This is a genomic window from Vibrio ziniensis (assembly GCF_011064285.1).
In the GTDB taxonomy this organism is placed as follows: domain Bacteria; phylum Pseudomonadota; class Gammaproteobacteria; order Enterobacterales; family Vibrionaceae; genus Vibrio; species Vibrio ziniensis.
The window spans coordinates 2,764,935-2,880,277 of the sequence record NZ_CP049331.1; the positions used below are offsets into that span (position 1 = coordinate 2,764,935).

At 43.6% G+C, this 115,343-nt stretch carries 97 protein-coding genes, 6 tRNA genes, 6 rRNA genes and 1 riboswitch (2 of these 110 cut by a window edge); of the genes, 27 read left to right on the forward strand and 82 right to left on the reverse strand.

Going from position 1 to position 115,343, the window contains the following annotated elements:
• The 6 genes in view from lptD to apaH are tightly spaced (at most 59 nt apart) and all read left to right on the forward strand, a layout consistent with a single transcriptional unit that may run on beyond the window.
• Positions 1-2,290 carry the 3' portion of an LPS assembly protein LptD gene (gene lptD, locus G5S32_RS12785; protein ID WP_165312350.1) on the forward strand. The gene continues 59 nt to the left of window position 1, outside the view, so only the last 2,290 of its 2,349 coding nucleotides appear in the window; its start codon lies off the left edge, out of view; its stop codon occupies positions 2,288-2,290.
• Between the two features lie 44 nt (positions 2,291-2,334).
• Positions 2,335-3,630, forward strand: a complete 1,296-nt coding sequence (gene surA / locus G5S32_RS12790; RefSeq protein WP_165312351.1) for a peptidylprolyl isomerase SurA — start codon at positions 2,335-2,337, stop codon at positions 3,628-3,630.
• Complete coding sequence (gene pdxA, locus G5S32_RS12795) at positions 3,620-4,612, forward strand: 4-hydroxythreonine-4-phosphate dehydrogenase PdxA (RefSeq protein WP_165312352.1); 993 nt, start codon at positions 3,620-3,622, stop codon at positions 4,610-4,612. Before surA ends, pdxA begins: the two co-directional genes overlap by 11 nt.
• A 13-nt stretch (positions 4,613-4,625) precedes the next feature.
• Positions 4,626-5,492: a 16S rRNA (adenine(1518)-N(6)/adenine(1519)-N(6))-dimethyltransferase RsmA gene (gene rsmA, locus G5S32_RS12800; protein WP_165312353.1), complete on the forward strand. Its 867-nt coding sequence runs from the start codon at positions 4,626-4,628 to the stop codon at positions 5,490-5,492.
• Positions 5,493-5,551: 59 nt separating this feature from the next.
• A complete protein-coding gene (gene apaG / locus G5S32_RS12805; protein WP_165312354.1) occupies positions 5,552-5,932 on the forward strand; it encodes a Co2+/Mg2+ efflux protein ApaG in 381 nt (126 codons plus the stop codon).
• Between the two features lie 11 nt (positions 5,933-5,943).
• Positions 5,944-6,762 (forward strand): bis(5'-nucleosyl)-tetraphosphatase (symmetrical) ApaH, encoded by an 819-nt coding sequence (apaH, locus tag G5S32_RS12810; protein ID WP_165312355.1) that lies wholly within the window; start codon positions 5,944-5,946, stop codon positions 6,760-6,762.
• A 58-nt stretch (positions 6,763-6,820) separates the two neighbouring features.
• Here the strand turns inward: apaH and folA are convergent, their stop codons facing one another.
• The 6 genes from folA to rplU form a co-directional block, all read right to left on the reverse strand.
• On the reverse strand, positions 6,821-7,303 hold the full coding sequence (gene folA, locus G5S32_RS12815; protein WP_165312356.1) for a type 3 dihydrofolate reductase: 483 nt from the start codon (positions 7,301-7,303) through the stop codon (positions 6,821-6,823).
• Between the two features lie 44 nt (positions 7,304-7,347).
• On the reverse strand, positions 7,348-7,821 hold the full coding sequence (locus tag G5S32_RS12820) for a threonine/serine exporter family protein (RefSeq protein WP_165312357.1): 474 nt from the start codon (positions 7,819-7,821) through the stop codon (positions 7,348-7,350).
• A 2-nt stretch (positions 7,822-7,823) separates the two neighbouring features.
• The gene (locus G5S32_RS12825) at positions 7,824-8,585 is read right to left on the reverse strand and encodes a threonine/serine exporter family protein (protein ID WP_165312358.1); all 762 of its coding nucleotides are present in this window, start codon (positions 8,583-8,585) and stop codon (positions 7,824-7,826) included.
• Between the two features lie 128 nt (positions 8,586-8,713).
• The gene (gene cgtA, locus G5S32_RS12830) at positions 8,714-9,889 is read right to left on the reverse strand and encodes an Obg family GTPase CgtA (protein ID WP_165312359.1); all 1,176 of its coding nucleotides are present in this window, start codon (positions 9,887-9,889) and stop codon (positions 8,714-8,716) included.
• 212 nt (positions 9,890-10,101) lie between these two features.
• Entirely contained in the window at positions 10,102-10,359 is a 258-nt protein-coding gene (gene rpmA / locus G5S32_RS12835; RefSeq protein WP_004409945.1) for a 50S ribosomal protein L27, read from the reverse strand.
• A gap of 21 nt (positions 10,360-10,380) precedes the next feature.
• Complete coding sequence (rplU, locus tag G5S32_RS12840) at positions 10,381-10,692, reverse strand: 50S ribosomal protein L21 (protein ID WP_010320620.1); 312 nt, start codon at positions 10,690-10,692, stop codon at positions 10,381-10,383.
• A gap of 269 nt (positions 10,693-10,961) precedes the next feature.
• Between rplU and ispB the strand changes: the two genes are divergently transcribed.
• Positions 10,962-11,933: an octaprenyl diphosphate synthase gene (gene ispB, locus G5S32_RS12845; RefSeq protein WP_165312360.1), complete on the forward strand. Its 972-nt coding sequence runs from the start codon at positions 10,962-10,964 to the stop codon at positions 11,931-11,933.
• Positions 11,934-11,992: 59 nt separating this feature from the next.
• On the opposite strand, the gene G5S32_RS12850 is transcribed toward ispB, so the two are convergent.
• On the reverse strand, positions 11,993-13,405 hold the full coding sequence (locus tag G5S32_RS12850) for a basic amino acid/polyamine antiporter (protein WP_165312361.1): 1,413 nt from the start codon (positions 13,403-13,405) through the stop codon (positions 11,993-11,995).
• Between the two features lie 471 nt (positions 13,406-13,876).
• The gene (gene mdh / locus G5S32_RS12855) at positions 13,877-14,809 is read right to left on the reverse strand and encodes a malate dehydrogenase (protein WP_165312362.1); all 933 of its coding nucleotides are present in this window, start codon (positions 14,807-14,809) and stop codon (positions 13,877-13,879) included.
• Positions 14,810-15,132: 323 nt separating this feature from the next.
• Here mdh and argR point away from each other — a divergent pair, with 323 nt between their 5' ends.
• The 5 genes from argR to G5S32_RS12880 all read left to right on the forward strand — a co-directional run bounded on the left by argR (position 15,133) and on the right by G5S32_RS12880 (position 20,882).
• Positions 15,133-15,603, forward strand: a complete 471-nt coding sequence (gene argR / locus G5S32_RS12860; RefSeq protein WP_165312363.1) for a transcriptional regulator ArgR — start codon at positions 15,133-15,135, stop codon at positions 15,601-15,603.
• 374 nt (positions 15,604-15,977) lie between these two features.
• On the forward strand, positions 15,978-16,946 hold the full coding sequence (locus G5S32_RS12865) for a TAXI family TRAP transporter solute-binding subunit (protein WP_165312800.1): 969 nt from the start codon (positions 15,978-15,980) through the stop codon (positions 16,944-16,946).
• 284 nt (positions 16,947-17,230) lie between these two features.
• Positions 17,231-19,810, forward strand: coding sequence for a TRAP transporter permease (locus tag G5S32_RS12870; RefSeq protein WP_165312364.1), 2,580 nt, complete (start codon positions 17,231-17,233; stop codon positions 19,808-19,810).
• A 66-nt stretch (positions 19,811-19,876) separates the two neighbouring features.
• Positions 19,877-20,314: a universal stress protein gene (locus G5S32_RS12875; protein ID WP_165312365.1), complete on the forward strand. Its 438-nt coding sequence runs from the start codon at positions 19,877-19,879 to the stop codon at positions 20,312-20,314.
• A 181-nt stretch (positions 20,315-20,495) separates the two neighbouring features.
• Positions 20,496-20,882 (forward strand): DUF2061 domain-containing protein, encoded by a 387-nt coding sequence (locus G5S32_RS12880; protein ID WP_165312366.1) that lies wholly within the window; start codon positions 20,496-20,498, stop codon positions 20,880-20,882.
• A 264-nt stretch (positions 20,883-21,146) separates the two neighbouring features.
• Here G5S32_RS12880 and G5S32_RS12885 read toward each other — a convergent pair whose 3' ends face one another.
• From G5S32_RS12885 to G5S32_RS13015, 27 genes are all read right to left on the reverse strand, one after another.
• Positions 21,147-21,941 carry a glycosyl hydrolase 2 galactose-binding domain-containing protein gene (locus G5S32_RS12885; RefSeq protein ID WP_165312367.1) on the reverse strand — a complete coding sequence of 265 codons (795 nt, stop codon included), beginning with the start codon at positions 21,939-21,941 and terminating at the stop codon, positions 21,147-21,149.
• 99 nt (positions 21,942-22,040) lie between these two features.
• Positions 22,041-22,460: a ribonuclease E inhibitor RraB gene (gene rraB / locus G5S32_RS12890; RefSeq protein ID WP_165312368.1), complete on the reverse strand. Its 420-nt coding sequence runs from the start codon at positions 22,458-22,460 to the stop codon at positions 22,041-22,043.
• A gap of 383 nt (positions 22,461-22,843) precedes the next feature.
• Positions 22,844-24,289 (reverse strand): metalloprotease TldD, encoded by a 1,446-nt coding sequence (gene tldD, locus G5S32_RS12895; RefSeq protein WP_165312369.1) that lies wholly within the window; start codon positions 24,287-24,289, stop codon positions 22,844-22,846.
• Between the two features lie 2 nt (positions 24,290-24,291).
• Entirely contained in the window at positions 24,292-25,164 is an 873-nt protein-coding gene (locus G5S32_RS12900; RefSeq protein ID WP_165312370.1) for a carbon-nitrogen hydrolase family protein, read from the reverse strand.
• 31 nt (positions 25,165-25,195) lie between these two features.
• Positions 25,196-29,077 carry a YhdP family protein gene (locus G5S32_RS12905; protein WP_165312371.1) on the reverse strand — a complete coding sequence of 1,294 codons (3,882 nt, stop codon included), beginning with the start codon at positions 29,075-29,077 and terminating at the stop codon, positions 25,196-25,198.
• Between the two features lie 11 nt (positions 29,078-29,088).
• A complete protein-coding gene (gene rng / locus G5S32_RS12910) occupies positions 29,089-30,558 on the reverse strand; it encodes a ribonuclease G (RefSeq protein WP_165312372.1) in 1,470 nt (489 codons plus the stop codon).
• A 16-nt stretch (positions 30,559-30,574) separates the two neighbouring features.
• Entirely contained in the window at positions 30,575-31,177 is a 603-nt protein-coding gene (locus tag G5S32_RS12915) for a Maf family protein (protein ID WP_165312373.1), read from the reverse strand.
• Between the two features lies 1 nt (position 31,178).
• On the reverse strand, positions 31,179-31,667 hold the full coding sequence (gene mreD, locus G5S32_RS12920) for a rod shape-determining protein MreD (protein WP_165312374.1): 489 nt from the start codon (positions 31,665-31,667) through the stop codon (positions 31,179-31,181).
• Complete coding sequence (gene mreC, locus G5S32_RS12925) at positions 31,657-32,544, reverse strand: rod shape-determining protein MreC (RefSeq protein WP_165312375.1); 888 nt, start codon at positions 32,542-32,544, stop codon at positions 31,657-31,659. The genes mreD and mreC overlap by 11 nt, the downstream gene beginning before the upstream one ends.
• 57 nt (positions 32,545-32,601) lie before the next feature.
• Positions 32,602-33,645: a rod shape-determining protein gene (locus tag G5S32_RS12930; RefSeq protein ID WP_165312376.1), complete on the reverse strand. Its 1,044-nt coding sequence runs from the start codon at positions 33,643-33,645 to the stop codon at positions 32,602-32,604.
• A 150-nt stretch (positions 33,646-33,795) separates the two neighbouring features.
• Positions 33,796-37,470 carry a DUF6701 domain-containing protein gene (locus G5S32_RS12935; protein ID WP_165312377.1) on the reverse strand — a complete coding sequence of 1,225 codons (3,675 nt, stop codon included), beginning with the start codon at positions 37,468-37,470 and terminating at the stop codon, positions 33,796-33,798.
• A 2-nt stretch (positions 37,471-37,472) separates the two neighbouring features.
• Positions 37,473-37,937 carry an MSHA biogenesis protein MshP gene (locus G5S32_RS12940; RefSeq protein ID WP_165312378.1) on the reverse strand — a complete coding sequence of 155 codons (465 nt, stop codon included), beginning with the start codon at positions 37,935-37,937 and terminating at the stop codon, positions 37,473-37,475.
• Entirely contained in the window at positions 37,927-38,598 is a 672-nt protein-coding gene (locus G5S32_RS12945; RefSeq protein ID WP_165312379.1) for a PilW family protein, read from the reverse strand. Before G5S32_RS12945 ends, G5S32_RS12940 begins: the two co-directional genes overlap by 11 nt.
• Positions 38,598-39,131, reverse strand: a complete 534-nt coding sequence (locus G5S32_RS12950) for a prepilin-type N-terminal cleavage/methylation domain-containing protein (RefSeq protein WP_165312380.1) — start codon at positions 39,129-39,131, stop codon at positions 38,598-38,600. Before G5S32_RS12950 ends, G5S32_RS12945 begins: the two co-directional genes overlap by 1 nt.
• Complete coding sequence (locus G5S32_RS12955) at positions 39,131-39,688, reverse strand: type II secretion system protein (RefSeq protein ID WP_425509199.1); 558 nt, start codon at positions 39,686-39,688, stop codon at positions 39,131-39,133. The genes G5S32_RS12950 and G5S32_RS12955 overlap by 1 nt, the downstream gene beginning before the upstream one ends.
• Before the next feature lie 29 nt (positions 39,689-39,717).
• Positions 39,718-40,209, reverse strand: a complete 492-nt coding sequence (locus G5S32_RS12960; protein WP_165312381.1) for a type II secretion system protein — start codon at positions 40,207-40,209, stop codon at positions 39,718-39,720.
• Positions 40,210-40,240: 31 nt separating this feature from the next.
• Positions 40,241-40,801, reverse strand: a complete 561-nt coding sequence (locus G5S32_RS12965) for a prepilin-type N-terminal cleavage/methylation domain-containing protein (RefSeq protein WP_165312382.1) — start codon at positions 40,799-40,801, stop codon at positions 40,241-40,243.
• Between the two features lie 123 nt (positions 40,802-40,924).
• Positions 40,925-42,148 (reverse strand): type II secretion system F family protein, encoded by a 1,224-nt coding sequence (locus G5S32_RS12970; protein WP_165312383.1) that lies wholly within the window; start codon positions 42,146-42,148, stop codon positions 40,925-40,927.
• An 8-nt stretch (positions 42,149-42,156) separates the two neighbouring features.
• Positions 42,157-43,881, reverse strand: coding sequence for a GspE/PulE family protein (locus G5S32_RS12975; protein WP_165312384.1), 1,725 nt, complete (start codon positions 43,879-43,881; stop codon positions 42,157-42,159).
• The gene (locus G5S32_RS12980; RefSeq protein ID WP_165312385.1) at positions 43,871-45,046 is read right to left on the reverse strand and encodes a tetratricopeptide repeat protein; all 1,176 of its coding nucleotides are present in this window, start codon (positions 45,044-45,046) and stop codon (positions 43,871-43,873) included. Before G5S32_RS12980 ends, G5S32_RS12975 begins: the two co-directional genes overlap by 11 nt.
• A complete protein-coding gene (locus G5S32_RS12985) occupies positions 45,046-45,888 on the reverse strand; it encodes an ExeA family protein (RefSeq protein ID WP_165312386.1) in 843 nt (280 codons plus the stop codon). The genes G5S32_RS12980 and G5S32_RS12985 overlap by 1 nt, the downstream gene beginning before the upstream one ends.
• Before the next feature lie 5 nt (positions 45,889-45,893).
• Positions 45,894-47,522 (reverse strand): pilus (MSHA type) biogenesis protein MshL, encoded by a 1,629-nt coding sequence (gene mshL, locus G5S32_RS12990; protein ID WP_165312387.1) that lies wholly within the window; start codon positions 47,520-47,522, stop codon positions 45,894-45,896.
• A 14-nt stretch (positions 47,523-47,536) separates the two neighbouring features.
• The gene (locus G5S32_RS12995; RefSeq protein ID WP_246201015.1) at positions 47,537-47,863 is read right to left on the reverse strand and encodes an MSHA biogenesis protein MshK; all 327 of its coding nucleotides are present in this window, start codon (positions 47,861-47,863) and stop codon (positions 47,537-47,539) included.
• 1 nt (position 47,864) lies between these two features.
• On the reverse strand, positions 47,865-48,506 hold the full coding sequence (gene gspM / locus G5S32_RS13000; RefSeq protein ID WP_165312388.1) for a type II secretion system protein GspM: 642 nt from the start codon (positions 48,504-48,506) through the stop codon (positions 47,865-47,867).
• Complete coding sequence (locus G5S32_RS13005) at positions 48,503-49,951, reverse strand: type IV pilus biogenesis protein PilM (RefSeq protein WP_165312389.1); 1,449 nt, start codon at positions 49,949-49,951, stop codon at positions 48,503-48,505. Before G5S32_RS13005 ends, gspM begins: the two co-directional genes overlap by 4 nt.
• Before the next feature lie 6 nt (positions 49,952-49,957).
• Positions 49,958-51,949 (reverse strand): RNase E specificity factor CsrD, encoded by a 1,992-nt coding sequence (gene csrD, locus G5S32_RS13010; RefSeq protein WP_165312390.1) that lies wholly within the window; start codon positions 51,947-51,949, stop codon positions 49,958-49,960.
• Positions 51,950-52,086: 137 nt separating this feature from the next.
• On the reverse strand, positions 52,087-52,611 hold the full coding sequence (locus G5S32_RS13015) for a single-stranded DNA-binding protein (RefSeq protein WP_165312391.1): 525 nt from the start codon (positions 52,609-52,611) through the stop codon (positions 52,087-52,089).
• 291 nt (positions 52,612-52,902) lie between these two features.
• On the opposite strand from G5S32_RS13015, the gene G5S32_RS13020 reads away from it, so the two are divergent.
• The 4 genes from G5S32_RS13020 (at position 52,903) to G5S32_RS13035 (ending at position 59,395) form a co-directional block, all read left to right on the forward strand.
• Positions 52,903-53,550 carry a LuxR C-terminal-related transcriptional regulator gene (locus G5S32_RS13020; protein ID WP_165312392.1) on the forward strand — a complete coding sequence of 216 codons (648 nt, stop codon included), beginning with the start codon at positions 52,903-52,905 and terminating at the stop codon, positions 53,548-53,550.
• Positions 53,551-53,720: 170 nt separating this feature from the next.
• A complete protein-coding gene (gene galU, locus G5S32_RS13025) occupies positions 53,721-54,590 on the forward strand; it encodes a UTP--glucose-1-phosphate uridylyltransferase GalU (RefSeq protein WP_165312393.1) in 870 nt (289 codons plus the stop codon).
• A 149-nt stretch (positions 54,591-54,739) separates the two neighbouring features.
• Positions 54,740-57,562 (forward strand): excinuclease ABC subunit UvrA, encoded by a 2,823-nt coding sequence (gene uvrA / locus G5S32_RS13030; RefSeq protein ID WP_165312394.1) that lies wholly within the window; start codon positions 54,740-54,742, stop codon positions 57,560-57,562.
• A gap of 75 nt (positions 57,563-57,637) precedes the next feature.
• Positions 57,638-59,395, forward strand: a complete 1,758-nt coding sequence (locus G5S32_RS13035) for a PglL family O-oligosaccharyltransferase (protein ID WP_165312395.1) — start codon at positions 57,638-57,640, stop codon at positions 59,393-59,395.
• A gap of 130 nt (positions 59,396-59,525) precedes the next feature.
• Here G5S32_RS13035 and G5S32_RS13040 read toward each other — a convergent pair whose 3' ends face one another.
• On the reverse strand, positions 59,526-60,647 hold the full coding sequence (locus tag G5S32_RS13040) for a pyridoxal-phosphate-dependent aminotransferase family protein (RefSeq protein ID WP_165312396.1): 1,122 nt from the start codon (positions 60,645-60,647) through the stop codon (positions 59,526-59,528).
• Positions 60,648-60,864: 217 nt separating this feature from the next.
• A riboswitch (Lysine riboswitch) is annotated at positions 60,865-61,042 on the forward strand.
• Between the two features lie 116 nt (positions 61,043-61,158).
• On the opposite strand from G5S32_RS13040, the gene lysC reads away from it, so the two are divergent.
• Positions 61,159-62,517 carry a lysine-sensitive aspartokinase 3 gene (gene lysC, locus G5S32_RS13045; protein WP_165312397.1) on the forward strand — a complete coding sequence of 453 codons (1,359 nt, stop codon included), beginning with the start codon at positions 61,159-61,161 and terminating at the stop codon, positions 62,515-62,517.
• A 146-nt stretch (positions 62,518-62,663) separates the two neighbouring features.
• Here the strand turns inward: lysC and metH are convergent, their stop codons facing one another.
• Entirely contained in the window at positions 62,664-66,344 is a 3,681-nt protein-coding gene (gene metH, locus G5S32_RS13050; protein ID WP_165312398.1) for a methionine synthase, read from the reverse strand.
• A 196-nt stretch (positions 66,345-66,540) separates the two neighbouring features.
• Here metH and G5S32_RS13055 point away from each other — a divergent pair, with 196 nt between their 5' ends.
• On the forward strand, positions 66,541-67,878 hold the full coding sequence (locus tag G5S32_RS13055) for a cation:proton antiporter (protein WP_165312399.1): 1,338 nt from the start codon (positions 66,541-66,543) through the stop codon (positions 67,876-67,878).
• A 626-nt stretch (positions 67,879-68,504) separates the two neighbouring features.
• Here the strand turns inward: G5S32_RS13055 and G5S32_RS13060 are convergent.
• The 19 genes from G5S32_RS13060 to dusA all read right to left on the reverse strand — a co-directional run bounded on the left by G5S32_RS13060 (position 68,505) and on the right by dusA (position 87,184).
• Positions 68,505-68,581, reverse strand: a tRNA-Asp gene (locus tag G5S32_RS13060).
• A 70-nt stretch (positions 68,582-68,651) separates the two neighbouring features.
• A 5S ribosomal RNA gene (gene rrf / locus G5S32_RS13065) occupies positions 68,652-68,767 on the reverse strand.
• 127 nt (positions 68,768-68,894) lie between these two features.
• A 23S ribosomal RNA gene (locus tag G5S32_RS13070) occupies positions 68,895-71,784 on the reverse strand.
• 372 nt (positions 71,785-72,156) lie between these two features.
• Positions 72,157-72,232, reverse strand: a tRNA-Val gene (locus G5S32_RS13075).
• A 30-nt stretch (positions 72,233-72,262) separates the two neighbouring features.
• A tRNA-Lys gene (locus tag G5S32_RS13080) sits at positions 72,263-72,338 on the reverse strand.
• A gap of 37 nt (positions 72,339-72,375) precedes the next feature.
• Positions 72,376-72,451 (reverse strand) — tRNA-Glu (locus tag G5S32_RS13085).
• Positions 72,452-72,517: 66 nt separating this feature from the next.
• Positions 72,518-74,060: ribosomal RNA gene (locus G5S32_RS13090) — 16S ribosomal RNA — on the reverse strand.
• Positions 74,061-74,392: 332 nt separating this feature from the next.
• A 5S ribosomal RNA gene (gene rrf / locus G5S32_RS13095) occupies positions 74,393-74,508 on the reverse strand.
• Positions 74,509-74,635: 127 nt separating this feature from the next.
• Positions 74,636-77,525 (reverse strand): 23S ribosomal RNA (locus G5S32_RS13100).
• Positions 77,526-77,873: 348 nt separating this feature from the next.
• Positions 77,874-77,949: transfer RNA gene (locus tag G5S32_RS13105), tRNA-Ala, on the reverse strand.
• Positions 77,950-77,984: 35 nt separating this feature from the next.
• Positions 77,985-78,061 (reverse strand) — tRNA-Ile (locus G5S32_RS13110).
• 68 nt (positions 78,062-78,129) lie between these two features.
• Positions 78,130-79,672 (reverse strand): 16S ribosomal RNA (locus tag G5S32_RS13115).
• The 16S, 23S and 5S rRNA genes sit together here with 6 tRNA genes alongside, the layout of an rRNA operon.
• A 564-nt stretch (positions 79,673-80,236) precedes the next feature.
• On the reverse strand, positions 80,237-81,013 hold the full coding sequence (locus G5S32_RS13120; protein ID WP_165312400.1) for a phosphoadenylyl-sulfate reductase: 777 nt from the start codon (positions 81,011-81,013) through the stop codon (positions 80,237-80,239).
• Positions 81,006-82,739, reverse strand: a complete 1,734-nt coding sequence (gene cysI / locus G5S32_RS13125) for an assimilatory sulfite reductase (NADPH) hemoprotein subunit (protein ID WP_165312401.1) — start codon at positions 82,737-82,739, stop codon at positions 81,006-81,008. The genes G5S32_RS13120 and cysI overlap by 8 nt, the downstream gene beginning before the upstream one ends.
• The gene (locus tag G5S32_RS13130) at positions 82,739-84,592 is read right to left on the reverse strand and encodes an assimilatory sulfite reductase (NADPH) flavoprotein subunit (protein ID WP_207621585.1); all 1,854 of its coding nucleotides are present in this window, start codon (positions 84,590-84,592) and stop codon (positions 82,739-82,741) included. The genes cysI and G5S32_RS13130 overlap by 1 nt, the downstream gene beginning before the upstream one ends.
• A gap of 96 nt (positions 84,593-84,688) precedes the next feature.
• On the reverse strand, positions 84,689-84,919 hold the full coding sequence (locus G5S32_RS13135) for a hypothetical protein (RefSeq protein ID WP_165312403.1): 231 nt from the start codon (positions 84,917-84,919) through the stop codon (positions 84,689-84,691).
• 142 nt (positions 84,920-85,061) lie between these two features.
• A complete protein-coding gene (locus G5S32_RS13140; RefSeq protein WP_165312404.1) occupies positions 85,062-85,727 on the reverse strand; it encodes a TIGR04219 family outer membrane beta-barrel protein in 666 nt (221 codons plus the stop codon).
• Between the two features lie 86 nt (positions 85,728-85,813).
• Complete coding sequence (gene pspG / locus G5S32_RS13145) at positions 85,814-86,023, reverse strand: envelope stress response protein PspG (protein ID WP_165312405.1); 210 nt, start codon at positions 86,021-86,023, stop codon at positions 85,814-85,816.
• A 177-nt stretch (positions 86,024-86,200) separates the two neighbouring features.
• Positions 86,201-87,184: a tRNA dihydrouridine(20/20a) synthase DusA gene (gene dusA, locus G5S32_RS13150; RefSeq protein ID WP_165312406.1), complete on the reverse strand. Its 984-nt coding sequence runs from the start codon at positions 87,182-87,184 to the stop codon at positions 86,201-86,203.
• Between the two features lie 251 nt (positions 87,185-87,435).
• Between dusA and G5S32_RS13155 the strand changes: the two genes are divergently transcribed.
• From G5S32_RS13155 to G5S32_RS13165, 3 genes are all read left to right on the forward strand, one after another.
• Positions 87,436-88,518 carry a site-specific integrase gene (locus G5S32_RS13155; protein ID WP_165312407.1) on the forward strand — a complete coding sequence of 361 codons (1,083 nt, stop codon included), beginning with the start codon at positions 87,436-87,438 and terminating at the stop codon, positions 88,516-88,518.
• Between the two features lie 179 nt (positions 88,519-88,697).
• A complete protein-coding gene (locus G5S32_RS13160) occupies positions 88,698-89,759 on the forward strand; it encodes a site-specific integrase (RefSeq protein ID WP_165312408.1) in 1,062 nt (353 codons plus the stop codon).
• Between the two features lie 4 nt (positions 89,760-89,763).
• Complete coding sequence (locus tag G5S32_RS13165; RefSeq protein WP_165312409.1) at positions 89,764-90,786, forward strand: helicase RepA family protein; 1,023 nt, start codon at positions 89,764-89,766, stop codon at positions 90,784-90,786.
• Between the two features lie 90 nt (positions 90,787-90,876).
• On the opposite strand, the gene G5S32_RS13170 is transcribed toward G5S32_RS13165, so the two are convergent.
• From G5S32_RS13170 to G5S32_RS13195, 6 genes are all read right to left on the reverse strand, one after another.
• Entirely contained in the window at positions 90,877-91,824 is a 948-nt protein-coding gene (locus tag G5S32_RS13170; protein ID WP_165312410.1) for a retron St85 family RNA-directed DNA polymerase, read from the reverse strand.
• A 6-nt stretch (positions 91,825-91,830) separates the two neighbouring features.
• Complete coding sequence (locus tag G5S32_RS13175) at positions 91,831-92,811, reverse strand: retron St85 family effector protein (protein ID WP_165312411.1); 981 nt, start codon at positions 92,809-92,811, stop codon at positions 91,831-91,833.
• Positions 92,812-93,093: 282 nt separating this feature from the next.
• Positions 93,094-93,348: a hypothetical protein gene (locus G5S32_RS13180; RefSeq protein ID WP_165312412.1), complete on the reverse strand. Its 255-nt coding sequence runs from the start codon at positions 93,346-93,348 to the stop codon at positions 93,094-93,096.
• Between the two features lie 65 nt (positions 93,349-93,413).
• The gene (locus tag G5S32_RS13185; protein ID WP_165312413.1) at positions 93,414-94,298 is read right to left on the reverse strand and encodes a hypothetical protein; all 885 of its coding nucleotides are present in this window, start codon (positions 94,296-94,298) and stop codon (positions 93,414-93,416) included.
• Positions 94,299-94,462: 164 nt separating this feature from the next.
• A complete protein-coding gene (locus G5S32_RS13190; RefSeq protein ID WP_165312414.1) occupies positions 94,463-94,777 on the reverse strand; it encodes a hypothetical protein in 315 nt (104 codons plus the stop codon).
• 10 nt (positions 94,778-94,787) lie between these two features.
• Positions 94,788-95,075, reverse strand: coding sequence for a pyocin activator PrtN family protein (locus G5S32_RS13195; RefSeq protein ID WP_165312415.1), 288 nt, complete (start codon positions 95,073-95,075; stop codon positions 94,788-94,790).
• Between the two features lie 807 nt (positions 95,076-95,882).
• On the opposite strand from G5S32_RS13195, the gene zur reads away from it, so the two are divergent.
• On the forward strand, positions 95,883-96,332 hold the full coding sequence (gene zur, locus G5S32_RS13200; RefSeq protein WP_165312416.1) for a zinc uptake transcriptional repressor Zur: 450 nt from the start codon (positions 95,883-95,885) through the stop codon (positions 96,330-96,332).
• A gap of 26 nt (positions 96,333-96,358) precedes the next feature.
• The gene (locus tag G5S32_RS13205; RefSeq protein WP_165312417.1) at positions 96,359-96,820 is read left to right on the forward strand and encodes a chemotaxis protein CheX; all 462 of its coding nucleotides are present in this window, start codon (positions 96,359-96,361) and stop codon (positions 96,818-96,820) included.
• Positions 96,821-96,924: 104 nt separating this feature from the next.
• Here the strand turns inward: G5S32_RS13205 and pgi are convergent, their stop codons facing one another.
• Entirely contained in the window at positions 96,925-98,577 is a 1,653-nt protein-coding gene (gene pgi, locus G5S32_RS13210; RefSeq protein ID WP_165312418.1) for a glucose-6-phosphate isomerase, read from the reverse strand.
• Positions 98,578-98,871: 294 nt separating this feature from the next.
• Between pgi and G5S32_RS13215 the strand changes: the two genes are divergently transcribed.
• Positions 98,872-99,291: a secondary thiamine-phosphate synthase enzyme YjbQ gene (locus G5S32_RS13215; RefSeq protein ID WP_165312419.1), complete on the forward strand. Its 420-nt coding sequence runs from the start codon at positions 98,872-98,874 to the stop codon at positions 99,289-99,291.
• A 148-nt stretch (positions 99,292-99,439) separates the two neighbouring features.
• Here G5S32_RS13215 and G5S32_RS13220 read toward each other — a convergent pair whose 3' ends face one another.
• On the reverse strand, positions 99,440-100,852 hold the full coding sequence (locus G5S32_RS13220) for a replicative DNA helicase (protein ID WP_165312420.1): 1,413 nt from the start codon (positions 100,850-100,852) through the stop codon (positions 99,440-99,442).
• A gap of 341 nt (positions 100,853-101,193) precedes the next feature.
• Here G5S32_RS13220 and G5S32_RS13225 point away from each other — a divergent pair, with 341 nt between their 5' ends.
• A complete protein-coding gene (locus G5S32_RS13225) occupies positions 101,194-101,958 on the forward strand; it encodes a DUF481 domain-containing protein (RefSeq protein ID WP_207621586.1) in 765 nt (254 codons plus the stop codon).
• Between the two features lie 68 nt (positions 101,959-102,026).
• On the opposite strand, the gene rplI is transcribed toward G5S32_RS13225, so the two are convergent.
• The 15 genes from rplI to fkpA form a co-directional block, all read right to left on the reverse strand.
• A complete protein-coding gene (gene rplI / locus G5S32_RS13230) occupies positions 102,027-102,476 on the reverse strand; it encodes a 50S ribosomal protein L9 (RefSeq protein WP_165312421.1) in 450 nt (149 codons plus the stop codon).
• A gap of 32 nt (positions 102,477-102,508) precedes the next feature.
• Positions 102,509-102,736, reverse strand: a complete 228-nt coding sequence (gene rpsR, locus G5S32_RS13235; RefSeq protein WP_042490278.1) for a 30S ribosomal protein S18 — start codon at positions 102,734-102,736, stop codon at positions 102,509-102,511.
• A 15-nt stretch (positions 102,737-102,751) separates the two neighbouring features.
• On the reverse strand, positions 102,752-103,054 hold the full coding sequence (gene priB, locus G5S32_RS13240) for a primosomal replication protein N (RefSeq protein WP_102943069.1): 303 nt from the start codon (positions 103,052-103,054) through the stop codon (positions 102,752-102,754).
• An 8-nt stretch (positions 103,055-103,062) separates the two neighbouring features.
• Positions 103,063-103,440, reverse strand: coding sequence for a 30S ribosomal protein S6 (gene rpsF, locus G5S32_RS13245; RefSeq protein WP_165312422.1), 378 nt, complete (start codon positions 103,438-103,440; stop codon positions 103,063-103,065).
• 186 nt (positions 103,441-103,626) lie between these two features.
• A complete protein-coding gene (gene bfr / locus G5S32_RS13250) occupies positions 103,627-104,103 on the reverse strand; it encodes a bacterioferritin (protein ID WP_165312423.1) in 477 nt (158 codons plus the stop codon).
• Between the two features lie 104 nt (positions 104,104-104,207).
• Positions 104,208-104,396, reverse strand: a complete 189-nt coding sequence (locus tag G5S32_RS13255; RefSeq protein WP_165312424.1) for a (2Fe-2S)-binding protein — start codon at positions 104,394-104,396, stop codon at positions 104,208-104,210.
• A 407-nt stretch (positions 104,397-104,803) separates the two neighbouring features.
• Positions 104,804-105,988 carry an elongation factor Tu gene (tuf, locus tag G5S32_RS13260; protein ID WP_165312425.1) on the reverse strand — a complete coding sequence of 395 codons (1,185 nt, stop codon included), beginning with the start codon at positions 105,986-105,988 and terminating at the stop codon, positions 104,804-104,806.
• 121 nt (positions 105,989-106,109) lie between these two features.
• Positions 106,110-108,206: an elongation factor G gene (fusA, locus tag G5S32_RS13265; protein ID WP_165312426.1), complete on the reverse strand. Its 2,097-nt coding sequence runs from the start codon at positions 108,204-108,206 to the stop codon at positions 106,110-106,112.
• A gap of 167 nt (positions 108,207-108,373) precedes the next feature.
• Positions 108,374-108,844 carry a 30S ribosomal protein S7 gene (gene rpsG, locus G5S32_RS13270; RefSeq protein ID WP_042490263.1) on the reverse strand — a complete coding sequence of 157 codons (471 nt, stop codon included), beginning with the start codon at positions 108,842-108,844 and terminating at the stop codon, positions 108,374-108,376.
• A gap of 100 nt (positions 108,845-108,944) precedes the next feature.
• Positions 108,945-109,319: a 30S ribosomal protein S12 gene (gene rpsL / locus G5S32_RS13275; protein WP_005595139.1), complete on the reverse strand. Its 375-nt coding sequence runs from the start codon at positions 109,317-109,319 to the stop codon at positions 108,945-108,947.
• Between the two features lie 178 nt (positions 109,320-109,497).
• Positions 109,498-109,773, reverse strand: a complete 276-nt coding sequence (gene tusB, locus G5S32_RS13280) for a sulfurtransferase complex subunit TusB (protein ID WP_165312427.1) — start codon at positions 109,771-109,773, stop codon at positions 109,498-109,500.
• Between the two features lie 9 nt (positions 109,774-109,782).
• Positions 109,783-110,139 carry a sulfurtransferase complex subunit TusC gene (tusC, locus tag G5S32_RS13285; protein ID WP_165312428.1) on the reverse strand — a complete coding sequence of 119 codons (357 nt, stop codon included), beginning with the start codon at positions 110,137-110,139 and terminating at the stop codon, positions 109,783-109,785.
• Positions 110,136-110,522: a sulfurtransferase complex subunit TusD gene (tusD, locus tag G5S32_RS13290; protein WP_165312804.1), complete on the reverse strand. Its 387-nt coding sequence runs from the start codon at positions 110,520-110,522 to the stop codon at positions 110,136-110,138. Before tusD ends, tusC begins: the two co-directional genes overlap by 4 nt.
• Positions 110,523-110,539: 17 nt before the next feature.
• The gene (locus G5S32_RS13295) at positions 110,540-111,265 is read right to left on the reverse strand and encodes a helix-turn-helix transcriptional regulator (RefSeq protein WP_042490253.1); all 726 of its coding nucleotides are present in this window, start codon (positions 111,263-111,265) and stop codon (positions 110,540-110,542) included.
• Between the two features lie 211 nt (positions 111,266-111,476).
• Positions 111,477-112,250: an FKBP-type peptidyl-prolyl cis-trans isomerase gene (fkpA, locus tag G5S32_RS13300; protein WP_165312429.1), complete on the reverse strand. Its 774-nt coding sequence runs from the start codon at positions 112,248-112,250 to the stop codon at positions 111,477-111,479.
• Positions 112,251-112,416: 166 nt separating this feature from the next.
• Between fkpA and G5S32_RS13305 the strand changes: the two genes are divergently transcribed.
• The gene (locus tag G5S32_RS13305) at positions 112,417-113,397 is read left to right on the forward strand and encodes a WD40 repeat domain-containing protein (protein ID WP_165312430.1); all 981 of its coding nucleotides are present in this window, start codon (positions 112,417-112,419) and stop codon (positions 113,395-113,397) included.
• A gap of 44 nt (positions 113,398-113,441) precedes the next feature.
• Positions 113,442-113,669 (forward strand): SlyX family protein, encoded by a 228-nt coding sequence (locus tag G5S32_RS13310; protein ID WP_165312431.1) that lies wholly within the window; start codon positions 113,442-113,444, stop codon positions 113,667-113,669.
• Between the two features lie 39 nt (positions 113,670-113,708).
• Here G5S32_RS13310 and G5S32_RS13315 read toward each other — a convergent pair whose 3' ends face one another.
• From G5S32_RS13315 to hflK, 3 genes are all read right to left on the reverse strand, one after another.
• Positions 113,709-113,894 carry a DUF2065 domain-containing protein gene (locus tag G5S32_RS13315; RefSeq protein ID WP_165312432.1) on the reverse strand — a complete coding sequence of 62 codons (186 nt, stop codon included), beginning with the start codon at positions 113,892-113,894 and terminating at the stop codon, positions 113,709-113,711.
• 253 nt (positions 113,895-114,147) lie between these two features.
• The gene (hflC, locus tag G5S32_RS13320; RefSeq protein ID WP_165312433.1) at positions 114,148-115,128 is read right to left on the reverse strand and encodes a protease modulator HflC; all 981 of its coding nucleotides are present in this window, start codon (positions 115,126-115,128) and stop codon (positions 114,148-114,150) included.
• A 2-nt stretch (positions 115,129-115,130) separates the two neighbouring features.
• Positions 115,131-115,343: the 3' end of an FtsH protease activity modulator HflK gene (gene hflK / locus G5S32_RS13325; RefSeq protein ID WP_165312434.1), read on the reverse strand. It continues 990 nt past the right edge of the window; only the last 213 of its 1,203 coding nucleotides appear in the window; the start codon falls outside the window, past its right edge; it ends in the stop codon at positions 115,131-115,133.

The following is a 115,343-nucleotide window of genomic DNA, read 5'->3' on the forward strand; positions in this document are numbered from 1 at the left end:
ACAAATCCATGCAAAAGATGGCAGCGACAATAATGCGCAAAAATTGCCAGCTATCGATCAGTGTCTAGTTAATGAAACTGAACCGGATAATCCAAACGAACAGCCTATCAATGTCGAAGCGGATAATCTAGAAGCAATTAATGGTGATAAAGCTACTTATTCAGGAAATGTCATTGTTGTACAAGGTAAAAAGCGTATTGAAGCGGATAGCCTCACTCTTCATCAACAAGATAATGTTGTTGTGGCCGAAGGTAATGTGCATTTCAGTGATGGCCAAGTAAAGGCTGTCGCAGACAAAGCCGTCAACGATTTGAATAACGACGAGATGTCTCTTGAAAACACAAAGTACAACTTCTTATGTGAAGCTGGTCGCGGTGAAGCGAAATACATTTCAAAAACAGGTAAAGCCGTTTATGAAATAGAAGATGGCTCTATTACTTCATGTCCTGAAGAAGATAATTCCTGGCGCCTACGCGCTTCCAGTATCGCTATCGACCAAAATGAAGAACAGGCAACCTTCTATAACCCTCGTTTAGAAGTTCAAAACGTCCCTATTTTCTATCTACCCTTGTTGACGGTTCCAATTGGAGACACACGTAAAACAGGTTTCTTATATCCAACAGTCTCGTACGGAACTCGTGACGGGTTTGAAATGGATATTCCGGTATACTGGAACTTAGCGCCTAACTACGATTTGGAAACTGCGTTCCATTACATGCAGAAACGTGGCTCACAAATAAATGGTACCTTTAGATACCTTACGGAGTTTGGTGAAGGCCAAATTCGTGCTGAATATTTGAATGAAGATAAGCTGCACCTAGACGAAGGCGCTCGATGGGGCTACCAACTTGAGCATAATGGTATTTACCAACAATCTTGGAAGTTTGAGGTTGATTACTCAAGAGTTAGTGATTACAGCTATTTCTCTGACTTAGACTCCCATATTGGTAACCGAGAAGATGGTCAGCTCATCCAGGAAGGCAAAGTCACGTATCGTAGCACAGACTGGGATACCTCTATTCTTGTTAGACAGTTCCAACTGCTGCTTGAAGACCAAACCAGTTCTAGCCAACCGTATCGCTTAATGCCTCAGGTAACGTTTAACTACTACGCTCCTGAATTAATGCGTTATCTAGATTTTGATTTAAAAAGCCAAGTTTCACGTTTTGACACAGATGCTGAGGGTAAACCGTCATCAGCAGCTCGTATACACATTGAGCCTGGTTTAAAAGTCCCCCTTGCAAACACTTGGGGAAGCTGGACAACGGAAGCTCGTCTGCTAACGACTTATTATCAACAGCAGTTAGACGACGTGAGTTCAAACTACGACAGTTTGGAAGAGAGCGTTACGCGCATCATCCCTGAGTTTAGAAGTAATGCGGGCATCGTTTTAGAGCGTAATACTGTTTTATTTGACAACTATACCCAAACTCTAGAGCCGCAAGTCCAGTATCTTTACGTACCAAGTAAAGATCAAAGTAATATCGGTTATTACGACACGACACTACTTCAGACCGATTACTACGGTCTATTCCGTAGCCGAAAATACAGTGGTGTTGATAGAATCGCTTCAGCGAATCAGTTTAGCTATGGTGCTTCAAGTCGCTTTTTCGACGACGCTTATAAAGAGCGTTTAAACGTCGCATTTGGACAAATTTTCTACCTAGATAAAAGCTTAAAAAACCCAGAAAACTCAGATGACTATGAAGGCAAGACTAACTACTCTGCGTGGGCTGTGGAAATGGATTTCAACTACGATGATTATCTATTCTACCACGGCGGGGTTCAGTACGATGTTGACAGTAGCGCTCTTCAATTAGCAAACAGTACTCTGGAATATCGTTTTGCTGACGGTTTTATTCAAGGTAACTACCGTTACGTTACGTATGAGTACATTGATAATACCGTTGGTGATAGTCTCAATGTCGACAGCATTACTGAAGATGGTATTTCGCAAGCAGGTATTCTTGCTGGTTACCAGCTATCTAAAAGATGGTATACCAGTGCTCAATACTTCTATGATTTGACGACTGAGCAATCTCTCGAATGGTTAGCTAATTTACGATACACCTCTGATTGTTGGTACATGGCTTTCACATATAGCAACCAGTTGAAAACATGGGGAACAACAACACCTTATTTCGAAGACCCGACCTACGAAAACAACTTTAGCTTTAATATCGGCATTGTCGGTTTTGGTACTACAGTTGGCTCAGGTGCAAGCATGGCAGAACTCGACAGCTCTGATAATTCTCTCGGTTATGGTCGTCCATTCTTTTTGAATAACTAATTGATGGCTTAATACATTAAGTTATTAAAACAATAGGATTTTAAATGAATTTGTGGAAACACTCTCTTTTAGGTTTAGTCACTCTGTTAAGCATTAATCACGCTAATGCTGCACCAGTGGAGATCGACCGAGTAGCCATTATTGTAAATAGTGGTGTCATCTTACAAAGTGATATAGAGAGTACTTTAAAAACCGTTCAAGTGAATGCTAACAACAACGGGCAGGCTCTACCTGAGGAATCCGTTTTACGTGAACAAGTCAGAGAAAAGCTGATCATTGATACTTTGCAGCAACAAGAAGCTGAACGTATAGGCGTGCGCATTGATGACGCTCGTCTGAATGAGGCTATTAACAATATTGCTAAGCAAAACAACCAGACATTAGAACAACTACAAGCCTCTGTCAGTGCCGAAGGATTAACTTATCCAGAGTTTCGCGAACAAGTTCGCAAAGAGATGTCCGCTAGCGAAGCTCGTAATGCAATGGTTCGTCGTCGAATCAATATTCTTCCAGCTGAAGTAGACACTCTCGCCGAATTACTTGCTCAGGAAACTAACGCTTCAGTGCAGTATAAGATTAGCCATATCCAGCTACGCTTTGACGACAAACAAGATAAGTCGCAAATTGAAAAGCAAGCCAATGAACTGGTTGAGAAACTCAACTCAGGTGCTGATTTTAGTAAAATGGCTTATACCTATTCAAAGGGTCCTAAAGCATTGGAAGGTGGCAATTGGGGTTGGATGCGCAAAGAAGAAATGCCAACCATCTTTGCAGACCAAATCAAAATGCAGAACAAAGGCAGCATTATTGGACCATTTCGTAGTGGCGTCGGTTTCCATATTCTAAAAATTGATGATGTTAAGGGATTAGAAACCATTGCGGTGACTGAAGTTAATGCTCGTCATATTCTGATCAAACCGACCATCATTCTTAGTGATGAAAATGCCCAAAAGCAGCTACAAGGCTTTGTCCAACAGATAAAATCGGGTCAAGCGGATTTTGGTGAACTTGCACAGCAATACAGCCAAGATCCAGGCTCTGCGGCACAAGACGGTGAGTTGGGATACCAAACACCTGATATTTATGTACCTGAATTTAAACATCAGGTCGAAACTTTAGCTGTCGGTGACATCAGTGAACCATTTAAAACCGTACACGGCTGGCACATTGTTCAAGTTCTTGATAAGCGTGAAGTTGACCGAACCGACTCCGCACTTAAAAACAAAGCTTATGGAATTCTGTTTAACCGTAAGTTCAATGAAGAAGCGAGTGCTTGGTTACAAGAGCTACGAGCTAGTGCTTTTGTTGAGGAATTAAAAGGGGAGCAAGATGAAAATTAGACGCATCTTGGTTACAGCAGGTGAACCTGCGGGTATCGGCCCCGACCTCGTTTTAGCTTTATCTAAAGAAGATTGGTCGCATCAAATTGTGGTCTGTGCTGACAAAAACATGTTGGCAGAAAGAGCTGCGGTACTCGGAATCAACGTTGAACTGATTGACTATGATTCACAGCTAGCCGCTCAACCACAAAAAGCAGGAACGCTTGTTGTGGACCATATTGCGACATCAACCCCCGTAATTGCAGGTCAGCTTGATGAGCAAAATGGACATTATGTATTAAAAACATTAGAAAGAGCCGCTTTGGGCTGTATGAATAATGAATTTGATGCTATTGTCACCGGCCCTGTACATAAAGGGGTGATCAACCGAGCTGGTGTCGCATTCAGCGGACACACTGAATTTTTTGCAGAGCAATCAAATACCCCTCTCGTGGTGATGATGCTGGCAACGGAAGGATTACGAGTTGCACTCGTAACCACGCATATACCACTGGCATACGTTTCTAAAGCGGTAACCAGTGAGCGTCTAGAAAAGATCATTCATATTCTCCACAAGGATCTCGTTGAGAAATTTGCGATTGAGCAGCCTACTATATATGTATGCGGCCTTAATCCTCATGCAGGTGAAGATGGCGTATTGGGTCGAGAAGAAATCGACACTATTACTCCAACACTGGAAAAATTACGTCAACAAGATGGGATGAATCTGATTGGTCCATTGCCAGCAGACACCATCTTCAACGACAAATACTTGCAAAAAGCGGATGCCGTTTTAGGTATGTACCACGATCAAGTGCTTCCTGTATTGAAATACAAAGGTTTTGGTCGCTCAGTGAATATCACGTTAGGTCTACCTTTTATCCGAACGTCTGTCGACCATGGAACAGCATTAGATCTTGCTGGTACAGGTACAGCCGATATTGGTAGTTTTAGAACAGCACTCGCTCAAGCTATTGAATTAGTTGATAAGAAAACGAATTAACTTCGAGAACACTATGAGAAATGATGTCCATTTAGGACACAAAGCGCGTAAACGTTTTGGTCAAAACTTTCTAAACGATCCTTATATTATCGACGGTATCGTTTCAGCAATTAACCCTCGTCCGGGTCAAAACTTGGTTGAAATCGGCCCAGGTCTTGGTGCGATTACTGAACCTGTTGGTCGTGAAGTGGATAAATTCACGGTAATCGAGCTTGACCGTGACTTGGCAGAACGCCTACGCAATCACCCTGAGCTGGCAGATAAACTGACCATTCACGAAGGCGATGCAATGCGTTTTGACTTTACTCAGTTAGTAAAGCCAAATAACAAACTGCGCATTTTTGGTAACTTGCCATACAACATTTCTACGCCGCTAATGTTCCATTTGTTTGAATACCATAAAGATATTCAAGACATGCACTTTATGCTGCAAAAAGAAGTGGTCAACCGCCTAGCTGCGGGTCCGGGTAGTAAAGCGTATGGACGCTTAACGGTAATGGCTCAATACTACTGTAAAGTTGTGCCAGTACTGGAAGTGCCACCAACAGCATTTGTTCCGCCACCGAAAGTAGATTCAGCGGTGGTACGTTTAGTGCCTTATGAAGAGCTGCCATACCCTGCGACTAGCCTAAAATGGCTGGATCGTGTAGTACGTGAAGGTTTTAACCAGCGTCGTAAGACGGTACGTAACTGCTATAAAGCTTTACTATCATTAGAAGTATTGGAAGAGCTCGGTGTCAACTCAACCATGCGTCCAGAAAACCTAACACTGCCTCAGTTCGTCGCGATGGCAAACTGGTTAGATGCAAATTCTTCTGACGCAAACCATAGCTCAGAAACACAAAATCGCTCTGAAGAAGAAAATAGCTACCAAGCATAAACTCAAACAGGACGACATAGCTCGTCCTGTTGTTTTTTCTACCTATATAAGGAGTTCACATGGATGTCTCTACGCCTTGTATTAAAATCCAGGTTCATACCAAGTATATTCCTGAGCAGTCCACTCCTGAGCAATTGCGCTACGTCTTCGCTTATCTGATTACGATTAAGAACCTAAGTACTGACACCGTACAACTCATCAGCCGCCGTTGGTTAATAACCGACGCAAATGGCAAACAGCTTGTCATAGAAGGAGAAGGCGTGGTGGGCGAACAACCTTTTATCGATGCTAACGATGAGTACACCTACACCAGTGGTACAGCAATTGAAACACCTGTCGGCGTGATGCAAGGGCACTACATTATGCACGACCATGAAGGAAAAGAGTTTATCGCTAATATTGAGCCTTTCCGTTTGGCCGTTCCTAACGTCTTAAACTAACCGGAGTAACAGTGGCGAATTATATTGTTGGTGATATCCAAGGCTGTTTTGACGAACTTCTTCTCCTGCTTGAGCAAGTAAATTTTGATCAACACAAAGATACATTATGGGTAGCAGGCGATCTGGTTGCTCGCGGTCCAAAATCTCTAGAGACATTACGTTTCATCCGTTCACTGGGTGACTCAGCAAAAGTCGTATTAGGTAATCACGACTTACACTTGCTGGCTGTCGCTTGTGGTATCCATCCAATTAAGAGCAAAGATAAAACAATCCCGATATTGGAAGCAGAAGACAGAGATGAACTTTTACATTGGCTACGTGAACAACCTCTGTTGCTAGAACATGATGAGTTTGTAGTTTGTCATGCTGGTATTTCACCGAAATGGAACTTGACCACGGCACGTGAATGCGCAAAAGAGATCGAATCGATACTGCAAAGTGATCGTTGGATGTGGTTAATTGAAAATATGTATTCCAACCAACCCGATCAGTGGCGATCCGATCTTAAAGATCTTGAGCGCTACCGCTACATCATTAACGCTTATACTCGCATGAGATTCTGCTTTATTGATGGAAGGCTTGATATGAAATGTAAACTTCCTCCATCAGAAGTGAGTGGCAATCTATTACAACCTTGGTTTGAACTTAAAAACAGAGTACCTGTGGAAAAAACAGTTCTATTTGGACACTGGGCTGCACTTGAAGGCTATCATGGCAAAGATGTGATTGGACTTGATACAGGCTGTGTGTGGGGGGGGCATCTGACTCTGCTGCACTGGGAAGAGAAGAAATTCTTCACTCAGGATGCACTGAGTGCCGCCGTTGAATAGCGTTCACAAAAACAAAGCCCAGTATCAATACTGGGCTTTGTTTTTTTAAAAGATGCAATTAGCTACGTTCTAGTATTACAAACTTCATATCGTAGGCATTTTTGTCATCAGCTGAATAGGTTTCTTGACAAGCCTGCTGCCAACCTTGTCCCCAATCAGGGAACTGGGTGTCGCCTTCAACCTCCGCTTCAATGTACGTGATATATAGACGGTCTGCTTTAGGTAAACACGCTGCGTAAATACTACCACCGCCAATAATCATCACTTCTTCGACCTCACCAGCGGCCTTGATTGCTTCTTCAATTGAAGCTGCCACCGTCACACCGTCAATACTCAGATTCGGATCTCGACTGATCACGATATTCTGACGTCCGGGTAATGGACGACCAATAGATTCGTAGGTCTTACGACCCATAATTACTGGCTTACCTAAAGTGCAGCGTTTGAACCAAGCAAAATCGGCAGGTAAATGCCAAGGCATTTGGTTATCTTTGCCAATAATTCTGTCGTTTGCCATCGCGGCAATCATGCTGATGATCATTTATCTTCCCTATTAGACTGTCTGTGTATTAACTGTTCGGCTTTTTAGACTATCGGTTTACGGCGATAGAATAACAGCCCAGGCACAGCAAGACCAACAGCCAAACCTGCGATAATAAACATCGCTTTGAGGAAGTTCTCAAATAAAGTCTCTAATAGTTCTGGTCGGAAACCTAAATGGTTGATTTCCACCATGGCAATCATCGCTTTGTAAGTGAAAACACCAGGAACCATTGGAATTAAAGCAGCGACGGTAAACACTTTTGGATGCGCCAAAAACTTATGAGACCAATGCACACCAATCATGCCAACAAACGTAGCAGCAAAGAAGGTCGCCCATTCAATAGGAATGCCAAATTGCATCATTAAATAGCGAGAGCCGTGACCGATGGCACCACCTAAGGCGCAATATTTCAGTGCAGGAACAGGAACGTTGAACACTAACGCAAACCCTACTGCCGGTATTGCAGCAAAGAACATGTCGTTAATAAGACCAAACAATAGTTGCCAACTTAACATCTCTACCACCCCCACACGCCAGTAATACTCATGGCTGCGATAATTCCCAGACACGTTGCTAAAGTCAGTAAACTCGCCATCACAAAGCGTGCGATACCCACGTTCACAAAACCTTTAAGCATATCGGCAACCGAGTTAATCAACGGGAAACCAGGTACTAACATAAGAACCGAGGATGCCATGACGATGGTTGGCTTATTGCCGAGCTGATAAATCACAGCTTGAGCGGAAATAACCGAAGTGACAAAAGCGGTTGCCGCAAAATTAAGCAGCGGATTGAAATGGCGGTGCCCTATTTCCTGACGAACGAACATACCAACAGCTGAAGCAACAAAGGTAATAGCAAATACCGTCCAATCACCACCAGCAAGACGAGCAAACGAAGAACAAGATAATCCAATCATAAACACCACTAACCAGCGGTTGTAGCGCTCTGGACTGATCTTATTCAGTTTCTTCTGTGCAAGGGTGTGATCAAGCAGACCTTTTTCCATCATAATGCAGATACGCTGAATCTGAGTAACAGCACGCATATTGATGCCACGATCTGCACAACGTCTGGTTGTGGTAATACAGTGGCCATGTTCAAGCGTAGTCACTACTAATGATCCTGCGGAAAGAGAAACTTCAACCTCTGTCATACCAGAGGCGCGCCCCATCCTTTCCATTATTCCAACCACCAAAGCACTTTCAGCGCCGTGAGCCAATAACATTTGACCTGCTTGTGCGATTAATCTCGATACGGCTCTCTGTCTGGATGCCATGATTCCTTTCCTAACGTCCTAAGGGTAAAAATTGCGAAACTCTAGTTTGCATTAAAATAACGAAGCTAAATATGATTTAGACACAAAAAAGCCGCAATAAATAATTGCGGCTAAATTCAGTCGAAAGTTTACTCGCGAACGTAGATAACGTGACCGTCATCTTCTTCATCGTCCCAGTCATCCCAATCGTCGTCGTCATCTTCAGTAATAACATTGCGGCCAGCCATTGCGTCTTTGTGGTAATCATCCCACATAAACTCAACTTTTTGCTCTTCGCTTAACTCTTCTGATGCACGAGGTAGAGTTTCCATGAAGTCAGCCAGTTCACGGCAAAGTTCGGCAGTACCTTGCTTGTTGATTGCTGATACTTTGAAGTATGGACCTTCCCACGCGAGCGCTTCTAAGATCTCTTGGATCTTTTCATCCGCTTCTTCTTCAAGCATCAGATCCGTTTTGTTAAATACCAACCAAACAGGCTTCTTCGCTAGCTTTTCACTGTACTGCTCTAGCTCATCCATAATGGTCAAAGCGTTTTGTGCAGGTTCACTTCCATCGATAGGTAAAATATCGATCATATGCAGAAGCACACGACAACGTTCAAGGTGCTTCAAGAAACGAATACCTAAACCAGCGCCTTCAGCGGCACCTTCGATAAGTCCAGGGATGTCTGCAACGACAAAGCTTTTCTCTGGTACAACACTTACTACACCTAAGCTTGGGATCAGTGTCGTAAACGGATAATCCGCTACCTTTGGTTTCGCAGCTGAAACAGAACGAATAAAGGTAGATTTGCCAGCGTTTGGTAAACCTAGCATACCGACGTCAGCAAGCAGTAGTAGCTCAAGGCGCAGTTCACGTACTTCACCTTTGGTACCCATAGTCTTTTGGCGTGGAGCACGGTTTACAGACGATTTAAAACGGGTGTTACCAAGACCGTGCCAACCGCCCTTTGCAACCATCACTTTCTTGCCGTGTTCAGCGACTTCACCAACGATCTCATTGGTGTGAATATCCACTGCGCGAGTACCTACTGGCACTTTCAGAGTAATATCTTTACCGCGTTTACCAGTACAGTTACCGCCGCCACCGTTTTGACCACGTTCTGCCGCGTAGAAACGCTGGAAACGATAGTCAACCAGTGTATTTAAGTTCTCATCAGCTTGGATGTAGACATCGCCACCATCGCCGCCGTCGCCGCCGTCAGGGCCACCTTTCGTTACGAATTTTTCGCGCCAAAAGCTAACAACACCGTTACCGCCATCGCCCGCTTCGACTTTAATTACCGCTTCATCAACGAATTTCATTACTTACTCCGCATTACTTGCGTTGCAATATCACCTATTACCAGTGATATAAATTTTAGCAGATCCAGATACATCGTGATCTAAACCTACATATTGGAACAGATAAGGAGAGACTCTACATTCTTTTGCTGAAGAACCTCTTCTTTTTTGCTCTGCATAAATAAAAAACCCCACCGTAACGGTAGGGCTTTTGAATTCAGTTAGGTATAAATTTATTCAGCTTCGATGCTAACAAATTTACGGTTTTTAGGACCTTTAACTTCAAATTTCACTTTACCTTCAGTAAGAGCGAAAAGAGTATGGTCTTTACCGATACCAACGTTAGTGCCAGCGTGGAACTTAGTACCACGTTGACGAACGATGATGTTACCTGCTAATACAGATTCACCACCGAAACGCTTAACACCAAGACGTTTACTTTCTGAATCACGGCCGTTACGAGTAGAACCGCCAGCTTTTTTGTGTGCCATTGTTAAACTCTCCTAAGTTACTTAAGCGTTGATGCCAGTAATTTTCACTTCAGTGAACCACTGACGGTGGCCTTGTTGTTTACGAGAGTGTTTACGACGACGGAACTTAACGATTTTAACTTTATCGCCACGGCCGTGTTGTACTACTTCAGCAGTAATTTTACCGCCTTCAACAAGAGGTGCACCAACAGTGATTTGCTCACCGTTAGCAACTAGAAGAACTTTATCAAATTCAACAGTTGCACCAGTTTCAACGTCTAATTTCTCTAAACGAAGAGTTTGACCTTCGCTTACACGGTGTTGTTTACCACCAGATTGGAAAACAGCGTACATATTTTACTCCGCTCTTTCCGCACAGCCTATGCTATATGTGAAGCAATGAGGGTGTGCGCTAAACTAATCATCAATAGGGCGCAGATTCTACGTGAATGATGTGCCTATGACAAGCCATATTTTAAAAAAATTGGCGAAAAGCTAATCGCCAAACAAAAGTGCCGCAATCATGCCTTTATGGCGTGTATTAATCAATGCTTTTTAGTGTATTATTCAACAATTCTAGAAGACAAAATGCCTTACAAGCTCTAACTTCAGCCGGATGTACAATGGATTTTAAAGCTATCCAAGCGCTTACTGCCGATGACATGGCAAAAGTGAATGAAACAATTCAAGCTCAACTCAACTCTGATGTCTCTTTAATCAACCAACTTGGGTTCTATATTGTCGGTAGTGGCGGCAAGCGTTTAAGACCTTTGCTAGCGGTTTTATCCGCAAAAGCACTAGGCTATGAAGGGACAGCTCACACCACTGCGGCAGCGTTTATTGAATTTATTCATACAGCAACCCTGTTGCACGATGATGTCGTTGATGAATCAGACATGCGTCGCGGCAAAGAAACCGCCAATGCAGCTTTTGGCAATGCTGCAAGCGTGTTAGTGGGTGATTTTATCTACACCCGTTCATTCCAGATGATGACTGAATTAGGATCCTTAAAGATCCTTAAACTGATGAGTGACGCAGTAAACGTCATTGCTGAAGGTGAAGTTCAGCAGTTAATGAACTGTAATGATCCTGGCACGACAGAAGCGATGTACATGCAGGTCATCTATTCTAAAACAGCACGACTGTTTGAAGCGGCTACTCAAATCGGTGCAATTTTAGTTGACGCCCCACAAGAAGTAGAAACGGCATTACAAAACTACGGTAAATATTTAGGTACTGCATTCCAGCTCATTGATGACGTCATGGATTACACATCTGACGGTGAAGAAATGGGTAAAAACGTCGGTGATGACCTTGCAGAAGGCAAACCAACTCTTCCTCTACTTCACGCAATGCGTAACGGTACTCCAGAGCAAGCAGAAATGATCCGAGATGCGATTGAAAACGCAAACGGTATGGAACGTCTTAACGATATCCTGGCTGCGATGGAACAAGCAGGTTCTCTCACCTATACAGTAAACAAAGCTTTGGAAGAAGCCGATAAAGCGATTGCTGAGCTGGCCATTCTGCCAGAAAGCGATTATAAACAAGCTTTAGTGACGCTTGCCCATATGGCGGTCAATCGCAGTAAGTAAACGAATTCAGTAAAAATAGAAAAACCTCGCAACTGCGAGGTTTTTTATTATCCATCAACTCAAACCGAAATACCGCTAGTAACAATCAAGACCACGGCAGCAATCGCAGCCATTGTTAAAACAATCAACCCCCATTTCTCTTTGCCGATAAACGGAGCTCGTCCCTGCTCTTTCTTCGCCTTCAGGTAGAAATACAACCCAGGGAAATAGAGCAATGAAGAGAGCAGCAAATAATCCAATCCCGATGCATACAGCAACCAAATACCATAGATGCTTGCACCCATACCGATAAAAAGAAGCTGACTTCCCTTTCCTTGCTCAATAGCCAGTTTCAAAGCGTATGCTCCAACTAACAGGTATGGTACGAGGATCATTTCAGAGGCAATGATCAACAAGGTGTCGTAGGTACTACCTGCATACATCACAAAAACCAGTGACACTTGGATACAGATATTCGTTAGTGTCAGCGATTTTACAGGGCTTCCTGCTTTATTTTGAGTGAGATATTTCTTAGGGAAAATGCCATCTCGTGCACACAAATACGGTGCTTCTGAGGCAAGTACCGTCCAGCTCAAGAATGCACCACATACAGACACAATTAGCCCTAGACCTATGATGTATTGCCCCCAAGATCCAATGATTGCGGTTAACACTTTCGCCATAGATGGGTTTTGATAGCCAGCGAGCTCTACAGGTTTAATTACCCCCATAGATAGTAAAGTCACCAACACATAAATAGACAAAGCAGTAAGCAAACCTAAAATCGTCGCTCGGCCAATGTCTTTGCGGTTACGCGCACGACTTGATACGACGACAGCGCCTTCAATACCGATAAATACCCATACAGTGATCAACATTGTGCCTTTAACTTGTGCCCAAAGATCGTAACTGGCATCAAAATGCAAACCAGTAAGATCGAGCGTAAAAGTCTCCCATCTGAATGCGATAGCTGCGCAAATGATAAAGGTGATCAAAGGGATCATCTTGGCAAAAGTCGTGACCATGTTGATTAGTGCAGCAGTTTTCACACCTCGCAAAACCAAACCGTGCATGATCCACAGTAATGCTGAAGCGCCAATCATGGAGATCACGGTGTTACCTGAGCCAAACAACACATTGTCTGGAGTATCAAACAGCAACCCTAAAGTACTAAACACGATCACCAGATAAGAGACATTTGCCAGCATAGCGCTGAACCAGTAACCCCAAGCTGAGCAGAAACCGACGAAATCGCCAAAACCAGCACGAGCAAAACCGAACACACCACTGTCTATTTTAGGCTTGAGCTCTGTCAATTGTTGAAATGACAAAGCAAGGAATATCATCCCAATGCCGGTAATCCCCCAGCCTAGCATGACGGCTAATGGGCTAGCGACTGAAGCCATATTTTGCGGCAAGCTGAAAACGCCCGCGCCAATCATCGAACCAATGACTAAAGCGGTCAAAGCTCCGATACCAAGTTTGTTATCCATGGTGTATCCAGTGAGTATTTTGAAATTAAGAGAAACTCTTCTATGAAAATTTAGCCCATTAAACGGCTAAGCTAATGAAATTACTTCGCAAGTATTAGATTAGAAAATTACATATACAGATAAGTAATGAGTTATACGCGCAGATTAAAATACTAATTTTACAATAAAATTAAGAACATTTAGTACGAACAATATCAATAAGAAGTGAGTTTGTTTAGGAAATAGACAATATTACTGGTCTGGAAAATTTCCTGATCAGTGAATGGGCGTCGATAAGCAACCCCTCCGAGCCATGAATGGCTCGGCGGAGCTTCAGGGACGAATGAATGCGCGTTTGCGTTTGACGCCCATTCTCTGTTCTACCGATGCTCAGTCTGGTCATATTTTTGTCTAGGATGGTATAACGATATCTTTAACCACAAAAAAGCCGCCCCATTGAGGAGCGGCTCTGAAATTCTTAAAAGTGATTAATTACTTAACGAATTCGACACCCGTTTGAATATCGCCGTTGAGTGTTTCCAACATACCATCTAAAGCCGCTTTTTCGTATTGGCTTAATGGACCATAACTCAACACCTCTTCTACACCGTTTTTACCCAACTTAACTGGTTGAGCAAAGAACTGAGCGTGCTCACCGTTACCATCAACATACGCGTATTCGATAACATCTTCGCCTTGTAGAGCTTTCACTAAAGACAAACCGAAGCGACAAGCCGCTTGCCCCATAGATAGAGTTGCACTGCCGCCACCCGCTTTCGCTTCAACAACTTCAGTACCTGCATTTTGAATTCGTTTAGTCAACGCTTCCACTTCCGCATCCGTAAACTCAACGCCTTCAACTTGAGAAAGAAGAGGAAGAATAGTCACACCAGAATGACCACCAATAACAGGAACGCGAACATCGCCCGGATCTTTCTGTTTTAACTCGGCAACGAAAGTTTCAGCACGAATAACATCAAGAGTGGTAACACCAAACAATTTACGTTTATTGTAAACGCCTGCTTTTTTCAAAACTTCAGCAGCAATAGGAACCGTTGTATTTACTGGGTTAGTAATAATACCCACACAAGCATTTGGACATACAACAGCAATACGTTCAGCCAGAGATCTTACAATCCCCGCATTCACATTAAACAGATCCGCACGATCCATACCCGGTTTACGAGCAACACCCGCGGAAATTAAAACAACATCTGAGCCTTCGAGTGCAGGAGTTGGATCCTCACCACAATAGCCTTTTATAGAAACAGGAGTTGGAATATGACTAAGGTCCGCAGCAACACCAGGTGTTACTGGAGCAATATCATATAGAGCAAGATCAGATCCAGCAGGTAAACGGTTCTTAAGTAGTAAAGCGAGGGCTTGACCGATGCCGCCAGCGGCACCAATTACAGAGACTTTCATTATCGTTCTCCTTATGAGTTTTTGTCTTATATATGTTTTGTAGGGTTGTTTAATATCTGACCAAAAAAAATTATAGCAATCACAACTTGATTACAAACAATTAACGTCAGCTTTGCGACTTTGGACACTTACTAGCCAAATCGACAATCACCGACGGGGTACTGACATATCCGTTGCTCCCCTTAAATCTCCCTTTTACGCTCTCCTTGAGCTCTAATTATACCTATTTACAGTGACCTTTTAGACAGTTTTGAAGCTTAATTTGCCTATAAATGAATATCTATGCGAGAATATGCAGCATTATTGAATTAGTGGTAATAAACATGCGTAGTGTAGATAAACAAGACAACCTAGTCCGCGCTTTTAAAGCTTTATTAAAAGAAGAACGATTTGGCTCTCAAGGCGATATCGTCGACGCTCTCAAAAATGAAGGTTTTGATAACATTAACCAATCCAAAGTCTCTCGTATGCTTACTAAGTTTGGCGCAGTGCGCACACGTAATGCAAAAATGGAGATGGTGTATTGTTTACCTGCCGAGTTAGGCGTTCCAACGGTATCAAGCTCTCTACGAGAATTAGTACTGGACGTTGACTACAACAATGCATTGGTAGTGATTCATACCGGTCCAGGGGCTGCTCAACTTATCGCTCGTTTACTGGATTCTCTTGGTAAATCAGAAGGCATCCTTGGCGTTGTTGCCGGCGACGATACCATCTTTATTACACCTACGCTTAACATTACAACTAAGCAGCTATTTACTTCTGTCTGTGAATTGTTTGAATACGCAGGCTAACAAGTAACTAGCGATTCAGAGTGTAACTTATTAATCGTTAAATATTATTGCCTTTCTTACAGTCACGTACTGGGATCAATACGTGACTTTTTCTTTCCTAAAAGCACCATATGCAAACAGGGCTTTTTTAACAAAATAAAAACAACCAGTTCATTACAAAAAAGAAACAAATAAAAACAACTCATTCTAAGTTACTGGTAATAATTAGCTTTTATGACTACTTTTTTAAACATCACTATTATTATGTGATGTTTTTTTGCTATTATCCTGACACTTTTTCAACATAAGGATTGAAGAAGCAATTGTTTCTAGCGAAGAAACACCCAATGCAACAGTGCTTGTTTGGGAAATTATGAATGAAGGAAGGGAAATTCATGGCATTGAATAAAATCATAAAGGTCGGCGCTATTGCTGCAACTATTTTTGCAACTGGCACCGTTAACGCTCAAGAATTCATCACTATAGGTACTGGTTCTGTCACCGGTGTTTATTACCCAACAGGTGGTGCAATTTGTAAGTTAGTTAACAAAGACCGAAAAGAACACAACATTCGCTGCTCTGTGGAATCTACCGGCGGTTCTATTTATAACGTAAATACTATTCGCTCTGGCGAACTTGATTTCGGTATTGTTCAATCGGACTGGCAATACCACGGCTACAACGGAACAAGTGAATTTTCAGAGCAAGGTCCATACAAAAAACTACGTGCGATGTTCTCACTTCACACTGAACCTTTTAACATCATCGCTCGTTCAGACTCAGGTATTAACGGTGTAGCAGATCTTGCTGGAAAACGTGTAAACATAGGTAACCCTGGCTCTGGTGACCGTGCAACTATGCAAGTGGTTATGGATGCTTTTGGTTGGACAACTGACAGCTTCAAACTTGCTTCTGAGCTAAAAGGCTCCGAGCGTTCTCAAGCATTGTGTGATAACAAAATCGACGCATTCATCTACATGGTTGGCCATCCAAATGGTTCAATCAAAGAAGCGACAACTTCATGTGATGCGAAGCTAGTTCCAGCAACAGGCGACCAGATCGCTAAGATCGTTGCTGATAACCCATACTATGCATACAGCACAGTTCCAGCGGGTATGTACCGTGGCACAGATCAAGATGTAAAAAGCTTCGGTGTAGCTGCAACGCTAGTAACCACATCTGATGTTTCAGATGAAGTGGCTTACAACGTTGCAAAAGCAGTATTTGAAAACTTCGAAACGTTCACTCGTTTGCACCCTGCATTTGCAAACTTGAAGAAAGAAGACATGGTTAAAGCGGGGATTTCTATTCCTCTACACCCAGGTGCTGCGAAATACTACAAAGAAATTGGTTTGCTAAAATAATCAAGGCAACCTCGAATAGGGAGGCCTAGCGCCTCCCTATTCATTTATCTTCTAGCCATTATTTCAGATTTTTTTGGTTTTCACTCAAATTCGAAGACCTCTTTTCGTAGTAATACCCAAACTACTTGGAATTGCAGGTAGGCGGCAAGTGAGTGAATCCCCATGACCACAAATTACCATGCGTGATTGGGGTGAACGAACGCAGACCCTATACCAAAACACAAAGTGCTGCAGCATCAAGTAGGAAGGGGATAATCTTTACCATCATTAAAAGGATAATGTACATGACGCAGACAAATTCTCCGTCTCAAGATGTGCAAGAGATGGTCGCACAATCGGATACAGGCGCCAGAAACCCAAGTGGTATTCCGGGTCGTATTTTGTGGTTTGTGCCACTATGTTGGTCTTTATTCCAACTTTGGTACGCCTCTCCGTTGCCATTCATATTCAATTTCGGCGTACTTAACGATACGCAAGCAAGGGCGATCCATTTATCGTTTGCTGTCTTTCTTGCATTTACTGCCTATCCAGCTCTAAAAGATTCACCACGAGACCGTATCCCTCTCATTGATTGGGCATTCGCACTTGTCGGTAGCTTTTGTGCTGCATACATCTATTTATTCTACGAGCAATTAGCTGGGCGTTCAGGTGCTCCAACGCTTGCTGATGTGGTCACCGCATCCGCAGGTATGTTATTGCTTTTGGAAGCAACTCGCCGTGCTCTTGGTCCACCGCTCATGGCAGTTGCGGCTGTGTTCCTGCTCTACACCTTTGCTGGTCCTTATATGCCAGAAGTGATTGCTCACAAAGGCGCAAGTTTGAATAAGGCAATGTCACATCTTTGGCTCACAACTGAAGGGGTATTCGGCGTTGCGTTGGGTGTTTCTACCTCATTTGTGTTCTTATTCGTACTGTTTGGCGCGATGCTGGAAAGAGCAGGAGCTGGCGCATACTTCATTAAAGTAGCTTTCTCACTGTTAGGGCATATGCGTGGTGGTCCAGCGAAAGCTGCGGTTGTAGCTTCTGGTTTATCGGGTCTAGTTTCAGGCTCATCGATAGCCAACGTTGTAACAACAGGTACTTTCACTATTCCACTGATGAAGAAAGTCGGCTTCCCTGCATCCAAAGCAGGGGCAGTAGAAGTGGCCGCGTCAACCAACGGTCAGCTTACACCACCAATTATGGGTGCAGCGGCTTTCTTGATGGTGGAATACGTCGGTATTTCTTATGTAGAAGTAATCAAAGCGGCGCTGTTACCAGCGCTGATCTCATACATCGCGCTGATCTACATTGTCCATTTAGAAGCCTGTAAAGCGGGAATGCAAGGCCTGCCAAGACGCAATAGTTCAACATTTTTACAAAGCCTGCTGTCATTCACAGGAACCATTCTTGCGATATGCGTGATTAGTGCTCTGGTCTACTACGGTATTGGCTGGACAAAAGAAGTCTTTGGCTCCGCTGCCACCGTGTTGGTGGGTATTGCTCTTCTTATTTCCTACGTTGCTCTGGTGAAGATCTCGGCAAAGCACGCAAAAGATGGCGGCTTTGAATTTGAAGAAGATATTCAGGAAATTCCGGATGTTGGTCCTACAGTCAAATCCGGTCTGCATTTCCTGTTGCCAATCGTGGTTTTGGTTTGGTGTCTGACCGTTGAACGTTTTTCTCCAGGTCTATCAGCATTCTGGGCAACCGTGTTCATGATGTTCATTCTGCTGACTCAACGTCCACTGATGGCTTACTTTAACCAGTCCAACGACACCACAGAACAAGCAAAACTTGGCGTAGTCGATTTGCTTGAAAGCTTAGTGTCTGGTGGTCGCAACATGATTGGTATCGGTGTTGCAACTGCCGCAGCGGGTACTGTTGTAGGTGTTGTTACCCTGACAGGTATTGGTCTGGTGATGACTGACTTCGTTGAGTTTATCTCTGGCGGTAGCGTGATCATGATGCTGGTGTTCACCGCTGTGATCAGTTTGATATTGGGTATGGGTCTGCCAACGACTGCAAACTACATCGTAGTATCGACTTTGATGGCTCCTGTTATCGTGACTCTAGGTGCTCAGCACGGGCTGATTATTCCACTTATCGCAGTACACTTATTCGTGTTCTACTTCGGTATCTTGGCGGACGATACGCCTCCTGTGGGTTTAGCCGCTTTTGCCGCCGCTGCCATTGCCAAGTCCGACCCAATACGTACCGGTTTGCAAGGTTTTGCCTACGATATACGAACGGCCATTTTGCCATTCATGTTTGTGTTCAACACTCAGCTACTATTGATGGGTATTGATACTTGGTGGCATCTCGGATTGACCGTCATATCGTCGATCATTGCGATGTTGCTGTTTTCAGCCGCAACACAAGGATGGTGGTTTACCAAAACCAAATGGTGGGAAATTGTTGCGCTTCTAGCGCTGACATTTACCTTCTTCCGCCCTGGTTTCTGGTGGGACATGGTTTATCCGTCTAAAGAAGTTCATCCTGGCGTAGAGCTTGTACAAATTGTTGAAGATACACCAGTAGGTCAACCTCTTCAGTTACTGGTTGCGGGTGAGACACTTGAAGGTAAACTCGTGTCTAAAACGGTTGTTTTGCCCTTTGATGACAGAGCGACAACACCAGAAGAACGCATTTCTTCAATGGGTCTGATGCTCAACAATGATGGCGAAAAGATGATCGTTGATATGGTTGAGTTTGGCAGCCCTGCTGAATCTGCAGGTATCGATTTCGGTTGGGAAATTGAATCGATCGTGATCGACAGCGAGCGACCAATGAAAGAATGGGTATTCCTACCTGCGCTATTACTGACAATTTTACTTGGCTGGAATCAGCGAAGAAGAGCTCAAAAAGAGCAGGCGCACGCATAATTACCTGCCAAGTTAATTTATGATGTTTATAAGCAATTAGCTTGGCTTTATTCAGAGAAAAGCACTATGTATAAACACATTCTTGTTCCTGTTGATTTAAATGAGCATGGTTTCTGTGACAAGGCTGTTGAACATGCGGTTTGGCATGCAAAACAAAGCAATGCAAAAATCCATCTTCTCAATGTTCTACCTGGTATTCACATGTCGATGGTTGCTACCTACTTCCCTAAAGAAGCAGCAAAGCAAATGAAAGAAGACGTGAAACAACAGCTGAAAAAATTTGCACAACAATTCAGCGTAGAAGGCGTTGAATTTGATGTGTACGTTGCTGAAGGGAAACCTTATAGCACCATTCTTGATTATGCTAAGAAAGTTGAAGCTGACTTGATTGTGATGCCAAGTCACAAACGTTCTCGTATCGACAAAGTAGTATTAGGTTCTGTAGCCAGCAAAGTGGTTGAGAACTCTCCAGTGAACGTCCTTGTTATCAAACCAAATGGTTGATTGATGGTTTGAATCACTTAGCAAATAGATAAAGGCGCTTAATGCGCCTTTATCTATTTTTTACCTATTTGTTTTTACCTATTAGCTTTTACCTATCACACTAATTTAAAAATCCACCTAGCGATAATACGAATAATTATCAATAATGAGTTCAACAAAGAGATACAAGGTTGGATTAATTATGAAAAAGACTATCAGTTTTGCAGCATTACATTTCAGCATTGCCTTTACCGTTGCATACGTACTGACAGGCGACATCATTTTAGGCAGCCTGATCGCAATGCTTGAACCAATGGTTAATACCGTAGCGTTTTACTTCCATGAAAAAGCTTGGGATAAATACACTCCGCTACAACGTTATGCTCATAACCCAAGAATCAAAACTATGAGTTTTGCCTTGATTCACTACACAGTGGCTTTCAACGTGGCATACATGCTGACAGGCAGCTGGTTAATTGGTGGTGTTATGGCGTTGATTGAGCCTAGCTTTAATACTTGTGCTTACTACTTCCATGAGAAATTCTGGCAGAACAAATTCCACAATAATCACTGGCAATGTGCCCACTAACCATCATCGCATTCAAACACAAAGCCCCAGCATTAAACTCTGTCTCTTAGTCACAAGTCTTTACTCCTCCCCTTTCGAAGGGGAGGATGGGTGGGGTTTCTTCCACGAAACTTAATTAAGATTGTCATGATCAATACGTTCAGTGGACTTCAACCCCCTCTAACTCCCCCTCAACTGAGGGGAGGACCAGAAGACAAATGCTTATTTATTTGTGACTAAGAGATAGAGCGCCAAACTAGGACATTTTATTTACACTAATGGCTCCTACAAAAAATAGGTCACGCAGGAATCTTTTGCTAAGCCCAGCTTAAACGTCTTACTCTGACCATCCAACATCACACTTAACTCATAAAGATCTTTTGGATTGGGATTTGCTTTGTCGTAATACTTGGGGGCTTCGACCTGAAACAATGCGCTGACATGATCACTGCGAATATCAATCGGTAACTGATACGTCATACCATCAAACTTAACCGCAGCTGAAACTAAACCCGGAGTGAAAGGCGTGAAATGCAAATTGACCATCAGTTCACACCCGCCACCATAGTGCCAGATTTGTTCAGTAGTGACTGCGCCTAAACGTACATGACGAATAAACTGCAAATAAGGTTCACGCCATATACCTATTTTGTCATCGTACTTTTCAACTTCTTCCGTTAACGAGCAGACATTCGGTTCCTGCTCATCTAAGAGCCAATCTTCATCTTGCTCGAGAAACAAAATCTCGAATCGATTTCGTCCCAAATTCAGCTGTGACAGTACATCCTTTCGATAAACCTTCTGCGAGCCATCGCAATCAAATAGCGCGACTCCGTTTAATCGAACTTCAGCGTGATAATCAATACCTTCGAGAACAAGGTCGATGGCACCGAAATTGAGCATACTTTCATCCACTTCAATATCATGCATTAAGTGCCATTCTTGTTGAGCAATATCCTCTTCAGACAAGCTTTGAGGTAAAGCCGCGCTTAACGGAGAAGGAAAGGTAATATCGTCCTGTGGGATAGATAAATCTGTGAGCGGTGAAAGTTGCCATAATCCGGCGAGAGAAAGCTGCATAGTACTTCTTATTGAATTGTTTTCTTATAGAAGAATTTAGACCATTTAAACATAGCAGCGATAAAAAATACCAGCCTAGGCTGGTATCTATATTAAGACTTACTCTTCATCGTCGTCTTCATCTTCGGCAGGATATAAGGCATCTTCGCCCTCGTAGTAAGTACCCCAACCATCGTAAATAATGTCGAATTTTTCAGCCAGATTAACCAACTTCTCAACTTGAGCGTCGATCGTTGCTGGATCTAGAGTAGATTGCATTGTCGCATCAAAACACAGCAGTTTGCTGCCGTCTTCATCTTCTGCTTCTTCCGCTTCAAGAACTTCAAAGCCCATTTTGAAAGCTTCAACAGCCGCTTTTTCTAGCTTATCGAAATCTTCAGCGAAAAAGTGGTGTTCAATTTCATACAGCGCTTCAGGATCACTGCCATCTTCTAGTAATGCTTGAATGATTTCGCGAGTATCTTCCTTTTGAATTTCAAGGAAGTCTTCCACTGATAGATAATCATCTTGTTGAGACATAACATGTGCTCCAGAGTGTACAAAAAGGGTAACAATTTAATTGGGCGCAATATCGCATGGATCGTTGTCAATTACCACCAGCAAGACGATCTTAAAACGATCTTTCTGGCAATAAACAACCTATTACTAATACCATTCTGGAAAATTTCCTGATCAGTGAATGGGCGTCAATAAGCAAACCCTCCGAGCCATGGATGGCTCGGCGGAGCTTCAGGGATGAATGAATGCGCGTTTGCGTTTGACGCCCATTCGCTGCTCGCCGATGCTCAGTCTGATCATGTTTTTATCTAGGATGTATAATAAACCATGTGTTGCGAATAAATAATAAAGCCTACAGAAAACTATAGGCTTTGATTTAAGATTTCTATTTCAACAAGACACGGTTACTCAGTACCGCCTACCGTCAACGCATCCAGTTTCAGCGTTGGCTGACCAACGCCTACCGGAATACTTTGCCCTGCCTTACCACACACGCCAACACCACGGTCAATGCTCAGGTCATTACCCACCATTGAAACCTGCTGCATCGCTTCGATACCAGAACCAATCAAGGTCGCACCTTTAATTGGGCGAGTCACTTTACCGTTTTCAATCAAATAAGCTTCTGACGCAGAGAACACAAACTTACCGGAAGTGATGTCAACCTGACCACCCCCAAAGTTAGGCGCATACACCCCTTTCTTCACCGTAGAGATGATCTCTTCAGGAGTGTGCTGACCCGGCAGCATGTAAGTGTTGGTCATACGCGGCATAGGTAGATGCGCGTAAGATTCACGGCGACCGTTACCTGTTGGTGCCACACCCATTAGACGAGCGTTGAGCTTGTCTTGCATATAGCCTTTAAGTACACCATTTTCGATCAATACATTGTATTGACCATTGACACCTTCATCGTCCACATTTAATGAGCCACGAAGATCTTTCAATGTGCCATCATCAACAATAGTACAAAGATCAGAGGTCACTTTCTGCCCAACTTTACCTGAGAACACTGATGACTCTTTGCGGTTAAAGTCACCTTCTAAACCATGGCCTACAGCTTCATGCAGCAGAACGCCTGGCCAACCAGATCCCAATACCACAGGCATAGTGCCAGCAGGAGCGGCATCCGCTTCTAGGTTCACCAGCGCCTGACGAATTGCTTCATCCGCATAAGAAAAAACGATCTTCTGACCATTCTCTTCATTGAGGAAGTAATCGTAAGTGAATCGGCCACCACCACCAGCGCTGCCTCGTTCACGACGATCGCCACGTTGAGCGAGAACGCTAATCGACAAACGTACTAATGGGCGGATATCGCCAGCGTAGGTGCCATCCGTTGCAGCCACTAAAATCTGTTCATGCACACCACTTAGACTCACAGAGACTTCTTGAATCAATGGCTCTTTGGTGCGGATATAAGCATCCACCTGTTGTAATAGCTCGGTTTTTTTCTGCTTTTCCCAGCTTTCTAGTGGGTTTACCGCAGCGTAGTAAGTTTGGTTACTGTTGCGTTTAAAAGCCTGGACTGAACCAGACTGACCTAGTTGCGCAATACCACGAGCGGCAACAGCACTTTGCTGTAATCCTTCTAGTTGGATCTGATCTGAATAAGCGAAACCAGTTTTTTCACCTGTAACAGCTCGTACACCCACACCGCGGTCAATGTTGAACGAGCCATCTTTAATAATGCTGTCTTCTAAGACTAATGATTCATGCCAGCTAGACTGGAAGTAAATATCGGCATAATCAATCTGACGGGTTGCGATGCTCGACAGAGTATCTGCAATGTCCTGCTCGGTGAGACCAGCCGGTTTTAATAATGCTTCTTCAATGCGGGTAATACTCATGATTAGCTCTTTTTCTCTATGAATTGATTATGAAAGCGTGTGTGAGCGCTGATTGGCATCGCTGAGCGCACACTCTCTATTTGTTCTAAATCGATATCAGCAATCAAACTTGCAGCATCTTGGTCTAAAGAGGCGATGACTTCACCCCATGGGTTAATCACCATTGAATGTCCCCAAGTTTCTCTTCCGCCAATATGATGACCGCCCTGACCTACGGCAATCACCCAACACTGGTTTTCAATCGCACGTGCTCTTAACAGAACTTCCCAGTGCGCTTTACCAGTTACAGCAGTAAATGCTGCAGGCACTAATAATATCTGAGCACCTAAACGACGTAGCTGTGAATACAAATGCGGAAAACGAACATCGTAACAGATAGATAAACCCAGCATGCCAAATGGCGTCTCAGTAACTACGATTTCATTGCCCGGAGTAAACGTTTCAGATTCACGATAACGCTTGTGTCCATCAGCGACATCAACATCGAACATATGCAGCTTATCATAATGAGCCACGATATCACCTTGCGGATTAAACAGAACTGATGTTGTCGTCACTGCTTTAGTCGTCACTGCTTTAGTCGTTTCTGCTTGGCGCCCGCTTTCTCTGTCACGCAAAAGGGGCATACTGCCGATAAGAATCCAAACCTTTTGCTGTTGCGCTAGTCGTGACATTCTTGCTTGAATAGGCCCATCACCCAATACTTCCGCATTGTGGTGATAATCCTCTTTGTTACCAAACACGACTGCGTTTTCTGGGGTAATCACCCACTTGGCACCTTGTTTCGTCAGCAGTGCAGTTTGCTGTTCAATATAAGTAAGATTGTCATTCACATCCGCGCTGGATGTCATTTGAATTAAACCAATTCGTTCCATGTAACCAGTCCAAGCTAATTTGTTATCTGACTTATTTTGCGAGATCTCTGAGTTTTTTCGGCAGTTTAAATTCACCACGACTACGAGAAAGCTCTTTTACCGTCGGTGAATCCATCGGACCTTTTACTTCATAGTTTACTTCTGTGAACACTTCAACGACAGGCGCTATCACGGTAGTAATCGCTAACACATACAATGCGGTTTGTGGTGTTACGGCAAAGGCCGTTAACACTGGGATACCAGAAGTCATATCTGGCACAAAGCTTACTTCCGCATCAACAGTGCGAGAGTTTAGGTCTGCCAATCCCTTAAGCGTTAATTCACCGGCTACTGCGTCCATTTCAATATCATTGGTAACAAAAACGCCGTTTTCCACTTCGCCGCTGCCAGTAATAGAATTAAACGTCATTCCTTTATCAAATACATCACTGAAATCGAGCTGCATTTTCCTAATAATAGAATCAAGACTGAACAATCCGAGCAAGTTTGCTGCCCCACTCACGTCTGAAATAATACCCTTACCCAGTTTAGTTTTCACACTGCCTTTTAGTGAATTCACTTTCATTGACCAAGGCGCACCATCCCATTGCATATCACTCCACATGTTAAACGAAGCCTGCTGAATCCCTGAACTGATGCCAAAACGCTCCATTAAATCACTGTTGTTTTCTCCTTGAACGTCAAGTTTTAAGGTCGTGTGACTGGTGGTATCGGTTAGTGTCCAATCGCCGCTCATGTGAACTCGGTTTGTACCACTGACTACATCAACATTTTTCCATTCCAGAGTGTTGTTTCTGCGTTGAAAGTCGACATTCACTTTGCCGACTTTATAGCCTTGTAACCAAAAATCTTGGATAACCAGAGTAAGGTTTGGCATCAAGCGATGAAACTCTCGATCAAAATCAGAAATCAACGGTTCTGATTGATTAGAGCTAGGAGATAATAAAGGTTTAGCATTTTCTTCATCTAACGACGGTATAAACACATGTAGACGATCGAAAGAGACCGATAAATCATAAGGCTCAATATAATTGGCTTGGCCTTTAGCTTCCTGGCTGTCTAGTTTCATAATCCAACCAAGCGCTTTCTGACGAGCATTAAAATCAACATCATGCCATTCAATTCCAGCAAGCGTCAGTTCCTGCGTTTTCAAGTCAACACGTTGTGGCGTTGGAATTTCCAGCTTACTCATTTGAGCTTTTTGAGAACTCCCAGCCGAAACTGCAGGTTCATCCTGCATTAAGGCAATCCAGTCATCCAGATTAAAACGGTCGAGACGAACTTGTGCCTGGTGGCCAACCACTGGACTGATTTTAAAACTGCCTTGCCCAAGAACTAAGTTCGTGGCTGTTAATACTGGCGTATGAGAGCGGATATCAATTTCAGCCTGATATTTGGCTCTCGGTAACTGCAAACGAGCAGTAATTGACTCCTGATTGCCGGAAGCTTGTAAATGAGCCTTACCTGGCGATGTGACTTTTTTAGCTAGCGGGTAAGGATATTCACTTGCCAGCATTTTAAGGTCAGCCGAACTGTCTATTTGATACGTAAAACCGACATCGTTAAGTTGCAGAGCGACACTAGTCTGCCAAGTTGCATGACCTTTTAACCGCTTGAGCCAACGTTCACCGACATATGGAACCAGAGGTTTGACATCCCAATCACCGATAACATCGATATTAACGGCATAGCCTTGTGGCGAACTTTCACCACGAAAATCAAAAGATATTGGCTGTTTCAGTAGTTTAGATGACAACCCAGCTGCGGTAATGACATCATTGTCGAAATTGATTCGACCAGAGACGGAATCCAACATCATTGGCGGCGCATCAATATCCACATGGTTGTTAGCCAAGTCTGCCCAGCCCCATGCCCGAGGCTCTTTGTCTCTGGTGAACGGGATATTTAACTGGAATTCAGAATTAACTTCACCGCTGACCTGAATAGCATTAAGCGCGGCTCCTACAGAGCTAACGAGCGGTGTCGCTGTCATATACGCTCTTACAGCATTACCTTCAGCGACCGCGCTAGCTTCAATTTCAATATGACCGTCAGGCGCTAAACTTGGGATACGCCCTGTTATACGCTTGGCCGTTACATCCATTAAGGTTGCAGCGTTAGAATCCAAATACATGGCTTCGTTTTCAAACAGCAAATCTAACTGCAGGTTATTGATCGTCGGCCAAGCGGTATCAAAGCTGAACTTACCGTCTTTCAGTCCTACCCATGCTTGGAACACGCCATTGTGGTTGTGATAAGGAAATGATCCTAAATCACCATACCAAATAAGCTTGGCAGTATCGACCCGACCACCTTGAATCGCCGTAGATAAGTAGTCAGTCAGGTCTTCACCTAGCGATCGCGTCGGCAAATAGCGCCAAGTTTCACCAGCATTATAGGCATCCGCTTCTAAGTAAAATGATAGAAAAGGACTTTTATCTCGCGGAAAGTCCAAACGAAATGCGCCCAATGCCTGCAAATCTGGGGTAGCGACGGTTACTTTGTCTGACCACAGAGACCAACCGTCACTGTCTGTCTGCCAAACCAAATTCACATCACCATGGCGGATATTCAATGGGGCCTGAAACACATCACCATACGGCAAAGTGTCATCAATTAACGTAGCATGGACTTTTGCAATCGCTGGAGAACCAGTAATACTCGCTTGCAACTGATGAACTTCCGGAAGTAGTTCCCATTGGGCAATTTTACCGTCGGTTAACTGAGCAGAGTAACGCAGCGAGTCTAAACCTTCGCCCATAGAGATGCGAATATCCTCTAGCAGTCCACCAGGCTTAAGTTCATCAATAAAATGCGTGGTTTTAGTGGAGTCAGGCATCAAGCCAACGATCGGCAAGAGTGTCTCGATATCCAACTGAGAAAGATTGAGTTTCCATCCTTCCGGCTGCCAATCTAGAGCTATATCCAATTCAGGCCAAGCCGTATCATTAGTACGCACTTGCAATGAATGGGCATTTACCTGCCATCCTTTGCCGGAAGGGATAAGTTTTGCGAAACCGGATTCAAGCAGTAACTCATTAGATTTCCCCTCTTCACCCCAAATAAGTTCAGAAGGCTTAAGCTCTACATAACCATCAACAGGTTGGTTGTGATTGAGCGTCATCCAAGCATTAAAGCTAATTCGGCCCCGGTTAATACCGGTTTCTTCCTTTAAATAACGAGTTAACCACGGTGTTACTCGCAAATTTTCCGCACTTACGTAGAAATCACCGGAAATATTTCTTAATGAGCCATGATCTTCGAAGTCAGCACTCACTAACAAAGAGTTGATATTGGTATCGACGAGACTCACTTCACCTTCAGCAAAGTGGTGAGAGCCTTTGTTTCGCCAACGCAGCTTAGCAATATCCAACTGGCGTAAATCACCAGCAATGGTTTGATACAGAATAGTAGAGTTGAGCAGCGAGAAGTTGTCTAACTGACGCAAAAAAAGATCATCAAGACGTTGGACGACCTGCCCCTCACTTTGATTCTGTTGATCGGATGAACCAGAGCTATCCAGTCGTCTCCAATCAATTGAACTGATATCGAGTTTCATACCATGAATGCTCATGTCAGCAATCACGGGTTTACGATTTAACATCGACTGTAGCAGGTCAAACTCAATATCAATTTGTTGGGTAGACATGTGAATTTTGCTGCTGGCAGGAAGCTCAAGCCGCACAGCCTTAAGAGCAAGAGATGGGTGCGTGTTTTTCCAGAAACCACGCACATCGGTAATTTTAACTTGGATGTTGGTTTGCTCTGTCACCCAGCGCTGTATCTCACCTTGATAGCGATTCATTTCTGGCAGCATTACACGCAACGCAGTTACTGCAATAGCCAATAAAATAAGTAGACTAACGATTAGCCATAAAATGAATCGCCCAAGGCGGGTAAAAGTTGAGATCACTCAATATCCTTTTACATCATCACAACATCAAATTGTTCTTGAATGTAGAGAGGTTCAGCCTGAATGCGAACTTCCTTACCAATGAACAGTTCTAGCTCTGCAAGTGCATGAGACTCTTCCCCATGCAAGGTGTCTGCTACTGCTGGAGAAGCATAGACCACAAACTTGTCGGAATCGTAAGCACGGTTAACTCGTGTAATTTCACGCAGAATTTCAAAGCACACCGTTTCAACCGTCTTCACAGCTCCGCGACCTTCACAGGTTGGACAAGTCGAACACAAAACATGTTCAATACTTTCTCTGGTACGTTTGCGGGTCATCTCAACCAAGCCTAACTGAGTAAAACCGTTGATGTTGGTTTTCACTCTGTCTTTGCTTAGGGCGGCATCCAGCGAAGCAAGTACTCGCTTGCGGTGGTCATCGGAAGCCATATCGATAAAATCGATAATGATAATTCCGCCTAAGTTACGCAGGCGAAGCTGACGTGCAATCGCTTGTGTTGCCTCGATGTTGGTGTTGAAAATGGTCTCTTCGAGATTACGACGACCAACAAAAGCGCCAGTGTTGATATCAACCGTGGTCATTGCTTCGGTTTGGTCAATAATCAAATAACCACCAGATTTGAGTTCGACCTTACGTTCCAGAGAACGCTGAATTTCGTTCTCGGTATCGTACATATCGAAAATAGGCTTATCGCCTTCGTAAAGCTCAAGTTTGTCGGTTAACTCAGGAACAAACTCGGAAGTGAACTCTTTTAAGTTTTCAAATTCCAAGCGTGAGTCAACCAGAATACTGGTCAGTTCTGTACCAACAAAATCACGAATAATGCGCTGAGATAATCCTGGTTCACCATATAGCGTTGAGCGATTTTTATACTTCGCTCGTCGCTCCATGACTTTCGTCCATAAACGCTTTAGAAAAGCCGCATCTTGCGCCAGTTCTTTTTCATCAGCACCTTCCGCAGCCGTGCGAATAATAAAGCCACCATTCTCATCACAATACTGAGCAACAACAGATTTTAAACGATTACGTTCCGTTTCACTCTCAATACGCTGAGAAACACCCACATGAGCAGACCCCGGCATGTAAACCAGATAACGAGAAGGCAAAGTGATATCCGTGGTTAAACGAGCGCCTTTTGTTCCCAATGGATCTTTAACCACTTGCACAACAATATCCTGACCTTGGCGAACCAATTCAGAAATGTCACGAACTTGGAATTGTTGTTTTTCGTTTTCCGCCACACACTCAGTGTGAGGAACAATATCTGAAGCGTGTAAGAAAGCCGCTTTGTCTAAGCCAATATCCACAAAAGCTGCTTGCATACCGGGTAAAACTCGACTCACTTTACCCTTGTAAATGTTTCCGACAATGCCCCGTTTTGCTTCACGTTCGATATGGATCTCTTGAAGGACACCACCTTCAATCATTGCCACACGTGTTTCACTCGGGGTGACATTCAAGATCAACTCTGCACTCATGAGCGCACCTCAATGTTTAAAATAATAAGAATTCGTGCAAGAGCTGGTCAGTTTCATAGAGTGGTAATCCCACCACAGCGTGGTAGCTACCTTCAATCCTTGTGACAAATCGCCCACCCAATCCCTGAATGCCATAACTGCCAGCTTTATCGCAAGGTTCACCACTTTGCCAATATTGTTCTATTTCTTGCTCTGACAAGGGTTTGAACCATACGTCTGTGGTTACAACCACAGTACGATGTTTATCTTTTGCTGCGACCGTCACGGCCGTCATCACCTGATGCTGAGTTCCTGAGAGAAACTCTAACATCTGTTTGGCATGAGAAAAGTCTTGTGGCTTTTCTAATACACGATCATTTTGAACCACTATCGTATCAGAGCCTAGAACCACAAAATTCTGTTCTGGCACATCGGAAGTCGTCACGTTTTGTTTTGCCAATTGCAAACCAGCTAGGGCTTTATCACGCGATAAACGTTCTACATATTGAACAGGAGACTCACCGTCCAAGCGCATCTCTTCAACATTTGGCACTAACACATCAAAGTGATATCCCAATTGAGCGAGAAGCTCTCGGCGCCTAGGTGAACCTGACGCCAGAATTAATTGTTGTTTGCTCATTCTATTTTATATGCCAATGGCGTCGAACGCGGCGTAACAATAAAAACATCCATGGCCACAGTATACAGCTAATTACCCCACTCCAGAGAGATAAAGGGTTAAATGTGACGTCTTGAATGAGATATTCTCCAAAGAAAATAAGTACTTCAAGGGCCATCGCCAACAATCCGACCATAAAAGCTTGTTGCCAAAGTGCCATATTACGCATAACAAGAAAGTTCATGGCGACAAGATAAATCACTATCGACATCATCATGCCTCGGATACCGAGAGTAGAACCAAGCAATAGATCCCAAATCAGACCTAATATCAAAGCCGAACCTACGTTCACACGATGAGGCAACGCCAGAACCCAGTAACAGGTCACTAGCAAAATCCAGGAAGGTCTTAATAGGTCGAGAGAACCCGGCCATGGGATAGTTTGAAAAATTAAGGCAAAGAAAAAAGAGCCCCAAATAACAAATCGGCCTTTCCAATCACTACTGGCCATCTGCAGTGCCCTCTTCAATATCTTCTGGGTTAGCTAACAACACTTTTTGTTGGCGGTCTTCATTTGGCCAAATTAATAACAGATAACGTAAGCGATCAAAGTCTACGACAGGTTTTGCTTTAATTGATGCAAACTCTCGGCGAGTATCTTTATCGACATCAGTAATATAAGCCACCGGATACCCTTCAGGATAAACACCGCCAAGACCAGAAGTAACCAGCATGTCACCAATATTAATATCAGTACTGGTCGGAATGTGTTCCAACTGAATTTCGTCGCTTTGCCCGTTACCAGAAGCAATCACGCGAATATCGTTACGAATGTTCTGCACAGGAATGGCGTTGTTCGGGTCAATGAGCAGTAATACGCGGCTATTGTGCGCGGCAACAAATGTCACCTGCCCAACAATACCTTTTTCATTGATAACTGGCTGACCTTCGTAAACCCCATCGGTTCGGCCTTTATCAATAACCACTTGATGTCGGTAAGGTGATGTATCAACCGCCATGACTTCTGTAACAACTTTCTTTTCATCACGGACAAATTCAGACCCTAATAACTTGCGTAGACGTTGGTTTTCTTCACGGTATTGGTCAAGCAGAGTTAAGTCGCTTTTTAGTGTCATCACTTCGCGCTTATAGCCTTGATTTGCAGTCATCAGTTGTTCGCGAGTGCTGAACAACGAGTAAAAATCATTGAACATGGTACGCGGCAAATCAGCGGCATATTGAATCGGCGCTACTAAACTATTGAGCAAATAACGTACACTGACGAAAGCTCCTAAACGACTATCAGCCAGCATAAGGCTGGCTGATAACATAACTGCAAAGAACAGTCGTTGTGGGAGAGATGGTCCTCGACCAAATATTGGCTTCATCTTATAACAATCCTAGATTTGTATAAGGCACCTTATAATAAGGTGCCAGATAAGCCATTACTCATCGCTGAACAGATCACCGCCATGCATATCGATCATTTCTAACGCTTTACCGCCGCCACGAGCCACACAAGTAAGTGGGTCTTCAGCAATAACGACAGGAATGCCGGTTTCTTCTGTCAATAGACGATCAAGATCTTTCAGTAGTGCACCACCACCAGTAAGAACCATTCCGTTTTCAGAGATATCAGAAGCCAGTTCAGGTGGACACTGTTCAAGTGCAACCATCACAGCAGAAACAATACCCGTAAGAGGTTCTTGCAGTGCTTCTAGAATTTCATTTGAGTTCAATGTAAAGCTACGTGGAACACCTTCAGCAAGGTTACGACCACGAACTTCAATTTCACCGACTTCATCGCCAGGGTAAGCTGAGCCGATTTCATGCTTAATTTTCTCAGCAGTTGCTTCACCGATTAAGCTACCGTAATTACGACGAACATAGTTGATAATCGCTTCGTCAAAACGGTCACCACCGATACGAACAGAAGAAGAGTAAACCACACCATTCAAAGAAATAACGGCAACTTCTGTTGTACCACCACCGATATCAACAACCATTGAACCCGTTGGTTCAGAAACGCGCAAACCAGCACCGATTGCCGCTGCCATTGGCTCATCAATTAGGTGAACTTCACGAGCACCAGCACCCAGTGCAGATTCACGAATAGCACGACGCTCAACCTGAGTAGAACCACATGGAACACACACAAGTACGCGAGGACTCGGTTTTAGGAAGCTGTTATCGTGAACTTGACGAATAAAATGCTGTAGCATTTTTTCTGTTACGTAGAAGTCAGCAATCACACCATCTTTCATAGGACGAATTGCAGAAATGTTACCCGGCGTACGGCCTAACATTTGCTTCGCAGCATGGCCAACAGCGGCTACGGTTTTTCCGCCACGGCCTTTATCTTGGCGAATAGCAACTACTGAAGGTTCGTCAAGAACAATGCCTTGACCTTTAACATAAATAAGAGTGTTGGCAGTACCTAAGTCAATCGATAGGTCGTTTGAAAACATGCCACGAAGTTTTTTGAACATATTCTTCGTTCATCCTGCAAGAATTGAAGATAAAAAATTGTACTAAATGTACCAACGCCTTGCCGTCACAGCAAGGCATTGACGCATAAACATGGACACAAACACGCATTTTCTAACAGTTTCCTAACTTGGGTTAAGAAAAAACGTTGGTTATTGCCCTATTAAACCTGACTCACCACGGAAAATAATCCGATCATTACCTCGATAGACACCAAAAGTCACAACGGCAGAAGGGTCTTCATCACCTAGGCCTCGCCAGTTATATTGTAGCCAAGGTTGATCAATATATTGCTCTCCACAAAGAATACCACTTCCCGATTGCTTCGATTCTTGATACTGAGGTGAATCAGTCCCCATTCTTAACCAATAACGAATTTGTTCTCGACGAGAATTGTTATTGTCAGCATTATGCGGTTTAGCAAACAGCTCCGTACTAATACCTGAAGCAACGTTTGTATCTATAGGCACTAGAGAAGCATTTGAACTATCAGAACCACCCGTATAATTCACATCAACCCAAACACTTTGCGTACATACGTAATCATTATCTGAATGATAACGACTCCCTGAATCGTCCGTATTGGTCACAAAGCGCAAGCCATCCCAGTATTGAACTTTAAGTGGAACATTGATTTTTTCCTGAGTAGACGTACCACCTACATCACTCATCACCATACGCCCGTAGCGAGCCTGAGGTTGCTCAATAAAAGATAAATGACAATGTTGTGAGTAGTCACTTTCTGTATCCGCCTTATTTAAGCAATCGCTATTATCTTGGTTACGGCTGTCAATCGGATCGGGATTTTCAGAGACATTTGCAGAGACAATAAAACCAAATCCCGTATATTTAGATAAGGAATCATCACTAACGTTAAATGGACCATCAACCGTAGTCTCTCGGTTTCCATGGGAATTGACTGTATTGTTATTGTTGCGAAGGAACTTAGCCTCATCATCTTCCAAATACCAACGGCTCCCTTGAGTTCCGCTTTCTCCTGCTGAATTATCTTGCCACTCGCCATCAGTGACATTTACCTCTAAACGTTCAACAAACGTCTCATCGTCTAATAAAGAGATTCCAGCCTGTAGGCTATCTTTGAAATGACTGTAGTTTTTAATCACACTGTCGTTCAAAGAGTAAGGTACAACCTCAAATTTCGCTAAACCAAATGCCTGGGATAGATAGGCGATATTGTCCTGCGTGTAAGGTTCCATCGCAGTCACTTCAGCATCATCTTTATTTACCCACCAATCCGATTCGGTAATAACAAAATAAGCAGGATAGAAGCGCCCAATATTGCGGTAGCCCTGCTGAGTACATTCATACCAAGTTTCTAGATTTAATAGTGTAGAACTACAGTTCACCGCAGAATGATTTGCTGTCGCAGCCATTACTTTTAGACTACCGACATCCTCCCAAGATAAAGCTGTAAACGAATACTCTTTATCTGTATTCACTCGCGGTTGCTCTACTTGAAACACCACATCATCAGATTGAACAGGAGTTGCAACGCTACTTGAGAGCACAATGTTGTTGCTAGCTAAGCTGCTATCTGAAAAGAAGTTAGACGTTATGCTCTCAGAGCAAAATGAACCTGACTCAATTTCCCCAGATATAGATCCATCCCCGATATAACGAATAGGCACAACTTTCGCTGCGAAAGTTTCCCCAGCAGCTATAAAGCCATTACCACCATTTGAATCACCCGTTGCGGTATCTAAAGATGGGCTTCCCGAAGAACAAATCGCAAACGTCCAAGGGCGGGAGTAAACAGTAAATTTACCTTTTAACGCTTGAGTCCCTGTTGTTTCATCAACCTCAAACGGGCAGTTCTCTAACTCACTACAATCAAAGCTACTGTCTTCCAAGGTAATTTCCATTTGCCCTGAATCTTCTAAGATAAGGTCATCTGTCGATTGTCCATCGGAAAAGACCGGGCTGTAACTCAGATTTCCAACGGCGCCTGATGCAGGAGCAACCCATGAGGATGAAATTGTTGGAGAACCACTGTAACCGACATCGACCACACTACCTTCGTTATTACATGCAAGCGTCTTTGCAGTTACAGACAAAGACTTATTGGCAATTACATACTGATCATCAACCGCAAATTTATAAGGGACGAACTGATAGCTGCCGCTAACCGAATCGACATCGGAATAACCATTTAAACTCGCACTAACGGAAATGGTCTGACTTTGACCACCACTGGATACTGAGAGATTCACTACACCATTGTTGATATCAACGCTTTGAGATACCCCATCAATTGTTACAGTAGCGCTACCATTAAAATCCGTGGCGATGGAGCCATTAGACATGACGGAAAGAGTTGGCGTAAGTTCTTCACAAATAAGAGCTACATCGGTTGTTGGAGAAAGAACGAGAGTGTACTCTTCTTCAGTCTCCTCCCAACAGTCAGAGTCTTGCATATCACCGATGACATTAACGCCTCCCCACATATTCAAGAAATGAGCAGTAATAGACCCTTCAATCGTTATCGCTGAATCGAAATTCATCGATTTGGCAAGTAAATGAGCTTGTAACACACTATCGGTTTTAATGTACAGGCTGGCCGCAGGACCATAAATTGTCGGCTTGATATAATCGCCACTACTTGCACTTACTGTAGAGAAGACAACAGATGAAGCGTTAAAACTACTAGTTACCCCAATAAAAACATCGCTTTCTAAATAGATATCTGTACTAGTACCCCAACCACCAATAGAGGCTGTTGAGAATAGATATCCTGAGCTTTCATTAAAATAGGCACGACTGTTTCCGGATATATTCAAATTCTCAATTTTGATGCCTGATACAAACCGAACAATAACCTTTTTATCATCTCTTAATCCCTGAACAGTAAGTGATTTTAAGTTTTGGAGAATCACCACCTCAACAGTATTCCCCATATCTTGGTAGGAACATAAACCACTGCTTGAACAGCTAGCAACATAGTCAGGTTGATAAGTGTCAACTTTAATCTCTAAAGTTTGGGTTGAATCAAATGTGACATTTAAAGGTTCGGGGGGCTCTGCTTTTCGCGATTCATATAAACCATCATCATTAAGAGATGCTGGGGCACAACCAAGTCCCTCACAAGACGCGCCGTAAGTATTGGTGTTATTTGTGGTATCAAAACCGATTCGCAGAGCGGTTTTAGAACCGTCCCATGCCTCATAGTTATAAATATTGCGGCTATCTTTAACATAGTTCTCAGACCAACCCGAAATGCTTTCAGCGGTAGAATTAGCGTTGAATACACTTGGACCATAGCTCTCATAATCCGTACCCGTAGTTTTCCAGCTTTGAATAGCTTGTGGAAAATAAGAACATTGGTCAAAAATTGGTGGGATATATTCATCAATATCCTCTTCTTCAACCTCAGTACAACTTAACGCTGACTGCTCAATTGCCGTTGATGCTGTTACATTGCCAGACTTCAGCTCAAGCATCATTTCATCAACCAGCACCCAACTATTCGTGCCCAAATTTAAGTTTCTACGGTAATAACGAGTGCTAGTTGGTATGTTGTTACCAGGGTCTCGGATGATCCTCACTTTATACGGAACACCACTTTTCAATGAAGGTTCGTTGAAAAGATAATCACTTGATGAGGACGCTTGTTCCGTGTACCAAAGGTATTTCTTATCGTAGCCACTCCCACTTTCTTCCAAAGTAACAGACTGAAATTCACCCGGAGAGCCAACAACATTGAATTCAATAACAGCATATTTCTGCCCTTGAAATTTACACTGGGCAGCAAAAACCCCTTGAACAAAGAGCAAAAGTAACAGTGGCAGACAACGAAATAACTTAGCCATGCTTACTCCTTCACCCAAACTTCTTGCTGACGCTCGACTTGAAACTGCCCGCTACCACACTGTACCGCTGTTTCTACTTTATAAACATGTTGGGAATCTAATTGATCCATTTCATTACAACTCATAGAACGAATAGAACAGCCAGCAAAATTATCCTTTACAAGGTCAGCGGCAACTGAACCAACATCACTCCAATTGTCCTCACATGTCGTTTTAACAACACTCGCTTCATCGAGATCTTCACGGATAGGATAAAGATAAGTAAGCGCTAACTCATTTGCTGAATGCGCCGCAAACCAAGCACGTGTACCAAGCAAATCTTTCGATAACGCATCTTGATTCGACCACTCCATACGAGCCAGTGCATTAGCAAGAAAACCCATCACCACGATGACAAAAATCGCGACGATATACAGGTTACCTGTCTGTTTTTTGATGTTCGGAAATACTTTGATTCTATGGGACATTGAGCACCTGCACGTCAGTTTCGAACTCGCTCTCTTCGCCATTTTGCTTAAAAATCAATGATAAGTGAACCACTCCACCTCTTTGCTGTGTTGGGGCATCATAGGCAAATTCCCCAAAGCTGACACTATCAGCGACTAGAATGCTATTGCGAGAAATGCTTTGAGATGAGGTATCTACACAGTATTCCACTTTTTCTTTATAGACATAAAAACGGTTAGCTATCGACTGGCTAGCTAATGGAGAACTAAGAGAGATCGGAGATGCAGAAAAATCAATGGTATTGTCTCCTTCAAATTCATCGACATTGGTTGGATTAATGATCATTTTTAGATCATCCCCCACATTAAACGATGAATTCCCCACAATGTAAGACAATGTCTTATTATCCGTTTCATCAATCGAATAAAACCCAGAATAAACAATTGGATAAAATGACAAGCAATCATCTTCGGCAGCAAAACTATTAGGCACCGCATGACGGATTTCACGAGTCATTTTTTCTAGCACAAACTTGGCTTGAGTCTGTATACGTTGGCGAGCCACGGTATCGGAATATCCTTTACTGCCTAATTCAACAAAACCTGCAATACCAAGAATCAAAATCGAGCCCACCACCATGGTCAGCACCATTTCAACCAGAGTGAAACCACGCACTTTCATTAGTAGTTACCTCGGTAACCAACAAAGCTAAATTCGCCATAACGGCCAGCTGTGATAGTGATTTCTATCTTTTTCATCGTGTTGTCATAGGCATAATCAACAGTAATCTCAGCGGTAAAATTCTTATATTTACTCGCTATGCTGTTGCCAAAAATATCAGCTAAAGGATATCCGCCTTCACCACAGTTATTGCTATTTTCACCATACCAACAGCCAATATAATCATCGACATCGTTAAACTGCGAAGGATCTTCGCTACCATCCCGACCTAAGTTATTGGCAGCAGTACAACTTGTTCCCTCTTCACCACAACGAATCAATCCCCCGTCAAAATCACTTTTTTCGTCAAAACCTCGGGCGAGAATTTGGCTCATCAAGCTTTGCCCCAGATTAGCGGCGCGAGTTTGATAATGCGGCGTTGCCGAGCGTTCAATCTGCGGATAAAGAAAACTGACCAAGGTCACCATGGCAAAGCCCATAATCACCATGGCCATAATGCTTTCAACCAGTGTGAAGCCTTTGATTTTTTTCATCAGCAACTGTCTCCAGAAGCAATATACCCTTGTGCGTTAATACACACTTCGGTTTCACTGCCTGAAGATGTAATGCTTATCACCCCATCACCACTCGGGTTACCACGAAGGTCAAAAGTTATCGGTGAAGCAAAAGAGGCAGTAAAATTCACATCCGCGTTATAGAAAATATCGCTACGTTTCGACACCACATTTTCCCGACACTCTTCATTGCTGCACGACGTTAATTCTGTACATGCAGATTCAGAACCAAGGCAAGATGATGTAATGGCTAAGATATTTTTCGATTCAGACGCATTAGATTGCATTCGATCAATTTGGATTTGACGAATAATGGAAATGATTTGCTCGCGGGCAGTGTAGGCAGAAATGCTGGAAGTACCAGAAAAGCGACTGGCAGCATAAATAGAAAGAATCGAAACCAGAAGTATCACCACTATCAGTTCAACTAACGTAAATCCTTGTTGGTTTCTCTGCATTGGCTTGCTCGCGATAGTAAGCAGTAACTGGTTAAAATTATAGATGAAATGGCGCAGAACCGTTGAGGTATGCGCCATTGGAATCAAGACTTAGTCAAGCTTTTAACTTAACAATCGTCGGCAGTACCTACAACTTCAGTTGTAGCAGCGTCAGCAACATCCTTCGATGTAGCGGCAGTATATTTAACGTAGCATGACGTCGGAGCCGCTGTTAACGTATTTGAAGTAGAAGATGATGATGGGAAAGTTGCATAGTAAACGCCAGAAGCCGTATCTTCATACACAGCCCAATCAGTAGATAAACCAACAACCGCATTACCAATGCCATCAGCATCTGCTGTAGGGTAGCCAAAAGCAGTAGTAATATTATCCACTTTTACATCTGAAGCAGCTTCTTTAGTTTCAATACCAGCAATCGCCGCCTTACCATAGACAATGCCAGCTGCACCATCCATTGCACCTTTCAGACCTTGCAGAGCTGAAACACGTGCATCACTTTGTAGATTTAAGAAACGTGGTGCAGCGGTAACTGCAAGGATGCCTAGAATTACGATTACCACTACCAATTCGATAAGGGTAAAACCACCTTGTCTTTTCATGAATTATCTCTCTTACTAAATAGACTAAAGATTAATTTAAAGTGACCGCTACACGGCCGGTTTTAATGTCATACACAAACTGATAAGCGCTGTTGTGCTCTTGCTGAGTATAAATACAACTTGTACCACCTGTTTGTGCGGAATATTGCACTGAACTATCACTGTTCGCCTGACTCACCGTCCCCATATTCGGAGCGCTGTGCAGCAAATTTTCCATTAAATCGATGCACATTTGATCGCTAACAGAATCAGGGAAAACACCACTTTTCAGTGCTATCGGATAACCATCACTCAACCCTGTACTTACACCCGAGCTTGTTTTCGAGCGGGTTAACCAAAATTCTACGCCGTCATACTCGACAACATTGTATTTTTCGCCACCAATGCTCACCGTTGGGCGAGATTGAGCTTCCCATTGGGTGCGAGCTGCCATCACGCCAGATGCAAAGCCACTCGCCATCGCTTGAATACTGGCCTGCTTTGCATCGTCAATACTTCCTAGCAATTTCGGCAGTGCCGTAACTGCGAGTATTCCGATGATCACAACCACAATCACCAGTTCAAGCAAAGAAAAACCTGATTTCCTACCCATAGTATTGACGCCATCAACCATTGTAAGTTATTCATCTTTATGGGGAATGATTATACCAATCTCTATACTGAATAACACTTGCGCTTCGTCAATAAACCGTAAAAGACAACTATTTGACAGGCATTAGCCTTTCATTGCGTCCATCATGTTCCACATCGGTAAGAAGATACCGAGTGCCAAAATCAGCACCATCCCCGCTACAATCACCAACAAAATAGGTTCAATACGAGCGGTTAAGGTTTTTAAGTCGTAATCTACTTCACGGTCATAAAAATCAGAGACTTCAAGTAACAACTCGTCAATTCGACCTGTTTCTTCCCCAACCGAAATCATCTGAATCACCAAAGGGGTAAAAATATTGGCATTGATTGCCGTTGAAGAAACACTGCTACCCGCTTCGATTGCCGCCTTCATTTCCATTAAACGCGACTCAAGAAATTTATTATCCAAAGCTTCTGCTGACAATGCCAAAGACTGATTCAGCGGTACACCAGAATGCAACATCAGTGAAAACGTACGTGAAAACCGAGATAACTGAGCGCGATTGACTATTCCCCCCACAATCGGCATCTTTAAACGAAATTTATCCCAACTTTCTCGACCTTTTGACGTTCCAAGCCAAGAACGAAAACCAAAAAAGGCCACCAGCATGGCGACTATCATCAGCGCCCAATAATTCACAAAGAAATCAGACATGCCAATCAAGATTCTTGTCGGCAAAGGCAAATCCACGCCAAATCGACTAAACATAGTGGCAAATTGCGGTATCACCTTGACGTTCAAGATGAACAAAGCCAGCACAATAAAACCAATAACGAAAGTGGGATAACGCATCGCAGTTTTAATCCGCTTGCGTGTTTCTACTTCCTGTTCGTAATAGTTAGCCAATTGCAGTAAAGCTTGATCTAAACGGCCTGTGTTCTCACCCACATGTACCATAGAGACAAATAACGAACTGAATACTTTTGTATGCAGTTGCATTGATGCTGACAAGCTGCGACCGTTCGTTACTTCACTACAAATTTGTTCCAACGCCTCTTTTAACTGCTTGTTTTCACAGTTTTGAGCCAAACCGCGCATCGAACGAAGCAAAGGAACGCCGGCTTTGGTCAAGCTATAAAGCTGACGACAAAAAATAACTAAGACTTCCAGCGGTACCACTGGCGCAAACAGTCCTCGCCAATCAATCGTGGCGCTACCCACACCCGATTTGCCCGCACGAATCGCCGTGGGAATAATGCCTTTATTAATCAGAGTTTCAGCTGCAACATCTTCATTCGGCGCTTCTAAGCTACCTTTTGTTGCACTGCCATCTAAATTTCGCCCCTGATATTGATACGTTGGCATACCTTTCCTTACAGATAAATGGGCTCAGCTGTCGTAGCTGTATCACCTTCACCCAATGCCATCACTTCATCAAAACTGACGACACCTTGAATGGCCAACTCCATAGCAGACGCAAGCAATGGCTTATAGTTTTCTGATGCTCGGGCTGCTGAGGCAAAACCAATCGCATCGTCAGAACGCAACGCATCCATCATGTGATGTTCCAGTTCTAACATTTCAAAAACACCGATACGGCCTCGGTAACCCGTAAGGTTACAGTTTTGACAGCCACGACCTCGCATGAACTGGGTGTCCACTTGATTCGGGAATCGCACGGTTAGCCATTGTTTCTTCGCTTCATCCAGTTCATCGTGCGTCTTACAATCTGGGCATACTTTTCGCACTAATCGCTGTGCAATAACGGCACGAACGGCACTCGCGACCAAATAGCCAGGAGCGCCCATATCAATTAAACGCAAAGCGGTTTCTACTGCATCGTTTGTGTGCAATGTACTGAGAACTAAGTGACCAGTTAGTGCAGCTCTTAGACCGATCTCAACCGTCTCTTGGTCACGCATCTCACCAATCAGGATGATGTCTGGGTCCTGACGCAAGAAAGTACGCAACAAAGACGAAAAATCCAGCCCGATACGCGAGTTTACTTGCACTTGCTGAATACGAGATAAACGGTATTCCACCGGATCTTCCGCCGTAATAATTTTTTTACCGACTTCGTTTAGCTCACTTAGAGCGCCATATAAAGTCGTTGTTTTACCAGAACCTGTTGGACCAGTTACAAGAATCATACCATGCGGGCGCTTAAGCTGACGTCGGAAACGCTTCAACAATTCGTCAGGAATACCTGATTTATCAAGCTCTCGAATACCTGAAGACTGATTCAAAAGTCGCATAACTACTGACTCACCGTATTGCACTGGCATGGTGGACATACGAATATCGACTGACTGACCTTTAGCACGGATATTAAAACGTCCATCTTGTGGTAAACGTTTTTCTGAAATATCGAGGTTAGCCATCAGTTTCAAGCGAGAAACCAGTGCGGACGCAATCCCTACCTCGTTCAAAATGGTTTCGTGAAGTACGCCATCAACACGTTGACGAATACGTAAAAGGTTGGAATCAGGTTCGATGTGAATATCAGATGCGCCAACTTGAATAGCATCTTCAAACACCGAGTTAATCAGCTTAACAACCGTAACCTCATCGCTGTCGTCATTAGCAATATCAAAATCAAAGGCTTCTTTAACTTGGTGTTCTGCTTGTAGCTGCTCAGCGAACGAGGCAATTTCTTTCGTTCGACGGTAATAACGGTCAAAACCATCCACCAGCTGTTTTTCTGATGCGATAACGAATTCAAAACTGTATTGAGGAAGCTGATTAAGCAACGATTCCTGCGCAAATAAGTCGGCAGGGTCACTCATGGCGACTCGTAACGTATCACCACTACGACCAATCACTAATGCACGCAGACGGCGGGCATGAACTTCCGAAAGAAGCTGCGCTGCATCCATATCTACCGTCGCACGACTTAAATCGATAAGAGGAATAGCCAGCTGTTGAGACAAGAAATTCAACATCTGTTGTTCAGTTAAAAATCCTAGCTCAATTAAGGTATCACCGAGTTTACGACCGGTATTTTTCTGGGCGGATAACGCCTGCCCAATCTGTTCGTCAGTAACAATGCCTTCTTCGACTAGTAAGTCCCCCAGTCGTTTTCTTAATCTAATTTGCATTGTTATTCTCCTCGAGGTGATTCAGTACTTCTAGTCGATTACGAATGAAGGCCTGAGACTGAATCGATACCCCCACCTTCGTTAAAGCTTTTTGATACGAAGTTTTGGCCTCTTCTAACATAAATGAGCGTTCTTGCTGAATCGCTAATCCAAGCCACCACCGACCATTGTTAGCATCTTTCTCTGTAAGCTTCTGATAGCTTTCCAAAGCAATTTCATTCTGTTTACTTTTTTGCGCTAACGCAGCACGTAATGAAAGATATTCCACCCCGACGGACTCTGGCAAATAAGCGAGTGGCGTCAGAGCCGCCTCTGTTTGCTGCTCTCTCATCAGCAGTTTTGCCAGTGCTATTCTTAAACTTTCACCCTCAGGGTTGAGTTCAATGCCTCGTTGCATCAAATCAAACGCTTTGCGAACTTCACCTTTGCCATAATACAAAGCAGCCAGTTTTTGGCGTACAGACTCATTTTCAGGCGTGTAACGTAATGCTTCGCTATAAGCAGTGACAGCATTTTGGAAATCATTTGAGTCCATTGCTTTAGTCGCTCGAGAAATGGCTTTTTCAGCGAGTTTCTCTTTACTCATATCCATTTGTTCAATCACGACTGAACTTTCAGTCGATCCAGAAACCTTGTCGGCTGTTGGAGCTGCAGATTTCGATGAAGCGTTGCTCGCAAGCAATATAGGCTGTGCAACGATAGGCTTACTGACAACAGCCGGTTTACTGACCGCTGGTTGACTAGGCTCAGGTAGCACCGCTATCGGCGTCTCCGTGTCCGCTGTGTTATCTACATCCGCCTCCACTATTGGTTGCACCTCTACTATTGGTTGCGCTTTTTCAATAGGAGTTGAGCGATAAACCACAACATTCGCTTGGTTCAATTTTTGTGTCGGAGATGGCAGCTGTTGTGCTGGTTCAACTCGTGTTGTGGCCGTTGTTGGCTGAGCCACAGTTTGCGAATTTGCGAGCGTCACCCTCTCAACTTGCGGTGCTTGTTGCGAAACAGCCCAACCACCAACCGCTAAACTCAAACCAAAGCCAGCGACTACCCATACCCAAACTGGACGTGATTTAACCGGCTCAACATGAGCTTTTTCTATCTCTTCAAGTGATGAAGGCTGCTTATCAACGAGTTGGGCCAGCGCTTTGTTCATAACACTCATCAATGACTCCATCCCCAGATCACTGGGACTTTATGTTTGGGTTTACAGGTATCGAACGTATCATGGATAGCAGCATACAAATGTTGATTTTTTACTTGCTGAGTCTGTTGATAAAAAGCAAGTAACAAAGTCTTATGACATACCTGATTGATTAGACGAGGAGTGCCATAACACGCTTTCCAGATAGCTTTCTTCTGAGCCAAACTAAATAACCTTCCCTGACAACCCGATTTTGAAAGCCGGTTATCTATATAGGCGACCGTTTCGGCCAAATCTAAAGTTCTTAACTTTGCATTAAATGTGATTCGTTGACGAAACTGTCTTAAATGGTACTGCTCTAGCCGCTCGTCAAGTTCAGGTTGGCCAATCAGTACTAACTGTAATAGTTTGGTTCGTTCTGTTTCTAAGTTGCCAAATAATCGCAACACTTCGAGGGCGTCATCTGAAAGCGCTTGCGCTTCATCAAGCAATGCCACCACTCGCTTTCCACTGTTATGGTGCTCAATCAAGCGCGTTTGAATCGCTTCAACCAAGCCAACCTGTGAACGATTATCGAGATTAAGCTCAGCCGCAATCGCGACACGTAAATCATCTCCGCTCAACGCCGGATTAGGCAGGTAAATGAGCTGTACATAGTCCTTGAGATGAGTCAGAAGCATTCGACACACCATGGTTTTACCGGTACCAACCTCACCAGTGACTTTAATCACCCCTTCGCCCATTTGCAGCGCAGCGCTCACGGTTTGAATCGCTTCGTAATGCGGGTCGAGCCCCAGAAACAAAGCGGTATCAGGCGTTAAATTAAAAGGTTGTTGAGTAAAACCAAAGTGTTGTAAATACATAATGATTACTCAGAATCAGGGAACCACTCCTGCAGTAAACCACGTGAGCGTTCCAATTCTTTTTGCCATGTATTCACACCGACAACCGTTGGCTTAAGCAAGATCACCAATTCTGTTTTCTGTGTCATTTTTGACGTGTTGCGGAATGCATGACCTAACAGAGGAAGGTCCCCTAAGAATGGAACCTTAGAGGTTTGATCTAACGTATTGCTTTTCATCAAACCACCGATCACGACCACATCACCATCTTTAGCGCGAATCACTGAGTCCGATTCACGAATCGAGCTTTTTGCTAACGGTAGAGAAAACTCTTTATTGTTATAGGTAAAGGTTTTGGTTTCTTCTTCAACTTCGATAACCGCTGGATGTACATGCAATAGCACATGTCCCTTATCATCAATTTGTGGTGTTACGTCCAAAGAGATACCCGAGAAAAAGGGCGTTAGCTCGACGTCCGTAGAGGCTTCCGCATTGTCACCGTCTCCCGCTTCGCTTGATAACGCGGTAATAAAATAAGCGTCCGTCCCCACTTTAATCACTGCTTTTTGGTTATTTGTTGCTGTCACACGAGGGCTCGAAAGGACATTAAGATCGCCTTGAGTTGACATAAAGCTGAGTACAGATTCAAAGCTACCGCTCGACATAACAATGTTGGTCTGTCCCCCCAGCAAGGTTGCAATAGTATCGAGTCCCGGCAGCGTCGAAATTGCCGATGAATCACCGACACCAACCTGATAAGTAGTGCCGTTCGAGGTAAACATCTTGGTCCAGTTAATCCCTTGTTGGTAGCCATCACTTAACGTGACTTCCAGTATCTTCGCTTCCATGATCACTTGGCGGTGCATACGCTGTTGCGATATTCCCAAGAAACGGCGAACTTCACGAATCTCGTCAGGATAAGCGCGTACAGTGATTACGCTCGCCTGAGGTGTCACAATCACACTTTGACCTTGTCCCGAACCAATTAACTGACTGACAGCCGATTGCAGCTGTGGCCAGAAATCACTTTCGCTGGTCGTCTCAATTTCTGTACCACCAGAAGTGGTGGTCGTTTTACTGTTGTCATTTGAACTATCGTTAGAACTGCTCGATGAACTGCTATTTGATTCTGAGTTGGTACTCGTCATTGTTCCAGTTGTCACAGAAGTTAATGAGCGACCACTTCGCTTAAATTGCAGGTAATCAACAGGGATTGTTACGGTACGCAAACCCGCGGGGTAAACTTGAATCACTTTACCCACTTTTTCTATTTGGTAGCCATACAGATCACGCACCACATCTAGCGCTTCATCTAAGGTCACTTCTGACAAGTTAACCGTCACTTTTCCTTCTACGGCTGGGTGAATAGCAGCACTGTACTCAGTACCTTTCACTAAGCTAGCAAAAAACGCTTTAGCTTGGACACCATTCGCCTGAATTCGAAAACGCTTTAGATTCTGATCGGACGCTACCACAGTGCCATCGATATCAGGCATAAGATCCGCTTCTACCGACGCTGGAAGAGTATCTAAGTTGCGGCTATTTGCTTCATTAATAGCCTGATTCAGCGATTGTTTGGCTTCTACAGGATCACGGTGCCCCATTGAGCAGCCGACTAAACTCACCATCACAACGCTGATTATCATATTACGCATACGGATTCTTAACCTTATTTCTTAACATCTAAAGAGAACAACTTAAGTGTCCAACTTTTGTTACCTTGCTTAAGTTCAACCTGAGATGCCGTGACATTTGAAACTTTGTATCCCGACACGCTATTGCCTTTCTCTACCACTTTGTCATTTAGAATTGCATAACATTGAGAATTATTTTTACAAACAATGCTTTGTAGCTCTGGTACAGGGACTTTTCTCACTTTTTGAACTGGTTCTTTCTTTGCCCAACCTAGTGGAGCGGTTGGATCTTGTTCCTGGCTCGCAACGGCGAACGTAGCGAACAGCGCAAGCCCTAGTGACCATCCTGTTTTATTGACCATACTAGCCACCGATAAATTCCTCGCGTGTCCCGAGCGTATAGACTTCTAATACCAATTGAGCATTTGGATAAGTTTCAACTTGGTATTGGAAACTGCGCCAATAATACTTAACCGGTAAACTTTCAAGCGCCCTTAAATAATCTCTAATCGCAAAATAGCTGCCAGTCAGTTCCATCCGAACCGGATGTAGGAAATACTGGGCATTAGCATCTGTCTCATTTATTGGACGAGAAGGCAGAGAAGTTAAGCTGACCAACTTCAATTTAGCGCTATGGTCTAATACACTTTGTAGCAGTTGAGCCATTTGAGATGGAGACACTAAATTACTGATTACTTTTGAGAGTTCCATAGAAAGCTCTTGGCTCTTCTCTTGAAGTTTCTCTAACTCTTTCGAGATCTCAGCATCGGGGTCTTTCGCTAAACTGCGTTGTAAGAGAATAATCTCACTCTGCATGCGTTGATTCGCCGCCATCTGTGATTGCAACTTTTGTTGATCACCTTGATGCTGCTGCAATATCGGGTCTAACAAAAATGTTTGCATCATCAGCACAATCACGACCACGCCACATAACGCAATCAGCCACTTTTCTCGAGGCGCTCTTTCTGCGAACTGTTGACTCCAGTTTTGCCAGCGTTCGTTCATTTCTCCACACCTCGTTTTGACTTCAACTCAAACGTCACTATGTCTTGTTCATCACGCCCAATGGTTAGCTGCTCAAAACTGCGCCCCGTTAAACTCACTTGTTCTTTAAACTGAGCAATCCACGTTGGTATCACAGAGGCATCTCGTGCAATACCTTTTAAATCGAACGTCGCATCTTTAATTTCAATCTCACTTAAACTGATGTCGCGGCGAGATATTTGGGCCAATCCATCCATAACTCCAGAGTACCCAACTTGCGAAGATTCATCATATTGACCAATCGCAGCCAATGATGCTTGTTGTGACGCAATTTGCTGCTTAAGTCGCTCTGCAGCAGCAATTTTATCCGCAGAAGGTAGGTGTTTTGCCTGTCTCTGTTTTAAGTTAGTCAGTTGGCTAGTCAATTCGGTATTTTGCAGATTAGTCTGGGTAAGCTGCTTTTGCTGTTGAATACTTTGAAACTGAAACCATGCATAAAAGCACAACATGATCACAGCAAACGCGCCCCAAACCACAGCAATCGACGACAGCGTCAGTAAATCTTTTTTCGGTTTTAAATGGTCTTGATAAAAATTTATCGAATCGGCTGATGTCTGCGGTGCTTTCTGAGCTAAAACTTGTCCTGAAATAGGCTGTTCAAGACCATCGACTAGCGGCGTTACTTTTACACTTAAACGCTCGCCTAAAGCCTGAACCAACTCTGCGTGATCTTCTTCATCACAGCACACTTTTAGCTGATGAAGTGACGTACCTTTAAACTGAGACGACAGATAGTCAATGGAACGTTGCAGTTCCAAAGCTAATCCATCCAGTTGCAAGGCAGTGCTTGCTACGCCCGTGATAGGCGCTACAACACCGCGCAATGTGCGCTGAAAGATACAACGCTCATTCACAAAAGCATCAAGCTTAAAATGGCTACCTTTACTGCGTTGTACCAATAAATAATTTTTCAGCTCGCCATTACTTGTTCCCCAAACTTCCTGCTCTGGGACAATGCTTTCGAGAGAGCAACCAATACTGGCGAGTAGCGTGCTGGTTTCAATAATTAGCTTTTTGTTAATCACATAAGCTTGAGCTTTATTGCTCCCTTCCAGAGGATAAGCATCCGCAATCACTTCCGATGATTTTTCAGTGATGAGATCTTTTAGCAAGAAAGGTAATGCGCTTGGCCATTCACTCTGAGGAATCGTTGGCTTATCAATTTGGTAGCTCTGAAATAGTTGAGCATGCAACACAATATGAACACCGAGCCCCTTAGCTCCGGCAGTCAACAATGCATTCACTAAGGCTTGAGGCCAAGTGTGGTTGGCCAAAGGATAATGCTCAGGTAATGTAAGAGCTTCCGATGACGAAAAATAAATCGAATCGGGTTGAACAACAGCATAAATTGCATGTCGTTTCGATTTCTTTAAGGAAAACCGCTTTAATAATTCATCAATCTTCATGTATCACTACTTTGTACGCCATCGGTTCCGTTTACCAGGCTTAATTTGACGTTCTGTCACAGGCAAATTTCTTGGATTTAATGGTTGCTCAGTATCAAATAAGCGCCCCTGAACACCATCAACACCTAAGTTCTGCAACACCTGCAACTCAGGTTGAGACTCAACCCCAACAGCAATAACTTTGGTTTGTGTGCCTTTGCAGACACCCAATAAGCTGCGCACTATCAACTGATTCTCATGCCTTTGATCGATTTGCTTTATTAAGCTGCGATGCAATTTTAGATAGTGGATCTTTAAGTCTTTGATATAGTGAGTTGCAACGATAGTTCGCCCGGCTTGACCTACGATTAACTCGCACCCTAGTGCTGAAATAGTCCGTAATACTGGACGCATATAATCCATATGCTGCACTAAATGCCCTTCGGAAAATTCAAACGATAATTGACCACGCTGACTAAAGGTTAATTGCATTAACTCGTTACGAAACCAACGGAAATACTGTTTATCGGAAAAAGGAAGCACATACAGATTAACGGATAAAGGAGACTCATTGGCAGAAGACTTTATCAGTTGCAAAGTTCTTCTCATCACCGCTTTATCAAGGACCGCTTCATAGCCGACTGTCTCAATCGCAGAACTAAATCGAGACGCCTTGAGTATCCCTTTATCGGGATCATTAATCCTAGCAAACAATTCGTTATGTAATAATTCTAAGTGATTAGAATTGCTGCTCAAATAGCATGCCTGTCGGAATAGGATGATATTCTCATCAATAAGAGCCTTATCAAACAGAGTTCGCCAACGCACACTACCTCTGTCATCAGAAACGGCCGCTTTTTCAAACTGATTCCAAGCATTTACTCTTTGCAGCTGAGCACCCTTTAACGCCGTTTCTGTTTCATCAATAATGCGACCTCTACGCTCACCTTCTTTGTACATACTGACACCAATATGGAACCAGTTTTCGCGATCCAATGGCTTTGGTGGCGTTAGACGTTCGATAAATTTCAGACATTGGGCTGCAACATGAGCCACGTCTTTGGCAGTCTGATGCGGCATGAACAGAGCAAAAACAGAATCGTAGTAGCGGGATAGAATCACATCTGGATAGCGGGAAATTACGTTCGATATGCACTGACCAACTTCAATCACAAAGTCGTCAACCACTCGTTTTTCATTTTCTTCTTTTGCTAAGTCGAAATCATCAATACTCAGCATCAGAACGCCACCTTGTGCCCCGCTTTCTTGAAGAACGGATTCCAACTTACTATCAAAAAGAACTCTATTGGCCGCACCCGTTAATTGATCTAAGAATGTTTGAGTACGAATAAAGGTATCAAAACGGCTACGTTCTTGACGCGCATCTTGCAGTTCTTCAATCAGAACATCTAACGCCTCACTCGCGGTATATGGCCACTCTCTATGATCGCCCTTCGCATATTGCTCGACTCGGCCAGCCAAAATCATTCGGCCTCGCTCTTCTAGCAATTCAGAACCCATCAGTTGAGAGCGCAACCACTTAACACTTTGAACAAGGCAGAAAACGATAAACAACACGGCCAGAGTAATGGACCACATGGCTCCGATTGAGTAACTGAAACCGACATAGGGAGGTACAACTTTAAAGTGTACAGAATAGCCTTGAATACGTTGCAGTGGGAAATCAGCTTGATAAAGCCGCGCAGGATCGATTTTTGATGAAGTATCTTTGAAGCGATAGATGATACCGGCCTGAGATGACAACTCCATCTCGACAATATTACTTGCTTGCAGCATCTTAGGCATCCAGCGCTGCATAGAATACGCCGCATCCGGATCTTCCATCTCTTTATCCACAACCTCTACTATGCCCTGCATGTAGTGGTTGAGATATTCTTGGCCTAATCGCTGAAAAGATAAGGTTCCGCCAATAAACAAAATAAACATCGCACTGGTGACAATTAAAGTCACAAATACAACTAATCGTGTACTGAGTTTGAGAGTTGGCGTGTAGCGCATAAAAATTGAATTCCCTTTCAATTTATCGATGGATAGCAATATCGATCGAAGGAGGCTGCTCGCAAAAATTATGTAAACAGTGCGCTAAGTATATAAAAAAAGCCACAAAATTTGCGGCTTTTTTGAAATCAGGACAATTAAAACGGGATGTCGTCGTCAAAATCCATTGGCGGCTCATTGTATTGAGGCTGAGGAGCCTGCTGAGCTGCTGGCTGATAAGCAGGTTGGCTTTGTCTAGCAGGCTGTTGAGGTTGTCCCCAACCACCTTGTTGCTGAGGTTGGCTTTGACCCATACCACCGCCCTGTTGTTGGCGGCCACCAAGCATTTGCATAATGCCGTTGTAACCTTGCACAACAACTTCTGTAGAGTAACGCTCCTGGCCGCTTTGGTCTGTCCACTTACGGGTTTGTAACTGACCTTCAATGTAGACTTGAGAACCTTTGCGTAAGTACTCACCTGCTACTTCAGCAAGTTTTCCATACAGAGCTACTCGGTGCCACTCTGTTTTCTCGCGCTGTTCGCCTGTTGCTTTATCACGCCATGTTTCTGACGTTGCAATGGTGATGTTTGCAACAGCACCGCCACTTGGCATATAGCGAACTTCAGGATCTCCACCTAAGTTGCCAACCAAAATTACTTTATTCACGCCACGGCTTGCCATGTTTCGCTCCGTCTTTCAATCGTAGAATTTTTGAAAAATTTTCAAATAGTCAGTTAGGATAACACGCTTTTTCTTGAGCTGAAATGTTCGGTCGTATTGTTATCAAAAACTCAATTGATATTCATTTTTGACCACACATTTTTCGGGATAGCTCTTCCATTTAACAACTGATAAGAAACACATTTACTTAATCAATTGAAATCCCACGCAAACCTCGTATTTCAATTCGCTCTACCTTTTAATTTTAGGCATTGTTGACACATTTCACCGCATCCTATTAAGGAATAATCTATGCCAAAACTCAACTACGCCAGAATCATATATTTGCTCTGCATGGACAAGTCATGTATCCCCTTTCAACTCGAACTGGCCTTAGAACAATTAGCGTTACCCATACCGCAAATCCATCCAGATCAATTATTGAAAAACTACCAAACCGATAAACACAAAATTTTACTGATCAACTATCAGGAACACTTTCTAATACGGCAAAGCCTTAAGGCATTAAAAATTACCAGTCCACATTTTGAAACAATTTTGTATAACGTCGATAAGAGACTGCACACCGAAGAGCTGCTTACCTTTGGCAACTTAAAAGGCTTGTTCTATCAACATGACTCACCAGAGAGCCTGAGTGAAGGATTAGGTGAAATAATCAATGGTAAAAATTGGCTTCCTCGTCATATATCAAGCCAACTGCTTCACTATTACCGCTACCATTTTCAAGCTCACATAACACAAGCCACGGTTGACTTAACGGCGAGGGAAATTCAGATATTGCGTTGCTTGCAAACTGGTGCATCGAACATGCAGATGGCTGAGAATCTCTTTATCAGCGAATTCACAGTAAAGTCGCACTTGTATCAAATATTCAAAAAAATCGCGGTAAAAAATAGAGTTCAAGCCATCTCTTGGGCCAATCAAAATCTGCTCTCATAAATGCGCTTTTCAGCACATTTTCATTGAGATGACAAAGAATGTGCTGAATCTCACGAAAATATCATGCTAAAGTCTGTAGTAAGTCTATGTTTAGACATGGCAAACCCGTTCAAGACAATAAACAACTTTCAAGACTATAAACTAAACAAACCGTTTAACAGGGCGCAAAAATGATTAAAAAATGCCTATTCCCGGCAGCTGGCTACGGTACTCGCTTTTTACCAGCAACTAAATCTATGCCAAAAGAGATGATGCCAGTGGTTAACAAACCATTGATCGAATACGGTGTAGAAGAGGCGATTAAAGCAGGAATGAATGGAATGTGCATCGTGACTGGTCGTGGTAAGCACTCGATCATGGATCACTTTGACATGAACTTTGAGCTAGAACATCAAATTCAAGGCACTAACAAAGAAGATCTGCTGATTGATATCCGAGATATCATTGAAACAGCGAATTTCACTTTTATCCGCCAACGCGAAATGAAAGGCTTAGGTCACGCGATTTTAACGGGGCGTGAGTTAGTGGGTGATGAGCCATTCGCTGTGGTACTTGCCGATGACCTGTGCGTCAATGAAGACAAAGGTGTACTGGAGCAGATGGTTGCCCTTTACAACCAGTTCCGTTGTTCAATCGTTGCAGTACAAGAAGTGCCAGCGGAAGAGACACACAAATACGGTGTGATCGCTGGTGAGATGATCAAAGACGATCTTTTCCGCGTTGATGACATGGTCGAAAAACCTGAACCTGGTACAGCACCAAGTAATCTAGCGATTATTGGCCGCTACATCCTGACTCCGGATATTTTTGAGTTAATTGAACAAACTGAACCTGGTAAAGGTGGCGAAATCCAAATTACCGATGCATTGCTAAAACAAGCAAAATCAGGTTGTGTGCTGGCTTACAAATTTAAAGGTAAGCGTTTTGACTGCGGTAGTGTTGAAGGCTATATCGAAGCAACAAACTACTGTTATGAGCATCTGTACAAGAAAAACGAACAGCAAGTTTCATTAGCGAAGCACTCAACTCGTAAGAGCTAAGTTCAATAACTATGAATCTGTATATGAGCCGCCTGATAGCGGCTCTTTTTATTTACTGTTTTTATATCCAGTATTTGTTGCACATTTCTCACGCTATGTAATACTTGCTCGACTTAGCCTTTAACGAAGCCAAAGACAGAGCAAATCAAATGGACAAAATCGAAGTACGTGGTGCTCGTACCCATAACCTGAAAAATATCAATCTCACGATTCCTCGTGACAAACTGATTGTCATTACCGGCCTATCTGGTTCAGGGAAATCGTCTTTAGCCTTTGATACCTTATACGCAGAAGGTCAGAGACGTTATGTTGAATCTCTCTCTGCCTATGCTCGCCAGTTCTTGTCTTTGATGGAAAAGCCAGATGTTGACCACATCGAAGGTCTATCACCAGCCATCTCTATCGAGCAGAAGTCAACTTCTCATAACCCACGCTCAACAGTCGGTACGATTACTGAAATCTACGATTATCTGCGTTTGCTGTTTGCTCGTGTCGGCGAGCCTCGCTGCCCTGAGCATAAAACGCCACTGGCTGCGCAAACCATCAGCCAAATGGTCGATAAAGTTTTAGAACTTCCTGAAGGTTCGAAGCTGATGTTGCTGGCTCCAATAGTCAAAGAGCGTAAAGGCGAACACGTTAAGACATTGGAAAACTTGGCCGCTCAAGGCTTTATTCGTGCTCGTATTGACGGTGACATCTGTGATTTGTCCGATCCACCGACTCTAGAGTTGCATAAGAAACACACCATTGAAGTGGTGGTTGACCGCTTCAAAGTGCGCGCTGATTTACAACAACGTTTGGCTGAATCGTTTGAAACAGCACTGGAACTTTCTGGTGGTAACGTTGTGGTTGCGCCTATGGATGAAGAAGGTGATGAGCAAATCTTCTCGGCCAACTTTGCTTGTCCGCACTGCGGTTACAGTATGCGAGAACTTGAACCACGTTTATTCTCATTCAATAACCCAGCTGGCGCTTGCCAGACCTGTGATGGTCTTGGCGTTCAACAATATTTTGACCCAAGCCGAGTCATTCAAGATGAAAAGCTGAGCTTGGCGGAAGGCGCTATTCGCGGCTGGGATCAAAAGAACTACTACTATTTCCAAATGCTCAGCTCTTTAGCTGCTCATTACGATTTTGACCTACATACCCCTTTCAACAAGCTAGGTAAAAAACTCCAAGAGATCATCCTGCACGGTTCGGGTCGCACTGAAATTGAATTTAACTACATCAATGACCGTGGTGATATCCGCGTCAAACGTCACCCGTTTGAAGGTATTTTGAATAACCTTGAGCGCCGCTATCGCGATACTGAATCCAATTCGGTACGTGAAGAACTGGTAAAATACATTTCAAATAAACCATGTAGCCATTGTGAAGGTACACGCTTACGCTTAGAAGCTCGCAACGTATTCGTTAATGACACCGCGCTACCACAAGTTGTAGAGCTCAGCATCGCTGAAGCGCTTGAGTTCTTCCAGTCTTTGAAGCTCGAAGGTCAACGAGCACAGATTGCAGAAAAGATCATGAAAGAGGTTAATGACCGTCTGCAATTTTTGGTCAACGTAGGTCTGAACTATCTGAATTTATCACGCAGCGCTGAAACGCTCTCAGGTGGCGAAGCTCAGCGAATTCGCTTAGCAAGTCAAATCGGCGCAGGCTTAGTCGGTGTGATGTATGTTCTTGATGAACCGTCAATTGGTCTCCACCAACGCGACAACGAACGTTTGCTTAAAACGCTCGAACATCTGCGCGATTTGGGTAATACCGTGTTAGTCGTAGAGCATGATGAAGATGCAATTCGTCTGGCTGACCATGTGATTGATATCGGTCCAGGCGCGGGGGTGCACGGCGGCAGCGTTGTGGCTGAAGGTAATGTCACCGATATCATCAACAACCCCAACTCTCTTACAGGACAGTACCTAAGTGGTGTGAAGAAGATTGAGGTCCCAAAACAGAGAACAGCAAAAGATGACAAGAAAACGGTTGAACTGATCGGTGCGACGGGTAACAACCTGAAAAATGTCGATTTATCTATTCCTGTGGGTCTTTTTACTTGTGTCACCGGTGTTTCAGGATCGGGTAAATCGACGCTGATCAACGATACTTTCTTTAACATCGCGCACATCGCTTTAAATGGTGCAACTACGTCAACACCTGCGCCCTACAAATCGATTAAGGGCCTAGAACATTTCGATAAAGTGATTGATATTGACCAAAGTCCAATTGGTCGAACACCGCGTTCAAACCCTGCAACCTATACTGGAATATTTACTCCGATCCGCGAACTCTTTTCGGGAACACAAGAGTCTCGCTCACGCGGCTACAAACCAGGACGCTTTAGTTTTAACGTGCGTGGGGGGCGCTGTGAAGCGTGTCAGGGCGATGGCGTAATCAAAGTTGAAATGCACTTCTTGCCGGATGTATACGTTCCTTGTGATGTATGTAAAGGAAAGCGCTACAACCGCGAAACCTTAGAAGTTCGTTACAAAGGCAAAACCATTGATGAAGTGCTCGATATGACCATCGAAGATGCCCATACGTTTTTTGAACCAGTTCCTGTTATCGCACGTAAACTGCAAACCTTAATGGACGTTGGTTTGTCATATATCCGTCTGGGTCAGTCTGCAACAACCTTGTCAGGTGGTGAGGCGCAACGGGTAAAACTATCTCGAGAACTTTCTAAACGTGACACGGGCAAAACGCTTTATATTTTGGATGAACCGACCACAGGTCTACACTTCCACGATATTCAGCAGTTACTGAATGTGCTGCATCGCCTGCGTGATCACGGCAATACCGTTGTGGTGATAGAACACAACCTTGATGTGATTAAAACTGCCGACTGGATAGTTGACCTAGGTCCAGAAGGTGGCCAAGGCGGAGGAGACATCATTGCTGAAGGTACACCTGAAGAGGTAGCGAAAAGTAAAGTCTCCCATACTGCGCGTTTCTTAAAACCTATGTTGAAATAAAAAAAAACGATAATATTGGCAAGCTAGCGACCAGTGTTGGTGTCCGCTGGTTTGCTGATATTATAGGATTAGATTATGGCAACCTTGCTGCTAAATGGCACACAACTCGAGCCACACGCCCCAAGAGTCCCTTTAAACAAACCGTTTCTTTTTTCCATTGCAGCTTTGTATCTTGTTGCGATGCATATATTTATGCCTAACTCTGGCGGTGAAGGTCTTCTACTGCCCTCTAACGCCACCAGCTGGCTATTCCTCGGCCTCTCGATTGCTCTAGGTCTGTATCAAATCGCTTCTCATCAATACATCCGATACTCGAAATTGACTATCGGTTTGTGGATGTGCTGTGTATTGATGACCATACCCATATTCTTTAGTAACGCCAGTTTCGAAAACTCAGCCGAACGACTTATCGGTTTGTGGGCAGGATTTACTTTATTTCTGGTACTTCAACAGTTTTATTTTAGTAATAAGAGTAAACAAAAATTACTGTGGTTTGTTGTCTGCGCCGTCGTCATTGAAGCCATTATCGGTAGTTTTCAATATATCAATATCAGCACTAATGGTCTCTTTTACTCAGCAAGCATCCCTTATGGCATTTTCCAGCACACTGAGACCATGGCAAGTTTCCTTGCTACGGGCGTGGTTCTATCTGGCTACTTATTAGCTCGTCAGCCTAAAATCTATAGTAAAAAACTTCGAGAAGTAGGATTGCTCTACTTTACGCCTGTCATTACCCTACCTTTGATTGTCTTATTAGATTCAGAGATTGGTTGGATAACCTCCGCGATAGCGATTTTAACACTGCTTCCTTATCTCTACCGATTCTCCCCTCGCCAGCGTTTTTTTAATTGGATAATGGCTTGTTCAATAGGGTTAGTAATTGGCTTAGCTGCACTATTTCTACAGAATGAAAATGCCGAGCATTCCTATGCTGAAAAGCAAGTTGCGCCCAATCGAACTCTGTTTTCGCAATCGATAGACATGTTGATTGAAAAACCATTTACGGGTTATGGGTTCGGTCACTTCGAGTCTCAATATATTCTATATACTGCTAGACAACATCAGCTCAATAACAGCTACCCTTCTGGCATACCTTCTACTCAGCATCCCAACAATGAAATCTTATTTTGGGGAGTCGAAGGCGGAGGACTGCCAGTACTAGGACAACTACTGGCGATTATATTCGTATTGGCCAGAATCTATTCAGCGAAAGAAAAGACCAGACTGGTGATGTTTGCACTGCTCCTTCCAATTGCAATGCAAGGGCAATTTAGCACCCCATTTTATCAATCAAGTATTCATTGGCTGACGTTTATCATTCTGCTGTTTTGGGTAGAACAACGGGTAGCGAAATGTCGTGTGTTTAGGTTTAGTGAATTTACTCGCTCTGTATTACGAGTAACGAGCCTAACTATGCCTGTTGCAATCAGCATTTACATCGCGGGCATACTACATACCAATTACTATCTCACTAAATTTGAAGTATCGAATCCAAAACAACTGGATATTTTGAATAAAATCATCAATCCAGCCTTGGTCAAGGATCGATTAGATTGGGATCTCTACAGCGCCTATTTTGAACAGGGTTTGAGTGAAGAGAAATCAGAGTATTTTCAGCCGTATATCGACTGGTCTTTAAAAACGATTCAAAGTAAACCTAGACCAGAGCTTTACATTAACTTAATCAAAGCATACCAAGTCATGGGAAATTTAAGTCGAGCAGAACAAACAAAGACTGAAGCGACATTTTTGTTCCCTAACTTGGATTTTAGCGATATTCACTATCCTCCCTTTATAGAAAACCAAGAAGATATGGACAGTGATGATGAATAGTAATACCAATTTCACTATTCATCTGTTTAGTCTTAGACAATGAGCACAGAACGCAATGTCTACTTGATTAGCAAATTAATGTGACTGGTATAAAAAGGTGGCACCAGCCACCTTTTTTTCATTGATTTACTTACTGAGTCAGCGATTCTTCTAGTGCTCTTAAACACAAAGCAATGTTTTCAGAACGAGCACCATAGCCCATCACACCAATCCGCCACGCCTTACCAGCAAGAGCGCCCAATCCCGCTCCAATTTCCAGATTGTATTCATTGAGCAGATGACTACGAACTTTCACATCATCAACACCATCGGGAATATACACGGCATTTAATTGAGGTAGACGATACTCTTCTTGCACAACAAATTTAAAGCCGAGTTTTTCTAAACCTAATTTAAGTTTTTCATGCATCGCCTTATGACGTGCCCAAGCATTTTCTAACCCTTCATTTTTCAAAATGAGTAGAGCCTCGTGCAGTGAGTATAAGCTGTTTACTGGCGCAGTATGGTGGTAGCTGCGTTTACTACCTCCACTCCAATAGCCCAACACTAAGCTTTGATCTAAAAACCAACTTTGGATCGGAGCTTTCCGCGCTTGGATCTTCTCGATCGCCTTCGAAGAGAGTGTCAAAGGAGACAGACCCGGTACGCAAGACAAACATTTCTGACTTCCAGAATAAACCGCATCCAATTGCCACTTATCCACCAGCAAAGGTACGCCACCTAGAGAAGTTACCGCATCAACAATTGTCAGCATGTTATTTTGCTTCGCCAAAGCACCCAAAGTCTCTGCGTCGCTAAGAGCACCAGTCGAGGTTTCGGCATGGACAAACGCCAGAATTTTCGCATCCGGATGTTGGCTAATCGCTTGTTCAACTTTACTGACAGAAACAGGAGTTCCCCACTCATCCTCTACCGTAATCGCGATACCACCACAGCGAACCACGTTCTCACGCATACGTTCACCGAAAACACCATTTCGACAAACGATAACCTTATCACCGGGTTCAACTAAGTTTACAAAACACGCTTCCATCCCAGCACTACCAGGAGCGGAAACCGCAATCATGAACTCATTTTCAGTTTGGAAAGCATATTTGAGCAACACTTTCAGCTCGTCCATCATCCCAACAAATAAAGGATCCAAGTGCCCGACTGTTGGGCGGCTTAAAGCCTGCAATACTTGAGGAGAGATATCCGATGGTCCAGGTCCCATCAAAATTCGATGTGGCGGGATGAAGCTTTGTATAGTCATAGGTGCTCCCAATTTTATTAGTAGATAATCGTTCACAGACGAAAATGTAGAGTACGGCAGAATCTAAGCATCGACAATTCGACAGAGGTCTATGCTGCCTGACTCTTTAGACACATTTATTTTCACTTATCACAAATTTACAATTGACATCAGTTTCACAAAACCGTTCAATGAGTGAGCTATCTGTACTCTAACAAGCTGCAATCTACAGCGAGAGTATGGCAGAAGAGGAGCACTGCCCAGGCAGATGTTTTGTGGAGCCTCAACTCCAAAACAAAACATTCAGGGGGAGTAGTGCCGAGATGAGTCTAAGTTGTGGCTTTGGCTTATCGGTTGTAAGGGTTGAATCCCTTCAACTGTCATCAGTGCTATGCTGATGAAGAGCTTCTGAGGAATTTTATACAACCTGCCTGTTGTTACACCTCTTTTTTGCTCTAAGAAACTCTCTTCAAAACATTGGAAGTTGGATTACCAACCCTTTTTTATTTCTAGGAAGTCCGGGAGAAATGTAGTGAGCGCATTCAATGTCGCCAAGTTTGGTGGAACAAGTGTTGCAAATTTTGAAGCAATGAGCCGTTGCTCTGCAATTATTGAAAATAATCCACAAACACGATTAGTCGTCAGCAGCGCATGCTCTGGCGTAACGAACTTACTTGTTGAGCTTGCTAATGGTGTTCAAGATGCTGAGCAAAGACTTAACATTATGAAGCAATTGGCTGATATCCATGATGCGATTATCGACCAATTAGCAGACCCAACCAAAGTAGAAAAAGAAGTACATTCGATGCTTGATAGCATCGCAAGCGCTGCCGAAGCTGCCTCTTTCCAATCAAGTAAGAAATTAACCGATCATCTTGTTGCTTGCGGCGAGTTGATGTCGACCTATATTCTTACTCAATTAATGCGTGAGCGCGGCGTAAATACGATTCGTTTCGATATTCGCGAAGTATTAAGAACGGACAATAACTACGGTCGCGCAGAGCCACAAGTTGAAGAAATCGCTAAACTGGCACAAGAGAAGCTTGCTCCACTTTGTGCTGAATACGTGGTTGTTACTCAAGGTTTCATCGGCTCTGATGAACAAGGCAATACCACAACGCTTGGCCGTGGCGGCAGTGATTACTCTGCAGCTTTGATTGCTGAATCAGTAAAAGCTTCTGGCTTAGAAATTTGGACAGACGTACCTGGGATCTACACAACTGACCCACGCATCGCACCAAAAGCTGCACCAATTCCAGAGATCAGCTTTAGTGAAGCGTCTGAAATGGCAAACTTTGGAGCAAAAATTCTGCACCCTTCAACTCTGGTACCAGCACTGCGCCATGAAATTCCGGTGTTTGTTGGTTCATCTAAAGAGCCAGAAAAAGGTGGTACTTGGATTCGCCAACAAGTGGAGAACTCGCCACAGTTCCGCGCACTGGCTCTACGTTGCAACCAAACTATGGTAACGCTTCGCAGTGCGAAGATGTTCCATGCTTATGGCTTCTTAGCGAAAGTGTTCGAAATCCTAGCAAAATACAAAATCTCAGTTGACCTTATCACGACCTCTGAAATCAGTGTATCACTGACTCTAGATAAGACAGACACTTCAGGTGGAGCACCAGAGCTACCACAAGAAGCAAGAGAAGAACTACAAGAGCTGTGTACGGTAGAAGTGGAACATAACCTATGTCTTGTTGCCTTGATTGGTAACCACATGGAGACAAAAGGTTATGCGAAAGAAGTGTTCAGCACATTAGGCGACTTTAACCTACGTATGATTTGCTACGGAGCAAGTGACCATAACCTTTGCTTCCTTGTTGATGCTCATGAATCTAAAGCGGTAATTCAGAAGCTGCATTTGGATCTGTTCGAGAATCGATACAAGTAGTCTTGCTGGTTCTCCCCCTCAGATGAGGGGGAGCTAGAGGGGGTTGAAGTCCACTGAACTTATTAATTATTGCAATCTTAATTAAGCGCGGTGAAAGCAACCCCACCCAGCCTCCCCTTCGAAAGGGGAGGAGTAAAGGCGTATAGCTAGCCGTTGATGTTAGGACCTAACCATTTTTCAGCTTCAACGCTGTCCCAACCTTTACGCTCGGAATAACTCTGAACCTGATCATCTTGGATCTGTGCTACAGCAAAATAGCGCGAGTCAGGGTGTGAAAAATACCAGCCGGAAACAGATGCGCCCGGCATCATTGCGTAACTGGTTGTCAGTTCCATACCAATCTGTTCTTGTACGCCTAGCAGCTCCCAAATAGCGCCTTTTTCCGTATGTTCAGGACAAGCCGCATAACCCGGAGCTGGACGAATACCCTGATACTTTTCGCGAATCAAATCTTCGTTGCTGAGATTCTCATCTGGCGCATAACCCCAAATCTCAGTACGTACTTTCATATGCAGATATTCAGCAAAGGCTTCTGCCAAACGGTCAGCAACCGCTTGCACCATGATCGCATTGTAATCATCACCTTTGGCTTTGAAGTCATCCGCAAGCGCTCGCTCACCAATACCACCAGTAACAGCAAACATACCTACCCAGTCTTGTTTACCACTATGTTTTGAGGCAACAAAATCAGACAAACAGTAGTTGGCACCTTTTGGCTTCTCAGTCTGCTGACGAAGGTTGTGCAGCACTTTAATCACTTGTTGACGCGACTCATCCGCATACACTTCAATATCATCATCAATGCTCGCTGCTGGGAACAAACCACAGATACCATTCGCCTTCATCAGACCTTGTTGCTCAATACGGTCTAACCAATCATTGGCATCTTTGTACAGCTTGCGAGCTTCTTCCCCGACCAACTCGTGATCGAGAATCGCTGGGAACTTGCCAGACAGTGACCAAGTCATGAAGAATGGCGTCCAGTCGATGTACTGACGTAGCACTGAGACATCAAAATCTTTGAATACATGAATACCCGGTTTAACTGGTGCAGGTGGCGTATAAGTCTGCCAATCAATCGCAGCTTTATTCGCACGAGCTTGTTCCAGCGTTACAGGACGGCTCTTCGGTTTTTTACGAGCATGTTGTTCACGGGTTCTTTCGTAATCCAGATTTAAACGCTCTACGAATTCTGGACGACGCTCATCAGAGAGCAATGCTGAACACACACCAACGGCGCGTGAGGCATTGTTCACATACACTACAGGTTGGTGATAGTTCTGCTCAATCTTCACAGCGGTATGCGCTTTAGAGGTTGTCGCTCCGCCAATCAGCAGTGGCAACTCAAAGCCTTGGCGCTCCATCTCTTTAGCCACGTGCACCATTTCATCCAGAGATGGGGTAATCAGTCCAGACAGACCAATAATGTCCACCTTCTGTTCACGTGCAACTTTTAGAATGGTCTCACACGGCACCATCACGCCAAGGTCGATGATTTCGTAGTTGTTACATTGCAGTACAACGCCAACAATATTCTTACCGATATCGTGAACATCGCCTTTCACTGTCGCCAGTAGAATTTTGCCGTTTGAAGAACCGGACTGCTTCATCGCATTAATGTAAGGCTCTAAATAAGCAACCGCCTGCTTCATTACACGAGCCGATTTCACTACTTGCGGCAGGAACATTTTGCCCTCGCCAAACAGGTCACCCACCACGTTCATGCCGTCCATTAATGGACCTTCGATAACTTCAAGTGGCTTAGACGCCTTAGATCGGGCTTCTTCAGTATCTTCAACGATAAATTCAGTAATACCTTTAACCAGTGCGTGCTCTAAACGCTTTTCAACCGGCCAAGTACGCCACTCAAGTAGAGATGCGTCTTCTTCTTTGCCTACTGCGTTTTCACGGTATTCTTCTGCTATCTCAAGCAGACGCTCTGTTGCACCGTTGTCGCGGTTGAGAATAACGTCTTCAACCGCATTACGCAGTTTCTCTGGAACGTTGTCGTATATCTCAAGCTGGCCAGCATTAACGATACCCATATCCATACCATTCTTGAAACAGTGGTATAGGAACACAGCATGAATCGCTTCACGCACGTAGTTGTTACCGCGGAAAGAGAAAGAAACGTTAGATACACCACCAGAAATCATCGCATGAGGAAGCTCACGTTTAATGTCTGCTACTGCATTGATGAAATCAAGCGCGTAGTTATTGTGTTCATCAATACCCGTTGCAACAGCGAAGATATTCGGGTCGAAAATAATGTCTTCCGCAGGGAAACCTACTTGTTCGACAAGAATATTGTAAGCGCGGCGACAAATTTCAATCTTACGTTCACGAGTGTCAGCCTGACCAACTTCGTCAAACGCCATTACGATAACGGCAGCACCGTAACGACGAATCAGTTTCGCCTGATGAATAAACTTCTCCTCGCCTTCTTTTAGCGAGATAGAGTTTACGATGCCCTTACCTTGAATACATTTCAGACCTGCTTCGATAACTTCCCATTTCGAAGAGTCCACCATGATGGGTACTTTCGAAATTTCAGGCTCTGATGCACACAGCTTGAGGAATCGCTCCATACAAGCCATCGCATCCAGCATACCTTCATCCATGTTGATATCGATGATTTGAGCGCCATTCTCAACTTGTTCGCGGGCAACGTCTAAAGCCTCATCGTACAATTCTTCTTTGATAAGACGTTTGAAGCGAGCAGAGCCAGTCACGTTGGTACGCTCACCAACGTTCACGAATAGAGTATCAGCGGCAATGCTCAATGGTTCTAAACCAGAGAGTCGACATTCAACACTGATCTCAGGAATCTCACGTGGCGTAACACCCTCAACCACTTTAGCCATCGCAGCAATGTGAGCAGGTGTTGTACCACAACAGCCACCAACTAAGTTAAGGAATCCCGCTTGTGCCCATTCACCAATATGCTCAGCCATGTCTTCTGGTGACAGGTCATATTCACCAAATGCGTTCGGCAACCCTGCATTCGGGTGAGCAGAAACATAGCATTCTGAAATGCGAGAAAGCTCTTCGACATATTGACGAAGCTCGTCTGGACCTAAAGCACAGTTCAAGCCAAATGAGATAGGACGAACATGACGTAAAGAGTTATAGAATGCTTCTGTTGTTTGACCAGAAAGAGTACGACCGGATGCATCGGTAATCGTACCGGAGATCATGACAGGTAATTGAATACCAAGCTCTTCGAACACTGCATCAACCGCAAAAGCACACGCTTTCGCGTTCAAGGTATCGAAAATAGTTTCAATCAGAATCAAGTCACTGCCGCCTTTTATTAGCGCACGTGTAGATTCAGAGTAAGCCGTCACTAACTGATCGAATTCGATGTTGCGATAACCAGGGTCGTTAACATCAGGAGAGATAGAACAAGTACGGTTAGTTGGACCTAAAACACCCGCGACATATCGTGGCTTATTCGGCGTTTTTGCTGTCCATTCGTCAGCGACTTCACGAGCAAGCTTGGCTGCTGCAAAGTTAATTTCTTCGCTGAGAGACTGCATATCATAGTCAGCCATCGCAATTGTCGTGGCGTTGAAGGTGTTAGTTTCAAGGATATCTGCACCAGCTTCCAAATAAGCAGCGTGAATACCTCTAATCAATTGAGGCTGAGTCAAAACGAGAAGATCATTGTTTCCTTTTAGATCGCAGTGCCAATCCGAAAAGCGTTCGCCACGATAATCTTCCTCTTGCAACTTGTGCTCTTGGATCATGGTTCCCATGCCACCATCGATCAACATGATACGTTGCTTCAATTGCGCTTCGATCTGGTGTTTTAGATTACTACCCACAGTACAGCCTCATTATTCCTTTTTTGCTTGTTCGACATCCTATCACACATTGATTAGAAATCTAGACGTCTAAAACATCTAATTACGATAAATGCGCACGTTAAAATTTTGATAAATCTATAGGTAAAAAGTGTTTGCTATTTGTTCAGCATCAAAGGACAATTTCGCTCACATTTAGTTACATTTGAAGAAGAAAATGTCGGTCTACTACACTCTGTGCTTTCTATCTGCTGCAGCAATGATGATTGCTTTTTTAAACAGCAAGATAGTGAAAATGCAAACCACGATAGCCATTACAGCTGGTTCTATGGTGCTCTCATTACTTATCCTTATTGCTGGTCAAAATGACTGGTTCCATCTTACTCAAATAGCAACAGAAACAGTCACCAGCATCAACTTTGAAAACTTTTTGTTAAAAGGTATTTTAGGTTTCCTTTTATTTGCAGGTGGCCTCGGTATCAAACTTCCCCACTTAAAAGATCAAAAATGGGAGATTACGGTACTTGCACTCGGCGCAACGCTGTTTTCAACCTTCTTCATTGGTTTCGGCTTATATGGATTCTGTTATTTCACAGGCATCCATCTCGATCTTGTCTACTGCTTACTATTTGGCGCTCTGATTTCTCCAACCGACCCGATAGCAGTATTAGCGATTGTTAAAAAGATGAATGCGCCTAAACGTATTTCTACCCAAATTGAAGGCGAGTCTCTATTCAACGATGGTTTCGGTCTAGTTATCTTCGTAACCATCTTTACTATTGCATTCGGTAAAGAAGCTCCAACTGTAGGAAGTGTAGCTGCATTATTTGCTCAAGAAGCGATTGGCGGCATTATTTATGGCTTCCTATTAGGCTTGCTATTCCACTACTTGATCAGCGCAACTAACGACCACTCCATGGAACTGTTACTGACTATTGGTGTACCGACTGCCGGTTATGTGTTTGCAGACGTTATCCATGTATCAGGCCCATTAGCGATGGTGGTATCAGGTATTATGATAGGTAACTGGACTCGCTTTATTGGCTTTTCTAAAGAAAGTGAAGAACATCTCGATCACTTCTGGGAGTTGGTCGATGAATTCTTAAATGGCTTGCTTTTCCTTTTGATCGGTATGTCGATGCTCCTTTTCGAATTCCACAAAGAAGACTGGATCTTAATGTCTTTCGCGATACCGCTAGTGTTAGCAGCACGCTTCAGTAGCGTATTCGTTTCATACTTAGGCTTTAAGCGTTATCGTAAATACAACCCTTGGTCGATTAAGATCTTAACTTGGGGTGGATTGCGTGGTGGTCTAGCATTAGCGATGGCACTGTCAATTCCATCAGGCATGATGGTTATCCCAGATAAACTTATCGACGTAAAAGAGCTGATTCTGGTAATGACCTACGCTGTAGTAGTGTTCTCTATCTTAGTGCAAGGTTCGACAATCACACCGATGATTGACAAGGCCAAACTTAAAGAGAAAGAAATGGAAGAACAGGAACAGACTGCAGAGCAAAGTAACGTACAGCAAAGCCAGCAGCAAAATATCTAAACATTATTTTTTGAAGAGCAGTAACTCCGGTTGCTGCTTTTTTATAGCTATTTAATAGTAAAACCCAGATACGACGAATATCCATCCGTTAAGCCATTCCAACATAGCCAATACCGCCATCACTGGCATAGCGTAGTGCTATTTCCCCTTCCCTTTTAAAGAGAGATTGGGTAAGCATTGCTTCTACGAAATACTCGTTGAACGCGATAAGCTAAGTTCAGTGAAAGCCTCCTCTAACTCCCACCTCGATAAGGGGTAGAACCAAAAGCAAATACCTTAAACTTTGCCTCTATCTCACCTGCAACACTCGACTGAAGATTAAAAGGAGCCAACGAAGTAGAAAATGAGGAATAGCCTGATACCATCCTAGATAACAACATGATCAGACAGAGCATCGGTAGAACAGTGAATGGGCGTCAAACGCAAACGCGCATTCATTTGTCCCTGAAGCTCCGCCGAGCCATCCATGGCTCGGAGGGTTTGCTTATCGACGCCTATTCACTGGTCAGGAAGTTCTCCAGAATGGTATTAAACAAAGAGCAACCAACTGAACTACCGCTCCGCATTGGTCACTTTGCTATAGACGCAAAAAAGCCCCGTCATTTCTGACGAGGCTTCGAAATAAGTGGCGGAGCGGACGGGACTCGAACCCGCGACCCCCGGCGTGACAGGCCGGTATTCTAACCAACTGAACTACCGCTCCGCATTGGTCAGACTATTAAGTCTTTTCTTTGTTTGCCTTCAGATTTATCAATCTGAACACAAGTAATAAAGCCTGGCGATGTCCTACTCTCACATGGGGAGACCCCACACTACCATCGGCGCTAATTCGTTTCACTTCTGAGTTCGGCATGGAATCAGGTGGGTCCAAATCGCTATGGTCGCCAAGCAAATTCTGTTTTTGATTTCACTTTTTATAAAAAAGTGGAAACCAACAAATCGGAAAGCTGTTTAGTGTTCTCTACACATTCAATTCTGCTCTTGCTTTGAGTCCATCAAAACCCCTTGGGTGTTGTATGGTTAAGCCTCACGGGCAATTAGTACAGGTTAGCTCAATGCCTCACAGCACTTACACACCCTGCCTATCAACGTTCTAGTCTCGAACAACCCTTTAGGACACTTAAAGTGCCAGGGAGAACTCATCTCAGGGCTTGCTTCCCGCTTAGATGCTTTCAGCGGTTATCAATTCCGAACTTAGCTACCGGGCAATGCTACTGGCGTAACAACCCGAACACCAGAGGTTCGTCCACTCCGGTCCTCTCGTACTAGGAGCAGCCCCCTTCAATTCTCCAACGCCCACGGCAGATAGGGACCGAACTGTCTCACGACGTTCTAAACCCAGCTCGCGTACCACTTTAAATGGCGAACAGCCATACCCTTGGGACCGACTTCAGCCCCAGGATGTGATGAGCCGACATCGAGGTGCCAAACACCGCCGTCGATATGAACTCTTGGGCGGTATCAGCCTGTTATCCCCGGAGTACCTTTTATCCGTTGAGCGATGGCCCTTCCATTCAGAACCACCGGATCACTATGACCTGCTTTCGCACCTGCTCGAATTGTCATTCTCGCAGTCAAGCGGGCTTATGCCATTGCACTAACCACACGATGTCCAACCGTGTTTAGCCCACCTTCGTGCTCCTCCGTTACTCTTTGGGAGGAGACCGCCCCAGTCAAACTACCCACCAGGCACTGTCCTCGACCCGGATAACGGGTCTGAGTTAGAACATCAAACATACAAGGGTGGTATTTCAAGGACGGCTCCACACAAACTAGCGTCTGCGCTTCAAAGCCTCCCACCTATCCTACACATGTAGGTTCAATGTTCAGTGCCAAGCTGTAGTAAAGGTTCACGGGGTCTTTCCGTCTAGCCGCGGGTACACTGCATCTTCACAGCGATTTCAATTTCACTGAGTCTCGGGTGGAGACAGCGTGGCCATCATTACGCCATTCGTGCAGGTCGGAACTTACCCGACAAGGAATTTCGCTACCTTAGGACCGTTATAGTTACGGCCGCCGTTTACCGGGGCTTCGATCAAGAGCTTCGCGTTACCGCTAACCCCATCAATTAACCTTCCGGCACCGGGCAGGCGTCACACCGTATACGTCATCTTACGATTTTGCACAGTGCTGTGTTTTTAATAAACAGTTGCAGCCACCTGGTATCTGCGACTCTCATCAGCTCCATCCGCGAGGGACTTCACCGTCAAGAGCGTACCTTCTCCCGAAGTTACGGTACCATTTTGCCTAGTTCCTTCACCCGAGTTCTCTCAAGCGCCTTGGTATTCTCTACCCGACCACCTGTGTCGGTTTGGGGTACGATTCCTTACAATCTGAAGCTTAGAGGCTTTTCCTGGAAGCATGGCATCAATGACTTCACTACCGTAGTAGCTCGACATCGTGTCTCAGCCTTAAAGAGAGCCGGATTTACCTAACCCTCAAGCCTACGCACTTGAACCTGGACAACCGTCGCCAGGCCCACCTAGCCTTCTCCGTCCCCCCATCGCAATTGTAAGAAGTACGGGAATATTAACCCGTTTCCCATCGACTACGCCTTTCGGCCTCGCCTTAGGGGTCGACTCACCCTGCCCCGATTAACGTTGGACAGGAACCCTTGGTCTTCCGGCGAGGAGGTTTTTCACCCCCTTTATCGTTACTCATGTCAGCATTCGCACTTCTGATACCTCCAGCATGCTTTACAACACACCTTCAACGGCTTACAGAACGCTCCCCTACCCAATATCCTAAAGGATATTGCCGCAGCTTCGGTTTACTACTTAGCCCCGTTACATCTTCCGCGCAGGCCGACTCGACTAGTGAGCTATTACGCTTTCTTTAAATGATGGCTGCTTCTAAGCCAACATCCTAGCTGTCTGAGCCTTCCCACATCGTTTCCCACTTAGTAGTAATTTGGGACCTTAGCTGGCGGTCTGGGTTGTTTCCCTCTCCACGACGGACGTTAGCACCCGCCGTGTGTCTCCCGGATAGTACTTACTGGTATTCGGAGTTTGCAAAGGGTTGGTAAGTCGGGATGACCCCCTAGCCTTAACAGTGCTCTACCCCCAGTAGTATTCGTCCGAGGCGCTACCTAAATAGCTTTCGGGGAGAACCAGCTATCTCCGAGTTTGATTGGCCTTTCACCCCTAGCCACAAGTCATCCGCTAATTTTTCAACATTAGTCGGTTCGGTCCTCCAGTTGATGTTACTCAACCTTCAACCTGCCCATGGCTAGATCACTCGGTTTCGGGTCTATATCCAGAGACTAAACGCCCAGTTAAGACTCGGTTTCCCTACGGCTCCCCTATACGGTTAACCTTGCCACTGAATATAAGTCGCTGACCCATTATACAAAAGGTACGCAGTCACCCCACGAAGAGGCTCCTACTGCTTGTACGTACACGGTTTCAGGTTCTATTTCACTCCCCTCACAGGGGTTCTTTTCGCCTTTCCCTCACGGTACTGGTTCACTATCGGTCAGTCAGGAGTATTTAGCCTTGGAGGATGGTCCCCCCATATTCAAACAGGATATCACGTGTCCCGCCTTACTCGTTTTCACTTAAAATGACATGTCGGTTACGGGGCTATCACCCTGTATCGCGGCACTTTCCAGAGCCTTCACCTGTGTCATTAAAAGCTTAAGGGCTAATCCAATTTCGCTCGCCGCTACTTTCGGAATCTCAATTGATTTCTTTTCCTCGGGGTACTTAGATGTTTCAGTTCTCCCGGTTCGCCTCATTAACCTATGTATTCAGTTAATGATACGTGCTTATGCACGTGGGTTTCCCCATTCGGAAATCGTAGACTCAAGTGGCTTTTACTGCCTAATCTACGCTTATCGCAAGTTAATACGTCCTTCATCGCCTCTGACTGCCAAGGCATCCACCGTGTACGCTTAGTCACTTAACCATACAACCCCAAGAGGTCTTTCGTATGGCAAACAACCAAGGTTTAGTTGTCTCTCATTATTTGAATGAGCGAGAGACATTTCGATTTTGCCGGACTCAAATATGAATACTTACTTATAAAGTAAGATTCCCAAGAACACTTGAATGTGTATTGGTACCTAAATCATCTCTTCATAAAAAGAAATCATCTAGGATTTGAGAACTTTTAATAAATAACAATTCAATCAAAAATTGTTATTTGTCAGCTTTCCAAATTGTTAAAGAGCAAAGTGTCATCTAAAACACTTTTTAAGGATTCTCGTCGTCAAAAGTCCGAACCACATACCTTTTATTGAAGTGGTTTGGATTTCATTATCCAAAAATGCTTAAAGAGTGGTGGGCGATACCGGGTTCGAACCAGTGACCCCCTGCTTGTAAGGCAGGTGCTCTCCCAACTGAGCTAATCGCCCACATAAGTTTGAATTCTTCGTGGAGAAGAATGGTGGGTCGTGCAGGATTCGAACCTGCGACCAATTGATTAAAAGTCAACTGCTCTACCAACTGAGCTAACGACCCCCTTTTATTCCCTTTCTTTACGAAAAAGAAGTGGAATTGGTATCCCGTAGGGGAGTCGAACCCCTGTTACCGCCGTGAAAGGGCGGTGTCCTAGGCCTCTAGACGAACGGGACACTAAGATACTCTTACTTTCTAAACCTAATCAATCTGTGTGGACACTCATCAAGAGAATCTTTACGTAAGGAGGTGATCCAGCGCCAGGTTCCCCTAGCGCTACCTTGTTACGACTTCACCCCAGTCATGAACCACAAAGTGGCAAGCGTCCTCCCGAAGGTTAAACTACCTGCTTCTTTTGCAGCCCACTCCCATGGTGTGACGGGCGGTGTGTACAAGGCCCGGGAACGTATTCACCGTGACATTCTGATTCACGATTACTAGCGATTCCGACTTCATGGAGTCGAGTTGCAGACTCCAATCCGGACTACGACGCACTTTTTGGGATTCGCTTACTCTCGCAAGTTCGCTGCCCTCTGTATGCGCCATTGTAGCACGTGTGTAGCCCTACTCGTAAGGGCCATGATGACTTGACGTCGTCCCCACCTTCCTCCGGTTTATCACCGGCAGTCTCCCTGGAGTTCCCGACATTACTCGCTGGCAAACAAGGATAAGGGTTGCGCTCGTTGCGGGACTTAACCCAACATTTCACAACACGAGCTGACGACAGCCATGCAGCACCTGTCTCAGAGTTCCCGAAGGCACATCAACGTCTCCGTCGACTTCTCTGGATGTCAAGAGTAGGTAAGGTTCTTCGCGTTGCATCGAATTAAACCACATGCTCCACCGCTTGTGCGGGCCCCCGTCAATTCATTTGAGTTTTAATCTTGCGACCGTACTCCCCAGGCGGTCTACTTAACGCGTTAGCTCCGAAAGCCACGGCTCAAGGCCACAACCTCCAAGTAGACATCGTTTACGGCGTGGACTACCAGGGTATCTAATCCTGTTTGCTCCCCACGCTTTCGCATCTGAGTGTCAGTATCTGTCCAGGGGGCCGCCTTCGCCACCGGTATTCCTTCAGATCTCTACGCATTTCACCGCTACACCTGAAATTCTACCCCCCTCTACAGTACTCTAGCTTGACAGTTTCAAATGCTATTCCGAGGTTGAGCCCCGGGCTTTCACATCTGACTTAACAAACCACCTGCATGCGCTTTACGCCCAGTAATTCCGATTAACGCTCGCACCCTCCGTATTACCGCGGCTGCTGGCACGGAGTTAGCCGGTGCTTCTTCTGTAAGTAACGTCAAACAATGCCGCTATTAACGACACTGCCTTCCTCCCTACTGAAAGTGCTTTACAACCCGAAGGCCTTCTTCACACACGCGGCATGGCTGCATCAGGCTTGCGCCCATTGTGCAATATTCCCCACTGCTGCCTCCCGTAGGAGTCTGGACCGTGTCTCAGTTCCAGTGTGGCTGATCATCCTCTCAGACCAGCTAGGGATCGTCGCCTTGGTGAGCCCTTACCTCACCAACTAGCTAATCCCACCTAGGCATATCCTGACGCGAGAGGCCCGAAGGTCCCCCTCTTTGGCCCGTAGGCATCATGCGGTATTAGCTATCGTTTCCAATAGTTATCCCCCACATCAGGGCAATTTCCTAGGCATTACTCACCCGTCCGCCGCTCGCCACCCAAGGAACAAGTTCCTCTGTGCTGCCGCTCGACTTGCATGTGTTAGGCCTGCCGCCAGCGTTCAATCTGAGCCATGATCAAACTCTTCAATTTAAGATTTTGTCGGCTCAATGAATACTGATTACATTCTTTTGCTTAATAAAAAGCTAAGTAATGTTGAATTGACTGTGCTGAATCTTACGATTCAATTGGTCACTCAGTTCATTGAAACCTAATTTGAAACCGAAGTTTCTAATTTGATTTTCATCAACGAGTGCCCACACAGATTGATAGGTTTAAATTGTTAAAGAGCTTTGCTTTCAGTGCCTTAGCACCTGGGCAGGTGCGCGTATATTACGCTTCATGCTTTGAAAGTCAACATAAAATTCTAAGTTTTATTAAAACTTTATGGTGACTTCTTCCTATTGGAAGAAGCAGAAATTAAAGCCTGGCGATGTCCTACTCTCACATGGGGAGACCCCACACTACCATCGGCGCTAATTCGTTTCACTTCTGAGTTCGGCATGGAATCAGGTGGGTCCAAATCGCTATGGTCGCCAAGCAAATTCTGTTTTTGATTTCACTTTTTATAAAAAAGTGGAAACCAACAAATCGGAAAGCTGTTTAGTGTTCTCTACACATTCAATTCTGCTCTTGCTTTGAGTCCATCAAAACCCCTTGGGTGTTGTATGGTTAAGCCTCACGGGCAATTAGTACAGGTTAGCTCAATGCCTCACAGCACTTACACACCCTGCCTATCAACGTTCTAGTCTCGAACAACCCTTTAGGACACTTAAAGTGCCAGGGAGAACTCATCTCAGGGCTTGCTTCCCGCTTAGATGCTTTCAGCGGTTATCAATTCCGAACTTAGCTACCGGGCAATGCTACTGGCGTAACAACCCGAACACCAGAGGTTCGTCCACTCCGGTCCTCTCGTACTAGGAGCAGCCCCCTTCAATTCTCCAACGCCCACGGCAGATAGGGACCGAACTGTCTCACGACGTTCTAAACCCAGCTCGCGTACCACTTTAAATGGCGAACAGCCATACCCTTGGGACCGACTTCAGCCCCAGGATGTGATGAGCCGACATCGAGGTGCCAAACACCGCCGTCGATATGAACTCTTGGGCGGTATCAGCCTGTTATCCCCGGAGTACCTTTTATCCGTTGAGCGATGGCCCTTCCATTCAGAACCACCGGATCACTATGACCTGCTTTCGCACCTGCTCGAATTGTCATTCTCGCAGTCAAGCGGGCTTATGCCATTGCACTAACCACACGATGTCCAACCGTGTTTAGCCCACCTTCGTGCTCCTCCGTTACTCTTTGGGAGGAGACCGCCCCAGTCAAACTACCCACCAGGCACTGTCCTCGACCCGGATAACGGGTCTGAGTTAGAACATCAAACATACAAGGGTGGTATTTCAAGGACGGCTCCACACAAACTAGCGTCTGCGCTTCAAAGCCTCCCACCTATCCTACACATGTAGGTTCAATGTTCAGTGCCAAGCTGTAGTAAAGGTTCACGGGGTCTTTCCGTCTAGCCGCGGGTACACTGCATCTTCACAGCGATTTCAATTTCACTGAGTCTCGGGTGGAGACAGCGTGGCCATCATTACGCCATTCGTGCAGGTCGGAACTTACCCGACAAGGAATTTCGCTACCTTAGGACCGTTATAGTTACGGCCGCCGTTTACCGGGGCTTCGATCAAGAGCTTCGCGTTACCGCTAACCCCATCAATTAACCTTCCGGCACCGGGCAGGCGTCACACCGTATACGTCATCTTACGATTTTGCACAGTGCTGTGTTTTTAATAAACAGTTGCAGCCACCTGGTATCTGCGACTCTCATCAGCTCCATCCGCGAGGGACTTCACCGTCAAGAGCGTACCTTCTCCCGAAGTTACGGTACCATTTTGCCTAGTTCCTTCACCCGAGTTCTCTCAAGCGCCTTGGTATTCTCTACCCGACCACCTGTGTCGGTTTGGGGTACGATTCCTTACAATCTGAAGCTTAGAGGCTTTTCCTGGAAGCATGGCATCAATGACTTCACTACCGTAGTAGCTCGACATCGTGTCTCAGCCTTAAAGAGAGCCGGATTTACCTAACCCTCAAGCCTACGCACTTGAACCTGGACAACCGTCGCCAGGCCCACCTAGCCTTCTCCGTCCCCCCATCGCAATTGTAAGAAGTACGGGAATATTAACCCGTTTCCCATCGACTACGCCTTTCGGCCTCGCCTTAGGGGTCGACTCACCCTGCCCCGATTAACGTTGGACAGGAACCCTTGGTCTTCCGGCGAGGAGGTTTTTCACCCCCTTTATCGTTACTCATGTCAGCATTCGCACTTCTGATACCTCCAGCATGCTTTACAACACACCTTCAACGGCTTACAGAACGCTCCCCTACCCAATATCCTAAAGGATATTGCCGCAGCTTCGGTTTACTACTTAGCCCCGTTACATCTTCCGCGCAGGCCGACTCGACTAGTGAGCTATTACGCTTTCTTTAAATGATGGCTGCTTCTAAGCCAACATCCTAGCTGTCTGAGCCTTCCCACATCGTTTCCCACTTAGTAGTAATTTGGGACCTTAGCTGGCGGTCTGGGTTGTTTCCCTCTCCACGACGGACGTTAGCACCCGCCGTGTGTCTCCCGGATAGTACTTACTGGTATTCGGAGTTTGCAAAGGGTTGGTAAGTCGGGATGACCCCCTAGCCTTAACAGTGCTCTACCCCCAGTAGTATTCGTCCGAGGCGCTACCTAAATAGCTTTCGGGGAGAACCAGCTATCTCCGAGTTTGATTGGCCTTTCACCCCTAGCCACAAGTCATCCGCTAATTTTTCAACATTAGTCGGTTCGGTCCTCCAGTTGATGTTACTCAACCTTCAACCTGCCCATGGCTAGATCACTCGGTTTCGGGTCTATATCCAGAGACTAAACGCCCAGTTAAGACTCGGTTTCCCTACGGCTCCCCTATACGGTTAACCTTGCCACTGAATATAAGTCGCTGACCCATTATACAAAAGGTACGCAGTCACCCCACGAAGAGGCTCCTACTGCTTGTACGTACACGGTTTCAGGTTCTATTTCACTCCCCTCACAGGGGTTCTTTTCGCCTTTCCCTCACGGTACTGGTTCACTATCGGTCAGTCAGGAGTATTTAGCCTTGGAGGATGGTCCCCCCATATTCAAACAGGATATCACGTGTCCCGCCTTACTCGTTTTCACTTAAAATGACATGTCGGTTACGGGGCTATCACCCTGTATCGCGGCACTTTCCAGAGCCTTCACCTGTGTCATTAAAAGCTTAAGGGCTAATCCAATTTCGCTCGCCGCTACTTTCGGAATCTCAATTGATTTCTTTTCCTCGGGGTACTTAGATGTTTCAGTTCTCCCGGTTCGCCTCTTTACCCTATGTATTCAGGTAAAGATACATGCTTATGCATGTGGGTTTCCCCATTCGGAAATCGTAGACTCAAGTGGCTTTTACTGCCTAATCTACGCTTATCGCAAGTTAATACGTCCTTCATCGCCTCTGACTGCCAAGGCATCCACCGTGTACGCTTAGTCACTTAACCATACAACCCCAAGAGGTTTCTATTTGCTTTCACTTTTCAAAAGTGAAGACAAAAAGGCGTATGGCAAACAACCAAGGTTTAGTTGTCTCTCATTATTTGAATGAGCGAGAGACATTTCGATTTTGCCGGACTCAAATATGAATACTTACTTAAAAAGTAAGATTCCCAAGAACACTTGAATGTGTATTGGTACCTAATCACTCTTTATTAAGAGAAATTAGGATTTGAGAACTTTTAATAAATAACAATTCAATCAAAAATTGTTATTTGTCAGCTTTCCAAATTGTTAAAGAGCAAGTTTTCTATTGAAAACCATTTTTAAAAGCACTCATCGAATGCACTTAAAGATGGTGGAGCTATGCGGGATCGAACCGCAGACCTCCTGCGTGCAAGGCAGGCGCTCTCCCAGCTGAGCTATAACCCCATCAGGTGTCGATACTTCAATTTCACAAGGAATATTGGTGGGTCTGAGTGGACTCGAACCACCGACCTCTCGCTTATCAGGCGAACGCTCTAACCACCTGAGCTACAGACCCAGTATCGTCTCTTAAACTTACTTAAACCTAATCAATCTGTGTGGACACTCATCAAGAGAATCTTTACGTAAGGAGGTGATCCAGCGCCAGGTTCCCCTAGCGCTACCTTGTTACGACTTCACCCCAGTCATGAACCACAAAGTGGCAAGCGTCCTCCCGAAGGTTAAACTACCTGCTTCTTTTGCAGCCCACTCCCATGGTGTGACGGGCGGTGTGTACAAGGCCCGGGAACGTATTCACCGTGACATTCTGATTCACGATTACTAGCGATTCCGACTTCATGGAGTCGAGTTGCAGACTCCAATCCGGACTACGACGCACTTTTTGGGATTCGCTTACTCTCGCAAGTTCGCTGCCCTCTGTATGCGCCATTGTAGCACGTGTGTAGCCCTACTCGTAAGGGCCATGATGACTTGACGTCGTCCCCACCTTCCTCCGGTTTATCACCGGCAGTCTCCCTGGAGTTCCCGACATTACTCGCTGGCAAACAAGGATAAGGGTTGCGCTCGTTGCGGGACTTAACCCAACATTTCACAACACGAGCTGACGACAGCCATGCAGCACCTGTCTCAGAGTTCCCGAAGGCACATCAACGTCTCCGTCGACTTCTCTGGATGTCAAGAGTAGGTAAGGTTCTTCGCGTTGCATCGAATTAAACCACATGCTCCACCGCTTGTGCGGGCCCCCGTCAATTCATTTGAGTTTTAATCTTGCGACCGTACTCCCCAGGCGGTCTACTTAACGCGTTAGCTCCGAAAGCCACGGCTCAAGGCCACAACCTCCAAGTAGACATCGTTTACGGCGTGGACTACCAGGGTATCTAATCCTGTTTGCTCCCCACGCTTTCGCATCTGAGTGTCAGTATCTGTCCAGGGGGCCGCCTTCGCCACCGGTATTCCTTCAGATCTCTACGCATTTCACCGCTACACCTGAAATTCTACCCCCCTCTACAGTACTCTAGCTTGACAGTTTCAAATGCTATTCCGAGGTTGAGCCCCGGGCTTTCACATCTGACTTAACAAACCACCTGCATGCGCTTTACGCCCAGTAATTCCGATTAACGCTCGCACCCTCCGTATTACCGCGGCTGCTGGCACGGAGTTAGCCGGTGCTTCTTCTGTAAGTAACGTCAAACAATGCCGCTATTAACGACACTGCCTTCCTCCCTACTGAAAGTGCTTTACAACCCGAAGGCCTTCTTCACACACGCGGCATGGCTGCATCAGGCTTGCGCCCATTGTGCAATATTCCCCACTGCTGCCTCCCGTAGGAGTCTGGACCGTGTCTCAGTTCCAGTGTGGCTGATCATCCTCTCAGACCAGCTAGGGATCGTCGCCTTGGTGAGCCCTTACCTCACCAACTAGCTAATCCCACCTAGGCATATCCTGACGCGAGAGGCCCGAAGGTCCCCCTCTTTGGCCCGTAGGCATCATGCGGTATTAGCTATCGTTTCCAATAGTTATCCCCCACATCAGGGCAATTTCCTAGGCATTACTCACCCGTCCGCCGCTCGCCACCCAAGGAACAAGTTCCCCTGTGCTGCCGCTCGACTTGCATGTGTTAGGCCTGCCGCCAGCGTTCAATCTGAGCCATGATCAAACTCTTCAATTTAAGATTTTGTCGACTCAACGAATACTGATTCATATCTTACGATATGTGAATTGACTGTGCTCGATACCTTTTCTTTTAAAGAAACTGTATCAAATTGGTCACTCAGTTCATTGAAATCTAAATTTGAAGCCGAAGCTTCTAATTGATTTTCATCAACGAGTGCCCACACAGATTGATAGGTTTAAATTGTTAAAGAGCGGTGCTTCTAAGAAGGTTTCTTCTCGAAGCGGAGGTGCATTCTAGCGAGATAATTGTCAGTGTCAAACACTTTTTCAAATTTTCTTTTTAGAAGTCTTATCCTCTTCCAACATCAGCTGAAGCCTTGCGACGTCTGCCGTGTCAGTGAGGTGGCATTATAGGGATCTAAATCACACTGGCAAGCATTATTTTGCAAAAAATACAGAAATAACGCTTAACAGGAGAAAACATAACCAAAGCCCTATTTATTCAACTTTACCCCAAAGTTGAATACAAGTTATCCACAGAGTTATCCTTTTTCGGTACCCAAACTTTCTCTATTTCTGTAATAAAAAAGCTGCTCACGCAGCTTTTTTATTTAGTATGTTAGATCCCAGAACCGTTATTTTCCTGAGAATCGTCTTCATGCAAGCCACATTCTCGCTTCAATCCAAAGAAACGGGTCTCTTCTTCTGCCATGCCTGGTTCCCATTTACGGGTGGTGTGTGTATCACCGACCGACAGGTAACCTTGTTCCCATAGCGGATGGTAAGGAAGGTCATTATCTTTTAGGTAATAGTGGACATCTTTATTTGTCCAGTCGATTACAGGGAGAAACTTAAACACGCCGTTCTGTACAGCTAATATAGGCAATGTCGCTCTGGATTGAGCCTGATCTCGACGTAATCCTGAAAACCAAACACCTACCGATAGCTCATCTAATGCTTTGCGCATTGGCTCTACTTTATTAAGACGGTTGTATTGTTCGATTCCCTTTACCCCCTGCTCCCAAAGCTTACCAAAACGAGCTTCTTGCCAAGCTGGTGTCAGATCAGATTTGTAGATTTTCAGATTCAGGTTTAGACGTTGCGTTAGCTCATCAATAAATTGGTACGTTTCTGGGAACAAATACCCAGTGTCGGTTAAGACTACTGGGACATCTGCTTTAACGCTGGATACTAGATGAAGCATTAAAGCAGCTTGAATACCGAAACTTGAAGATACTGCATGAGTACCCGACAAGTTATCGAATGCCCATTTCACTCGTTCTTGAGCAGTTAAGCTTTCGAGATAAGCATTTACCTCAGCAAGACGGAGTGTTTGTTCTACTTTCGTCAGAACGAGCAATTCTGACAAATCAGGCACAATGACAGTATCAGGCATAAAAGTCTCTCTTAGATACAACGACCTCTTCTATAATCCCAGTACGGATAGTGAAATCACCAAAGCTTTCGCCAACTTCACGCTCTTGAGACCAACGACCCACTAACTGATCGATCTCTTCTAAGATCTGTTGCTCAGTAATGTTCTCTTTATACATCTTAGGAATGCGAGTACCCGCTCTGTTACCACCTAGATGTAAGTTATAACGACCAGGAGCTTTACCGACCAAACCGAGTTCTGCCAACATCGCACGTCCACAGCCATTTGGACAGCCCGTTACACGCAAAATAATATTGTCTTCTTTTGGTAGGTTATGTTTTGCGAGTATCCCCTCAACATCAGTAACAAAAGAAGGTAGGAAACGTTCTGCTTCTGCCATGGCTAATGGACACGTAGGGAAAGCAACACACGCCATTGAGTTCTTACGCTGCTCACTGACAGAATCATCCATCAAACCATGTTCACGCGCTATCTTCTCAATGACATCTTTTTGATCTGCTGGCACACCAGCAACAATTAAGTTCTGGTTTGCTGTCATGCGGAAATCACCCTGGTGGATCTTCGCAATTTCAGCCACACCCGTTTTTAGAGGTTTACCCGGATAATCAAGTAAACGACCATTCTCTATAAATAGAGAGAGATGGAACTTGCCATCAATGCCTTCTACCCAACCTATACGATCACCACGTTCAGTGAATTCATAAGGACGGCTCACTTCAAATTGGATTCCAGCACGCTTTTCTACTTCTGCTTTAAATACGTCAACACCAACGCGGTCTAATGTGTATTTGGTTTTCGCATTCTTACGGTTTGAACGGTTACCCCAATCACGCTGAGTTGTAACCACTGCCGCCGCTACATCGAGCGTTTTGTCTACAGGAATGAAACCAAAGTCATCGGCGCGACGAGGATAAGTCGAATTATCACCATGCGTCATAGCGAGGCCACCGCCCACCAGCACATTAAAGCCCACCAGCTTACCGTTATCGGCAATAGCGACAAAACTCAAATCGTTAGCGTGTACATCAATGTCGTTATGAGGAGGGATGACAACCGTTGTTTTGAACTTACGAGGAAGATAAGTGCTTCCTAGAATAGGTTCTTCGTCGGTAGTTTCTACTTTCTCACCATCTAACCAAATTTCGGCATAAGCACGCGTTTTTGGTAATAAATGTTCACTGATTTTCGCTGCCCACTCATAAGCTTCTTGATGTAACTCAGATTCCACAGGGTTAGAAGTACATAACACGTTACGGTTAACATCACCCGCCGTCGCGATTGAATCAATACCAATGCTATTGAGCGTTTGGTGCATCAACTTAATATTTGGCTTTAACACACCATGGAACTGGAAGGTTTGACGAGTCGTCAAACGAATGCTTCCATACATAGTGTGCTCTGAAGCAAACTTATCAATAGCTAGCCACTGTTTCGGCTGGATAATACCGCCAGGCATACGTGCACGAAGCATCACATTATGTAATGGTTCCAGTTTTTGCTTAGCACGCTCGTTACGGATATCACGATCATCTTGTTGATACATACCGTGGAAACGAATTAACTGAAAGTTGTCAGCCGTGAATCCACCTGTAATACGATCTTGCAGATCTTGCTCGATCGTACCGCGAAGGAAATTACTTTCTCTCTTTAAACGCTCGTTATCCGAAAGAGGACCAAGCACTTCGCCTAATACTTCTTGGCTGTTGTTTTCGATTTTAGTGCTCATTAGTACACATCCCTTTGGTAACGTTTCGCTTTGCGAAGTTCATTCAAATACTCTTCAGCCTTCTCGCGAGTCAGGCCACCTTGTTGCTCTGCAACAATCACTAATGCTTCATGGACATCTTTCGCCATGCGAGTGGCATCACCACAGATATAGATGTAGGCGCCATCTTGCAGCCATTCCCAAACTTGCTCTGCCTGCTCAAGGATACGATGTTGCACATACACTTTTTCATGTTGGTCGCGGCTAAATGCCACATCCAAACGACTTAAAGCACCAGACTTCAGATATTTCTGCCACTCAACTTGGTATAAGAAATCTTGGGTAAATGTACGGTCACCGAAGAACAACCAGCTCTTACCTTCTGCTCCTCGGTTATCACGCTCTTGAACAAAGCTGCGGAATGGTGCAATACCAGTACCCGGACCGACCATGATGATTGGCGTAGAGTCATCCTGTGGTAGCTTGAAGTTATTATTGTGCTCAATAAACACTTTAACTTCATCGCCCTCTTCCAGTCTGCGACCTAAGAAGCTAGACGCTCCGCCTTGACGAACTTCTTCACCTTGTTCGTATTCAACAATGCCGACAGTGAGGTGTACTTCTTCTTCCACTTCAGACTGACTGGATGCAATAGAATAGAGACGAGGAGTTAAACGACGTAGCAAAGATACCAACTCCTGAGCAGACAACTTGGTGTGTTGCTCATTTAATACATCAATAACTTGAGTGTTCGACGCGTATTCACGAAGTTTGTCTTTATCAGCCACTAGAGCTTGTAGCTTTTCACTGCCCGATAGCTCAGCAAACTTAGTAACAAGTTGAGGATTAGCGCCCGTGATTTCATATTTGCTAACGAGTGCGCTATGAATAGAGAGACTTTCGCCATCAACATCTACACTTTCAACGCCCGATAAACCTACTGCGCCGGCAATAGCATTAGCCAGTTCTGAGCTGTTTTCATACCAAACACCTAGCGCGTCACCTGGTTGATAAGTTAGACCAGAGCCTTCTAAGTCAATTTCGATATGACGAACGTCTTTTCCTGAGTCACGACCAGTGATTTTTTGACTCGTCAGTAATGTAGCCGTATATGGATTTTGTTTCGTGTATTGAGAGTGGGAAGCCGCTGCCTGACCTACAGGTAGCTGAACCACTTCTGCTTGAGTACTCGCTAGTGAAGCTTTCACTACTTCAAGAGCTTTTGCACGCCATTGCGTAGCTGGCTGGTCGTAATCCACATCGCAATCAACGCGATCAATAAAACGTTTAGCGCCTAGCTTTTCCAGGAATGCATCAAAGTCTTTACCTGTTTGGCAGAAAAACTCATAACTGGAATCGCCCAACCCAATCACACCGTATTCTAAATTCGGTAATTTAGGCGCTTTCTTTGATTGCAGGAATTCATGTAGCTCCAGAGCATTATCAGGAGCTTCACCTTCACCGTTGGTGGAAGCCACAAAAATAACGTGGGTCTCTTTCGCTAAGTCTTTACCTTTGTAATCACTGGCATCAAACAAACGCACAGCAACACCTGCCGCTTGCGCTTCATGCTCTAACGCCTCTGCCACACCTTTAGCATTACCCGTTTGAGAAGCATAAATAATGGTGAGTTGACTATCTGGTTTCGCCGCAGCTACCGCTGAGGCTTGAGTAATAAGAGGATTGGTTGCCGTAGATTGAGATTGGCTTAACCCCCAAAAATAACCGCTCACCCAAGCTAATTGCTGAGGTGATAGTTGTGAAACTGTTTGTTGCAGTTGGTTTAACTGCGAGTCGTTTAGTGGGCCAGTTAAACTAACCAGCTCTTTTGGTATGGTATTTCCTGAAGACATTGTCACGACTTCCTTATTCATTGCGTGACGATAGATTAACCACTCTCCTTAATAACAAGAAAGAATAGAAGAGAATGTTTTATAACTTTTTGGAAGTAAGAAGATGAAATTTCAATCTCAAATGGATTCTACCCTGACTTGTTTAAAGCCTACCGCCATCGCCGATTTAGAAGCTAAATCCAAATCTGCATAGTGGCACTCTTCACCGCTAGCGTTTGTTAACAGTACAAAACCACCCGCTTGATGGCGAAATTCCACTATCCACGCCCCTTCGTGAGCAGAAGGCTCAATGATTGCTTCCACCAGCTTCTTCTCACGATATAAGTTTCTCAGTTCTGTGATTGTCATTCCTTATACTCTCACCAAGCTAAGTCCACTCAATAAGCATGGCTCAATAATGATGAAGTGCTAAATAACAATAAGAAATATTTCTTCAGCAATAAACGCAAAAAAGCCACGGCTTGCGTGGCTTTCTTTTTTAATACAACAATTAAAACTTAAATTGAGTCCCGAGAAACCAACCATCAGCAAACACATAAGACATGTCAGTATCTGGTGAGTCTGTAGCTAAATCCGTAAATTCTAAGTCAATCACTCGGTAGCCACCTCTAAAAGAGAGCTCACCCGCTTGCAAAGGAAGCACGTATTGAACCCCTGCAATCACATCTGAACTTTTAATGCTATCGCTATTGCCGAACTCAAATTGACCAATGATGTCAAAGTTGGTATCTGGCACCGAAATTTCAGCATGTGCATACCAGTTAAAAGTCATATCATCGAACGAGTATTTCTGACCATCTTTCGCTTTATAATCACTGCTCGCATACTGAGTCATTGAAATACCCGCATCAAACGTCATCAACTCACGATCTAAAATGTTGTAATAGAAAGTGTAATCGTACTTATCATAAGACGCATAATCAGCGTCTAGATTAGTGTAACGAATACTCATGTTAGGCAAATATGGCAATTGATGCTCAACCGCCAAATTCAATACAGGAGAGTTAGCATCATCACGGCGTGTATTATCAATTTTAGTGCTTGGGAACCACATATCAGCGGCTACCTTGACATCCACTAAAGAATCGGCACACCAAGCAGGAGCCGAGCCCATCATTAATAAAGAGGTAAATACGGCTACGATAGGTTTATTCATCCTATTTTGCTCCAAAAATTTTTTCACTAGCTAATAAACGTGATAGTAGCATATTACCTATGAGGGAAAACTCATATTCGTCAGATTTAACGTGGCGCTTTATCTCCCTGACGGAATACCCACACAACAAACGCTATCAGTATCACCCATGGTAACAATTTAATTGCCATACCAAACATACCAAGTACCAGCATTACCAATATCGATAACCCAATAGCAGCAAACACACTCATCAGTGTTAGTCCTGTCACCAGTAATGTCGCCACAAACACTAATATAAAAATAATCTCGAACATGATTCACTCTCCTCTTAGCAATGCTTTTTTCATCACGCTACAGAAGCATTAGCAGTATTCATTCCAAGTTACAAATAAACATAACAGACTGAATTTTAATAACAAAAAAGCCAACAAATCGATTTTTTGTTGGCTTTTTTACAAAGTGGGGTGAAATTCACTAACTAGTGGTGAAATTTACACGCCTAATTCTTGATATGGGATTTTAGCTAAAGCCGCTTCAACAACTTCAATACCAGCACCCTGCTTATGTGCATTCTCACTGATGTAACGACGCCATTGACGGGCACCCGGCATATTCTGGAACATGCCTAGCATATGGCGAGTGATATGACCAAGATAAGCACCTTGTGATAGCTGTTGCTCGATATATGGGAACATTTCAAAAATCACTTCAGAACGCTTTTTCACTGGTGTATCTAAACCAAAGATTTGCTGATCCACTTCGGCCAAAATATAAGGACTTTGGTAAGCTTCGCGGCCAATCATCACACCATCGAGATGGGCCAAGTGCTGTTTCGCTTCTTCTAAACTCTTCACGCCGCCGTTGATGGCAATGTTTAAATGTGCAAAGTCTCGTTTGATTTGATAAGCGCGGTTGTAGTCCAACGGTGGTATTTCACGGTTTTCTTTTGGGCTCAATCCACTCAACCATGCTTTACGAGCGTGAATAGTAAAATGTTCACAGCCACCTTTTTCTGAAACGATGGTAATGAAATCGGTCAGGAACTCGTACGAATCCAGATCATCGATACCAATACGTGTTTTTACCGTCACAGGCACATCAACCACATCTTTCATCGCAGCAACACAATCGGCAACTAACTGAGGTTCAGCCATTAAACATGCTCCAAAGCGACCATTTTGCACACGGTCTGATGGGCAGCCTACGTTCAGGTTGATTTCATCGTAACCACGTTCTTGAGCTAGCTTGGCACAGTGCGCAAGATCAACCGGATTCGAACCGCCTAACTGCAACGCCAATGGATGTTCTTCTTGGTTATAAGCAAGAAAATCACCTTTGCCATGAATGATCGCACCAGTCGTCACCATTTCGGTATACAACAAAGTTTGCGATGTCATTAGACGGTGGAAGTAACGACAATGGCGGTCAGTCCAATCGAGCATCGGAGCGACAGATAATCGGAATGATGGATACATATGAAAAACCTCTTTTAATTTCAACTACATAGTTCACAACATACCGCTTAGCGTCCTAACACATTTCATCCGGTTTTAGCCATTTTGCGCATAAAGGGACAAATCAGGGACATACTAAGGGACAAAATATCGCTCCCGATAGTTATAAGGCGGTGGATTATACATACCCTATTACTTTGCTTCAATTGCAAACAGAAAGGGCACATTACTTCATCACTTCGAAACTCATACAACAACATCTGAGGTTCGAAATGACAAAAGCCATTATTGAAAAAGTCACAACAAAAAGTGGGTTCAAGTATAAAGCACGAGTTCGATATCAACTCCCAAACAAAAAACGTTTTGAAAGAGCTAAAACCTTTAGCAAAAAAAATCATGCTCAAAAATGGGCACAAGAACTAATTAAGCAAATAGAGTCAAATGGACTCCCAATAGAAGATACCTGTAAGAGCATTCTAATTGGTGATTTAATATCCCTTTACCTTGTAGACCCTTTCACATCTCGTGGCATAGGAAGATCAAAACGCGCAGTATTACAAAGACTTCGTACCTACGATATTGCTTTAATCGAAGCAGATAAGCTAACAGCAAATCACATTGTTCTGCATTGCAAAACTAGACTGGAAGAACCAACAAAACCGCTTCCACAAACGGTTTACCACGATGTAACTTACCTTCGAAGCGTAATTAATGTTGCTGAAACTATGTTTGGCTACAAAGCAAATCTAAGAGCACACGAGGAGGCTATTCCAACTCTAATAACCTACGGTTTAATTGCACGTAGTAATAGCAGAGAACGACGGCCAACTCTCTCAGAGTTGCAAAAGATAGAGGAAGGATTACGAAAACGTCAGACCCATAGATCCTCGAATATACCCCTCGTGGATATATTTCACATTTCAATATATACATGCATGCGTATAGGTGAGATTTGCCGTGTTACATGGGAGGATTTGAACATTACCGCATCAACACTAACCATTAAGAACCGTAAAGATCCTCGTATCAAGCAAGGAAATCACTGCACAATTCCGTTATGTGAAGAAGCATTAAATATCATTATAAAGCAAAATAAAGTCAACGGAGAAGAACGAATCTTCCCTTTCAAACCGCAGTCTATCGGTGCTGCATGGCAGCGAGTATGTAAAGAACTGAAGATTGAAAACTTACACTATCATGATCTCCGAGCTGAAGGGGCTTGTCGCTTGTTCGAACAAGGATTAAACATTATCGAGATATCAAAAATTACCGGGCATAGAGACATTAATGTCTTAAATAATGTTTATTTACGTTTAGGCGTTCAAGCTTTGCACTCTCATTCACCATTAAAGTAAAGATTACCAATAGGCTATTTAACAGATAGCCTATTTTCTCAAATTTGATATTTCACGTAACAGTAAAAAGAATACTTGTATCAAAAAATAGTATTTTAACCCAAAAAACAAACTTACTTTGACTCAAAACACCAATAAATGCCAAATATCAGTCAAATCATCCCAACTAAGGAATAATAATGGCTGTGTATATTGAAACTAACTTTGGCAAAAAAGGCACAACTTATAAAGTTCGTTACCGCAATAAACAAAAGAATAAATGTAAAACATTTAACAGCATAGTTGAGGCAGAAAGATATGCTAAAAAGCTCAAAAACCTATCGGCAACGATAATAAAAGACTCATCGACTAAATTAACAGTCGGTGAGGTTATCCAAAGCCTTCTAGCAAATGAAAAAACCAAAGAAGCGATGAAAGGTGCTATTTCTAATTTGAAAATGCTACTGAACTATGACATAGCTTTGATACGAACTAATGAATTACGCGCTTCTGACCTTATTAATCACTGTCAGCAACGTCAAAGCGATCTAACTCAACCAAGTCCTGCAACGCTCTACCATGATATCACCAACATTATCTCTGCTTTAAAACTCGGTAAAAGCTTACATAATTTAAATATTGATATTAGTGGGTTGATCGAAGGCAAATCTGCACTTTATAAGCTCAAACTAATCTCCAGCAGTACTCCTAGGTCTCGACGCCCAAAAAGCGAAGAAATAACTCAAATATTGGATTTAGCTGCTGATATCCAGAACAACACCAAGACAAAACTTCCAATTCTCGACATATCTGACCTTGCTCTTGAAACAGCGATGAGGCGAGGAGAGATAACGAAAGTCAAATGGGGGGACTACAACCCCAAAAAAGCGACTCTCATCATTCGTGACCGTAAACATCCAACAAGACCAAGTGATCATCATATCTGGTTAAGTCCAAAAGCTATCGAGATAGTGGAACGTCAAACAAGGGGACTGCCGAATGAACCAATTTTCCCGTTTTCGCCCAGCTCCATTACGATGCTATGGGGGAAAATGTGCAAACAACTTTGTATAAAAGATCTACATTTTCACGACTTACGATCTGAAGCAGCTTGCCGTTACTACCTTCAGCATTGGGACATTGTTCGAATAGCAAAACAAACCGGACATAAAGATCTAAATACACTAAATAACTTTTATCTACGCCTAGGTCTAACCGACCGTCAACTACTTAAAAAGAACGAACATAACCCAAAGAATTAATATAATGACAACTAATAAACAATTTTCTTATGCAGGAATGACTCTAACTAGAGGTTCAACTAACTATGATGCTAAACACTCTTGGTTAGTGAAAAATTTAATACGCAATAAATCTTTAGGGGTGTTATATGGTATGCCAGACTCTTTCAAATCATTTACAACAATCGACCTTGCTTGTTCCATTGCTACAGGTAGAAAATATCATGGAGAAATAACTCAACAAGGCGCTGTCGTGTACATTGCAGCGGAAGGTCAACAAGGCATATCGCGAAGAATTAAGGCTTGGGAAAGAACTAATAATCTACTAACAAATGACCTATGGGTTCTTGGTTCTAGTATGCCTTTAAATACTCCTAAAGCACAGAATGACTTTATCGAATTAATTAAGCAACTTGAAATAGCTAAGAAAGTTAAAGTTGAACTTATTGTAATAGACACTCTGGCAAGATGTATGGAAGGAGATGAAAATAGCCCTAGCGACATGGGGAAATTTGTAAGAGCTTGTGATTTCATTCGCGGAGCTACTAATTCATCCATTCTATGCGTTCACCATTCTGGTAAAGATATAAATAAAGGAGCGAGAGGTAGTAATGCGTTAGTTGCCTCTATAGATTTTGAATTTAAAATGAAACGTATTAAAGGTGATATTGCTGTAATGCTTATTAATACTAAGCAAAAAGATGCAGATACTGCCCCACCAATAACTATACAGTATAAACAAGTCGACTTAGGCATTACTTGTGAAGAAGGTTTACCCATTACGTCGCTGGCAAATTTATCTCAGCACGCTCCAGATACACGAAACGGGATAAGTAACATTATAGATATAATCAACAAACATCCCTTAAAGTCGATGACTAGACATGAGCTAAATCAAGCCCTATTCCCATCGACAAGTAAGATACAAGATAGTGACAGACAAAAAATTAAACGTGCACTAGATACATTGATAAAAAAGAAACTTGTGACAATTGAAAAAAAAGGAGTGAATAGCACCAAAGCTGACATCATTTCTATAATCCACTAATCTGTGACAATATGCGCCTCCCTTTAGGGGGCGCAATCTGTCACAAGTGGATAGATTGTCGATATTGTAAATTAACAATATTTGTAATATTTATATTTTAGTCGGATATTTTTTAAGCTGTTCTATAACTTCAGAACCATACTTCACAGCCATTCTCTGTATGAATATTGGCTCTATATGTTTCGCAAATCCAAGGAGGCCTTTTAGCTTCATTATCTCTATAGGGTCTTTCAACTCACCAGTAGTAAATTTATGAATTAAAGAGCTTAAAACTCTTTTTCGCTTACGACCAATAGATAAGCGTCCATCATTAGTAATAGTAACACCTGTTATATGGCGATTATTTCTTTTCGATGCAAAGACTGTTTTACCCTCATTGATACAAAGAAAATTAAACTCTGTATTTGCGAGTACATCTCTAGATAATAAACTTGGCACTTCAAATAATACATCTTTCAAGTTAGTACTAAATATTAGGTCATCAGCATATCTCGTATATGTTATACCTAACTGCCTACATTTCTCATTCAACATTGAATCAAAAAAGAACATTACTGCATTAGACACAAAAGGAGAACTAGGAGCTCCTATACTTAACTGAAGATTATCGTTATGTCTTGTAGGCTTCCAAAAAAGCAGATTAGTTAAAACCATTTTATCAATGTCAGAAAGAACTACACCATGCCGACTTATCGTATTGAGTAGGACTTCTGGTGTTATTGATGGAAAAAAGTCAGAGAAATCCATTTTCAATACATATCGATGATAACGGTGTCTATTAGCATTTCGTTTTATGCCAACTCCAACCTCATAAGCCATCGCAACACCATGCACTGGTAGATAGTCTCTTAGAATTTCAATACAAACTCGTTGTAGAGTCTTAATACTCTTAGCTGGTTGAGCAATTAAACGTGTACCACTGCCGTTTCTTTTGGGAATCTCGTATCTTTTATATCGTCGAGGAGCAGTTACAATTAGCGAAATGCAGGTACCTTTAGGAACTCCAGTAATTGTCGAAATTTTATTAATTAATTCCATAAATAATTACTCTCCTAGAGACTCGGTGATTTTAGTCCAAACCAAACGACGTTTTTTCAAAGTTTGTTCTTGTTTGTCAGGATTCATCATAAAAGTCATTTTAATCTCAGCAAGTTTTGCATTACGGTCAAAGTTAGATGAATCATTGAACTTACCGATAGTCACTTTCTGTAGGCTTAGTGATAAAGGATAAAAATAATCAACATAGCTGTATGTCTTTTTTCCAATAAGTTTAACTTTTGATAACAAATATAGAAGACTAGATAACCTCTTATCAGAAACACAATTAATACCCATATAACTCAAAGACATTGCTATTTCTTGTTTCTTTATTGGAGCACAGAGTGATATCACATCATGAATTAAAAAAGCTAAGTGACCAGAGTTATTTATATCAAACTTTTCGGTTTTCGGGCTATTATTTAGCCTACTAAGTAAATCATCCACCACCATATCAATATGCTCATATTGATATCTTTGTGAATCAGGAAAAGGATAAGAGGCAACACTATTTACTGCCGTTGATTGAAGTTGAGCTAAAGGACCTAAAGTTATAAATGAGTTAACTTCTTCGTAATGATCTTCAGGAATATAAACAAGCAATTTTGTAGACGAGGATGGATGATTACAAAAAAGACCAAATTCTACTAACGAACCTGCGCTTTCTAAACACACGACTATCAGAGAAGCAATATTAGCAATATCCTCCTCAAACTGAAGCAGGTTTTTGTACTGACCATTTTGAAAATAATCTGAAAAAGATTCAGCAACTACCGTATTTTTCTCAATATCATCATGATGTTCATTTAAATGATTTAGAATTCGTTCTCTCAAACTTGAGGGAAAAGCTGTATCTGAGCCTTGGATTGGTCCACCACAAAGGAAGGTTATTCTTGGATGTAGATTTACTACAAAGGTCTGAAGATCAAGCCTCTTAAAGAGATCTCCTATTTTTTTTTGATAGTCATCCTGAGCAGCGGAACTCAAAGAACTACTCCTTTAGTTATTAGAAACTCGCTACATTGAATTACAAATAAGGCGGCTTAATTGCCGCCTTATTTGCCTTTACCTTAAGGAAGCGCAAGCTTCGCTTTGTGCGCTCCTGAGGAACGAAGGATCGTGCAAAGCGAAGCTTGCGCAGCCCTAAATGTCCTCAATAAACTGTGTGTCTGGCTAAACGCCCGACAAGATATAAGTTAACAGCGTCAACTCAGTATCCACGCGTAAAGGTTGTGCCAGTATAAGTGAATTTTTTCATTTATTCAAAAATCATTTAATTAAAAGCGGAGGTATAGCCTGTTCAATAAGCTGAGTGATTTTCATTACAACCATCTTTATACACTCATCAACAGTATCATCATCGTCTACATCAATAACCTTGCCGTCAGCTGCATAATTAGCGATTGAGGTGTAGATTAGTACATCTGTTATCTGATTCAGCCATATTAGATCCACTTGGTAAACCGCTTTCGATTTAGATATAAATATTTGTTTTACTTTGGTTTTTATTGCTACATTTACCAAAGGAGACGTACTATTACATAAAATCATAGTGTTTATTTACAAATTAATAAATTAATAAATAAAACTCAAATATTTGTCGTTAACTTAGGTAATTGAACTTTTTTAGACTTCTTATCTATCGCTTTAGTCATAGAGTCAACCAATTGAACAAACTTATCACTTTGTATATCCTCTTGGAGCAAGAAATTAAGTGATTTAGTTATACGGTTATACTGGCGATTCATCTGTTTTCGGTCTCCCAGCTCGAATGCCCTAAGCCATTTTTCACACTGGTTTAGTACTTTGTTGAGATTAGCCTCAATTAAAGTTAGTGACCTATCTTGCTCTTCTCTTTGTCTCGCTGATTTTACTTTCCATTGCGGCACTCGCTTTTTTGCTGATTTAACATAGTTTTTTTTAGCTATGTAATCATTGTGATCAATCCCCAGTTCATCTCTCACAGCAGCGTTAAAACTCAACTTAGCAGTATAAATTGCCCCCTTTTTCTGCAATTCACTAAGATACAAGCCGTTATTGTTAAACTTACCGATAACAACATGTAAATGATCACCAGTACCCAGTAAAGCATTTTGCTCTTGCTGATGTAAAACAGCTCGTACAATACCATTAAAATCTCTCGGGTTAAGCCCTATCGAATGGGACAGATTTGAAACGACTCTTTTTAGAATTGACTGCCATTGTTGTTTGGTTGGTCTAATTCCTTTCGGCAACGTGAATACATACTCCATTGCTGCGAGAGGAGGCCTACCTCCTTTTCTTTTCATCGCCTGCTGTAGCCTACGCTTTTCACACTGATACTGAATATTCAAGCTGGTTTGCGCATTTCCCCAAATGTTAATTATGCGCTCTGTATTGGAATGGTTTTGATGATTTAAATTGTTTAGATATAGCTCACGAGCTGCCGTAGATTTAACGGACTCTACGGTAACAGTCCAATTTTTAATACCCATGTTTTATTTTAAATCTAATAAATAAAACATGGAGTATCAAACTTATTTATCTTGTCAGGTATAGTCAAGATAGTAATACCTTCCTCATTCTTCGAAAAGTATTACTACTTGTAAAGGGATTACATCACCTTTAAAACCCTGTCATTCAGGTAAAAAGAAGCTGATCAATAAGCTTCTTTTCCCCCCAATTTAAAAGAGTCTAAAAAAGCCTTACATTTAGCGAACAACTCGTATAGTTCTTCATCTCCATAGAAACCTTTATGGCGGTGTAGCACCAAATTTATAAACAACATCTTATACTTGCTATCAACGAAGTCCATTTGAGTTAAATCAACTCGTTGCTCATACGAAGATCTGTAGTAGCTACAAAATGCCGAACATAAAAAGTGTTTGGCGCGATGGTTATCCGCAAGTAGTAAGACGGCTTCCATTTCAGTTACAAACTGAGGCGTTTCAAGCTTAAGTATCGATAATTCCATCTCTCATCCTCTATAACGCAATATCTCTAAGTTCTTCCCATTCAGCACGAGCTTTGTCAGCTTGCTGAGTAATTAAGTTAGCCAAATCTTCAAGACTAACCATCCATTCTGATTTTTGGCTGTCATCTAACCGAAAAGCTGGTAACGATAGACTTTGAGTCCTAGCTTTTTTTAGTGCTGTATTGAATGACATTCCTAAATATTCCACCGCTATTTCGTGTAAAGGAATCACTGGTGACATACCAAACTTCATAAGCAAAACAACTTTTGCATCTAGATTATTGAACTTAGTGATCATTTAAAAATCCACATCGACAAAACACAATTCAAATTAGAACGGAATTTGTGTTTCCTCTCAAAACCCTTTTAGGTAGAAAAGTGGAGCCTCACTTTCGCATATAGCCCTAACTCTTTGTTTAAAATAAAATAATTGGATAGGATATTTTTGGAATGGCAATTTACAATCGTCTCAAAAACGATAAAATATGCTATAGAAGTGAGAAATGATGTGTACTATTTGATTCAGATAGATATGGTCGAATGTGTGAGTTAATTTCTAGAGGTTCTTTATCCCCCTATTTATCCCCTATTTATCCCCTCCAAGGGTGTTATCAACACAAGACATTGATAATAAACTACTTTTTAAGAAGGTGGCACCAATCGAGCATGGGTGCGACTGATAGGCGGTTAGCTTTAAAAATTGATGTGTCTTTAGCAATAGTCATGATTTATATCGAGTTCAGATACCGTGATGAAATACTTCGCTAGCAGATTTCTAGCCCAGTCAAAAATGGGAAGCAGTGATACGACCCAATTTAGTGTGCAAAACGGTTCCATCGCTTTACATCTCAAAGTGCGGCGATTATACACACAGAGCTCAAAATTTCATAAAAAAGCTGGTTGCTGCGCTCTACAACGGGCTGAACTATGCAAATTATGTCAGCGAGCTCTACGAACAGTTGTTGTAGAGTATCGTTTTGCGGAGATATAAGGTAAGTTAGCGCTAATTCGTTTTTATCGATATGCCGTTTTCATGCAGCTCATTAATCAAAGAATGCGCTTTATTGATTAAGAAATGGTATATCATTACTAAAGTCCAAAGATTATGGTGATAGAATTGGACACTAAGCTAACAAAGCAAGTAGAAGAAATTTGTGCAGCACGTGGAGTCAGATTGACTTCTCAACGTAAGCGAGTGTTTGAGCTTATTTGTGCAAACGCAAAGTCATCCAGCGCCTATGAGTTGCTTGATGATTTAAAAAAGAGTGAACCTCAGGCAAAGCCTCCGACGGTCTATAGAGCGTTAGACTTCTTAATGGAGCAGGGCTTTATCCATAGAGTGGAATCCACAAACAGTTTTATTTCTTGCTGCTCTTGTAATGCACATAAGCACTTTTCACAGCTATTAATTTGTGACCAGTGTGGTAATGTCGTAGAGCTACAGGATGATAATCTGATTGCCAAACTGGCTAAGAATGCTGAGCAACACGGTTTTACTATTACTAACCATGTGATCGAATCACACGGTGTATGTAAGGCTTGTTCCTCGAAATAATTTTGTGATTCAGATAGAAGAAGGTTATGCGCGCTGAATTTGTAAACCCGTTTTTAGCGTCTTTAATGAACGTGTTAAAAACGATGGCTTCTCTAGAATTGAAGCCTCAAAAACCCCGTCTAAAAAAAGACGAGATTGCCCGTGGAGATGTCTCAGGGCTAATCGGCATGGTCGGCAATCAAACGCGCGGCTCAATGTCTATTACCTTTGATGAAAATCTAGCATTGGAAATCATGCAGAACATGTTAGGTGAGAGACCCAATGGCTTAAATGAAGAAGTCACTGATATGGTCGGCGAAATTACCAACATGGTAACAGGTGGCGCGAAACGCATTTTGGCTGAAAGTGGTTTTGATTTTGATATGGCAACGCCAGTGGTTGTATCAGGTAAGGGTCATACCATTCGCCATAAGTGTGAGGGCTCAATCATTATCATGCCATTTGCTTCCCAATGGGGTAATGCTTTCATCGAGATCTGTTTCGAGTAACCCACTCTTGACACCTGTACGATAAACATAAAAAAGGCTGATGTATTAACATCAGCCTTTTTGCATTCCAGAGCCTAGTTTACCCACATAGGCTCTTGTCGATATTAGCCGCGTAACGCTTTAAATGCGTTAATCAAACCATTGGTTGAGCTATCGTGTGAAGACACTTCAGATGCGTCAGCAAGCTCAGGCAGAATTTGGTTTGCTAGTTGTTTACCTAGCTCAACACCCCACTGGTCAAACGTGAAGATGTTCCAGATGATGCCTTGAACGAAGATCTTGTGTTCGTACATAGCAATCAAATTGCCTAGTGAGCGAGGTGTAATTTGCTTAACCAGAATAGAGTTGGTTGGGCGATTACCTTCAAACACTTTGAAAGGAACAAGCTTCGCCACTTCTTCTGCATTCATACCCGCTTTTTCAAGCTCAGCTTTTACTGTTGCTGCAGACTTACCAAACGCTAACGCTTCCGTTTGAGCGAAGAAGTTAGACATCAGTTTTTGGTGATGATCGCTAGTTGGGTTGTGAGTCACAGCTGGAGCAATGAAATCACATGGGATCATTTTAGTGCCTTGGTGGATCAACTGATAGAAAGCGTGTTGACCGTTAGTACCTGGTTCACCCCAAATAATTGGGCCAGTTTGGTAGCTTACCGCATTGCCGTTACGATCAGTGTACTTACCGTTAGATTCCATGTTGCCTTGTTGGAAGTAAGCAGCAAAGCGGTGCATGTATTGATCGTATGGCAGAATAGCTTCTGATTCAGCACCGTGGAAGTTGTTGTACCAAAGACCAATCAACGCCAAGATCACTGGAATGTTGCTTTCAAATGAGGTTTCTACGAAGTGGTTATCCATCTCGTGAGCACCTGTTAGAAGCTCAACGAAATTCTCATAACCGATAGAAAGAATAATCGACAGACCGATAGCAGACCATAGTGAGTAACGGCCACCAACCCAGTCCCAGAAACCAAACATGTTGTCGGTATCAATACCGAACTCTGATACCGCACCAGCGTTAGTAGAAAGAGCAGCAAAGTGCTTCGCTACATGCGCTTCATCGCTAGCGGCTTTTAGGAACCAATCACGAGCTGAGTGCGCGTTTGTCATTGTTTCTTGAGTGGTAAACGTTTTTGAAGCAACGAGGAATAGCGTTGTTTCAGGGTTCACTTTCTTCAATGTTTCTGCGATGTGAGTACCGTCAACGTTAGACACAAAGTGCATGGTCAAATGGTTTTTGTATGGCGTTAAAGCTTCAGTCACCATGTATGGACCTAGATCTGAGCCACCGATACCGATGTTTACGACATCCGTAATCGCTTTACCTGTGTAACCTTTCCACTCGCCACCAATGACGCGCTCAGAGAATGCTTTCATCTTCTCAAGTACAGCATTCACTTCTGGCATGACATCTTTGCCATAAGCCAATACCGGCTTGTTGCTACGGTTACGCAATGCAGTATGAAGAACTGCACGACCTTCAGTTTGGTTGATAGCTTCACCACTGAACATCGCTTGAATCGCACCTTTCACATCTGTTTCTTCAGCCAATGCAAACAAATGCTTCATCGTTTCTTCGTTTACAAGGTTCTTTGAATAGTCGACAAGAATGTCGCTGCCAAATTTTGCTGAGTACTTAGCGAAACGCTCACTATCTTCTGCGAACAAAGATTTAAGGTTCATTCCCTGCACTGACTCAAAATGCGCAGTCAGAGCTTTCCAAGCTTGAGTTTGCGTTGGATTGATGTTTTTCAACATGGTATCTATCCCGATATGACAGTAGGTATTGTTCAAACAATCTTAGCCTCTCTTCATTGACGAAGCACAGGTTGATTGTTGGATCCCCGATTAATAAAAAATAAAAGTAAAAATACTACCAACAAGAGTAGCAAAAAATGGTATTAAATTTCAGTACGTAATTATGGCTTAACCGTTAACCATTCTCTTTGAGTTAAGTCAGTAAAGGGCTGACGTTTGAGCATAATTGTCATCGTAAGGGGCTCACCTTAACGCTAAACTATCGGTTTGCCAATTAGATTCTGGAACATAGAAATGTGGATACAAACTCATATTCATTTGCCTTCATACCCTAGAGGTTTTCATTTAATTACCGACGAGGTTGAACGTCAGTTACCGGAGCTAAAGAAAATTTCTGTTGGGATAGTGCACCTGTTTATTCAGCACACTTCAGCCAGTTTAACCATTAACGAAAATGCCGATCCCACCGTACGTTCTGATATGGAGCAACACTTTAACCACTTTGTTCCAGAATGCGCGCCCTACTACATTCACACCTACGAAGGGGATGATGATATGCCAGCCCATATTAAAGCGTCACTGCTAGGTTCAAGTATTACCATCCCCATCTCGAATGGACGACTTGCATTAGGAACTTGGCAAGGAATTTATCTTGGAGAACATCGCAATCACGGGGGAAAACGAAGAGTGATTGCAACTATTCAGGGCGAATAATACCAACCTAGATAAAATATGATCAGACTGAGCATCGGTAGAACAGCGAATAGGCGTCAAACGCACATTCATTTGTCCCTGATAGATATGTGATTGGGGCGAAAGAGTGCAATCAACGCCCCTAGAATTTAAATAGGCTGGATTTTGATTATTCGTTGTCGAAATCGAACGCAGGTCCCGCATAGTTATCAAAACGTGAGTACTGACCTTGGAATGTCAGACGTACAGAGCCGATAGGGCCGTTACGCTGCTTACCGATAATGATTTCAGCCGTTCCTTTCAAAGCACTATCTGGGTGATAAACCTCATCACGATAGATAAACATGATTAAGTCGGCATCCTGCTCGATAGAGCCTGATTCACGCAAATCCGAGTTAACCGGGCGTTTATCCGCACGTTGCTCAAGCGAACGGTTAAGCTGAGAAAGAGCAACCACAGGGACATTCAACTCTTTAGCCAACGCTTTTAGCGAGCGAGAGATTTCCGCAATTTCCAAAGTACGGTTATCAGACAACGCAGGAACACGCATTAACTGCAGGTAGTCGACCATGATCAGCGACAAACCGCCACGCTCACGGGCAATACGTCTTGCTCGAGAACGAACTTCGGTCGGTGTCAAACCTGAACTGTCGTCGATATACATGTTCTTCTTATCCATAAGAATGCCCATGGTAGAAGAAATTCGCGCCCAATCCTCATCATCCAATTGACCAGTACGTATTTTGGTTTGGTCAACACGAGATAAAGACGCGAGCATACGCATCATGATTTGTTCAGCAGGCATCTCTAGAGAGAAGATCAGTACGGGCTTGTCTTGCTCCATCGCTGCGTTTTCACACAGGTTCATTGCAAACGTGGTTTTACCCATCGATGGACGAGCCGCGACAATAACCAAATCCGAACCTTGCAAACCCGCCGTTTTCTTATTGAGATCGGTAAAACCAGTGTTTACCCCAGTAACACCATCTTGCGGGCTCTTATAAAGCAATTCGATTCGCTCAAGCGTCTTTTCAAGAATATTGTCAACGTTTTGAGGACCTTCATTTTCATTGGTACGCGCTTCAGCAATGGCGAAAACTTTACTCTCTGCTAAATCCAACAGATCTTCTGAACTGCGACCTTGAGGATCATAGCCTGCGTCAGCAATTTCATTTGCCACACCAATCAGGTTACGAACCAGAGCTCGTTCAGCCACAATCTCTGCATACGCATTGATGTTTGCCGCACTTGGCGTGTTTTTCGCCAAATCCGCGAGATAGGCAAAGCCACCAACATCTTCAAGTTGTTCACGCTGTTCTAAATACTCAGAAAGCGTAATCAAATCGAGAGGTTTACTCGCTTCAAGAATGGATTTTACCGCATCGAAGATATGGCGATGTGGACGACTGTAAAAATCAGACGTCACGACACGTTCAGAAACAGTATCCCAGCGTTCATTATCTAACAGTAGCCCACCAATAACCGACTGTTCTGCTTCTAATGAATGAGGTGGAACTTTGATAGCATCAACTTGTGCATCTGAAGTTTTACGATATCGATTCTCTGTACGGGGTTCTGCCATTATGTTACTCAATAATTCTGGGGTCGGATGCGACCTTACGAGGTAAATTGCCCTAGAGCTATACCCTAAATTGCCGTTTATTATACCCAAGTCCCCTCAATATGCGAGAGCGTGGATCAATGAGTACAAAAACAAAACTCAAGCCAAGAGACACAGCTCCCTCACTCAGTTCTAACGTAGATCATGCTGAAAAAGTCATCATCTGGTCGAGGATTTTTCCTAAACTCACCCGCATTCCTCTACATTCCTTGGTGATTCATGCAGAATTAACCTTCATCTGACTAAAGATACATCAGCTGCATTTATTATTTGCAGCCATTAATGATTCACCGAGGTACTTTGTGTCCAAATTGTGGCTTCTCAGTTTAAGCTTGCTAGCGATGAATGCAGCTTTTGCCAAGGAAGATGCGAGCAAAGATAAGGACATTGAAGTGCCGTCCCCATGGGATACCCAAGTTGAGTTTGGCTATCAAGCTCACTCTGGCAATACTACATCAGAAGCGCTCAACTCTCGCCTAAAAACCGAATACACTTTGGGACGTTACCGTACAACTGGTGACTGGAAATTTTATCGCCTAGAAAAAAATGGTAAAGAGACGAAAAGGCAATCCACCTATTCACTGCAAAGTGACTATAAGCTAGGTTCTGATACTTACCTTTACAGTAGCTTCAAAGGCATGGATTCACAGTACACAGCCTATTTTAAAGATTTCACCGTATCTGGTGGTTTAGGTTATCAGGTAGCAAACAGTAAAAAGCTGTTACTAGAGGTTGAGTTAGGGCCGGGTTACCGTTATCAAGAACCCAATTTAGATGAGATTGACGATGATGATATTGTGTTCCCGGACGTCGTTCAGGAACCGATTTTCCGCACCAATGTCCGTGGTAATTGGCAGGTACTTGACAACCTGAAGTTTGGCGTAGACATCACCCATATCACGGGTGAAAGTAACACTATGTGGGATAGTGACATCAGTGTGACCAACAATATTACTAAAGACATCGCTTTAAAACTGAACCAATCTCGCCAGTATCACGACAAAGTACCCGAAGGTTTAAGCAAAGCCGACAGTATCTTTTCAATCAACTTACTGTTTATCTTCTAAAACTTTCTATTTTCAGACAAAAAAAAACACCAGCCGAGGCTGGTGTCTTCAATATTGCTAGACTGAAATTACTCAGCAACAACTTGTAGTTTAACTTCAGCAAAAACTTCAGAGTGAAGTTGAACGCTGATTTCGAACTCACCAGTGTTACGTAGAGCACCTTCAGGTAGACGAACTTCGCTCTTCGTTACTGCAACGCCAGCCGCTGTGATAGCGTCAGCGATATCGCGAGTACCGATAGAACCGAATAGTTTGCCTTCGTCACCAGCTTTAGAAGCAATAACAACTGCTTCTAGTGCGTTAACTTGGTCAGCGCGAGCTTGAGCTGCAGCTAGTTGCTCAGCAACTTTAGCTTCTAGCTCTGCACGACGGCCTTCAAACATTTCAACGTTAGCTTTAGTTGCCATTACAGCCTTACCTTGTGGGATAAGGAAGTTACGAGCGTAACCAGATTTAACGTTTACAGTTTCGCCAAGGCTGCCTAGGTTACCGATTTTATCAAGTAGAATAACTTGCATTGCTTAATCCTCTTTCTAATAAACGGTGCCGATTACTGATGTTTGTCAGTGTATGGCAGAATAGCTAGGTAGCGAGCACGTTTGATTGCGCGAGCTAGCTGACGCTGGTATTTAGCGCTAGTACCAGTGATACGGCTTGGTACGATTTTGCCAGCTTCAGTGATGTAGTTTTTAAGAGTTGCTACATCTTTGTAGTCAATCTCTTGTACGCCTTCTGCAGTAAAACGGCAGAATTTACGACGACGGAAGAAACGAGCCATGGGCTATCTCCTGATCTAAATTTGAATAATGTTGTCAGCGTGTAGTACCAACTTTCCCAAACCATTTCGGCCGGTTTGATAAGCAACAAAGCCACTTACCTGAATACTACTGCCTTGTACTAAGTCTTGAGTTAAGATTTTTGACCGCTGCCCACTGACTACCACTGGAATTCGACAATAAACTTGTCGCGGGAAGTCAGCTTCAACCACCGTAGAGCGATGCTCTAGCCAAAAATGACAGTGTTCAACACCCGATGGACTTTGGCTTCGAATCGGAGGTTTAGCGACTGAGCCACTTAACTCCATTCGATTGGTCATAAATACTATTACTCAGCAGAATCTTCTGAACGGTCTTCAAACTGTTCGCGACGAGGAGCACGCTCTTCTTTCGCTTTTAGCATGATTGATGGTTCAGTGATTGCTGATTTAGTACGCATAATCATGTTACGTAGAACTGCATCGTTGAAACGGAAAGCAGTTTCTAGTTCGTCAATCACAGCTTGGTCAGCTTCAACGTTCATTAGAACGTAGTGAGCTTTGTGTAGCTTGTTGATTGGGTAAGCCATTTGACGACGACCCCAATCTTCTAGACGGTGGATTTTACCGCCAGTTTCAGTGATAGAACCAGTGTAACGCTCGATCATGCCAGCAACTTGCTCGCTTTGATCTGGGTGCACCATGAATACGATTTCGTAATGACGCATTTATTGCTCCTTACGGATTATTAGCTTCCAAAGTTGGCCCGGTCATCCACAGGAAGCAAGGAACTAATGATAATTGACCGAGAATAAAGGAGCACGAATAGTACAGAATGTCAGCAGTGTTAGCAAGGGAAATTATTGGGGGAAATAAGAGCTGGTGAACTTAAATGATCACCAGCTTTAGAAAGGTTAATCTTCGTCGACAAATTGAGCTTGAAGATAGTTTTCGATACCTGTTTTTTCAATTAAGCCAAGCTGTGTTTCAAGCCAATCTACATGCTCTTCTTCATCCTCCAGAATGTCTTGGAAAATGTCTCGGGACACGTAATCTCGAATATCTTCAGCATACGCGATTGCGTCTTTCAAATCAGGTATCGCAGCCATCTCTAGTTTGAGATCGCATTCGAGCATTTCTTTTGTATCTTCACCTATCATCAACTTACCGAGATCTTGTAGATTGGGTAAACCTTCCAAAAACAAAATCCGTTCGATTAGGTGATCAGCATGTTTCATTTCATCAATGGATTCATGGTATTCCTTATCCGCTAAATGCTTTAGCCCCCAATCTTTGTACATGCGTGCATGTAGAAAGTATTGGTTGATAGCAACCAGCTCATTACCAAGAATTTTGTTGAGATGTTGGATTATTATTGGATCGCCTTTCATGACAAAGCCCTCCTCTTTGGCTCTATTAACTTTAGAACCAAATAAGAGAGTGTCAAAAAAGTAGTAGCACTATGTCTGGCTTTTCAGCCAACAAAGCGTTTCAATTAACTTGCTTGTTTCAGTTGCACGACCTCAACTTCGCTTAAAATTTCCTTCGCCTGACGTACGCACTTACCACATTGTGAACCTAATGGCGTGCATTGTCTGATACCACGGATATCCGTAATTCCTTGCTCGATAGCGAGGCTCTTAATTTTCTTATCAGAAATACCATGACACAAACAAACGTACATACAGCAACCTTTAATAACAACCTTTGTTCGAAATATAAAAAAGAATCGTTCTTATTACCAGTAAGTTTTACACGTTATTCAGATCGATTAGTTATAAAAAAGGAGAACAATTTGAAGGTGAAAATAGTTAGTTGAAGAACACGAATAGTAAGGATATTTAAGGTGCTGTTTTTATATGATTTATAATAAAGAAAATGCATCACAAGAGAGAAAATCTTTATAACTAAACTTCAATCTCTAATTAATACCATCCTAGATAAAAATATGATCAGACTGAGCATCGGTAGAACAGCGAATAGGAAATTATCCAGAATGGTATAAATGAGCATCTGAAACTAAGCGAAAAAGCAAAAAGGGAAGCCGAAGCTTCCCTTTTCTAATGCGAGGTTCGCAGTAAAATTTCGCGATTAAGCGAAGATTTTAGCTACAACACCAGCACCAACTGTACGGCCACCTTCGCGGATCGCGAAACGTAGACCTTCGTCCATCGCGATTGGTGCGATTAGATCAACAGTCATCTTGATGTTGTCGCCTGGCATTACCATTTCCACGCCTTCTGGTAGAGAGATATCACCAGTTACGTCAGTTGTACGGAAGTAGAACTGTGGACGGTAGCCTTTGAAGAACGGAGTATGACGGCCGCCTTCGTCTTTAGAAAGTACGTATACTTCTGATTCGAACTTAGTGTGTGGTGTGATTGAACCAGGCTTAGCTAGTACTTGGCCACGTTCTACGTCATCACGCTTAGTACCACGTAGTAGTGCACCAACGTTCTCACCCGCACGACCTTCGTCTAGAAGCTTACGGAACATCTCAACACCTGTACAAGTTGTTGTAGTTGTGTCGTGGATACCAACGATTGCAACTTCATCACCAACTTTCAGGATACCGCGCTCGATACGGCCAGTTACTACTGTACCACGACCTTGGATTGAGAATACGTCTTCGATTGGCATTAGGAACGGCATGTCTACTGCACGCTCTGGCTCTGGAATGTACTCATCAAGTGCTTTTGCAAGCTCAATGATTTTCTCTTCCCACTGTGGTTCGCCGTTTAGCGCACCTAGTGCTGAACCTTGGATAACTGGTAGGTCATCACCTGGGAAATCGTACTCAGATAGAAGTTCACGAACTTCCATTTCTACTAGTTCTAGTAGCTCTTCATCGTCAACCATGTCACATTTGTTCATGAATACGATGATGTAAGGGATACCAACCTGACGGCCTAGTAGGATGTGCTCACGAGTTTGTGGCATTGGACCATCTGTTGCAGCAACAACTAGGATACCACCGTCCATTTGCGCAGCACCTGTGATCATGTTTTTAACATAGTCAGCGTGTCCTGGGCAGTCTACGTGTGCGTAGTGACGAGCTGGAGTATCGTATTCTACGTGAGATGTAGAGATTGTGATACCGCGCTCACGCTCTTCTGGAGCGTTATCGATTGATGCGAAGTCACGAGCTTTACCACCGTATACTTTTGAAAGAGTAGTACAGATAGCTGCTGTTAGAGTTGTTTTACCGTGGTCAACGTGGCCGATAGTACCAACGTTTACGTGCGGTTTCGTACGTTCAAATTTTTCTTTAGACACGTTCGTGTTCCTTCCTAGTTATGATTCACCTTAAGTAACGTTCACTCAAGGCGCGCCAGAATTTGCTATTTTATGCGCCAACGCTCGTCAGCGCAATAGATTCGTTATTAATCAAATAACGTTAACCGCGTTCCGCAATAATTGCTTCCGCAATATTTTTAGGAACCTCAGCGTACTCACTAAACTCCATAGAGTAAGAAGCACGGCCTTGGGTCGCAGAACGTAGGTCCGTTGCATAACCAAACATCTCAGAGAGTGGTACTTTAGCATGGATAATTTTCAGACCAGCAAGGCCATCATCCATACCTTCGATCATGCCGCGACGACGGTTTAAGTCACCAACAACATCACCCATCCAATCTTCTGGAGTGGTTACTTCAACTTTCATTAGCGGTTCAAGAATAACTGGGTTTGCTTCAAGCGCACCTTTCTTGAATGCCATTGAGCCAGCGATTTTAAACGCCATCTCACTTGAGTCGACATCGTGGAATGAACCATCAAAGAGTGTAGCCTTAACATCCAAAACTGGGTAGCCAGCCAACACACCGTTGTTCATTTGCTCCTCGATACCTTTCGCTACCGGAGCGATGAATTCCTTAGGAATTGCACCACCAACGATCTCGTCAACGAAGACAAAGCCCTGACCTACTTCAGCAGGTTCAATCTTCAGCCAAACGTGACCATATTGACCACGACCACCAGACTGACGAACAAATTTGCCTTCTACTTCCGATTTACCACGAATGGTTTCACGGTAAGCAACCTGAGGTTTACCCACGTTGCAGTCAACGCTGAATTCGCGTTTCATACGATCAACGATGATGTCCAGATGAAGCTCGCCCATACCAGAGATCAGTGTTTGACCCGTTTCTTGGTCTGTTTCAACACGGAATGATGGGTCTTCTGCTGCTAGTTTACCTAGCGCAATTGCCATTTTCTCTTGGTCAGCGGTAGAACGTGGTTCTACTGCGATCTGAATAACTGGCGTAGGGAATTCCATACGTTCCAGAATCACTTTGTGGTTCTGGTCACATAGAGTGTCACCTGTCGTTACATCTTTCAGACCGATCGCTGCGGCGATATCGCCAGCACGAACTTCTTTAATCTCTTCACGCTTGTTAGCGTGCATTTGCACGATACGACCAAAACGCTCTTTCTTCTGTTTCACTGAGTTGTAAACTGCATCACCTGAGTTTACCACACCAGAATAAACACGCATGAAAGTGAGTGTCCCCACAAATGGGTCAGTCGCAATCTTGAATGCTAGTGCTGAAAACGGCTCGTTGTCGTCTGCATGACGCTCAACTTCATGATCGTTTTCATCAACACCTTTGATTGAAGGTACGTCAATCGGAGCAGGTAGGTATTCTACAACCGCATCCAGAACTGCTTGCACACCTTTGTTTTTAAACGCACTACCACAAGTAGCCAGTACGATTTCGTTGTTTAGTGTACGTTGACGTAACGCTTGCTTGATTTCTGCTTCAGTAAGCTCACCATCATCAAGGTATTTTTCCATCAATTCTTCACTTGCTTCAGCAGCAGTCTCAACCAAGTGGCTGCGCCATTCTTCAGCAAGTTCTTGCATATCAGCCGGAATATCTTCGTATGTGAACGTCATGCCTTGATCGGCTTCATTCCAGTTGATGGCTTTCATCTTGATAAGGTCGATAACACCTCTAAACTCTTCTTCCGCACCAATGTTTAGTTGGATTGGAACCGGAGTTGCACCAAGACGATTTTTAATTTGGTTTACAACGCGTAGGAAATCTGCGCCTGCACGGTCCATTTTGTTTACAAATACGATACGTGGTACGTGGTACTTGTTTGCTTGACGCCATACAGTTTCAGACTGAGGTTCAACACCTGATGCGCCACAGAACACAACCACTGCACCATCAAGCACACGAAGTGAACGCTCTACTTCGATAGTAAAGTCAACATGTCCAGGGGTATCAATGATGTTGATGCGGTGATCTTGGAATTGTGCTTCCATACCACGCCAGAAAGTCGTAGTCGCAGCTGAAGTGATAGTGATACCACGTTCCTGCTCCTGTTCCATCCAGTCCATGGTTGCGGCGCCATCGTGAACTTCACCGATTTTGTGAGAAAGGCCAGTGTAGAACAGAATACGTTCAGTAGTCGTTGTTTTACCTGCATCTACGTGAGCACAGATACCGATGTTACGGTAGCGCTCAATAGGAGTTTTGCGAGCCACGATTGAATCCTCTTATTAGAGATAGGGACTATTGCTATATCTAAAACTGTTGTCAGTTAAAAAACTATTGTTAGCTAAAAAACCGGCCTCTAGATATAGCAATAGTTCCTAGCAAAAGCATAGGAACTAAAGGAGTGCTGCAAGGAACCTTGCAGCACTGAAAGGTATTACCAACGGTAATGAGCAAACGCTTTGTTAGCTTCAGCCATACGGTGAACGTCTTCACGTTTCTTAACAGCTGTACCTTTGTTTTCTGACGCGTCTAGCATTTCAGCAGCTAGGCGAGCAGCCATAGATTTTTCACCACGCTTACGCGCAGCTTCAACTAACCAACGCATAGCAAGTGCGTTACGGCGAACCGGACGTACTTCTACTGGAACTTGATAAGTTGAACCACCAACACGGCGAGACTTAACTTCTACCGCTGGGCGTACATTTTCAAGAGCTTCTTCAAATACAGCTAAGTGATCTTTACCAGATTTCTCAGCCATAGTGTCTAGTGCAGTGTAAACGATTTTTTCTGCAGTAGATTTTTTACCGTCAACCATAAGGATGTTAACGAATTTTGCCAGCAGTTCAGATTTGAACTTTGGATCTGGAAGGATCTTACGCTGACCAATAACGCGACGACGTGGCATGGAATATTCTCCGTTGTCTTCTTCAGGTTATCCAAAACTTTTCAGTTTCTTCAAATATACAATAATTAATTTAGTGTTTGGCCTTACTTAACGGAATCCATTAAGACTTAGGACGCTTCACACCGTACTTAGAACGAGCTTGTTTACGATCGTTCACGCCTGCACAGTCAAGTGCACCACGAACGGTGTGGTAACGCACACCTGGAAGGTCTTTAACACGACCACCACGGATAAGAACAACAGAGTGCTCTTGAAGGTTGTGACCTTCACCGCCGATGTACGAAGTCACTTCGAAGCCGTTTGTTAGACGTACACGACAAACTTTACGAAGTGCTGAGTTAGGTTTTTTAGGTGTAGTAGTGTAAACACGAGTACATACACCACGTTTTTGTGGGCACGCTTCTAGTGCTGGCACGTTGCTTTTAACAACTTGCTTTGCACGTGGCTTGCGAACCAACTGGTTAATAGTTGCCATTAACTAGCTCCTGATTTGCTGAAATTAGCTTTGTGAAAAATCTATCCCTACTCACAATGCGTAAATAGGGACGCAAAATTCTATGCAGCAGTGGGATGTGTGTCAAGAAATATACAGATCTTTTTTTAGCCCGTTTCTGGACATAAAAGTGTACTGAAGACTCAGAAGAAGAATACTTCTACCAAGATATTGATTTTGAATGACTTATCGTTAATTCAACAAACTCAAATCTATTGATAATTTGAATGTTTTGTGCGGAGTTTTCTGACCACCCTCTGGCTTGGAGATCCTCTTGCAACGCAAATATCTGACCAGTCACGACGATTTGAGAATAATATTCAGAATGTTGGCTCGAGGCGTAAACAGCATTCTCCACCAGCAAAAGATCATCTGTCGGTTGCAGGTAACGAGACACAAGCTTCAGTTTTTCCAAAGATTTTACGATATGTAGCACCAGTACACCTCAGAAAGTTAGCAGTTGGTCAAATTCATTCCACTGCTGTGCAATTTGCTGTGGAGAGACAATTTTGCCATCGATGATTAAATCGCTCGCCCCTAGTCCCCAGTCTTGCAGGCTTTGCTCACAAATATAACGCTGCTCAATATCATATAAATCGAGCAACTTAAACGCACTGATGTAGTCTCGACTCAAAACTTGAGACGGATCCTGACCATTTAACAGTTGCAACACCCCTTCACCAACGAAGAAAATGGCTAACTCTTCCGAATACGCTGAAGCGGCTAAAATGGCGTCCAGTCCTTCTCGGGCTGAAGAGGTACCATGGGGAGCCGTATGAAAAATGAAAGCAACTTTCTTCAAAATTGAACCACTCTATCCTGACTAAGCAAGGCTTCCGCTAAACTGCCTAGCCCTGATTGCTCAAAGTGTTCGGCAAGATTGGCTGAAGGTAGTTGATGTTGACTCGCTTCGTCTTGACCAATGACACCCCGTCGCAGGGCTGCAGCTACACAGGTTTCCAATCGAACCTGATGTTTAGTTGCCAGTGATTGCCAAGCCTTCACCAGATCAAACTCATCGTTGGCAGGTACAGTCAGTTTCGACGCATTGAACACACCATCTTGATAGAAAAAAACACTTTCCAACTGGTGCCCTTTTTCTATCAAAGCTTGTGCAAACAAATAAGCATTACGCGCAGACTGAGTTCCGTACACAGATCCATTGACCACTAAAGAGTAAGTCAAGGAAGTGGGATTTGAACTCACGCTTCATCATCCTCTGTTTTACGCTGACGGATATACAGGTAAACCGTGTGTTTAGAGATGTTAAGACGATCTGCAACACGGTTAATTGCATCTTTAATATCAAAGATACCTTTATCAAACAGCGCCATAACGATTTGACGGTTCTTGGTATTGTTCGACACAGTTTTATCGGTGTTGATCTCTTCAATCGTACGCTCTACCGTTTGGTCTACCAGCTCTTCTACATCACTTGCGAAGTTAACTGAAGAAGCAGCATCTTGCGCTTCTTGAGTAGGCATAAAAGATTGAAGAACCTGAGAGAACGGTGCATCAAGGTTGACGTTAATACACAACAGGCCAATAACACGATTCTCACCATTACGGATAGCCACCGTAATCGACTTCATCAACACACCACCTTTCGCGCGTGTGAAATAAGAACGAGAGAAGTTGCGTTCTGAACCTTCGATATCGCGCAGCATTTTTAACGCAAGGTCGGTAATAGGCGAACCTACTTGTCGACCCGTGTTTTCACCGTTAGCGATTTTAATTGCAGAGGTATTTAAATCTTCTAATGAGTGCAAAACAATCTCACAGAAAGGACCAATCAAGCTGGCAATGCCATCTACAACGGCTTCATAAGAGCGCAAAATAACTTTGTCATGCTCGGTGAATGGTTTCACGTGGACGGATTCCATTTCGAGCAGCATATCTGCATTGTTAAATGTTTCTGTTGTTGTCACTGTACTTTGACCTTAAAACTCAAAATCAACAAATTGTTGTAAGTCTATCAGAAAATTTTATTTGAATGCTTAGCTATATCACCAACAAGTGATTTGGAACAAATTATGTGGTGAAGCTCACTGAAAGAAAAAAGGTCTGAACGTGTCAGACCTTTTTATTTACTAACGTTAGCTAAGCATCTTGTCGTTAGCTCATCGAGCTAAAGATAGCTTATTGAGCGGCAGCGTCACCGTTCTCAATTTTCAGCAGCTCAACTTCGAATACTAGCGTTGAGTTAGCTGGGATCGTTGGTGTGTCTTGCTCACCATAGGCTAGCTCTGGCGGGATAACGAACTTGAATTTTGAACCAACAGGCATCAACTGAACGCCTTCTGTCCAACCAGAGATGACGCGGTTTAGTGGGAACGTTGCTGGTTCACCACGATCGTATGAACTGTCGAACTGAGTGCCATCCGTCAGAGTACCTTTGTAATGTACTTGAACAGTATCGGTTTCTTTTGGCTGATCACCTTGAGCAGGAGTGATGACTTGGTAAAGTAGACCTGATTCAGTTTTCTTTACGCCTTCTTGTGCTTCAAACTCAGAGCGGAATTTTTCACCCGCTTCTTTATTTGCAGCAGCTTTCTCTGCCGCTTTCGCTTGCATCGTTTCAGCAACACGCTTGTCTAGAGCTTCTAACGCTGCGCGAGTATCTTCTTCAGTAAGTTCTGCTTTGCCAGCAAAAACATGTTGAATACCCTGAAGTACAAGATCTTTGTTTAGATCGATACCGATTTCACGAGGCTTATCTAGGCTGGTGTTTAGGTAGTTCGCGAAAGAAACACCAATAGCGTATGCCGCTTTATCATCGTCCGTTTTAAAAGTGACTGCTTGTTGCTCTTGTGCTGCCGGAGTCGCTTCCGCTTTCGGTGCTTCATCTTTTTGGCAGCCGACTGCAAGAATTACTGTTGCAGCTAGCAGTGACACTTTAAATAGTGATTTCATTAAATTCTCCAATTTGTTGGCAAAGCTTATTTTGTTGGCAAAGCTTATTTTGTTGGCAAAGCTTCAGTTATCATGCACAAAATCAGTTATCTCACTGGTGCATCACAAAAAGTTGTACCAATATAGCGGTATGTTTTGAGATTGTCTCTACGGATAATTAGACCTAATGCGGATAATTTACCATCTCACACTCTGTTTTACTGTCATTGTTGCGTTAAACGGCTGCTTTTTCTCTGGAAAAGAGCTTGAACGTTGGGATTTAGAACCCGATGGCTCAGCCAGTTTCGCGTTAAGCCGTGACGGACGATTCGCACTTATCTATTCCCAACAACACCAACTGGTACTGTGGGACCTCAATTCCAAAGAAATACTCGCGAAGCTCGGCGCTCAAGACCCACAGCAAAACACCGTATCGCGCATTCGCATTTCAGATAATGGCCAATTTGCGGTTACGGCTAGCCAGATTAATTTTGCCGTTTGGAATCTTGCTTGGTCACAAGCAAAAGGCTTGTGGTCCATATCTGACGGGCTAATCCGTGACATAGATATCAGCAGTGATGGTCAACAAGTCCTACTCGGTCTGTCTAATGGCAAAGCCATTTACGTCGATTTAGTCAGCGGACGTCGCATGGAGTTCCTTGCTCACCAAGAAAAAGTCAATTCCGTCGCACTTTCTCCCAACGGTCGTTATGCCCTAACCGGCGGCAATGACTATAAAGCCTACTTCTGGGATACCAAAACAGGGCAAATTATTCATACCTTCGAACATCAACAAAGAGTAAATCGTGTCGCACTGCAGCGTGACGGCAAACTGGCCTTCACCTCTGATGGTGGTGATGAGTCGTTTATTTGGCAACTGCCAAGCGGAATCAAACAAGCACAGCTGCACAGTTTTTCCCGTCAACTGATTTTCTCCACTGCGCGATTTTCTGATGATGGCGCTTTTCTGGTGACAGGAACACCATCAAGCCGTATAGAAGTTTGGGATAGTAAAACGGGCGACAAACTTGAAGGCTTTGAAGCAAAGCCAAGAAAAGATGCCCGTCCACCACGAGCTGTAGTGTATGATGCCGCTTTCGATTCAAAGCAGAGAGTCATATCTGGTACCTCAGCGGGCATTGCACAAGCGTGGAAACTCGACGACTAGGCCAGAGACCGAACAACTGTAAACCTAACAACACAGGTATTACGATGACAGAACAACATACAGTGCAGTTACAGCAACGTATTGATGATTTGGAATGCAAAGTGGCATTTCAAGAGCAAACCATTGATGAACTCAACGAAGCTCTTGCTCAGCAACAACTGTTAATCAATAAAATGAAAGATCAGATGACGTATGTGGTAGGCAAAATGAAGAATATGGAGACGTCTAACATGGCGGACCCAAATAAAGAGCCGCCACCACCACACTATTAATGTTTAATCGATGAGTGACGAACGTATCGGCATTCTTGTTTAAGAAAAGTAGTACGCTATCACTGCGCCTGCGACAACTAAGCAACCGCCGATGCGACGAAGCTGGTTATCCGGTTGTTCACTTAACTGAGCAACCATCTGGCGCCAACCATTTGGTGCAACTAAAGGTCCTAACCCTTCAACCACCAGCACTAATCCCAACGCCATCCAAAGTGAATTAGACATTGACTGTCTCCATAAGAAAAGGCTCCTTTCGGAGCCTTTGTATAATCTTCCAAGTTCTCTTCTTGATAGGAGATACTATCTTACTCCTCCCCCTTCGAAGGGGAGGCTGGGTGGGGTTGCTTTCACCGAACTGAATTAAGAGTGTAATGATTAATAAGTTCAGTGGATTTCAACCCCCTCTAACTCCCCCTCATCTGAGGGGGAGAACTAAGAGAATCTTTTATCTTCCCAACAAGAGGAAAAATGAGATCACCTACTTCGCAGGTGCGCCTTTCGAATTATTCATGTATTTGAAGAAATCACTCTTCGGATCTAACACAAGAATATCGCCTTTCTGGCTGAACGATTTCTCATACGCTTTTAGCGAACGGACAAAGCCAAAGAACTCAGGATCTTTGTTGTACGCTTCAGAGTAAATCTTGGCAGCTTTTGCATCCGCTTCACCACGTGTAACACGTGCAGTCTTATCCGCTTCAGCTAGGATAGTTGCCACTTCAAGTTCAGCTTGAGCGCGGATAACTTCCGCTTTCTCACGACCTTGAGAACGGTGTTTACGAGCAACAGATTCACGCTCAGCACGCATACGACGATAGATAGACTCACTGATTTCATCAGGTAAGTTGATTTTCTTCATACGGAAATCAACCACTTCGACACCAAGGTCTTTCATCGCACTTTGACGAGTATCGTTCAGTACGTTCTCCATGATTTGGTCGCGCTGACCATCAATCTCTAATGCTTGTTTCGCCGCTTCAGTCGTTACCACTTCTGAATCAGAGCTGTCTGGCAATACATCGTTGTTGCGAGGACCAGAAACAATCTGCTTAATTTCACGAGAACCGATTTCTGAACGTAGGATGTCAGTCACTTTACGCTCAAGTAGTGCTTCCGCAGTTAGAGCGTTACCACCACCGGTTGCCAAGAAATATTGACCGAAATCTTTAATACGCCACTTAACGTAGGTATCAATGATAACGTCTTTTTTCTCTGACGTTACAAAACGGTCAGAACGTCCATCCATAGTTTGAATACGAGCATCTAATGATTTTACGCGATCAAACAACGGCATCTTCATGTGTAGACCCGGTTCGTAAATTTTCGCTGCGTCGTTAGCATCTTTCATTACTCGACCAAAGCGAATAACGAAGCCACGCTCACCTTCTGGGATCACGAATACTGACATCAACAACAAAGCAAGAACAACAACCACTACAGGGATCATTAACTTACGCATTATTAGTATCTCCCTTGACGTGAAGTCGTTGAACGGTTTTGAGCATCAGTTTCGCTATCAGTTGCCGAACGCTGAGACTCTAACTCAATGTTGTCATAAGTCGCTGAAGACTTATCTGCACGTTTAGTTGGAGTTGCCTGTTGGCCCGCTAACTTATCAATCGGTAAGTAAAGCAGGTTGCCGCTTGATTCCGAATCAATCAGCACTTTAGACGA

Bases quoted from the DNA above. Each gene is read 5' to 3' on its own strand.
- tldD (WP_165312369.1), bottom strand. From the start codon at position 24,289: ATGAGTATTACCCGCATTGAAGAAGCATTATTAAAACCGGCTGGTCTC.
- bfr (WP_165312423.1), bottom strand. From the start codon at position 104,103: ATGAAAGGCGATCCAATAATAATCCAACATCTCAACAAAATTCTTGGT.
- G5S32_RS12965 (WP_165312382.1), bottom strand. From the start codon at position 40,801: ATGGGTAGGAAATCAGGTTTTTCTTTGCTTGAACTGGTGATTGTGGTT.
- G5S32_RS13170 (WP_165312410.1), bottom strand. From the start codon at position 91,824: ATGGAATTAATTAATAAAATTTCGACAATTACTGGAGTTCCTAAAGGT.
- G5S32_RS12950 (WP_165312380.1), bottom strand. From the start codon at position 39,131: ATGAAAAAAATCAAAGGCTTCACACTGGTTGAAAGCATTATGGCCATG.
- G5S32_RS12985 (WP_165312386.1), bottom strand. From the start codon at position 45,888: ATGTATTTACAACACTTTGGTTTTACTCAACAACCTTTTAATTTAACG.
- rpsR (WP_042490278.1), bottom strand. From the start codon at position 102,736: ATGGCTCGTTTCTTCCGTCGTCGTAAATTCTGCCGTTTTACTGCAGAA.
- G5S32_RS13255 (WP_165312424.1), bottom strand. From the start codon at position 104,396: ATGTACGTTTGTTTGTGTCATGGTATTTCTGATAAGAAAATTAAGAGC.
- mreC (WP_165312375.1), bottom strand. From the start codon at position 32,544: ATGAAGCCAATATTTGGTCGAGGACCATCTCTCCCACAACGACTGTTC.
- mreD (WP_165312374.1), bottom strand. From the start codon at position 31,667: ATGGCCAGTAGTGATTGGAAAGGCCGATTTGTTATTTGGGGCTCTTTT.
- G5S32_RS12960 (WP_165312381.1), bottom strand. From the start codon at position 40,209: ATGAAAAGACAAGGTGGTTTTACCCTTATCGAATTGGTAGTGGTAATC.
- G5S32_RS13140 (WP_165312404.1), bottom strand. From the start codon at position 85,727: ATGAATAAACCTATCGTAGCCGTATTTACCTCTTTATTAATGATGGGC.
- G5S32_RS13015 (WP_165312391.1), bottom strand. From the start codon at position 52,611: ATGGCAAGCCGTGGCGTGAATAAAGTAATTTTGGTTGGCAACTTAGGT.
- rsmA (WP_165312353.1), top strand. From the start codon at position 4,626: ATGAGAAATGATGTCCATTTAGGACACAAAGCGCGTAAACGTTTTGGT.
- G5S32_RS13135 (WP_165312403.1), bottom strand. From the start codon at position 84,919: ATGACAATCACAGAACTGAGAAACTTATATCGTGAGAAGAAGCTGGTG.
- rplU (WP_010320620.1), bottom strand. From the start codon at position 10,692: ATGTACGCTGTTTTCCAATCTGGTGGTAAACAACACCGTGTAAGCGAA.
- G5S32_RS12885 (WP_165312367.1), bottom strand. From the start codon at position 21,941: ATGCAGCTTTCTCTCGCCGGATTATGGCAACTTTCACCGCTCACAGAT.
- G5S32_RS13055 (WP_165312399.1), top strand. From the start codon at position 66,541: ATGTCGGTCTACTACACTCTGTGCTTTCTATCTGCTGCAGCAATGATG.
- G5S32_RS12995 (WP_246201015.1), bottom strand. From the start codon at position 47,863: ATGGTCAATAAAACAGGATGGTCACTAGGGCTTGCGCTGTTCGCTACG.
- rpsG (WP_042490263.1), bottom strand. From the start codon at position 108,844: ATGCCACGTCGTCGCGTTATTGGTCAGCGTAAGATCCTTCCAGATCCA.
- G5S32_RS13005 (WP_165312389.1), bottom strand. From the start codon at position 49,951: ATGAAGATTGATGAATTATTAAAGCGGTTTTCCTTAAAGAAATCGAAA.
- folA (WP_165312356.1), bottom strand. From the start codon at position 7,303: ATGATCATCAGCATGATTGCCGCGATGGCAAACGACAGAATTATTGGC.
- G5S32_RS12865 (WP_165312800.1), top strand. From the start codon at position 15,978: ATGGCATTGAATAAAATCATAAAGGTCGGCGCTATTGCTGCAACTATT.
- G5S32_RS13185 (WP_165312413.1), bottom strand. From the start codon at position 94,298: ATGGGTATTAAAAATTGGACTGTTACCGTAGAGTCCGTTAAATCTACG.
- pspG (WP_165312405.1), bottom strand. From the start codon at position 86,023: ATGTTCGAGATTATTTTTATATTAGTGTTTGTGGCGACATTACTGGTG.
- rplI (WP_165312421.1), bottom strand. From the start codon at position 102,476: ATGCAAGTTATTCTACTTGATAAAATCGGTAACCTAGGCAGCCTTGGC.
- G5S32_RS13165 (WP_165312409.1), top strand. From the start codon at position 89,764: ATGACAACTAATAAACAATTTTCTTATGCAGGAATGACTCTAACTAGA.
- uvrA (WP_165312394.1), top strand. From the start codon at position 54,740: ATGGACAAAATCGAAGTACGTGGTGCTCGTACCCATAACCTGAAAAAT.
- cysI (WP_165312401.1), bottom strand. From the start codon at position 82,739: ATGAGCACTAAAATCGAAAACAACAGCCAAGAAGTATTAGGCGAAGTG.
- csrD (WP_165312390.1), bottom strand. From the start codon at position 51,949: ATGCGCTACACGCCAACTCTCAAACTCAGTACACGATTAGTTGTATTT.
- G5S32_RS13220 (WP_165312420.1), bottom strand. From the start codon at position 100,852: ATGGCAGAACCCCGTACAGAGAATCGATATCGTAAAACTTCAGATGCA.
- G5S32_RS12980 (WP_165312385.1), bottom strand. From the start codon at position 45,046: ATGAGTGTTATGAACAAAGCGCTGGCCCAACTCGTTGATAAGCAGCCT.
- G5S32_RS12970 (WP_165312383.1), bottom strand. From the start codon at position 42,148: ATGCCAACGTATCAATATCAGGGGCGAAATTTAGATGGCAGTGCAACA.
- dusA (WP_165312406.1), bottom strand. From the start codon at position 87,184: ATGTATCCATCATTCCGATTATCTGTCGCTCCGATGCTCGATTGGACT.
- G5S32_RS12820 (WP_165312357.1), bottom strand. From the start codon at position 7,821: ATGTTAAGTTGGCAACTATTGTTTGGTCTTATTAACGACATGTTCTTT.
- G5S32_RS13190 (WP_165312414.1), bottom strand. From the start codon at position 94,777: ATGGAATTATCGATACTTAAGCTTGAAACGCCTCAGTTTGTAACTGAA.
- G5S32_RS13315 (WP_165312432.1), bottom strand. From the start codon at position 113,894: ATGTCTAATTCACTTTGGATGGCGTTGGGATTAGTGCTGGTGGTTGAA.
- ispB (WP_165312360.1), top strand. From the start codon at position 10,962: ATGGATTTTAAAGCTATCCAAGCGCTTACTGCCGATGACATGGCAAAA.
- G5S32_RS12900 (WP_165312370.1), bottom strand. From the start codon at position 25,164: ATGGAACGAATTGGTTTAATTCAAATGACATCCAGCGCGGATGTGAAT.
- G5S32_RS13130 (WP_207621585.1), bottom strand. From the start codon at position 84,592: ATGAATAAGGAAGTCGTGACAATGTCTTCAGGAAATACCATACCAAAA.
- G5S32_RS13215 (WP_165312419.1), top strand. From the start codon at position 98,872: ATGTGGATACAAACTCATATTCATTTGCCTTCATACCCTAGAGGTTTT.
- mshL (WP_165312387.1), bottom strand. From the start codon at position 47,522: ATGCGTAATATGATAATCAGCGTTGTGATGGTGAGTTTAGTCGGCTGC.
- G5S32_RS12825 (WP_165312358.1), bottom strand. From the start codon at position 8,585: ATGGCATCCAGACAGAGAGCCGTATCGAGATTAATCGCACAAGCAGGT.
- G5S32_RS12945 (WP_165312379.1), bottom strand. From the start codon at position 38,598: ATGAAAGTGCGTGGTTTCACTCTGGTTGAAATGGTGCTGACCATGGTG.
- G5S32_RS13020 (WP_165312392.1), top strand. From the start codon at position 52,903: ATGCCAAAACTCAACTACGCCAGAATCATATATTTGCTCTGCATGGAC.
- G5S32_RS13120 (WP_165312400.1), bottom strand. From the start codon at position 81,013: ATGCCTGATACTGTCATTGTGCCTGATTTGTCAGAATTGCTCGTTCTG.
- cgtA (WP_165312359.1), bottom strand. From the start codon at position 9,889: ATGAAATTCGTTGATGAAGCGGTAATTAAAGTCGAAGCGGGCGATGGC.
- G5S32_RS13040 (WP_165312396.1), bottom strand. From the start codon at position 60,647: ATGACTATACAAAGCTTCATCCCGCCACATCGAATTTTGATGGGACCT.
- rpsL (WP_005595139.1), bottom strand. From the start codon at position 109,319: ATGGCAACTATTAACCAGTTGGTTCGCAAGCCACGTGCAAAGCAAGTT.
- argR (WP_165312363.1), top strand. From the start codon at position 15,133: ATGCGTAGTGTAGATAAACAAGACAACCTAGTCCGCGCTTTTAAAGCT.
- pgi (WP_165312418.1), bottom strand. From the start codon at position 98,577: ATGTTGAAAAACATCAATCCAACGCAAACTCAAGCTTGGAAAGCTCTG.
- mdh (WP_165312362.1), bottom strand. From the start codon at position 14,809: ATGAAAGTCTCTGTAATTGGTGCCGCTGGCGGCATCGGTCAAGCCCTC.
- hflC (WP_165312433.1), bottom strand. From the start codon at position 115,128: ATGCGTAAGTTAATGATCCCTGTAGTGGTTGTTGTTCTTGCTTTGTTG.
- gspM (WP_165312388.1), bottom strand. From the start codon at position 48,506: ATGAACGAACGCTGGCAAAACTGGAGTCAACAGTTCGCAGAAAGAGCG.
- rpsF (WP_165312422.1), bottom strand. From the start codon at position 103,440: ATGCGTCATTACGAAATCGTATTCATGGTGCACCCAGATCAAAGCGAG.
- G5S32_RS12850 (WP_165312361.1), bottom strand. From the start codon at position 13,405: ATGGATAACAAACTTGGTATCGGAGCTTTGACCGCTTTAGTCATTGGT.
- G5S32_RS12955 (WP_425509199.1), bottom strand. From the start codon at position 39,688: ATGGCGCATACCTCAACGGTTCTGCGCCATTTCATCTATAATTTTAAC.
- priB (WP_102943069.1), bottom strand. From the start codon at position 103,054: ATGACCAATCGAATGGAGTTAAGTGGCTCAGTCGCTAAACCTCCGATT.
- G5S32_RS13205 (WP_165312417.1), top strand. From the start codon at position 96,359: ATGCGCGCTGAATTTGTAAACCCGTTTTTAGCGTCTTTAATGAACGTG.
- G5S32_RS13155 (WP_165312407.1), top strand. From the start codon at position 87,436: ATGACAAAAGCCATTATTGAAAAAGTCACAACAAAAAGTGGGTTCAAG.
- G5S32_RS12875 (WP_165312365.1), top strand. From the start codon at position 19,877: ATGTATAAACACATTCTTGTTCCTGTTGATTTAAATGAGCATGGTTTC.
- G5S32_RS12880 (WP_165312366.1), top strand. From the start codon at position 20,496: ATGAAAAAGACTATCAGTTTTGCAGCATTACATTTCAGCATTGCCTTT.
- G5S32_RS12935 (WP_165312377.1), bottom strand. From the start codon at position 37,470: ATGGCTAAGTTATTTCGTTGTCTGCCACTGTTACTTTTGCTCTTTGTT.
- galU (WP_165312393.1), top strand. From the start codon at position 53,721: ATGATTAAAAAATGCCTATTCCCGGCAGCTGGCTACGGTACTCGCTTT.
- G5S32_RS13310 (WP_165312431.1), top strand. From the start codon at position 113,442: ATGACAGAACAACATACAGTGCAGTTACAGCAACGTATTGATGATTTG.
- G5S32_RS12975 (WP_165312384.1), bottom strand. From the start codon at position 43,881: ATGCAAATTAGATTAAGAAAACGACTGGGGGACTTACTAGTCGAAGAA.
- G5S32_RS12930 (WP_165312376.1), bottom strand. From the start codon at position 33,645: ATGTTCAAAAAACTTCGTGGCATGTTTTCAAACGACCTATCGATTGAC.
- G5S32_RS13305 (WP_165312430.1), top strand. From the start codon at position 112,417: ATGCGGATAATTTACCATCTCACACTCTGTTTTACTGTCATTGTTGCG.
- fkpA (WP_165312429.1), bottom strand. From the start codon at position 112,250: ATGAAATCACTATTTAAAGTGTCACTGCTAGCTGCAACAGTAATTCTT.
- apaG (WP_165312354.1), top strand. From the start codon at position 5,552: ATGGATGTCTCTACGCCTTGTATTAAAATCCAGGTTCATACCAAGTAT.
- G5S32_RS13035 (WP_165312395.1), top strand. From the start codon at position 57,638: ATGGCAACCTTGCTGCTAAATGGCACACAACTCGAGCCACACGCCCCA.
- G5S32_RS13195 (WP_165312415.1), bottom strand. From the start codon at position 95,075: ATGATCACTAAGTTCAATAATCTAGATGCAAAAGTTGTTTTGCTTATG.
- G5S32_RS13160 (WP_165312408.1), top strand. From the start codon at position 88,698: ATGGCTGTGTATATTGAAACTAACTTTGGCAAAAAAGGCACAACTTAT.
- G5S32_RS12940 (WP_165312378.1), bottom strand. From the start codon at position 37,937: ATGTCCCATAGAATCAAAGTATTTCCGAACATCAAAAAACAGACAGGT.
- pdxA (WP_165312352.1), top strand. From the start codon at position 3,620: ATGAAAATTAGACGCATCTTGGTTACAGCAGGTGAACCTGCGGGTATC.
- zur (WP_165312416.1), top strand. From the start codon at position 95,883: ATGGTGATAGAATTGGACACTAAGCTAACAAAGCAAGTAGAAGAAATT.
- rng (WP_165312372.1), bottom strand. From the start codon at position 30,558: ATGAGTGCAGAGTTGATCTTGAATGTCACCCCGAGTGAAACACGTGTG.
- rraB (WP_165312368.1), bottom strand. From the start codon at position 22,460: ATGTCTCAACAAGATGATTATCTATCAGTGGAAGACTTCCTTGAAATT.
- G5S32_RS12870 (WP_165312364.1), top strand. From the start codon at position 17,231: ATGACGCAGACAAATTCTCCGTCTCAAGATGTGCAAGAGATGGTCGCA.
- G5S32_RS12915 (WP_165312373.1), bottom strand. From the start codon at position 31,177: ATGAGCAAACAACAATTAATTCTGGCGTCAGGTTCACCTAGGCGCCGA.
- surA (WP_165312351.1), top strand. From the start codon at position 2,335: ATGAATTTGTGGAAACACTCTCTTTTAGGTTTAGTCACTCTGTTAAGC.
- rpmA (WP_004409945.1), bottom strand. From the start codon at position 10,359: ATGGCACACAAAAAAGCTGGCGGTTCTACTCGTAACGGCCGTGATTCA.